At 48.5% G+C, this 115,343-nt stretch carries 97 protein-coding genes and 1 pseudogene (1 of these 98 running past the window's edge); 66 read left to right on the top strand and 32 right to left on the bottom strand.

The features are described 5' to 3' along the window. Positions 1-794, top strand: partial view of an AraC family transcriptional regulator gene (locus RB298_RS19695; RefSeq protein WP_486048153.1) — the 3' portion only. The gene continues 238 nt to the left of window position 1, outside the view; the window shows 794 of its 1,032 coding nt (coding positions 239-1,032); the start codon falls outside the window, past its left edge; the stop codon is at positions 792-794. A gap of 66 nt (positions 795-860) precedes the next feature. Continuing rightward, a complete protein-coding gene (locus RB298_RS19690; RefSeq protein WP_192571996.1) occupies positions 861-1,655 on the top strand; it encodes an SDR family NAD(P)-dependent oxidoreductase in 795 nt (264 codons plus the stop codon). Between the two features lie 97 nt (positions 1,656-1,752). On the opposite strand, the gene tatC is transcribed toward RB298_RS19690, so the two are convergent. Genes tatC through RB298_RS19675 form a run of 3 tightly spaced genes read right to left on the bottom strand, consistent with a single transcriptional unit; the run spans position 1,753 to position 3,370 of the window. Continuing rightward, positions 1,753-2,490: a twin-arginine translocase subunit TatC gene (gene tatC / locus RB298_RS19685; protein ID WP_096773619.1), complete on the bottom strand. Its 738-nt coding sequence runs from the start codon at positions 2,488-2,490 to the stop codon at positions 1,753-1,755. Beyond that, on the bottom strand, positions 2,487-2,672 hold the full coding sequence (tatA, locus tag RB298_RS19680; RefSeq protein WP_015735144.1) for a twin-arginine translocase TatA/TatE family subunit: 186 nt from the start codon (positions 2,670-2,672) through the stop codon (positions 2,487-2,489). The genes tatC and tatA overlap by 4 nt, the downstream gene beginning before the upstream one ends. A 17-nt stretch (positions 2,673-2,689) precedes the next feature. Further along, positions 2,690-3,370, bottom strand: a complete 681-nt coding sequence (locus RB298_RS19675) for a hypothetical protein (RefSeq protein WP_486048150.1) — start codon at positions 3,368-3,370, stop codon at positions 2,690-2,692. 123 nt (positions 3,371-3,493) lie between these two features. Between RB298_RS19675 and RB298_RS19670 the strand changes: the two genes are divergently transcribed. The 8 genes from RB298_RS19670 to RB298_RS19635 all read left to right on the top strand — a co-directional run bounded on the left by RB298_RS19670 (position 3,494) and on the right by RB298_RS19635 (position 14,606). Then, positions 3,494-4,255, top strand: coding sequence for a gluconate 2-dehydrogenase subunit 3 family protein (locus RB298_RS19670; protein WP_009590268.1), 762 nt, complete (start codon positions 3,494-3,496; stop codon positions 4,253-4,255). A 30-nt stretch (positions 4,256-4,285) separates the two neighbouring features. Continuing rightward, on the top strand, positions 4,286-5,998 hold the full coding sequence (locus RB298_RS19665) for a GMC family oxidoreductase (protein ID WP_486048148.1): 1,713 nt from the start codon (positions 4,286-4,288) through the stop codon (positions 5,996-5,998). A 32-nt stretch (positions 5,999-6,030) separates the two neighbouring features. Continuing rightward, on the top strand, positions 6,031-6,411 hold the full coding sequence (locus RB298_RS19660; RefSeq protein ID WP_015735147.1) for a c-type cytochrome: 381 nt from the start codon (positions 6,031-6,033) through the stop codon (positions 6,409-6,411). 125 nt (positions 6,412-6,536) lie between these two features. Next, positions 6,537-7,250 (top strand): lipase family protein, encoded by a 714-nt coding sequence (locus RB298_RS19655; protein ID WP_486048146.1) that lies wholly within the window; start codon positions 6,537-6,539, stop codon positions 7,248-7,250. Positions 7,251-7,357: 107 nt separating this feature from the next. Continuing rightward, the gene (locus RB298_RS19650) at positions 7,358-8,710 is read left to right on the top strand and encodes an amino acid permease (protein ID WP_213578524.1); all 1,353 of its coding nucleotides are present in this window, start codon (positions 7,358-7,360) and stop codon (positions 8,708-8,710) included. 302 nt (positions 8,711-9,012) lie between these two features. Then, positions 9,013-10,095, top strand: coding sequence for a peptidylprolyl isomerase (locus RB298_RS19645; RefSeq protein WP_486048168.1), 1,083 nt, complete (start codon positions 9,013-9,015; stop codon positions 10,093-10,095). A 161-nt stretch (positions 10,096-10,256) separates the two neighbouring features. After that, the gene (locus RB298_RS19640; RefSeq protein WP_486048144.1) at positions 10,257-13,358 is read left to right on the top strand and encodes an Ig-like domain-containing protein; all 3,102 of its coding nucleotides are present in this window, start codon (positions 10,257-10,259) and stop codon (positions 13,356-13,358) included. 252 nt (positions 13,359-13,610) lie between these two features. Then, positions 13,611-14,606, top strand: a complete 996-nt coding sequence (locus RB298_RS19635) for an alpha/beta hydrolase (RefSeq protein ID WP_486048142.1) — start codon at positions 13,611-13,613, stop codon at positions 14,604-14,606. Positions 14,607-14,689: 83 nt separating this feature from the next. On the opposite strand, the gene RB298_RS19630 is transcribed toward RB298_RS19635, so the two are convergent. Continuing rightward, positions 14,690-15,745, bottom strand: coding sequence for a hypothetical protein (locus tag RB298_RS19630; RefSeq protein ID WP_486048140.1), 1,056 nt, complete (start codon positions 15,743-15,745; stop codon positions 14,690-14,692). Next, positions 15,735-16,310 carry a sigma-70 family RNA polymerase sigma factor gene (locus RB298_RS19625; RefSeq protein ID WP_096773628.1) on the bottom strand — a complete coding sequence of 192 codons (576 nt, stop codon included), beginning with the start codon at positions 16,308-16,310 and terminating at the stop codon, positions 15,735-15,737. Before RB298_RS19625 ends, RB298_RS19630 begins: the two co-directional genes overlap by 11 nt. A 393-nt stretch (positions 16,311-16,703) precedes the next feature. Between RB298_RS19625 and RB298_RS19620 the strand changes: the two genes are divergently transcribed. The 4 genes from RB298_RS19620 to yedF all read left to right on the top strand — a co-directional run bounded on the left by RB298_RS19620 (position 16,704) and on the right by yedF (position 19,208). After that, on the top strand, positions 16,704-16,961 hold the full coding sequence (locus RB298_RS19620; protein WP_486048138.1) for a hypothetical protein: 258 nt from the start codon (positions 16,704-16,706) through the stop codon (positions 16,959-16,961). A gap of 146 nt (positions 16,962-17,107) precedes the next feature. Next, a complete protein-coding gene (locus RB298_RS19615) occupies positions 17,108-17,608 on the top strand; it encodes a DinB family protein (RefSeq protein ID WP_486048136.1) in 501 nt (166 codons plus the stop codon). Positions 17,609-17,836: 228 nt separating this feature from the next. Beyond that, a complete protein-coding gene (yedE, locus tag RB298_RS19610; protein ID WP_255250530.1) occupies positions 17,837-18,991 on the top strand; it encodes a selenium metabolism membrane protein YedE/FdhT in 1,155 nt (384 codons plus the stop codon). Next, positions 18,981-19,208: a sulfurtransferase-like selenium metabolism protein YedF gene (yedF, locus tag RB298_RS19605; RefSeq protein WP_192571981.1), complete on the top strand. Its 228-nt coding sequence runs from the start codon at positions 18,981-18,983 to the stop codon at positions 19,206-19,208. Before yedE ends, yedF begins: the two co-directional genes overlap by 11 nt. A gap of 175 nt (positions 19,209-19,383) precedes the next feature. Here yedF and RB298_RS19600 read toward each other — a convergent pair whose 3' ends face one another. Together RB298_RS19600 and RB298_RS19595 are read right to left on the bottom strand one after the other, a co-directional pair. Next, positions 19,384-20,319, bottom strand: coding sequence for a tyrosine-type recombinase/integrase (locus RB298_RS19600; protein WP_096773632.1), 936 nt, complete (start codon positions 20,317-20,319; stop codon positions 19,384-19,386). 245 nt (positions 20,320-20,564) lie between these two features. Then, complete coding sequence (locus tag RB298_RS19595; RefSeq protein WP_486048135.1) at positions 20,565-21,689, bottom strand: DUF4261 domain-containing protein; 1,125 nt, start codon at positions 21,687-21,689, stop codon at positions 20,565-20,567. Between the two features lie 215 nt (positions 21,690-21,904). Between RB298_RS19595 and RB298_RS19590 the strand changes: the two genes are divergently transcribed. The 14 genes from RB298_RS19590 (at position 21,905) to RB298_RS19525 (ending at position 31,924) form a co-directional block, all read left to right on the top strand. After that, positions 21,905-22,387, top strand: a complete 483-nt coding sequence (locus RB298_RS19590) for a GNAT family N-acetyltransferase (protein WP_096773633.1) — start codon at positions 21,905-21,907, stop codon at positions 22,385-22,387. Positions 22,388-22,467: 80 nt separating this feature from the next. Further along, positions 22,468-22,860, top strand: coding sequence for a VOC family protein (locus tag RB298_RS19585; RefSeq protein WP_145036252.1), 393 nt, complete (start codon positions 22,468-22,470; stop codon positions 22,858-22,860). 10 nt (positions 22,861-22,870) lie between these two features. Further along, positions 22,871-23,296 (top strand): GNAT family N-acetyltransferase, encoded by a 426-nt coding sequence (locus RB298_RS19580; RefSeq protein ID WP_192572649.1) that lies wholly within the window; start codon positions 22,871-22,873, stop codon positions 23,294-23,296. A 63-nt stretch (positions 23,297-23,359) separates the two neighbouring features. Further along, positions 23,360-23,956 carry an AAA family ATPase gene (locus tag RB298_RS19575; RefSeq protein WP_036663100.1) on the top strand — a complete coding sequence of 199 codons (597 nt, stop codon included), beginning with the start codon at positions 23,360-23,362 and terminating at the stop codon, positions 23,954-23,956. 380 nt (positions 23,957-24,336) lie between these two features. After that, a complete protein-coding gene (locus RB298_RS19570) occupies positions 24,337-25,308 on the top strand; it encodes a metal ABC transporter solute-binding protein, Zn/Mn family (RefSeq protein ID WP_096773635.1) in 972 nt (323 codons plus the stop codon). A 1-nt stretch (position 25,309) separates the two neighbouring features. Next, on the top strand, positions 25,310-26,038 hold the full coding sequence (locus RB298_RS19565; RefSeq protein WP_096773636.1) for a metal ABC transporter ATP-binding protein: 729 nt from the start codon (positions 25,310-25,312) through the stop codon (positions 26,036-26,038). A gap of 3 nt (positions 26,039-26,041) precedes the next feature. Next, positions 26,042-26,980 carry a metal ABC transporter permease gene (locus RB298_RS19560; RefSeq protein WP_096773637.1) on the top strand — a complete coding sequence of 313 codons (939 nt, stop codon included), beginning with the start codon at positions 26,042-26,044 and terminating at the stop codon, positions 26,978-26,980. Continuing rightward, entirely contained in the window at positions 26,977-27,879 is a 903-nt protein-coding gene (locus RB298_RS19555; protein WP_375119767.1) for a metal ABC transporter permease, read from the top strand. Before RB298_RS19560 ends, RB298_RS19555 begins: the two co-directional genes overlap by 4 nt. A 131-nt stretch (positions 27,880-28,010) precedes the next feature. Next, the gene (locus RB298_RS19550) at positions 28,011-28,544 is read left to right on the top strand and encodes a GNAT family N-acetyltransferase (RefSeq protein WP_036663096.1); all 534 of its coding nucleotides are present in this window, start codon (positions 28,011-28,013) and stop codon (positions 28,542-28,544) included. 31 nt (positions 28,545-28,575) lie between these two features. Beyond that, positions 28,576-29,085 carry an NUDIX hydrolase gene (locus tag RB298_RS19545; protein ID WP_096773639.1) on the top strand — a complete coding sequence of 170 codons (510 nt, stop codon included), beginning with the start codon at positions 28,576-28,578 and terminating at the stop codon, positions 29,083-29,085. A gap of 19 nt (positions 29,086-29,104) precedes the next feature. Then, positions 29,105-29,290: a hypothetical protein gene (locus tag RB298_RS19540; protein WP_096773640.1), complete on the top strand. Its 186-nt coding sequence runs from the start codon at positions 29,105-29,107 to the stop codon at positions 29,288-29,290. 175 nt (positions 29,291-29,465) lie between these two features. Further along, positions 29,466-30,410: a glycosyltransferase gene (locus RB298_RS19535; protein ID WP_096773641.1), complete on the top strand. Its 945-nt coding sequence runs from the start codon at positions 29,466-29,468 to the stop codon at positions 30,408-30,410. A 31-nt stretch (positions 30,411-30,441) separates the two neighbouring features. Beyond that, on the top strand, positions 30,442-31,125 hold the full coding sequence (locus RB298_RS19530; protein WP_375119768.1) for a galactosyltransferase-related protein: 684 nt from the start codon (positions 30,442-30,444) through the stop codon (positions 31,123-31,125). Between the two features lie 34 nt (positions 31,126-31,159). Beyond that, positions 31,160-31,924, top strand: a complete 765-nt coding sequence (locus RB298_RS19525) for a glycosyltransferase (RefSeq protein ID WP_096773643.1) — start codon at positions 31,160-31,162, stop codon at positions 31,922-31,924. A gap of 83 nt (positions 31,925-32,007) precedes the next feature. On the opposite strand, the gene RB298_RS19520 is transcribed toward RB298_RS19525, so the two are convergent. Beyond that, the gene (locus tag RB298_RS19520) at positions 32,008-34,608 is read right to left on the bottom strand and encodes a glycosyltransferase (protein ID WP_486048128.1); all 2,601 of its coding nucleotides are present in this window, start codon (positions 34,606-34,608) and stop codon (positions 32,008-32,010) included. Between the two features lie 676 nt (positions 34,609-35,284). Here RB298_RS19520 and RB298_RS19515 point away from each other — a divergent pair. Beyond that, positions 35,285-35,485 (top strand): hypothetical protein, encoded by a 201-nt coding sequence (locus RB298_RS19515; protein WP_096773646.1) that lies wholly within the window; start codon positions 35,285-35,287, stop codon positions 35,483-35,485. A gap of 31 nt (positions 35,486-35,516) precedes the next feature. Here RB298_RS19515 and RB298_RS19510 read toward each other — a convergent pair whose 3' ends face one another. After that, positions 35,517-36,833, bottom strand: a complete 1,317-nt coding sequence (locus RB298_RS19510) for a glycosyltransferase family 2 protein (RefSeq protein ID WP_486048126.1) — start codon at positions 36,831-36,833, stop codon at positions 35,517-35,519. A gap of 194 nt (positions 36,834-37,027) precedes the next feature. Between RB298_RS19510 and RB298_RS19505 the strand changes: the two genes are divergently transcribed. Beyond that, positions 37,028-38,839, top strand: a complete 1,812-nt coding sequence (locus RB298_RS19505; protein ID WP_486048124.1) for a DUF3658 domain-containing protein — start codon at positions 37,028-37,030, stop codon at positions 38,837-38,839. A gap of 64 nt (positions 38,840-38,903) precedes the next feature. Next, entirely contained in the window at positions 38,904-39,998 is a 1,095-nt protein-coding gene (locus tag RB298_RS19500; RefSeq protein ID WP_486048123.1) for an acyl-CoA dehydrogenase family protein, read from the top strand. A gap of 101 nt (positions 39,999-40,099) precedes the next feature. On the opposite strand, the gene ureC is transcribed toward RB298_RS19500, so the two are convergent. The 5 genes from ureC to RB298_RS19475 all read right to left on the bottom strand — a co-directional run bounded on the left by ureC (position 40,100) and on the right by RB298_RS19475 (position 46,386). Then, positions 40,100-41,812 (bottom strand): urease subunit alpha, encoded by a 1,713-nt coding sequence (gene ureC / locus RB298_RS19495; protein ID WP_486048121.1) that lies wholly within the window; start codon positions 41,810-41,812, stop codon positions 40,100-40,102. Beyond that, a complete protein-coding gene (gene ureA / locus RB298_RS19490; RefSeq protein WP_096773650.1) occupies positions 41,809-42,453 on the bottom strand; it encodes an urease subunit gamma in 645 nt (214 codons plus the stop codon). Before ureA ends, ureC begins: the two co-directional genes overlap by 4 nt. Before the next feature lie 235 nt (positions 42,454-42,688). Next, positions 42,689-43,798, bottom strand: coding sequence for a Ger(x)C family spore germination protein (locus RB298_RS19485; RefSeq protein ID WP_192571965.1), 1,110 nt, complete (start codon positions 43,796-43,798; stop codon positions 42,689-42,691). Then, entirely contained in the window at positions 43,792-44,880 is a 1,089-nt protein-coding gene (locus tag RB298_RS19480; protein WP_192571964.1) for a GerAB/ArcD/ProY family transporter, read from the bottom strand. Before RB298_RS19480 ends, RB298_RS19485 begins: the two co-directional genes overlap by 7 nt. 6 nt (positions 44,881-44,886) lie before the next feature. Next, complete coding sequence (locus RB298_RS19475; RefSeq protein ID WP_486048118.1) at positions 44,887-46,386, bottom strand: spore germination protein; 1,500 nt, start codon at positions 46,384-46,386, stop codon at positions 44,887-44,889. 157 nt (positions 46,387-46,543) lie between these two features. On the opposite strand from RB298_RS19475, the gene RB298_RS19470 reads away from it, so the two are divergent. The 4 genes from RB298_RS19470 to RB298_RS19455 all read left to right on the top strand — a co-directional run bounded on the left by RB298_RS19470 (position 46,544) and on the right by RB298_RS19455 (position 51,561). Then, positions 46,544-47,326 carry a YqzG/YhdC family protein gene (locus RB298_RS19470; RefSeq protein WP_486048116.1) on the top strand — a complete coding sequence of 261 codons (783 nt, stop codon included), beginning with the start codon at positions 46,544-46,546 and terminating at the stop codon, positions 47,324-47,326. 180 nt (positions 47,327-47,506) lie between these two features. Then, a complete protein-coding gene (locus RB298_RS19465) occupies positions 47,507-49,069 on the top strand; it encodes an ATP-binding protein (protein ID WP_486048114.1) in 1,563 nt (520 codons plus the stop codon). Between the two features lie 128 nt (positions 49,070-49,197). Continuing rightward, positions 49,198-50,448, top strand: a complete 1,251-nt coding sequence (locus tag RB298_RS19460) for a multidrug effflux MFS transporter (RefSeq protein WP_486048112.1) — start codon at positions 49,198-49,200, stop codon at positions 50,446-50,448. A gap of 189 nt (positions 50,449-50,637) precedes the next feature. Then, the gene (locus tag RB298_RS19455; RefSeq protein WP_255250531.1) at positions 50,638-51,561 is read left to right on the top strand and encodes a VanW family protein; all 924 of its coding nucleotides are present in this window, start codon (positions 50,638-50,640) and stop codon (positions 51,559-51,561) included. Here RB298_RS19455 and RB298_RS19450 read toward each other — a convergent pair. The 3 genes from RB298_RS19450 to RB298_RS19440 all read right to left on the bottom strand — a co-directional run bounded on the left by RB298_RS19450 (position 51,558) and on the right by RB298_RS19440 (position 54,362). Continuing rightward, a complete protein-coding gene (locus RB298_RS19450) occupies positions 51,558-52,379 on the bottom strand; it encodes a cytochrome c oxidase assembly protein (RefSeq protein ID WP_486048110.1) in 822 nt (273 codons plus the stop codon). The genes RB298_RS19455 and RB298_RS19450 overlap by 4 nt on opposite strands. Before the next feature lies 1 nt (position 52,380). Next, on the bottom strand, positions 52,381-52,875 hold the full coding sequence (locus RB298_RS19445) for a DUF2243 domain-containing protein (RefSeq protein WP_096773659.1): 495 nt from the start codon (positions 52,873-52,875) through the stop codon (positions 52,381-52,383). A 287-nt stretch (positions 52,876-53,162) separates the two neighbouring features. Next, entirely contained in the window at positions 53,163-54,362 is a 1,200-nt protein-coding gene (locus RB298_RS19440) for a cytochrome P450 family protein (RefSeq protein ID WP_096773660.1), read from the bottom strand. A 189-nt stretch (positions 54,363-54,551) separates the two neighbouring features. Here RB298_RS19440 and RB298_RS19435 point away from each other — a divergent pair, with 189 nt between their 5' ends. Beyond that, the gene (locus RB298_RS19435; RefSeq protein WP_228468928.1) at positions 54,552-54,977 is read left to right on the top strand and encodes a hypothetical protein; all 426 of its coding nucleotides are present in this window, start codon (positions 54,552-54,554) and stop codon (positions 54,975-54,977) included. 35 nt (positions 54,978-55,012) lie between these two features. On the opposite strand, the gene RB298_RS19430 is transcribed toward RB298_RS19435, so the two are convergent. Then, the gene (locus RB298_RS19430; RefSeq protein WP_096773662.1) at positions 55,013-56,113 is read right to left on the bottom strand and encodes a glycosyltransferase WbsX family protein; all 1,101 of its coding nucleotides are present in this window, start codon (positions 56,111-56,113) and stop codon (positions 55,013-55,015) included. 53 nt (positions 56,114-56,166) lie between these two features. Further along, positions 56,167-57,276, bottom strand: coding sequence for a glycosyltransferase family protein (locus RB298_RS19425; RefSeq protein ID WP_096773663.1), 1,110 nt, complete (start codon positions 57,274-57,276; stop codon positions 56,167-56,169). A 314-nt stretch (positions 57,277-57,590) separates the two neighbouring features. On the opposite strand from RB298_RS19425, the gene RB298_RS19420 reads away from it, so the two are divergent. The 14 genes from RB298_RS19420 (at position 57,591) to RB298_RS19355 (ending at position 73,784) form a co-directional block, all read left to right on the top strand. After that, positions 57,591-59,900, top strand: a complete 2,310-nt coding sequence (locus RB298_RS19420; RefSeq protein ID WP_486048106.1) for a helix-turn-helix domain-containing protein — start codon at positions 57,591-57,593, stop codon at positions 59,898-59,900. 197 nt (positions 59,901-60,097) lie between these two features. Continuing rightward, positions 60,098-60,970: an ABC transporter permease gene (locus tag RB298_RS19415; RefSeq protein WP_375119795.1), complete on the top strand. Its 873-nt coding sequence runs from the start codon at positions 60,098-60,100 to the stop codon at positions 60,968-60,970. Positions 60,971-60,986: 16 nt separating this feature from the next. Further along, positions 60,987-61,883, top strand: coding sequence for a carbohydrate ABC transporter permease (locus tag RB298_RS19410; protein ID WP_009590217.1), 897 nt, complete (start codon positions 60,987-60,989; stop codon positions 61,881-61,883). Between the two features lie 31 nt (positions 61,884-61,914). Next, positions 61,915-63,585 (top strand): ABC transporter substrate-binding protein, encoded by a 1,671-nt coding sequence (locus RB298_RS19405; protein WP_486048103.1) that lies wholly within the window; start codon positions 61,915-61,917, stop codon positions 63,583-63,585. Positions 63,586-63,600: 15 nt separating this feature from the next. Beyond that, positions 63,601-64,473, top strand: a complete 873-nt coding sequence (locus RB298_RS19400; protein WP_192571951.1) for a sugar phosphate isomerase/epimerase family protein — start codon at positions 63,601-63,603, stop codon at positions 64,471-64,473. Positions 64,474-64,742: 269 nt separating this feature from the next. Further along, positions 64,743-65,372, top strand: a complete 630-nt coding sequence (locus RB298_RS19395) for a hypothetical protein (protein ID WP_192571950.1) — start codon at positions 64,743-64,745, stop codon at positions 65,370-65,372. Between the two features lie 88 nt (positions 65,373-65,460). Further along, on the top strand, positions 65,461-68,514 hold the full coding sequence (locus RB298_RS19390) for an ATP-binding protein (protein ID WP_486048101.1): 3,054 nt from the start codon (positions 65,461-65,463) through the stop codon (positions 68,512-68,514). A gap of 6 nt (positions 68,515-68,520) precedes the next feature. Then, a complete protein-coding gene (locus RB298_RS19385; RefSeq protein WP_375119799.1) occupies positions 68,521-69,171 on the top strand; it encodes a response regulator transcription factor in 651 nt (216 codons plus the stop codon). A gap of 333 nt (positions 69,172-69,504) precedes the next feature. Then, a complete protein-coding gene (locus RB298_RS19380; RefSeq protein ID WP_486048098.1) occupies positions 69,505-69,987 on the top strand; it encodes an Rrf2 family transcriptional regulator in 483 nt (160 codons plus the stop codon). A gap of 26 nt (positions 69,988-70,013) precedes the next feature. Continuing rightward, entirely contained in the window at positions 70,014-71,006 is a 993-nt protein-coding gene (locus RB298_RS19375) for an MsnO8 family LLM class oxidoreductase (protein ID WP_096773672.1), read from the top strand. Positions 71,007-71,138: 132 nt separating this feature from the next. After that, complete coding sequence (locus RB298_RS19370; protein ID WP_486048096.1) at positions 71,139-71,876, top strand: DUF4184 family protein; 738 nt, start codon at positions 71,139-71,141, stop codon at positions 71,874-71,876. 48 nt (positions 71,877-71,924) lie between these two features. Next, positions 71,925-72,779: a protein phosphatase 2C domain-containing protein gene (locus tag RB298_RS19365; RefSeq protein WP_375119801.1), complete on the top strand. Its 855-nt coding sequence runs from the start codon at positions 71,925-71,927 to the stop codon at positions 72,777-72,779. Positions 72,780-73,078: 299 nt separating this feature from the next. Then, on the top strand, positions 73,079-73,534 hold the full coding sequence (locus tag RB298_RS19360; RefSeq protein ID WP_375119802.1) for a hypothetical protein: 456 nt from the start codon (positions 73,079-73,081) through the stop codon (positions 73,532-73,534). A gap of 79 nt (positions 73,535-73,613) precedes the next feature. Then, positions 73,614-73,784 (top strand): hypothetical protein, encoded by a 171-nt coding sequence (locus RB298_RS19355; RefSeq protein WP_176502398.1) that lies wholly within the window; start codon positions 73,614-73,616, stop codon positions 73,782-73,784. A 148-nt stretch (positions 73,785-73,932) separates the two neighbouring features. On the opposite strand, the gene RB298_RS19350 is transcribed toward RB298_RS19355, so the two are convergent. The 4 genes from RB298_RS19350 to RB298_RS19335 form a co-directional block, all read right to left on the bottom strand. Then, a complete protein-coding gene (locus tag RB298_RS19350) occupies positions 73,933-75,132 on the bottom strand; it encodes a Ger(x)C family spore germination protein (RefSeq protein ID WP_096773675.1) in 1,200 nt (399 codons plus the stop codon). A 1-nt stretch (position 75,133) separates the two neighbouring features. Then, the gene (locus RB298_RS19345; RefSeq protein ID WP_486048094.1) at positions 75,134-76,663 is read right to left on the bottom strand and encodes a spore germination protein; all 1,530 of its coding nucleotides are present in this window, start codon (positions 76,661-76,663) and stop codon (positions 75,134-75,136) included. Between the two features lie 3 nt (positions 76,664-76,666). Next, entirely contained in the window at positions 76,667-77,752 is a 1,086-nt protein-coding gene (locus RB298_RS19340) for a GerAB/ArcD/ProY family transporter (protein ID WP_486048092.1), read from the bottom strand. Positions 77,753-78,349: 597 nt separating this feature from the next. Beyond that, on the bottom strand, positions 78,350-80,407 hold the full coding sequence (locus RB298_RS19335; RefSeq protein ID WP_486048090.1) for a GxGYxYP domain-containing protein: 2,058 nt from the start codon (positions 80,405-80,407) through the stop codon (positions 78,350-78,352). A gap of 316 nt (positions 80,408-80,723) precedes the next feature. Here RB298_RS19335 and RB298_RS19330 point away from each other — a divergent pair, with 316 nt between their 5' ends. From RB298_RS19330 to RB298_RS19270, 13 genes are all read left to right on the top strand, one after another. Then, entirely contained in the window at positions 80,724-81,872 is a 1,149-nt protein-coding gene (locus RB298_RS19330; protein ID WP_486048088.1) for a GntR family transcriptional regulator, read from the top strand. Between the two features lie 162 nt (positions 81,873-82,034). Further along, positions 82,035-84,266 carry a hypothetical protein gene (locus RB298_RS19325; protein WP_486048087.1) on the top strand — a complete coding sequence of 744 codons (2,232 nt, stop codon included), beginning with the start codon at positions 82,035-82,037 and terminating at the stop codon, positions 84,264-84,266. Between the two features lie 24 nt (positions 84,267-84,290). Further along, positions 84,291-87,371 (top strand): alpha-mannosidase, encoded by a 3,081-nt coding sequence (locus RB298_RS19320; protein WP_486048085.1) that lies wholly within the window; start codon positions 84,291-84,293, stop codon positions 87,369-87,371. Positions 87,372-87,420: 49 nt separating this feature from the next. Next, a complete protein-coding gene (locus RB298_RS19315; protein ID WP_015735218.1) occupies positions 87,421-88,347 on the top strand; it encodes an ABC transporter permease in 927 nt (308 codons plus the stop codon). A 12-nt stretch (positions 88,348-88,359) separates the two neighbouring features. Next, on the top strand, positions 88,360-89,256 hold the full coding sequence (locus RB298_RS19310) for a carbohydrate ABC transporter permease (RefSeq protein ID WP_015735219.1): 897 nt from the start codon (positions 88,360-88,362) through the stop codon (positions 89,254-89,256). Positions 89,257-89,328: 72 nt separating this feature from the next. After that, positions 89,329-90,987 (top strand): extracellular solute-binding protein, encoded by a 1,659-nt coding sequence (locus RB298_RS19305; RefSeq protein WP_145036320.1) that lies wholly within the window; start codon positions 89,329-89,331, stop codon positions 90,985-90,987. Positions 90,988-91,148: 161 nt separating this feature from the next. Beyond that, on the top strand, positions 91,149-93,173 hold the full coding sequence (locus RB298_RS19300) for a glutaminase family protein (protein ID WP_486048082.1): 2,025 nt from the start codon (positions 91,149-91,151) through the stop codon (positions 93,171-93,173). Beyond that, positions 93,173-96,487 (top strand): glycosyl hydrolase, encoded by a 3,315-nt coding sequence (locus RB298_RS19295; protein ID WP_486048080.1) that lies wholly within the window; start codon positions 93,173-93,175, stop codon positions 96,485-96,487. The genes RB298_RS19300 and RB298_RS19295 overlap by 1 nt, the downstream gene beginning before the upstream one ends. A 270-nt stretch (positions 96,488-96,757) precedes the next feature. Further along, the gene (locus RB298_RS19290; RefSeq protein WP_486048079.1) at positions 96,758-98,359 is read left to right on the top strand and encodes a CehA/McbA family metallohydrolase domain-containing protein; all 1,602 of its coding nucleotides are present in this window, start codon (positions 96,758-96,760) and stop codon (positions 98,357-98,359) included. Between the two features lie 296 nt (positions 98,360-98,655). After that, complete coding sequence (locus tag RB298_RS19285; protein ID WP_096773686.1) at positions 98,656-100,329, top strand: ribonuclease J; 1,674 nt, start codon at positions 98,656-98,658, stop codon at positions 100,327-100,329. A 276-nt stretch (positions 100,330-100,605) separates the two neighbouring features. Then, on the top strand, positions 100,606-101,556 hold the full coding sequence (locus RB298_RS19280; protein WP_009592680.1) for a carbohydrate ABC transporter permease: 951 nt from the start codon (positions 100,606-100,608) through the stop codon (positions 101,554-101,556). 61 nt (positions 101,557-101,617) lie between these two features. Beyond that, entirely contained in the window at positions 101,618-102,487 is an 870-nt protein-coding gene (locus RB298_RS19275) for a carbohydrate ABC transporter permease (RefSeq protein ID WP_036663034.1), read from the top strand. 41 nt (positions 102,488-102,528) lie between these two features. After that, the gene (locus tag RB298_RS19270; RefSeq protein WP_192572647.1) at positions 102,529-103,908 is read left to right on the top strand and encodes an extracellular solute-binding protein; all 1,380 of its coding nucleotides are present in this window, start codon (positions 102,529-102,531) and stop codon (positions 103,906-103,908) included. A 901-nt stretch (positions 103,909-104,809) separates the two neighbouring features. On the opposite strand, the gene RB298_RS19265 is transcribed toward RB298_RS19270, so the two are convergent. From RB298_RS19265 to RB298_RS19245, 5 genes are all read right to left on the bottom strand, one after another. Beyond that, a complete protein-coding gene (locus RB298_RS19265) occupies positions 104,810-105,007 on the bottom strand; it encodes a DUF6366 family protein (protein ID WP_192571924.1) in 198 nt (65 codons plus the stop codon). Positions 105,008-105,171: 164 nt separating this feature from the next. Beyond that, the gene (locus RB298_RS19260; RefSeq protein WP_486048076.1) at positions 105,172-105,840 is read right to left on the bottom strand and encodes a cysteine hydrolase family protein; all 669 of its coding nucleotides are present in this window, start codon (positions 105,838-105,840) and stop codon (positions 105,172-105,174) included. A 187-nt stretch (positions 105,841-106,027) separates the two neighbouring features. Next, positions 106,028-106,390 (bottom strand): DUF402 domain-containing protein, encoded by a 363-nt coding sequence (locus RB298_RS19255; RefSeq protein WP_486048074.1) that lies wholly within the window; start codon positions 106,388-106,390, stop codon positions 106,028-106,030. A gap of 973 nt (positions 106,391-107,363) precedes the next feature. Beyond that, positions 107,364-108,194: an NmrA family NAD(P)-binding protein gene (locus RB298_RS19250; protein WP_277748961.1), complete on the bottom strand. Its 831-nt coding sequence runs from the start codon at positions 108,192-108,194 to the stop codon at positions 107,364-107,366. Beyond that, entirely contained in the window at positions 108,191-108,583 is a 393-nt protein-coding gene (locus tag RB298_RS19245; RefSeq protein WP_486048072.1) for a MerR family transcriptional regulator, read from the bottom strand. The genes RB298_RS19250 and RB298_RS19245 overlap by 4 nt, the downstream gene beginning before the upstream one ends. 428 nt (positions 108,584-109,011) lie before the next feature. On the opposite strand from RB298_RS19245, the gene RB298_RS19240 reads away from it, so the two are divergent. Together RB298_RS19240 and RB298_RS19235 are read left to right on the top strand one after the other, a co-directional pair. After that, positions 109,012-109,194: a hypothetical protein gene (locus RB298_RS19240; RefSeq protein WP_096773704.1), complete on the top strand. Its 183-nt coding sequence runs from the start codon at positions 109,012-109,014 to the stop codon at positions 109,192-109,194. Between the two features lie 434 nt (positions 109,195-109,628). After that, positions 109,629-110,507 (top strand): AraC family transcriptional regulator, encoded by an 879-nt coding sequence (locus RB298_RS19235; protein WP_486048070.1) that lies wholly within the window; start codon positions 109,629-109,631, stop codon positions 110,505-110,507. A gap of 97 nt (positions 110,508-110,604) precedes the next feature. Here the strand turns inward: RB298_RS19235 and RB298_RS19230 are convergent, their stop codons facing one another. Then, positions 110,605-111,576, bottom strand: a complete 972-nt coding sequence (locus RB298_RS19230; protein ID WP_096773706.1) for an alpha-L-fucosidase — start codon at positions 111,574-111,576, stop codon at positions 110,605-110,607. Positions 111,577-111,947: 371 nt separating this feature from the next. Further along, positions 111,948-112,835, bottom strand: coding sequence for a LysR family transcriptional regulator (locus RB298_RS19225; protein ID WP_486048068.1), 888 nt, complete (start codon positions 112,833-112,835; stop codon positions 111,948-111,950). A 115-nt stretch (positions 112,836-112,950) separates the two neighbouring features. Between RB298_RS19225 and RB298_RS19220 the strand changes: the two genes are divergently transcribed. Next, the gene (locus tag RB298_RS19220; RefSeq protein WP_096773708.1) at positions 112,951-114,348 is read left to right on the top strand and encodes an MFS transporter; all 1,398 of its coding nucleotides are present in this window, start codon (positions 112,951-112,953) and stop codon (positions 114,346-114,348) included. 277 nt (positions 114,349-114,625) lie between these two features. Here RB298_RS19220 and RB298_RS19215 read toward each other — a convergent pair. Beyond that, positions 114,626-114,834 (bottom strand): annotated as a pseudogene (locus tag RB298_RS19215) (DUF6366 family protein). Positions 114,835-114,875: 41 nt separating this feature from the next. Further along, on the bottom strand, positions 114,876-115,283 hold the full coding sequence (locus RB298_RS19210) for a MerR family transcriptional regulator (protein ID WP_486048066.1): 408 nt from the start codon (positions 115,281-115,283) through the stop codon (positions 114,876-114,878). Positions 115,284-115,343: the final 60 nt, after the last annotated feature.

Here is a 115,343-nt window from a genome sequence, read left to right as displayed (position 1 = left end):
ACCCGCCTACCGTCTTAGCGACTTACCACGCTCGTGACTATCGCGAGGCTTTATATCGAATGTCCCGGTACAAGCAGCTTTGCCCGCCTGAAGGTTTGCGTATCACCGAGGAGGGCGAGCTCTGCACGATTGATCTGGAGTGGGGGAACAGCCTGCAGACCGGTCCGCCGATGCTGGTCGGAATCACGCTGGCATATCTGCTTGAGCTCGGACGCCGGGGGACAGGTCAACCGTTGAGGGCAAGACTCGTGGAATTTTCCGAGCCTATGGGCGATGTAGAGACTCTTGAAGCTTATTTTGGCTGCCGAATCCGGTTTGGCGCAGCACGCAATCGGCTCTCGCTGCTTCGACAAGATCTGGACCGTCCCTTTATTTCTTACAATGAAGAGCTGCTGGAGATCCTGACTCCCGCCCTGGACCGATCGCTTGATGAACGGCGAAACAGCCGTTCCGTTTCCGATATGGTCAAATGGATCTTGAAACGCTGCCTCATGGGAGGGCGCCACGACATTCACGTTGTCGCGAAAGAAATGGGGATGAGCGACCGTACCCTGCAGCGCAAGCTGACAGATGAAAACACGAGCTACAAGCAGCTGTTGACACAAGCCAGACATGAGCAGGCGATCGAGTACTTGGCAGACCCTTCTATCGATATTAAAGAAGTGGCGTTTTTGATTGGTTATGCAGACCAGAACTCATTCTACCGCGCGTTCCGCATGTGGGAAGGCGATACCCCTTCGAATTGGCGCGCTGCAAATGGCGCGAGAAGCAAGAACTTTGGCGCCATAGGCTAGTTACCCGTCTATCCATTCAAGGTAATATAATCATGATCCAGATTGCAAAGGAGAAATGTTTATATTATGGATATGGAATTAAACAATAAAACAGCGTTGGTTACAGGCTCTACGAAAGGGATAGGCAAAGCGATTGCCATGGAACTTGCCAGAGAGGGAGCCCATGTTCTCATTAACGGACGAAATGATGAAGAGGTTGAACGAACCGTACAAGAAATAAAATCGAAATTTCCGAATACCTCTCCGCAAAAGGCAACCGCCGATTTGGTGGATATCGGTCAACGGGAGGCTCTATTCGAAAAATACCCTCATGTTGATATTCTGGTTAACAATATGGGGATATACGAAATCATGTCGTACGAGGACGTTGACGATGAAGTATGGGAGACGTACTTCCGTACCAACGTGCTTGCTGCAAACGGATTAACCAAATTTTATTTGCCTGGCATGCTGAAGAATGATTTTGGCCGCATTATCTTTATGGCGAGCGAAGAAGCCGTGATGCCTTCCGGACAAATGCCGCAGTATTGCATGACAAAATCCATGCTGTTATCCTTGGCCAAAAGCTTGTCCAAATTAACGAGAGGAACCGAAGTTACCATCAATACGATCATGCCGGGACCGACTCTCTCCGAGAACGTGCAGCATATTATCGAGGGTATATACGCGAATGAAGATATGACCTTTTCGGAAAAAGAGAAGGCATTCATGGCCGCAAACCTGCCACAATCTGAAATTCAACGATTCATTAGGCCTATTGAGATTGGCAGATTGGCAACATTTTTATGCAGTCCTTATGCTTCCGCGTTTAGAGGCTCTCCTATTCGTATGGATGGGGGAATGGTTCCGACCATTTTCTAACGTTCATGAAATAACAATGTTGGCTTCAAACGACAAAAGCTTGGGATCCCAATAGGAGATCTCCAAGCTTTTTTGTTGTTTTGCAATAACAAAGGTGTTACTCGCTTATGAGCTCCAGCTTGTTCAGCCTTTTGTGGTACACCATGCGAGACAGACCGATGCTGATCTCATATAAGAGGAACAGCGGCACGATGACGAGAATATCCGACACAAAATCCGGCGGCGTTATGGTGACGGCTGCAACCGTCAGCAGCAAATAGGCAATTTTCCGCATTTTCGATAAGCGCAGCGGATTCAGAATGCCGATCGACGTTAAGAACATGATGACAACCGGCATTTCGAACAGAACGCCGAACGGTACGGTCATATTGATCATGAAGCGGAAGTATTTTTCGGCGGTATAAGCCGTAATGAAATGATTCGAGAGCGAATCCAGGAAGGACAGGACCATAGGGTATACGATAAAGTAGCCAAAGGCCAGACCTGCGAGGAAGAGCCCCCCGATTGCGGGGATATACGCCAAAGAAGCCCGGCGTTCCACGGTGCTCAGACCGGGGACGACAAATCGCCATACTTGAAAGCCGGCTACCGGCATCGTCACCGCAAGGGCGATCACGCCGGCGATCATGAAGTATACCCATATCACATCCGTCGGTCCCAGCACTTGGAGCTGCCCTTCAACGTCGCGAGTCAGCATTTCATACAGCGGCTCTACATATAGAAAAGCGGCACAAAGGGCCACCAAGAAGGTGCCCAATGTGATGAGGATCCGCTTGCGGAGCTCCGTTAAGTGCTCTAATAGATGCAGCTCCTGCTCCTGTCCCTGCTCGGTCATTTCAATTTATCTCCGTCTTGGATATCTTCCGCTGAAACCAGTTCCCGCGTGGAGTTCTTGAATTCGCTGAGCGTTCGGCCGAAGGCCCGTCCTAGTTCAGGCAGCTTCGAAGGGCCGAAGATAATCAAGGCGATCAACAAGATGAGAATCAATCCTGTCACGCCGATGTTTCCTAGTGGCATATGCTCAACTCCTTTAGCTATTTTTTATCCGAAGCCATCCGAAGCAGCTCCGAAATATCCCTGGCTATCGACTCGTCGCGCGGCGAATCATGCAGCTTCGTGGCAATGCGGTCTATCAGCGCAGGGGCTTGCGGATTGGTCACCGTTAGAATTTGCACTTCTTCATTAAACATCTTCTTCACTTGCTCTTTGGCTTGCGACATATTATCGTTGTCCACGGCCTTGACTCCCATTACATCTTCGTTCGGCTCACCTTTGCCCGACATTCCTTCCGTCTGACTTAACACCTTCTTCTGCATGCTGTCATAGTGGTTGGAAGAAACCTTTGATTCTGCGCGTGCCAGGACAATCGTGTCATTCAGGACAAAAGCCTTCACTCCGTCAATGCCTTGACCTGCGAGTCTTGACTGTACGTGGGAAGAGACGCCGCCTTCATGCAGGCTGGATGAACCGATCATGCTGTAGACGGACATGCCCATACCGCTTGTGGTTTTGCCTTGGACGTTGGTTGTTTCGGTTTTCGGCCCATGATAGCTCGGAATCACATCGGCACTGTGCAGGTGAACGGTGTCGGCATTACCTGGCTGGGTGGACTGCGCGTTTTGTTGATTGTCTGTTTGATTCAAGCAGGCTGTTAATGAAAGAAGCAGTACGGATCCCAGGAGGGGACCTTTCCACCTGCTCCAAAATGGTCTCATGAGCATTCGCCTCCATATCGGTAGTAATTTTATCATGCCCGGATGGAGAATAATGTATGAATGAAATTTTGATGGGGACAATACCCATTATTCAAAATGATGAAGAGTAGGGGTGCTGAAAGTTTGAGCGAACAAGACCAACAACAAACCAAACCAGCGAAGCCTGACGGCTCGCAGACGATGTCACGGCGGAAGTTCCTAAGAAACTCCGGTTATGCCGTGGGAGGTGTCGTGCTGGGCGGTGTACTCGGATATCTTCTGCCAAAGCAGAAAACTCCGCCTGCAGCACCGGCGCCTGCCCAGAATGAAAACAACTACAACCAAGCGTTAATGTTCTTTAACCAGGAACAATACAGGATCACGGAGGCAGCCGTAGAGCGCATTTTTCCTGCGGATGACAATGGTCCTGGAGCCAAAGAGTTAGGCGCTGCATTTTTCATCGACCACCAGCTGGCCGGTGATTGGGGCTTCAATGCAAGAGATTATATGCAGCCCCCTTTCTATGTTGGAGAGAAAACGCAAGGCTATCAAGGCCGATTAAGACGGCGAGAGATATTCTATATCGGTCTCCGCGAGATTCAGAACTACAGTCAGAAAAAGTATCAAAAAGACTTCCCGAGCCTGGCGCCGGAGGAACAGGATGCCGTGTTAACTGCCTTTCAGAACGACGAGGTCAAATTGACAACGATCTCGGCCAGCGGGTTCTTCAACCTGCTTCGCAGCAGCACATTGGAAGGGGTTTACAGCGACCCCCTATACGGCGGCAATAAAAATATGCAAGGCTGGACGATGCGCCAATATCCGGGTAACCAAATGGCTTACACGAATATTATTGAGAAGAATTTCACCGTCATCCCGCCGAAGAGTTTAAAGGACCACCTATAACAGCTCATCCATAGCGAAAGGAGTACACAAATGGCCAAAAAATTACCGAAAACGGATGTTGTCATTATCGGCGTCGGCTGGGCTGGCGGGATTATCGCCTCGGAATTGACCAAGAAGGGTTTATCCGTCGTCGGTTTGGAAAGAGGTAAAGAAAGGGTAACGGAAGACTACTACATGGCTCACGATGAGCTCCGTTACGCGCTTCGGTACGATTTGATGCAGGACCTTTCCAAAGAAACGATTACCTTTCGCAGCACCGAAAAAATACGTGCACTTCCGATGAGGCAGTACGGATCGTTTCTGTTAGGGGAGGGACTGGGAGGAGCCGGCGTGCACTGGAACGGGCAAACGTTCCGCTTCCTGCCCTACGATTTTAAAATCCGGAGCATGACGGAAGAACGTTATGGGAAAGATAAAATACCGGCGGAAATGACGATCCAGGACTGGGGCATCACCTACGATCAGCTCGAGCCGTATTTTGATAAGTTCGAGAAGACGACCGGCATTTCCGGCGAGGAAAATCCCTTGGCGGGGAAACGTTCGAATCCGTACCCTACACCGCCCATGCTCCACACGCCATCCATGAAGATGTTTGCGGATGCTGCGAAAAACCTGAAACTCAATCCGTATACGGTTCCTTCTGCCAATCTGTCAGAAAGCTACACGAATCCGGATGGCATATCACGAGCCGCATGCCAGTATTGCGGATACTGCGAGCGGTTTGGCTGCGAATACGGAGCGAAAGCGGATCCTGTCGTTACCGTGATTCCTGTTGCGAAAAAAACCGGAAAGTTCGAAATCCGAACCCATTCTTATGTTCGAAGAATTCTGCATAAGGGCGGTAAGGCAACGGGCGTCATGTATACGGACCTCACGACCGGAGAGGAAATCGAACAACCGGCGGATATCGTAGTATCCACGGGATACGTATTTAACAATACCCGTTTGATGCTCCTCTCTAAAATCGGCAAACCATACGACTCGTCCAGCGGGTCGGGCGTGATTGGCAAAAACTATGCCTATCAGGTGATCAAGGGGAATGCCGCCGGATTTTTTGAGGATAAATTCAATTTGTTTGCCGGTGCGGGAAGCCTAGGTATGGGTCTGGACGATTTTAACGGCGACAATTTTGATCACTCGGACTTGAAGTTCATTCATGGGGGGAATATTGCCCACACCATAACCGGACAAAGACCCATTCAAAACAATCCGGTTCCTGAGGAATCACCGCGTTGGGGAAAAGAGTTCAAGGCGAATTCCTTGAAGTATGCAAACAGCGTGCTGTCCGTAGGCTCTCAGGGCTCATCAATGCCTTTCCGGCATCACTATCTGGATTTGGATCCAACCTATAAGGACGCATTCGGAGACCCGTTGATTCGAATCACGTTTGATTTCGAAGAGCAGGACCGCCAGTTGGCCAGGTATCTTTCCGATCGCTGCGCGGAGATCGTGCAGGAGATGGGAGGCCAGAACATTATGAAATTGAAAGAACTGGGACCTTACGAAATTACGACATACCAATCGACTCATAACACCGGCGGGGTGATTATGGGAGAGAACCCTGGCAATTCGGCCGTCAACAACTACATGCAAGTGTGGGATATGGAAAATTTGTTTGTGGTAGGCGCATCCGCGTTCCCGCATAATAGCGGCTATAATCCGACCGGGACGGTCGGGGCTCTTGCTTATCGCACAGCGGAGGGAATTCTGGAATACAGCAAAAAAGGCGGGCTGTTAGTATAGCTTGCATTATACAAAAGGAGGCAGTTTCAGAAATGTTCAAAAAAGGGTTACTGTTTGTACTGCTATTGACAACTTTTGCTTTTGCAGCGGTAGCATGCGGCGGCAATAATACATCCGAGCCTGCTCCGGCTCCTGCAGAAAACGGGGGACAAGCTCCGGAAGGAGCAACCGGCGGGAATGCAACCAACGATGAAGCCATGACGCTGTACAATGCCAACTGCATGGCTTGCCATGCTACCGACTTAGGCGGAGGCGGAAGCTTTCCCAGCCTGCAAAACGTAGGATCCAAATACGATGCCAGCCAAATTGCGGGCATAATCACGAATGGGCGCAATGGAATGCCGGCGTTCCAAGGCAAGCTGACGGAAGACGAAATTAATGTACTGTCCCAATGGTTGGCTGCCAAAAAATAAGACGAACCGATTGAAAGAAAGCAGGACCCTCATGATACAATGCAGATACGGATGCATGGTAATCATGAGGGTTTATTATATTGTACAAGGAATTTTGAAACGATCTAGGAGGGGCTTTTAGAAACATGACAGAAGCATTTGTATCCCCCCATAGTACCTGTTCCCTGGATTGCAGTACGGTCGTATGTTTTTTTGCCGGTGTTCTGACCTATCGGAATAACTTTGAAGACGCAGCCAGCGAGATAGCCCGAAGATACCCAAATGCCAAAATTGTGATGATCTTTCCTTACGGGATGGCCAACGGCAGGGAGGGGGCCGCTTTATTCCGTCTGTTGGCCCGGCAGCTTACTCAAGTCGGCTATGATCTGGCGCGTGAGCGCTCCCTTAGAGTAATCAACGCTGCGGAGATCCTCCGCGACCATGCCGCAGGCTCCGACCGCCTGATCCTGATCGGGCACAGTGCTGGAGGCGTAGTTGCCTACCGGACAGGATTATATATGAAAGAGAAGTTTGGATTGCAGAAAGTTCAGGTGTTTGCCGTGGGGTGTCCCAAATTCTATTTGAAGGACATCCCCTACAATAATCGGTTTACATATATCACGGGCCAGAATCCGGACAGGATCACCCAAATCGGCAGCTGGCGCAAACCCGGTTCGAGAGTGTACCGGGGAAGGCCGGGGCGTGAGATGCAATTGGATTTTAATCCGGATCATCAAGGATGGCGGTTTCATGCGTCCTATTTTCTGAAATCGGCCTGGACCGATTCGAACCAAACGTTCCGTACCAATTCGGAAGACCTAGTCTCCAAAATTCATGAATTGGATTCAGAGAATGAATAGTTGCCGTAATATATATTATGTAAACTAATAATTTCTTTTTGCTTCCTTTACCGAAAAGGTTATACTAATCATTGGGTTTATACGATCGTCATCAGGAGGATATGCATATGGCAATACAAGATGGAGATTCACTACAGAAGAAATTGAGGCCAAGGCATATCAGCTTTATGGCTATGGGCGGCGTCATCGGCACCGGCATATTTAAGGGAAGCGCCGAGACGATCGGTCTCGCCGGGCCTGGCGTGATTTTCTCTTATATCTTTGCGGGACTGCTGCTGTTGGTCGTCATGGGTGCCATGACGGAGATGGCTACGGTATATCCGGGGCGAAACATGAAGGACTTTGTTCGGCAAGCGTTCGGAGAGCGGGTATCCTTTGTCATGGGCTGGATGTATTGTTTTATGTGGCTGTCGGTTTGCGTGATCGAAGTGATTGCGGCAGGCAGCTTTCTGCAGTACTGGTTTCCCGACGTACCGCTGTGGATGCTGAGCCTGGCAAGCGCAGCGCTCATTATTCTCATCAATATGATGAGCGTGGGGAGCTTTGGCGAAGTGGAATTCTGGCTTGCGGGCATCAAAATCGCCATGATTATGATCTTTATCGTACTCGGGAGCTTACTGATGTTTGGAGTGATTCCGAGCTCCGATGCTCCGTTCCTTCACAATTTCACAGCGCACGGCGGGTTCCTGCCAAACGGATGGTTTGCCATCTTTTCCGCCTTGCTGGTCGTTACCTTTTCGTACGGCGGCTCCGAGCTGATCGGCCTCACATTGACAGAAACCGAGGATGCGGACAAAATCCTGCCGAAAGTCGTGCGCAATTTTATTTTACGGGTGATTTTGTTCTTCACGCTGCCGATTCTGATTATATGCGGATTGATTCCGTGGAACCAGCTCGGCGGAGAGGCGAGTCCTTTTGTTCAAGTGCTGTCGGCTACCGGGCTTCAGGGAACGGCCCACATCATGAATTTTATTCTCGTGACGGCCGTGCTGTCGGCAGCCAATTCCGGCATCTATGGCGCGACGCGCATGATTTATTCCATGGCAGCCGCCGGAGAGGCGCCAAAGAGCCTGGCCAAAACCACGAACAAAGGCATACCGCTTAATACGTTGAAACTCTGTGCAATCATACTATTAGCGGGTTCCTTGCTTGGACTGATCGCGCAGGACCAGCTGTTTCGGGTTTTGATGGCGGTCCCTGGCTTTGTCGTTGTGCTGGTATGGATCTGCATTTGTTTCTCGCAGCTGAAACTGCGCAAAGCTTATCCGAAGCAGCCCAGCTTTAAGGTATGGGGGTTCCCCTACATAACCGGGGTAACTGCCCTCTGCTTGTCAGTGATTGCGGTCCTGTTTCTTATTGACGGTCAGAACCGGGTCAGCATCAGCGTATGTCTGGCCGTTCTGCTGCTATTGGTTGTCTGGTCCATCATGAAATTCAAAAAAGAGAGCAGAGTCGGATAATTGAAGGATGACGGGCTCCAACTTCACGGCAATCGAACAAGCCGGACATGGTGTCATGATCCGGTTGCGAGCCGCATGGCTGCAAACAAGAAAACCTAAATTAGAAAGAGAAGGCGGCAGAGGAAAGAATCCTCTGCCGCTTTTTTATGCGTGGAACAAGTAAAGAAAGTGAAAGGAATGTAAAAAAGGAGAAATTGATAGCGCTTACTTATGGAAATTATAATGAATTATACATAATTTGGAGATGCCTTGATAGAATCGTCTTCATTAAAAATCTAATGACGAGGGTGCTGATGGGTTTGATGGTACATAAATTTTGCAGTCTGAAATGGCTGTCCATAGCCGGACTCTTCATCTTGATCGTGGTGACGATCCTTTTAATCGCAAAGCCTGCATTTACACAAACACATCATGAAGACGCTTATATCGCGACAGTTGACGGAGTAGAGATTCATGTAAGCGAATTTCAAAGAGCCATCGATGCCAATCGAGCAGGTATCATCAAGTATTTCCATGAAAAATATGATGCTGCACCGTCGGCCGCATTTTGGACTACGCCATACGGAGGTAACGAGATTCCGCTTGAGTTGATCAAAAAGAAGGCGCTCGAAGATAGCATCGATCAGAAAATTCGACAGATCCTTGCCAAAGAGCAGGGAGTGCTCCCCGATATCAGTTACGCCGGTTTTATGCAAAACTTCAATCTTGAAAACCAAAGAAGGCAACAAGCCATCAAGAATCATCAGGTAATTTTCGGTCCTGCTCAATATACGGAGGACGCCTATTATGAATACATGATGGCGAATACGGCCTTATCGGTCAAGAACCATCTGATGGAACATGACTGGAAGCCGAGTGAACAACAGCTGATCACGTTTTACGAGGCGAATAAGAGAAGGTTGTACCATGCACCCGCAACGGTGAAGGTACGCCAATTATCGTTATCTTTTCTGGATGCCAATCGGAATGTCGATACACTTCTCAAAACGCAGGTGAAACGGAAGATTGAGAAGGCCAGGGAGAAAATCTCATCCGGGATTTCTTTTGAGCAAGCCGTAAAGGGCATTAAACAAGATGACCGTGTTACGGAGGAGGTCTATAACTTGGATAGTTACAGGCACAATGTCAGAAGTCCGGTAGCGCAAGCTTCGGCTGACCTTCTTCCAGGGGAGGTAAGCGAAATTATTGAAGAGAACGGTCGCTTCTATCTCATGCAGTGCATGGAGAAAGATCAGTTAGGTTCCAAGTATCTGGCATTTGACGGTATAAGAGAACAAGTGTTAAAGGACTATATCGATACCCAATTTGAGGAGTACGTACGTGAACGGTTAACCGATGCGAAGGTTGTATTGAATGAGGAGTTGTACAGAAATTTCCTGATGTAATCGCCGATTTGGCATTACATATATAACAATGAAAGGAATGAAGAGGATTGAGCCAATCGTTTTTCAAAAAGCTTATCTGTATGGTTTCGATTTTTTCTTTCGTTTGCAATTGGGTTACCGTTTCACCGTCGACCGCTTTAGCTGCGGGAACCACATATTATGTGGACAGCACAGGGGGAGATGATGGGAATAACGGCACAAGTCAAGCCTCTGCATGGAGATCGTTGGATAAAGTGAACGCGACTACCTTTGCCCCAGGCGACAAAATCTTGTTCAAAGCCGGGGAGAGTTGGAACGGCAGACTGTGGCCTAAAGGTTCAGGTTCAAGCGGAAATCCGATCATTATCGATATGTACGGTTCCGGAAGCAAACCATTAATCGCAGGAATTACGTCCGAACTGGAAGCCGTATTTTTGAAAAACCAGGAGTACTGGGAAATCAACAACCTGGAGGTAACAAACAGCTCGCCGCTGCCTTTTGATCGAGATTGGGAGAATCCGCGGGGCCAAAGGCGCGGTGTTTATATCTTGAATGAGGAAGCTGGTTTATTGAATCACATCTATATCAAAAACATGAACATCCATGATGTCGATGGATCGTATACCACACGCTCCGGGGGGATTATTTTCGATTCGGTTGGGTCGATGACACCCAGCGCTTTTAACGATGTTCTCATTGACGGTAATATACTGACGGACGTGGATGCCTATGGTATATACATTGGCTCCAATTGTATCTTGCGCTACGGAATGGGCGATTTATGGCCTTGGGTGCCTAAACCATACGGGCCCTGGACGCCGTCTACCCAAGTGAAAATATCCAATAATACGGTCATCAGAGCAGCAACAGGCGGCATCGCGTGGAATGTCACCGATGGAGCGGTAGTCGAGCGCAACACCGTTCAACAAGCTACGTATTTGGCAACCAACGCTTCCATTTGGTGGGCGTATGCGGACAACAATCTCGTTCAATTCAACGAATCGTTTGCCAGCGTGAACGGCGCGGAAGACGGGCATGGCTTCGACGTGGATGCAGGAAACATCAATTCGTTGGTTCAGTACAATTACAGTCATGATAACGCTGGCGGCTTTATGCTGTTCGTAAACGACACGTACTACACAATCAATACCATCGTTAGATACAACATTAGCCAAAACGACAGAAAAAGCATATTCCGATACAGCGGTTCCATTGATAACGTCTATAACTACAATAATACGATATACGTAGGAAAATCATCCGGCAACCCGGTCATGAGCGATTACTTCACCAAGGCTTCGGGTGCTCCGCGCAACATTCATAACTATAATAATGTGTACTACAGCGTCGGCGATAAGGGATGGGATTTGACGGGACAGACGTTTGACTACAACGCATATTACGGAGGGAACACACTCGTACAGGCCGATGCCCATAAGATAACGGACGATCCGAGATTCGTTGATCCCGGTAGCGGCGGGAATGGCATGGATACAGTACATGGGTACCAATTGCAAGCGAATTCGCCACTCATTGGAGCAGGCATTCGTGTAAGCGATAACGGAGGGCGGGATTATTTCGGCAACCCGATATATAATGGCGCTCCCGATATCGGTGCCCACGAATACGAGGGCAGTGTGCCACCAGCCGGGAACATGCCTGATCCGATCGTCATCGTTCCGAAACGGCCAGCCAGCACACCTGTTGACAATCTGGCTACGCAGGCAGCTGCTAGTACGACATTTGAATCGTCCTCTTCAGGTCCGATCGAACATATCATCGATAATGAATACGACACGGCATGGGAAACCGGCATTACGCCTTCATTTCCGAACGATATCACGCTCGATTTCGGCGAGCAAACGCTGATCGCCAACCAATTGAAGTTAAATACTAGATACGGGCAAGAATGGGGAATCACGAACTTTGATCTTGAATACAGCAATGGTTCGGGATGGATACCCCTGCGCACAAATATTAATCTGACTTGGGATCTGAACACGGGGGCAAACGAGATCAAATCCGTGGAATTTCCACTTACTCGATTCTCTAAAATCAGATTGAAGGTCCATGACGGTGCTAACCAATCGGGGCGAATCGCACTGAACGAGCTTGAATTGTATAACAATCCCGAACTGTCCAAAGATATGGTCACCACAACCTTTGCTACGGGGGCAGGCACCATTACCAGCATCATCGACAACAATTTGAACTCTGCATGGGGAAGTACCGGTGATATTGCCTTCCCGGGTTATATTACCCTTGACTACGGCAATCATAGCGTACCGGTCAACAAGGTTACGTTAGTTACGTTTTTTGGAATCGGGCAAGGCATCACTAATTTTGACGTGGAGTATTTCGACGGTAGCCGCTGGGTAACGGCTTTATCTGACGCATCGATCGAATGGGAGTTTAATGACAGCACCAAAGAGCGCCAGGGCGTTTCTTTTCCAACGGTAAACGCCAATAAACTTCGATTAAAGGTGAATGACGGGAATCGGATATGGGGAAACATTGCATTAAATGAACTCATCGTTGAGCATACCTCTGATAACGTCCCCGTTACCGGAATTACGCTTGACAAACCGGAGCTCGTGTTTAATTCCTCTTCCGGCCGAAGCGTAGGGCTCCGAGCAACGGTTTTGCCTGATCATGCAACCAATAAGAATGTGACATGGAGCACGAATCAAGACCAGGTGGCAACGGTAGACGATCATGGCATCGTGACAGCAGAAGGTGAAGGAAGGGCTGTCATCACGGCTACGACGGACGACGGTGATTTTCAAGCCTCCAGCCATATTACGGTGGATTGGACAGCTCCGGAGATTATGATAAGCCAAGTCGCATCCTCCGAATTCAACACGGGTGTGTTTCAACCCGAATTTGAAATGGCAGATACGCTGTCTGGTGTCGACCAGGCAAAAACCGAAGTCATGTTGGATGGGAAGGTCATAACGGATCTAATGGGTATTCCTTTATACAAATTTGAGTTGGGTACACATACATTTACGATAAAGGCTGTGGACATAGCAGGGAATACATCTACACAATCCGTAGACTTTCAAGTGAAAACAAGTTATGCCTCTCTTGAGGAACTGGTTCAACGTTTTGCAGACGAGGGAACAATCAACAACAAAGGGTTTGCTAACAGTCTGCTGAAAAAATTGCAAAAACAAAACCTAAGCAGTTTCATTTCAGAAGTCCATGCACAAAAAGGGAAACATATCTCCACCGAGATTGCGGAATATTTAATACGTGATGCAGCAACGCTCCATAATCCATAGCAGATTATTTATTCGCCGTCATCCATGCCATTATATTGCTGGCGGACTCATTAGATTCATAGCCTAAAACTCCATTATTCTCATAGCTACGGCTCATGCGCAAACTTCCTTGCATGTGAGACCGTAGTTTTTTTTGCCAGTTCATACTCCGTTCATATTGTCGTTACGGGGAGTACATCTTCATTGGTTAAGATTTCATTAGCGGCACATGGAGGAAGCCTAACCAACCGATCAGGACAGGAGAAGATGAGCGTGACACAAACTGAGAAAGTGAATACGAGGAAGGGGAAGAAATCCGAGAAAGCACGAAGTATATTGCTAAAAATCATTGGAGCAATCGGTATTGCCATCTTTCTTTTTCTGGGCATTGTGTATATCAGCAATGTGATCAGCAGCCATTCCGAAGCGAAGCGAATCGAGCCCTATGGCCAACAGGTATCTGTCGATGGCAAAAACATGAATGTATATATTCAAGGAGAAGACGAAGAAACGATTGTACTCCTTCCAGGTGCCGGAACAGCAGCACCCGCTCTTGATTTTAAGCTGCTGATCGATGAATTATCTCCATTTTATAGAGTTGTTGCCGTTGAACCTTTTGGTTATGGCTTAAGTGATGGAACCGATAAAGAACGAACCACGGAGAACATCGTAAGTGAAGTCCATGAAGCTCTACAGCAGCTTAATATTAACCGTTATACACTCATGGGCCATTCCATTGCAGGCATTTACGGAATTGATTATGTGAGCAAATATCCAAACGAGGTAAACGCATTTGTCGGCATTGATAGCAGTGTTCCGACACAACCAGGCATGGACGTTAAATTCCCAATGAAAAAGTTCGCGTTTCTTAAAAAATCAGGTCTTATGCGATTGATGATGAAGCTCGGTCCCGATCCTTATGCTGCTCTAGCATTTGATGACCATACCAAAGAACAAATGAGATTGATTACGAATAAAAACGCGTTAACCGCCACGATTTTTAACGAGATGGAGCATATTCCTTCTAATTTTAAAGGGGCTCAGGATTTAACCTTCCCTAAAGATCTTCCGCTTCTTCTCTTTGTACAAGCGGATAATCCAGACTTTCCAACCTGGATTCCATTGCATGAAGAGCAGGTAAAGGATTCTGACTACGGAAAAGTAATACCCCTTGAAGGAGAGCATTATTTGCATCATACCGAGTACAAAGACATTGCAGAAACCTTTAGCGAATTTATCGAAGAAGTAAAGGAGGGGCAAGCCCTTTAACGAAAATGTGCATAGAATGGATTCAATGAAAAAGCCGGGCTTTCCTTCTATGAAGGAATCCGGCTTTTTGTTGGATCAATGAGTTATCTCTTTGAAGGCGTTACCGTTTTGTATTCGATAACTTGCAATACTTTCGGTTCAATAGCTTTTAACATTTGATCATTTGAAAGGTTGTTGGCAGGAAGTTCGCCATTCGCTTCACTTTGGATTTGCAAGTCAACCTGTGATTGTGCAATGACATCCACAACCTGCTGCTTCGAGACATTTTTGGATGCTGCAACCTCCACTACGGATTTACCTTTAGCTATTTCTTGCTTTAGTTCAATCGGGCCCATGTTGAGTAAGGAAAAAAGTTTGTCGTCATTCAAAAAGGCATCTGCAAAATAATCAGGCTTGCCATCCGTAGTGAAGAAACCTTCTACTTTATCGTCTGAGGACGACGTTTCACCTCCAATCAGCGAAAGACTGATGGAATGGTCCTGAACCAGTACCTGGTAGAAGGGGGCTGTTGATCCCTTTTGGGTGTAATTCAGCATCAACGTTTTCTGATCCGGGTTCTCCATTGGCTCCATAGCAAACTCATACGCTTCGATGCTGCCGTATAATGCATGGATCAGATGATCGGCCTTCGACTTGATTTCCTGTTCGGTTAAAGCCGTCAGCGGCTTCTCCTTAGGCTCCCAATTCTCTTGAATCACGTGTTCGATCTCACCCGTCACACTGTTGGTATGAAGGGCTATCTTTTTGCCGGTTCCTCCTTTTTCCTGAAGGATGATGCTGGTTTGGACACCTTGAACGGTGCTTGCATCGATGATCTCAAACTTTTTGGTTTCGGGAAATGCGCGGTACAACTTCTCAAGGGTAGCTTTGCCAATCTCATCCGTCTTGACTTGTTCAGCGGTCATCGGCGTTCTGGTCAGCATTTCAATCAGGGTAGGTGCAGCAAATGCTGCGGTTGGAATCAAAATCGCCGTTGCTACTATTCCAGCTATAAAACGTTTTTTCATGGTTTTTCCGCTCCTTTGTCTTTGCAAATATTGTGTATAGGATTGCTCGATTCGGTTGGTAATGGCTTGAGGGCAATCCAACGTTTCTGCTTCTTTGCGCAGATGCTCTCGGATTTTGCGTTCAATAGTCATTGATCTTTTCCATCCTTTCCGGGGGGAGATTCCATATGTTTTTTCGAAGTGCCTGGATGCCCGCATGACATCTGGACTTGACGGTACCCAGCGGAATATCGAGTAGGGTCGCAATCTCCTCCAGCGTATAGTCGTGAAAAAAGCGGAGGATAATGACCGTTCGCTGTTTATCCGTCAGTTTGTGGATGGCCTGCGATATCATTTGGTTCGTCCCGTCCATTAACACCGAAGGTTGATCCCAATGCGACTCTTCCCGGGCGAAGGCACGAATGCGCTCGAAAATTCGGAATCTCCGCCAGCGCTTGACTCGAAATCTTTGCACTTGACGGATGACGAGGCCATGCAGCCAGAAATGGAAAGGTCGGTTCGTATCGTAATTGGCCAGCGACGTCCACATTTGCATATAAATCTCATTCATGACATCTTCCCGGTCCTGCGGATGATCCACCAGAAAGGAAACGGTCCGGTAGACGTCCTGATAGGTGGCATCATACATCGCATGAAATGCCTGTTGATCACCGTCTTTCATTTGTTTGAGTAATTGGAACATATATTCACTTTGCATTCAGAGGGCCCTCCTGGGTAAGCAGCTTACACCCTATATTGTCTCTCTATCGAAAAAAGGTTCGGGTTTTTGATTATTTTTTCATAAACGATCGCTGCGTTACTTTAAGTTTCAAAGGCGATGTAAGCTGGAGGAATTAACATTGGTTGATAAAATGATGACTCGGCAGTCTCTATTATAGAAGCGCTGGATATGAATTTACTATGGAATACGTGGAAAAGTAGAAGATACTCTATCTGCTGGTCAACAAGGAATAACTTAAAAACCTCGTATCCTTCACGGATACGAGGTTTTTTTAATCATGGAGGGGGTTTGAAGATCCATGCCAAGCAAAATCAATGTGGGAAGGCGTTGAATACACGCTAAACATTGCGGAGCCTCTTGGGATCCAGGGTGATCAATCTGAAATACAACGGAGTAGACCTCCCGGACGAGAAGGAGCTGGATGTGGTCATGAACAGCTACCGGGCAAGCGGAGGTGGAGACTACTTCATGTTCCGGGGCAAGAAAGTGATTCGCGAGATTCTCATCGATACCGCAGAGTTAGTAGAGGAGTATATTTCAGGACGTGGGTTCATAACGGCTTCTTGCAATCGCAATTGGAAAGTGGTCGTCGAAGCCAATGTCTCGCTTCCAAAGATCGCGAAATAAATTCATCTATTGATGACAATACTTGTCACTATTAGCGATTATGATTGATCTGAGCACGTCATCCGATTTCCTCTCTCGGGGGGAAGGAACGTGTAACCGATTTTACCAAGCAGAGAACGAGTTTCTCAAGGAGGGATGGGGTTATCATGTATAGAACCGTTGCCGATTTCATCACGGAATGGAAGGACGAAGCCGCTCTAACGCAAAGGATTTTAAACAGTTTGACGGATGAATCCTTACAGCAGCAAGTATATCCTGAAGGGAGGACGCTCGGAAGGATTGCATGGCACTTCGTAACGAATATTCCTGAATATTTGTCTGAATTTGGCCTTGTCATCGAGCAGATACCAAATTCAGCAGAAGTACCCGCGGCGAAGGAAATCGCGGAGACGTTTAGGCTTCTAAGTTCCGACGCAGCAAAAGCAGTTGAAGAACAATGGACGGATGAGACGTTAACGCAGGTTCAGAATGCTTTCGGTCGTCAGGAATCCAATGCTACCATCTTCATGGGATTGATCAAGCATATTGTCCACCATCGGGGACAGGTTACCGTTCTGATGCGACAAGCGGGATTGAAGATCCCGGCGGTATATGGTCCTTCAAAGGAAGGGTGGATTCAAATGGGAGTGGAACACCCGCCGCTGTGAACCTGTACGAGCTTGTTAAACTCGCCATTTGCAAGCAAATGAAGCCGCGAATTTCGCGGCTTTTTTTGTTGAATCTTTCCCTCCCGCAGCGAGGATTTTATAGTAAAATGAAATTTGTGGGTTTTATGATCGATCAGGATCGTGAATTTTCTGGTAGAGGAGTTATTGAGCAAGGTGAAAAAATTATATTCAACATGGTTCGGGAACTACTGGAGCCCCTATCTGGTTATGGCTATGGCCGGTATTCTCAGCGCCGTCTATTTCGGTATCACCCATACGGTTTGGGCCGTAACCGGTGAGTTCACCCGTCTGGGCGGGCATCTTCTGGAATTCGTGGGGGTGGATGTTTCCGGCTGGGCGTACTTCGACCTTGTCCATATGAACGGCACGACCTGGACGCGGACCGACGGATGGATCGTCTGGGGCATGTTCATCGGAGCCCTGATTACGATTCTGCTAAGCGGCAATTTCAAGATCCGCATGCCGAGACAGAAGCGGCGGTATGTACAGGGGTTTGCCGGAGGCATCATCGCGGGTTTCGGAGCCCGACTGGCCCTGGGCTGCAACCTCGCTGCCTTTTTTACCGGTGTGCCTCAGTTCTCGCTTCATGCCTGGATCTTCATCGTGGCTACGGGGGCAGGCACTTTCCTGGGTGCCAAGCTGGTCAACACAAGGTGGTGGAAAGGCAAGCCCGTGCTGAAAAAAGGCGGCAGCCTGCCGAGCGTTAAACAGGGTAAAAACCGGCAACCGCTCTTTGGGGCGGTACTCGGTCTGACTTACCTCGCGCTGATTGTCTGCTTCTATGCAACGGGCCGCACCATGCTGGGGACCGCCGCCCTATTCGGCGCAGCGTTCGGCATCTTGATTGAACGAGGGCAGATCTGTTTCACTTCCGCTTTTCGTGATCTGTGGATCAGCGGCCGGGCCACGATGACCAAAGCGATCACTTTGGGCATGGCAGTCAGTTCCGTCGCCACGCTGGTCATTATTCTTGTGTACGGATTAGAGCCGATTACGAAAATTGCCGCTCCCAGCACCTTGATTGGCGGACTGCTGTTCGGTCTGGGCATCGTCATGGCCGGCGGCTGCGAAACCGGCATGATGTACCGTTTGATGGAAGGACAGGTTGTCTTCTTGCCTGTGTTTATCGGTAACATTGTAGGAGCTACCGCATTAGCATACGCTTGGGATCACATGGGGGTATACGATCTGCTTGTGAAGAGCGGCTCGCCTGTCAACCTGATCACCGCCATGGGTCCGGCGGCTGCTTTAACGGTTACGCTCATCGTACTCGGGGTCGGATTCGCTGTCGCCGCGTACTGGCAAAAAAACTACCGCTTCGGCGTAGGATTCAAGAAAGGGGATGCAACCCATGTCCGTTGATTTTACTCTGGATCTCCGGGGGGAATCTTGTCCTTACCCGGTCATCTATACACTCGAAACGCTGCGTGATATGAAAAAAGGACAAATGCTTCAGGTCATTTCAGACTGTCCGTCCGCGTTTCGGAACGTGCCGGAGGAAGTCGTCAAGCACGGCTACACCATGGCACAGGAACCGGTCAAAAATGGCCAGGAGTTCAGCCTGTTCATTCAGGCGTAACAGGATCATCATATTTGCAGGAAAGCCCCCTAGTGAATGGGGGCTTTTTCGCGTGCATACGGGACTTGGGAATCCGAACTTCCTTTGGCAGCATGGTTGCTGCCGTTTTCACTTGCAGAAGGAACATGAGCGGTGACTATGTTACAGGTTGAGTGCTTGCAAACCGTGTCCTTTGTCACGGCTTGGGTGTGAAGAGAAGGGGGATCGCCGGTCGGATTTTGTTCATGGCGCGCTCTTTAGTCTCATCCAGCACATGGGTATAAATCTGCGTGGTGGATATATCCTCGTGTCCGAGGAGCTCCTGCACAGCACGCAGATCAGCTCCGTTGCGCAGCAGCTCGGTGGCAAAGGAGTGTCTTAACTTATGAGCGGATAGAGATTGCCCGGATAACTGCGGAAACTGCTCGGTCATCGCCTCAAACGTCTTCTCGGCTATCGTCTGCACCATGCGTTTACTGATTCTGCGCCGAAACTGCGATACGAAGAAGGCGTTATCCTTTGAGCTTCTGGGTGCCATCCGTTCTTCCAGGTACATTTGCAGCAGCTTGTTCAATTCGGCGGGGAGGGGGATGTATCTCCATTTATTTCCTTTACCCAGCACTCCGATGCTGGAGTTCTCCAGATCAAAGTCCGATACATTCAGCTTCACGATCTCGCTAACCCGAAGACCCGCATAAGCCATAAGCGCAATGATGGTCACGTCTCGAATTTTATATCTTCCTTCAATCCCGCTCAGGCAAGCATCCAGAATCGGCTTTTGAAGATAGGTAGGCTGACGGTTTTTCTCCACCTTGGCTTTTTCGATATCCATGGCAGGATTGGTGCTCGCCAATTTGAAACGGATCATGACTTTATAGAAGAGACGGATGGCGGACTGGCAGCGATTTCGATATCGTGCGCCGGCACCGCTTTCCCGCACCTGCGTCAGATAATACATCACATCAATGTCTGTGATATCCGTAATGGGTTTCCCTTCAAGGCTGTTCAGAAAGTGCTTGATATCATGAAGATAGGCCTGTTGTGTATCCTTGGCGTATTCGCGATCCTTCATATAGGAGAGAAACAGCTTCATTTCCCGCTCATAGTGCTCAAAAACTTCGGTATAGTTCATCGCTTCACACCCGTCCAATCGTTTAGAACAGAAATTGCATTAAATATAGATTTAATGCAATTTTTATTATAGCAAAATCGAGCAATTTGGCAAAATGATAGCGGCCGTCCAGCGTATGCCAGTTGCAAATTCCGTCAATGGAGTGGAAGCCGTCAACAAAGTCGTAGTCGTGGGAAAATATAAAAAGCACGCCAAGTCCATATCGATGGCTAGGCGTGCTTTGTCGGAGAGTTGATTCGATAATCTCAGTACTCGATTTTAAGAGTGTCATCAGGAAGATACACGCCCTCGGAGCGGGTAATCGGAAGCTTCTGTTCCGCGGAGAAGCCGATGGTTTCCCCGTCCCTTAGCGTGACGTCCTGCTCCACGATGTATAAAGCAATGTCCACCAGGAATTCACGGAGCTCGGCAGGGGTCGCCTGGCTGTCCAGCACCTCGATCTCATCCTTGCCGAAGGCTCTGAGCCCATAGGTATATCCGTTGATTCCGGTTTCGGTGCCAACTAAACCAAAATATAAGAGATTTAACAGGGGAAACAGATCTTCGGTCTTCATCGTTTCGGCCATATCGATATAGAACTCAGGCTGAAATACGGTGCCGGACGAGTAGAGCCCGACGGCATTCGGCAGCTTCAGGCAGCTGGCCGCCAGTTTGGCGTACACTTTTCCGCTATCCAGCGGAGACGCGGAGCGCTTCAGCACGGCCAGAATAAGCTGGGCAACATGGGTTTGGGTGACCTCGGCGGCCTCGGGCCACAGGTAGTTCCCTTGAGCGTAATGCTCGGCCTCGCCATCCGGCACCGGGGCATTGATGAAGCTGACTGCAATCATGCAGCCCTCCGCCTCAAAGACCAGCATGCCTTCCTTCTCCTCTTCGGCGCTGCCGTCTTCCGGGGAGCAGGAGATGCTCCAATCGCGCAGAAGATTGGCTTGGATCTGCTCCAAATCGCATTCTGGCGAGTTCAACAGAACGAAGCCGTTGAATATGCCGGATGACGTTTGGTTGTCTGCCGCGTCATCCTCTGGATTCTCCGCCGATTCATACTGCGCCGCCTGTTGCATCCAATACTCCCGGATCATATTGACCATGGATATCGCTTCCTCCTCCGCGGTGGCAGGATGATAAGGCCGCATCTCACTGAATACATGACCGCAATGCTCGGTGTCCGAGGCATGTTCATAACCGCCGCACACGCCAACCAGCCATTTACCAAGCATGGATTTCTTATATTTAAATATGTAGTAATGCATGCCATGGAGATTGAATTCTCCGGCTAATTCGATTTTTCTGGGCTTATGTCCAAGCTCTCGTTCATTTGCCAGCCATTCGATCATGGCTCGCTTGGCCGCTTGCTGTTGGACTGTCGTCATGGGTTTCTCTCCTTAACTATGTGTGATATATTAACTGTTATATTTTACAAGCTATTGAATGGCTCAGCAATAGAGGGAAATTGCTAGTCTATGACCAGAAGATGGTATGACCATTGCCGTCTTCACATATAACTGGCAGGATGGTTACATAGAATGTGGAATAGGGTGTTTCGTTAAAATTATAAAAATGCTGAGATGGCATGAGAGGTGAGAATGTGAAACTTGCAAGGATTTCATATGAACAGAAGAGCGTATTGCGCAGCCTCATGGAGTTATATCAATACGATATGAGTCCGTATGAGGATGACAGCGATAATGACGTTAACGAGTACGGTCTTTACGATTATAAGTATGTAGACCATTACTGGACCGAAGAGGGACGCCACCCTTACTTTGTCAAAGTATCCGGGAAGCTTGCCGGATTTGTGTTGGTGAGGGAATTAGAAGCATCAGATCTTTCAGATCCCGGTTACTCCATGGCAGAATTTTTTATTCTTAAGAAATACCGCAAGCAGGGTATCGGCAAACAGGCGGCATTCCAAGTATTCGAATGGTTCAGGGGGAAGTGGAGCATCGCTTGGTTGGAAAAAAATCTGCCGGCGCAAAACTTCTGGACAACGATCATCTCGGAATATAAGGCGGGCGAATATTCGGAAACCACGTATGCAGGCAACCCTGCCATCGAATTTTATTCTTAGCATTCAGCACTTACGAAAAGTTCTTGTTAAGCGAGTCGGACGATTGTATTATGGAAGGAAAAGTAGCCGGAGATGATCTTATGAGCAGGATTCAATTCTCAGTTCAAGTTCGATTGGTATCCGATCTTTCCCGATCCAAGCAGTTTTATGAAGAGGTGCTCGGTTGTGAAGTGAACGATGTTTGGGCGGTCAGGGATGATTTTGCGCTAGGTTTCAAACTGATTCAGGCGGCAACGATGACGGACGTTAACCCGAATCCGCCAGGCCAGGATCAACAGACACCTTGGGATACATACGCCTATGTGGATACGCACCGCGAATTAGACGAGTTGTATGAAGAACTAACCTCTCGCGGGGCAGAAGTGGTACAAGAGCCTGTGCTCATGGAAGCAGACTGGGGCGTGTGGAAGGATTTTGCGATCAAGGATCCGGACAATTACGTGATTGCATTTGGCTCCGGTAAAAGGAACTGACGGTGTGATGATGGACATCGATCTGAAGCGGATTTTGATAAGCAGCGACCCTTCCCTCCTGGATATGGATGCCATTGTACATTTTTTGCGTCAAAGCTATTGGGCTAACAAACGCTCCGATGAAAAAATTAAGAAATCGCTAGAGGGCTCAACATGTTTTGGCGCCTATATCGACAACCGGCAGATCGGATTTGCCAGGGTCGTGACCGACGACGCAACCGTGTATTGGTTATGCGATGTGTTTGTGGATGAGTCTTATCGTGGGCATGGCATAGGAAAGAAATTAATCGAAACGATTACCACCAGCGATGACTACCGAAATTTATTCGGCATCTTGTCGACGCGGGATGCCCATGGTCTATACGAACAATATGGATTTGTCCGCGATCACGGAAAAACGTTGACTCGATTGCCGGACTTTCTGAGAAAAGCATAATTTTACATAAGAGACGACATGTGATACAAGCAAAACCCTGTTAAGGAAGGGGTACTTTCATCTATGATTATTTGGGTGAACGGTGCATTCGGCTCGGGCAAAACCCAGGCTGCGCATGAGCTGCAGCGAAGAATACCGAACTCGTGCGTGTACGATCCGGAGAATGCAGGTTATTTCATTCGCGATAATCTTCCGAAGGATGCCACACGCGATGATTTTCAGCATTATCCGATGTGGAGGGAGTTTAACTACTCCATGTTCAAGTATATGGACCAGGAATCCGATCAATTGATCATTGCTCCGATGACCATATCAAACGCGTCATATTTCGATGAAATCGTTGGGAACCTGAGACGGGATGGCGTTGTTGTCCGGCATTTCACCTTGTGTGCTTCCAAGGAAGTCCTGCTAAGACGATTGCGGAGCCGAGGGGAAGGTGCGAATTCGTGGGCAGCGCAGCAAATCGATCGGTGCATGAGCGGATTCTCGAATGAAGTGTTCCAGCGTCATATCGATACCGATCATCTGTCAATCGACGAGGTGGTAGAAACCATCGGTGCTTTGGCCGATGTGAAGCTATTGCCCGATAACCGCAGCAATAGCAGGAAGAAATTCGACCGTTTAAAAACCAAGTTTGCGCACATTCGGTTTTTTGGATAACCCAAGGGTTGTGATTGATCAAACCATATGAAAAAAAGACGATTTCTCTTGACGAGAAGTCGTCTTTTTTTGTGCATTGAACATGAATGAAATCCTGACCTATTAAAATATTTAAATACAGCTAAATATTTTGCCTATGCGAAAAATAGATCCTGATTGCTCGGATATTATGGATTAAATCAAGCTTTTGAAGAAATGAAATGAGATACCGCGTGTACGAATTTATAAAATAACATTGACAAAAACCTAAAGATGGATTATTTTTTGTACATAGGAATTAAAGTTGCATTAATGCAAAACAATTGTACGACGGCAGGACGAGGTTTTCATTTACATTAGAATGGTCGACTCATTATTTATTTGGAGTGGAGGAGAAGAAGATGAAGAACAAGAGGACTAGTAGAGGCAGGATATTTATGGGGGCAGCCATTCTGGGTTTGTTGCTGGTATTATCCGCATGCGCATCGGGAGAAGCGAAGCAGAGCGGAGCGGCAACCGAGCAGGCCGACAAGAAAATACGCGTGGTAACCACTATTGGACAGATTGCGGAACCCATCTCCGTCATCGGAGGAGATCGGGTGGAGGTGCTGAGCTTGATGGGACCTGGCGTCGATCCGCATTTATATAATGCCACACAAGGCGATATCAAGAAGTTGGATAGCGGGGATGTTATTTTCTATAGCGGACTTCATCTGGAAGGCAATATGACGGAAATCTTCGAACAGATCGGAAAAAACAAACCCGTGCTGGCGATAGCGGACGCCATCCCGAAGGATCGGTTGCTTCAGGATGACACGCAGGCGACCGATCCCCACGTATGGTTTGATATCGATCTATGGAAGACCTCCTTGGACTCTGCAGTGGAAGAGCTGAAGTCGCTGTCTCCCGCCGATGCCGACTATTTTGAAGAGAACAAGCAGAAGTATTTTGCGCAATTGGATGAGCTGAAAGCGGAGGCAAAAGATAAGCTGGGGCAAATACCGGAAGAGCAGCGGGTCATGGTTACCGCTCATGATGCCTTTGGGTATTTCGGCCGTATGCATGGTCTGGAAGTCGTCGGCCTTCAAGGCCTGAGCACTGAGGATGAAATCGGCCTCTCGGATATTAACGGCACGATCGACCTACTGCTGGAACACAAGGTGCCTGCCGTATTCGTCGAGTCCAGCGTCAACCCGGCATCGATCAATGCCGTCATTGAAGGAGCTGCCAAGAAAGGACTAAATATTAAGCTTGGAGGCGAGCTCTTCTCCGATGCCATGGGCGAGACGGGAACGACGGAAGGCACTTATATCGGAATGTACCGTCATAATGTCGAAACAATCTATCATGCGTTAACAGGAAGTGGTGAATAAGATGTCTGTACTTGAAGTTCAAGATCTCCATGCATCGTATCGAAAAAATAAAGTGCTTCACAACGTGTCCTTCAGCGTGGAGCAGGGCTCGCTAACCAGCATTGTCGGGCCGAACGGTGCCGGCAAATCCACCTTGCTGAAGGTCATGCTGGAGCTTCATCCGAAGCTGTCGGGGAATGTTTCCTTCTTCGGGTCCAGCTTAAGCCAAACGAAAACCCGCGTCGGCTATGTGCCGCAGCGGGGGTCCGTGGACTGGGATTTCCCGACCGATGCATTGGATGTCGTCATGATGGGTTTGTACGGACGGGTAGGGTGGCTGAAACGGCCAAACAAGAGCCATAAGGATAAGGCGATGGCATCGCTTGATCAGATGGGCATGGCAGACTTTGCCGACCGGCAGATCAGTCAGCTCTCCGGCGGACAGCAGCAGCGCGTATTTCTCGCAAGGGCGCTCGTTCAGGATGCCGATCTCTATTTCATGGATGAGCCGTTAGCTGGAGTCGATGCCGCAACCGAGCGGGCGATTATGACAACCCTGAAGGATCTGAAAAAGGCGGGCAAAACCGTGATGGTGGTCCATCATGATCTGCAGACGGTTGAAGATTATTTCGACCATGTGCTGCTGTTGAACCGTACGGTCATTGCGCACGGGAAGACGGAAGACGTCTTCACGAAGGATCAAGTTTACCGCGCATACGGCGGTTCGCTTCGCTGGATGAAGGAGGCGTAAAGCATGCTCAATTCATTATTGTCGCCGAACACACAGTGGGTACTGTTAAGCACGTTAATCCTGGGCATGGCAGCCGGCATGATCGGCTGTCTTGCCTATTGGAAGCGGCAAAGCCTGATGAGCGATGCATTGTCTCACGCGGCGCTGCCGGGTGTCGTGATCGCATTCGCTTTGACGGGAAGCAAGAACCTGCTGGTCATGATTCTCGGGGCAGCCGCCAGTGCTTTAATCGGGGCCTGGATGATCCAGTGGATTCGGACTTCCAGCCGCATTAAAGAGGATACGGCGATGGGCATGATACTATCCGTGTTTTTCGGTTTGGGCATTATGCTGCTGACGATCGTGAACCGTACGGGCGGCGGGAATCAAAGCGGACTGGATAACTTTATTTTCGGGCAGGCGGCATCCATGGTTCGCAAGGATGTGGTTACGATGCTAATCCTGGCTGTTCTGGTCATTCTCGTTGTCTCGATTGGTTTTAAAGAATGGAAGTTATTTCTGTTTGATCCCGATTTTGCCCGGGGGTTAGGGCTGAACGGCAGACTGATGAATACCCTCTATATGGGAGTGCTCGTTCTCGTCATCGTCATCGGCATTCAGGCCGTCGGCGTCATATTGATGGCGGCCATGCTGATCATTCCGTCCGTCAGTGCAAGATACTGGACACAATCCTTCAAAATGATGGTCATTCTGTCGGCTGTATTTGGAGGCGGCGCCGGGTTCGTCGGTACACTCGTGAGCACTCTGGGAAAAGGATGGCCTACAGGGCCCTTCATCGTTGTAGCTTCCTCCGTGTTGTTCACGATCTCTCTGGTCTTCGGCGCAGAGAAGGGTCTTCTGATTCAGGCTCTGCAGCTCCGCTCCCAGAAAAAAGAGCATAGGGACGCGGGCAGTCAAACCGTTCTTGGTCCCCGGATTTCCGAGAGGGGGAGCAATCAATGACTTATACCGCATGGATCTTACTCACAGCCTCGCTCGTCGGATTGTCCTGCGGCATCGTCGGCGTGTTCCTGATTCTGCGCCGAATGGCGATGATGGCCGATGCCATCAGCCACACCGTGCTGCTCGGCATCGTCACGGCGTTTATCGTCACCCGAGAACTCAGCGGTCCGCATATGCTGGTCGGTGCGATCATAGCCGGCCTGCTGACGGCGGTACTGGTTCAATGGTTTCATTCCCGGGGCGTACAGCAGGACGCATCCATCGGCGTTGTTTTCACAACCTTGTTTGCCATCGGCGTCATCCTGATTGCGACCCAGGTTGGCAACGCCCATCTGGATACAAAGCATGCGCTCATGGGCGAAATCACGTTTGTGCCATGGGATGTGATGCACGTTCCGCTTCTAGGCGAGGTACCGAAAGCGACCTTTATGCTGGCAGCCGTTCTCTTGGTCGTGCTTATCGTGATCCTGGCATTCTATAAAGAATGGAAGATCACCTCCTTTGATCCGGCACTTGCGGCCAGCATCGGCATTCCCGTCGTGCTTATGCATTATGTGTTCATGTCGCTCGTCTCCATCACAACGGTGGCCTCCTTTGATGCCGTGGGGGCGATCATGGTGGTGGCTATGTTAATAACGCCTGCCGCGGCTGCTTATCTATGGACCGATAAACTCTCCATCATGCTGGCGCTAAGCGGGGCCTTTGGCGTCATATCGGCATTTATGGGCTATTATATCGCGGTATGGCTGGACACCTCCATTTCGGGATCCATGGCATTCGCAACCGGAATCGTATTTATCATCAGCTTTCTGTCCTCTCCGCGACATGGCGTGCTTTCCCGTTATATTCATAAGTTCAAAACGCATGACAGGGAGAAGAAAGTGGAAGGAATTTCTTAATGTGAGATATTGAAAGAAGCTTGGGGGATAGGCTGCCCGGCTTCTTTTTTTATCTGCGACATACAGCGTGGTATAATTGGAAAAAATCACCTCCGCCTGTGCCGGAGGCTTCATGAAGGAGTGAGGTACCTATGCAGTTAGAGTCCCCTAGACTGACGATCCGCGATTTCCGGGATGAGGATTTTGCGAGTATTCATGCCTATGCTTCAGATCCAAGAGTGACCGAGTATACGATGTGGGGACCCAATACGGAAGAAGATACATGGAAGTATGTAGGGGAAATCCGCCGAATGATAGAGCAGAGCCCCCGTGACAGCTACGAGCTGGCGATCGTATTAAAGGATGGCGGCCAATTGATCGGAGGCGTGGGGCTTCATCGATCCGATACGAATGCAGAGCTTGGATACTGTCTGAATCCCGCTTATTGGCGGCAGGGTTATGCTACCGAGGCCGCTAGGGTCATGTGCCGCTTCGGCTTCGAGGAACTGGGAGTCAACCGGATCTATGCCACCTGTCGGCCGGGAAACGTCGGGTCTGCTAGCGTCATGCGTCACATCGGGATGAAGCAGGAGGGGCATCTACGGCAGCACTTATGGTTTAAGGGCCGTTATCATGATTCCTATTTATTCTCCATCCTGAAAGAAGAATTCGACGGGAGGAAATGACCAACCGTCTTGAAAAGGAGCACCTGCCCGTATGGTAAATAGCGAGTTATTGATCCGCCATAACGGAATATCGATTTACGAGGAAACGTCAGGCAAAGTGTATTATACCAAGGAAAATTATGTGTCCGTTGTTGTTCTGGCAAAGGATGGCGATCAGCTGCTGCTGATCCGTCAATACCGAGCGGCCGTGGATGATTACGTTATTCAGCTGCCTGGCGGCGGCGTAGGCGAGGAAGAGGACCTGGAATCGGCGGCTCGACGTGAAATGCTGGAGGAAACAGGCTTCATCTGCGGTGAGCTTCACTACCTAGGCAAGCTGTACCCGGCGTCCTGGAGGTGCAACGAGATCGCTCATGTCTATTATACCGATGAGGTAATAAGCCAATCCGGCCAGCAGCTCGAGGGATACGAGCGCATTGACGTGGTACGTATGAGCGTCACGGACTGCTGGCACGGGATAAAGGAGAATAAGCTGCAGGATTCCGAACTGATTTTTGCCATGATGCAGGGCTTGCTTAAGGAATTCATTCAGCCATCATAATACGGAGTTTCTTGATTAAATGGATTTTGTAGAGATTTTCATGATTGTGATAAGTATCGTAGTTTCCATCATTGTTATTCGTTACGCCATCAATTCATCCAAAATCATCATTAGAATGGATGCCATGCTTCAAGAGATGAGAGCATTGAGAAAAGAAATTCAAGAGATCCGTGCCAATGAACATATTATCGATAAAAAAGTTTAGTTATCAGTCAAATTCATTGGAATTATACGGCTGCCTTTAGTGTAGGTTTCATTCTACGCCATGGGCAGCTTTTTATTGTTAATGATGGACGTATTCATCATTTTGCATGGTCCTGCAAACTTGTCGAGGAGGAGTCGAATATACTCTATTACGAGCGGATAAGGAGGTCGACATTATGGGAAGGCACTTGCTGATCTATGACGTGCCCTGGTGGATCCTGGGTAAGAATGCCAAGGTTATTCAGCAATATCATCCATCGTTGGACCTCATGTCTATGAGCGAATTGGATCTCTATCTTGAACACAAAAGCAGTGGAGAGTTGAATCACCAATATGATCACATATCCGCCATGTGTCTTGGCATTGCGGCTTATTGCGTTTTCAAGAATATCCGCATCGATTCAGCGGCAGCCGTCTCCTATTATTACTTCAGTAAACACTACGAAACCTATAGGGAATGGAAGGATGAACTCGTTCCCGATCCTGACTTTCTCAGGCTGGTCCTTCCTAGAATCGGAAAGCTGGGCGCTATAAATCGGAGACTGGCCTCCATCTTGCAGGCTGTAGCGCCGAACACATCTGTGGAGTATATCGGTCATTTCGTGGATGACAAATTGTTTCAGCCATTGCCTATGGCTCGAATAGACAATGCTCCATTCGTGATCGGATGGGCCGGAGATCCCTCGAAAACCTCTAAAAACTACAATACTTTGTATATGCGGATTAAAGAGCATTTCAAGAGTGACGAAGGAATCGCTTTTATCGAAACTTCCGGTGCTCACACTTACGAAAGCATGCCGGGTTTTTATCATAAGTTGAACTTGTTGTTGAACACGGGAGCCAATGAAGGAAGCGGGGCTACTGTGCTGGAAGCGTATGCTTGCGGGGTTCCCGTTCTTTCCACGAATGTCGGTAATGCAAAAGATGCAGCTCACCCGGCTGCCCATGGACTGATATTGGATAGTGACTCTCCCGAAGATTTTATACACAAGATTAACCATTGGAGAAGTCGGACGGATGAACTTCGAGAAATCGGGTTAAGGTGCAGGAGTCATATAGAGTCAGGTTGGAGGATCGACCATGCGATGAGCCGATGGCTCCGCGTTTTGTTTCAAATTTAGTCAAGCTCTGCAGGTGAGGAGGAAGAAAAAGATGTTTGACCAAGTTTCCGTTCTGATTCCCTACCAGTCGGATCAAGGCGGGCCGAGGGATGCTGCGCTCAGGTGGGCGCTGGATTTCTACTCACGGACGATGCCGGGCATAGAAGTATGCATCGGTGAGGTCTCCGGTAATCCATTCAGCAGGTCGAAAGCCATTAACCGCGCAGCCCGCCAAGCCACCAGAGATGTATTCATGATTGCCGACTGTGATATCGTATATGATCCCAACCTCGTGCTGGAAACGATATCTTACGTGAATGATCGTCAATGGGTTATCCCGTTCAGTCGTATATTACGGCTGCCGGAGGACATCTCGCAAATGATCCTGTCTCAAACAGCGGATTGGCCGATCCCAACGATACTGGGAAATAGAGATGAGAACAGCGCTTATTACCTGGGAGGGTTGAATGCATTAAAACGAAATGCGTTTGATGCGGTGGGGGGATATGATGAACGGTTTATCGGCTGGGGCGGGGAGGATGAGGCCTTCGCATACGCAATGGACACCCTTATCGGTACCCACGTTCGATTGGAAGGTGAAATGGTGCACTTTTGGCACCCGTTTGTTGGACCAGAAGGCAATCCCCATTATGAAACCAACTATGCCTTGTACAAACAATACAAGGAGGCAAGGGGGGATGTTCAGTCTATGCGCAAACTGATCGGCAGAGGTTAAGCGTAGGGCCAGAACAGGAAGGAGAGGATTTTCCATGAAGCTGTCGGTCATTGTACCGGTTTTGAATGAAGAAACGTTCGTCCCTTTATATATCGAAAGCGTGAGCCGTTTTGCTCATGAAATCATTATGGTCGATGGAGGAAGCACGGATGGCACTTTGAAGCATATTGAGCGCCTGCAGGATCGTTATCCAATCCGGTTGTTTCGTTTGCAGCAGAATGGAATGCCTTACACCGATGATTGGAATGAATCCCAAGTACGTAATTTCCTGATCGATCAAGCTCAGGGAGACTGGATTATGAATCTGGATATCGATGAATTGATGGATGATCGTTTTCAAGAAGCGCTGCCGGAGCTTATGGCCAACGCTGACGTGGATATATACCAGTTCCCGTTCGTCAACTTTTGGGGAGATCCGTGGACCATTCGAGTGAATAGCCCAGGGGATGAGCGATGGTCCAATGATATAACGAGAATGTGGAGGGCGAATAAAGGGATTCGTTATCGTGATGAGAAGCATCATTGCACGCTTGAGGCGGCAGAAGGGCAGAGCATATGGAGTATTCCAAGAGGGCGAAGCGATGTGAATATATACCATTATCATTATGCTTTGGGACGTAAGATCAAATTTAATGACAACCGGAGAAAAGACGTTAATTTACTTGAAAACGAAGGCGTGCCAGATTGGAGTTTTAAGCATTCGGAATACGAGATAACCACAACTCCCTTTCAAGGTCGTCATCCAGAAGTCATTCGGCGTTACTTAAAGAAAATGGCAAAAGAGCCTCATTCAAATTAAACGCCATGACCATGCTTCTGAACGAACTTCAGAAGCATGGATGGGTTTTTATTCTCCAGTTATTTAGGGAGTTCCGTTTTATACTATACGGTCGATATATCCCTTGTAAGAGACATGACATTACGTACGGTATGAGTCACAAGAGCATCCCCAAACACCTTGATATCGGGCAAGTTGGATTGAAGAGCTTTGAGCCGATGATCATGATAACAAAGCGAATCCGCTACAAAATGGTCGGAACGCAGGTAGGGGTAAACATCGGTTGAACCGCAGTATATTACATGATCAAATGTGACTTGAGAGAATAAATCGATCCGGTTAGTGAAATACAGTCTTGGACCCACCTTGCGAGTTCCGATTATCGGTTTGCCGTGGTATTCATGCGCATATACGATGACATACAAGTCCTCATCCTCCGTCAATCCCATGACGATTTTCTGCCAGCGTTTGGAGTGGGCATCCCATACTTTATCACCCAGAACCAAAGCGAACTTCTTCCCTGTCACATGAATCCGATTGGCGATTTCCTGCGGATGATCCGCCAAATGAAACAGGCTGTGAGGACCTTTCGGCAATCTCCAGGTTTTGTTCCATTTCTGCTCGTAGTATGCCTTGTTCTTTTCCCACAACGAATCGTATGCTTGGGGCCTCAGCTCTTTAATGGTGGCACTGCCGTAATGATATACAAAAGCATCTTCGACGATAGCCAGACGGTAACCTGCATTGCGCACCCGTTCACAGTAATCATCATCCTCGAACATGCCAATTCCATAGGCCGGATCAAGGGAACCAACCTTATCCCATACACTACGCTTCATGGCAACACAGAAGAATCCAAGCAAATCGGTATATCTGATTTTCTCATGGTACAGCTCATAGAAATCATGCAACCAACGAACATCGGCACCGTATACCGCGTCGCCGATGAAATGATCCAACGCTTGATCATTACCCACATAATTGGACATCGGGCCCGTCATTCCGATTTGCGGGTCTTCGTGAAATGGCCGGAGCAATCGGGTAATCCAGCTGCCATCAGGTACTAGCGTATCGTTGTTAAGCAAAATCATATACTCACCTGTTGATTCCAGGCATCCGAGTGTGTTCCCTGCGGAAAAACCAAGATTTTCCGGAGACGAAATAACTTTAACCAGCGGGTTGTTAAGAGCTTTAAGGTGAAAAGAAGTTTGATCCGTCGAGGCATTATCGACGACAACAACTTCCAGGTTTGGATAATGTCCCTTTTGCAGCAAACTGCGGAGACATTGCTCGGTGTAAGACCATTTATTGTGAACGACAATAATGACGCTAACCTTAGGAAACAGATGTTGTGTAATGTAGTCGTTTAGAACCTGGTATCTTTGAACCCAGTTATTATGACGGGCGAATTCTTGCCTTCGTTTGATCTGCTCGGTACCGGATTCCTGAAGTGCTTCATGAATTGCCCGTTCGAATTTATCCGGCGTATCTGCAATGGAGACCATATCGGAAGCAACGGCTTCAACCTCTGGCAGGTCGGTAGATACGACTGGTTTTCCAGCCGCAAGATATTCGTACAGTTTGACAGGATTTGTAGCCTTGGTGAGCATATTCTTCATGAAAGGAATTAATGCAACTTGGAATCGATGTAAATAGATTGGCAGCTCATGATAGGGCTTCTCGCCCAAAAGTACGACGTTGTCCAGCTTCTCGACGTCAGTGGTATCACAACCAAAGGTGTGTCCAATCAGAACGAATGTCCATTCGGGTCTGTTTCTGGCCACTGTTTCGATCAGGCGTATATCGAACCAGTCGGATATCGCCCCGTAATAACCGATAATCGGCTGCTTTAAGGACTTCAGCTCCGTCAACGATTGTTCAGGCGGTTTTAAAAAATGAGAGATATCAGCGGCATTGCGGATAAGGACCGTGGATGGATTATGTTCAATAGCCCAATCGTACAAATGCTGTGAGGACGTTACGACAAGCCCGGCCACCCGAAGCAGGCGTTCCTCCTGATGGAGCATGGCAGGATCATTGGTCGAGAAACCCGCATGATGATCCATGCAATCATACACGATATGATGTTGCTCCATGGCCGTGACAAGAGGAGTCCAGAACGGTAAATCGACAATCGATACCACTTGGGATATCCCGAATTTGTCTCGTACATGCTCTATAGACCATTTTAGGTACTGGATATCCCAGCTGCTCATCTCATCTTTATATAGATTTAGAGGTTTATGCGCGCACAAAGTAACGAGCCATACGTTTCGATCGATGTTCTTAATCGAGACAAAACGTCCTACCTCTTCTTTGGAAGCCTCTTCCTTGCGCAAACCGATGATCTCCGTGGTTACATAGAAAACACGATGTCCCTGTTGAGCGAACTGTTCGGATAATTGCTGCGGCCGCTGCCATCTGAATTGCCAATCAATGACGGGAAAACGAATAATGTCGTATAACGGCGCTATCCCGGGTGCAAAAATCTCCGTTACCCGGGGCCCAGCAGGGACAGGGGCAGCCTCGTATTCAAAAGGGGTGACGGATTGTTGATGAGTTGTATGTGATAGGAAAATCGGAGGTACCGGCTGAACTGACCGTTTCTTTTTGTACAATTTATAGTTTGATTTACGAAGCTTAATCTGACGGGGACTCGTGCGATTCGTGGAAGATCTGCGCCGGTTGTTTGTGATTTTATTCAAGAGTAGCCTCCTCTCTCGTGTGTGATTGTCTCTTTAACAAAGTATGTATCACCCCATGTATCTGTATGGGTAGAACACCATCCGGCATTGGTTTTATCAAAATGGGTATGTGTGATTCCCGCATTGAAATATCTTGCAACAATTTATACGGATCTATAGTTGTAGGCCCTTTTCTTATCTTTGGCTATTCAGGTTTCCATTGGATGGATTTATACATATTGTACCAGTGACTATATGGAGGGAGGCAGCTAGTGTGAGGAGATATTGGAACCGAAGCCATCAAAAAGATTGCAAATTCATTGTTGGCAAGAGAAAACATAAGCGTGCTAAAAAGCCGATAACGGTTCTGAGCAAGCTAAACCGGTTGCGTCGAAGATTGATTCATAGCATATCTCAAATCAAATTACAGCTCAGACGACTTACCATACGGGTAAACGCTCTTCAGAAACAAGTGGAGGATTATGGGTATGCGGATTGGAATAATGTCATTGCTTATTTAAGATCGCGTCTGAATACTCGAATAACCATCGAAACTCCGGCTGGTTCGATTTTCGGTTCATTGGTGTCTATTGGAGACAATTATATTCAAATCTCGGAGCCTAACGGAAGTATTGCCATAATACCGTTGAGCAGTGTTTTATCTATTGAATAATGATGGACAGGGAGGGAAGAGTGGATGGATTTTTCGGAAATACTGGCAACTTTCCTTGGCAGGACAGTGGAGGTTATCCAGGCCAATCAGTTCCTTCAAGGACAGTTATTATCGGCAGCAGGCGGGTTGATCACAGTTCAGGTTGTAAGCTCAAACTATTTGCCAGCATCAAGGCAGGTCACCATCATCAATGATAATATTTCATTAGTTCGCATACTTCCTTAGTTTTTATTTGAGATTGGGAACTTTGCAATAACTATTTCAAAACATCGCTCATCGAGTTCTTCCATTTCTCATAGTGATTAAGATGCCGATGCGTCATGCTTGAGCTCCTAATTCTTCTATGATACAGCGGTTGAGGAATGTAAACCGGATGGAAGCTTGAAACCTTGGATAACATCTCGATATCTTCGTATAGACGCCCTTCGAACGGGACTGAGGTGTTCCATCCTCCTAGCTGCTTGATTACAGAGATATTGAACATTCTTGGGGCTACTGCCATAGCTTCTACGAGGAGTCGCTCCGCGGACAAACGGGAAGGTCCAGTTCGGACCCCCTGGTAAATGAGCTGTTTATTCAAACGCTCGACCCATTCAAAATGATTCGCATACAATACACCAACATTCGGTTCCCTGTTTGCTTCATGTAGAAGAACTTCCAGAATATCTGGCGACAGCCAATCATCGGCATCCAGCTCAAGAAACCAGGCCCCCCTTGCCAATTGAAGCGCTAAGTTCAGGGCATGAGCCTTACCCAGATTTTGATGTAGTCTCACTTTATTTATACGCTTATCTATCGGTAATCCCGCCAGGATGCTTGGAGTATCATCACTTGAATGATCATCAACTATGATCAGCTCCCAATCTGTGATCGTCTGTGACAATACGGAGCGAATAGCCCACGGCAAGTATTCACCATCGTTAAATGTGCACAGCGCAATGGTAACTATAGGAGGGATTTGTTTTTCATTGATAGCCTGAACGCGGGATGGAGCATGAAGAAGCGGAGAGATTGCGTTCCATTCCTCTGCTTCCTTCATCCAGGGAGGGGCAGCGCGATGATAGTATAAGATCCCGTCCGAATCTACTTCCTTCCATTCATGGTGGCTGGTTAGCTGGATCTGCTTATCGATCAACACGTATTTCTGGAACGGCAGCTGATCATTGCTCGAAAAACCCGGTGTCTGTCCATTCATCACGATGCTCGTACGCCATAACAGGGGGCCGCGGGGAGTATGGAAGTTTGGATCAGGTCTTTTGTGTAATGCTATTGGCTGGTCTGTTTTGGTTGCGGAAGTCAGTATAAAGCCAGCGGAGCCGTCAGCGCAAGTTTGCAGCCATCGTTCGATTTCGTTCTTCGCCATAGGCTGTACAGTATCTCCGGCACAGAGCGTCATGAACCATGGCGTATTCAGGTTATCGGACAGCGATTCGTTCATTATTGCTGCGGACTCCCGTTCGTTTTGAATCACGATAGGACGGGCATTTGAAAAAACACGCAAAACCGAGGATACGGTGTTCTCGCTTAAATGAGGATATAATCCAGGTAGAATAAACACCAGCATGGCTATCATGTTCCTTTCTGTATCCTAACCGAAGGTGACTCTATACGGTTGTAATGGGTCATCAACACAGTTCTGTTTATCATATGCCCCCATTGGCATGGGGGATACAAATGCCGATAACTTACTCCATGTTGCGGCGTTTAGTTAAATCGGGAATAATAGAGCTTATAGACCGGAACCCGGGATAGGAGAGATAGAATCAAATGAAATCGACTCAGAGTCATATCATTCGGCAAGCCCAAGACTTTGCTCGCGCCGTACACGAAGGGGATGCAAGCGGCCACGACTGGTGGCACGTTCAGCGTGTCACCCGCATCGCCCGGATACTGGCTCATCTTGAAGGCGCCAACGTATACATATGTGAGTTATCGGCAGTCCTCCACGACGTAGCCGACGAGAAATTGAACGAATCAAAAGAAGCAGGATACGAGCGGGTTCGCCATTGGTTGGAGCAAGCCGGCGTAGAAGCATCTGATCAGGAGCGTGTGCTGGGGATCATCGGTACGATGTCATTCTCAGGCGGAACAGGGAGTGCTATGCAAACGTTGGAAGGCCAAATTGTCCAAGATGCGGATCGGCTTGATGCGATGGGGGTTATCGGAATCGCTCGTACTTTCGCATATTCCGGATGGAAAGGACAGAGTATGTACGATCCGTCTGTTCCACTCCGCGAGCATATGACCCTGAAGGAATATCGAAAGGGAAAGAGCACGGCCATTAACCATTTCTCTGAAAAGCTCTTGAAGCTGAAGGACCGGATGAATACCGAATCGGCCAAGCTGCTTGCAGATGGTAAGCATCAAAGTCTGGAGCTCTTCCTTGAGGCGTTCGATAAAGAATGGGCGATGGGGAATGAAGCCTACCTGCGGGAATCACCGATTCATCGAGGGAACGTATCGCGAATCCATATTGCCTTTGATGAGTCGACGGCCGGATCGCTCAGGATCATGCTGCTGTCGAAACCCGGTGAAATCGTAGTGACATTAGGCGATAATCTCATGGCCGGACCGCTTCCGAACGATCATGCTTTCGCCCGTTCGTTCTCCGCCCGAAAGCAGTGGTTTGAGGAACGTTATAGCACCGCGCATGCGGAAGACAGGAAATTAACGATGCTGCAGGCAGCGTTCGCGTGGCTGACTTGGCCTCAGCAGATGAAAGAAATGCCATGCCTGATCTGGGCCGGCGATTCCGCGGCGGAACAGCTGGGCCTGCGAAGATTATTGACCTTAATGCCGGATCATTCTGAGGTAAGATTGGTGAATGCGACAAGCGTGCTTCATCAGCAAAATCCAAATCAATGGTTCAAAGGAACATTTGAAATGAACGCGAATCAGCTTCAGCATGTTCTGGACGCAGCCGAGCCGGCCCCATTGTCGCTGCAAGAGCAGGCTGACTATCGAGCAGACTGGGAGCGCCTTTTGAGCGAAGGCGGGTTCCTTCGGGTGCTTCAAGGTGATATGCTGTGCACCGTTCCAGAGTCTTACTACGATGAAGAAATTCTGAAAACCGTATACCGCCTTGAAGCCAGGCATGGATTCTTCAAGAAATCCGCTCGGGTCATTGGCGAGGTCATCGGACAGGGGGAATTAACCGTTTCCGACTTTTTCATCGAGTACCGCATACGTCATCTGATTCAGACAGGTGCTTTAGCTTACTCCGGCGAGCTGGATGCCATGCGGCACTACAGCGTCTCGCTTGTGGATGCATCGAGTCCAAAGGAGCAGTGGAGTCATGAACAACGCCTGGCTAAGGCTGCGAAGCTGAAGTCGCTGTTAAGTGAGATGATGGAAATGAATCTTACGGAGACAGGCTTCATGGAGGAATTGCGGCAGTTAGATGCAGAAAGCCTAGGATTATCTGAATTGTCCGGCTCGGATGCCGTAAAGGGCAGCATGCAAACTGAAATCGATCAACTGTTGAGCACTTATGAGGATCATAGGATACAACGAGTGTCTTTGATGCGCTCCCTTGAAAAGGCGTTAATCCAGATCGAGGAAACGGCTCCTAAAGAATAGATTAATAAATTCATAGATTATGATTTCATAAAGAGCAGACGATCATTCTGAAAGAGAAATGATCATGGAAAGCGGTGGAGACATGGTATTTACGCAGCAAGAGATTCAAACCATAAGAGAACAAGCGCTTGGGATGGACAAGCATAGACAAGTAACTCCCGACGTGCTGAAAACCATATATGATCATCGTTTGTTTCACCTGTTTGTTCCCGACGAGCTGGAAGGAAGGATGACCCCTCTGCCGGATGCAACGCGCATCTTCCAAGAAAGTGCCCGCATCGACGGCAACCTGGGATGGCTGGTTACGATAGGAGCAGGCGGAGGATTCTTTGCCGCGCTGATGAGCTCGGATATCAGCCGCCGGGTGTTTGCGCGCCGTGAAGCGGTGATTGCGGGCAGCGGCATGCCGACAGGTACCGCCAGACAGGTGGACGGCGGTTATATCGTGACTGGCAGCTGGAAGTATTGCAGCGGGTCTACTTATGCCACGACCTTTACGGCCAACGCAGTTGTTGAAAAGGATTCCACGCTACAAGATGCCCCTGGCGAGCCGACTGAAGATCAGGGCGAACCCGAGATCCGGTCCTTTATCATGAATCCTGACCAGATCGAAATCCAGCAGGATTGGAATGCCTTTGGCCTTCGCGCAACAGGGAGCCACACCATATCCGCTGTAGAGGCATTCGTTCCGGATGAGATGACATTCTCGCTTACGGAAACGAAAGGGTATGGGGACGAGCCGATATATCGCTATCCATTCCTTCCGTTTGCTCAAGTATCCTTTGCCGGTGTTGCAGTCGGGATCGCGGAGCATTTCCTTGAAACGGCGGAATCGCTTGCGGTCAAGCGGGGGAGTTCCTCCCATGTGATCGGCAAGCTGAATGAGAATAAAGCGGCACTGCATCTATCGATCGCTGATTTTTATAAGTGGGTAGAAGCGTCATGGGCAGAGTTGATGGCTAACGGTGCCTTATCGGATGCCACGGAGGCACATGTAACGGCCCAAAGCATCGAAACAGCCCAAGCAGCGTTATTCTTCGGCCAACAGCTGTTTCCGCTGTTCGGTTTATCTGCTGCCATGGAAGATTCCGAAATCAATCGCTGCTGGAGGGATCTTCAGACGGCATGCTCGCATGCGCTGCTGAGAAGCTATGAATAAAACGAACAACCATGAGCGGCAAGCCGAGCTGCTCATGGTTGTTCGTTTATATGTGGATTATCGCAGGTATACTTAATTACGCTTGCATGGATCTTTGGCCATTATACAAGGAAATAGCGTTGGGATAACGGCAGCTGAGACGATGGGGCGCTTGTCAGCTTCTCGCCGTTAACGGTTACGGCGTAGTTCGCCGGATCGACCATGATTTCCGGCGTCTCCCCATTGTGGACAAGATCCGCCTTTCTCACGGTTCGGCAGTTCCTTACAGGCAGGAGCTGCTTACGCAATCCTAATGGATTCAGCGTCCCTAATTGCAGGGAGGCTTGGGAAACGAAGGTGGCGCTTAGCGCTGCCTGAGCGCCGCCATAGCTGCCGAACATCGGCCGATACATATACGGCTGCGGTGTAGCGATGGAAGCGTTGGGATCTCCCATGACGGCATGGACAATCATGCCGCTCTTCAGCACGATCTCCGGTTTAGCTCCGAAGAAGGCGGGTTTCCAAAGTACGAGATCGGCCATTTTTCCTACCTCGACGGAACCGACATAATCGGATATCCCATGCGTCATGGCCGGGTTAATGGTATATTTGGCGATATATCGCTTGATGCGGAAATTGTCCGATTTGGAATCCGGCCCGAGCGGACCGCGCTGCTGTTTCATTTTGTCGGCCGTTTGCCATGTACGGATAGCGACCTCACCAACCCGTCCCATTGCCTGCGAATCGGAACTGGTCATGCTGATCGCCCCGATGTCATGCAAAATATCTTCAGCCCCGATCGTTTCCGCACGAATCCGTGACGCGGCGAAGGCAACATCCTCGGGAATACGCGGATCCAGATGATGGCAGATCATCAGCATATCCAGATGCTCGTCAACCGTATTCACTGTATATGGCATGGTCGGACTGGTCGAGGAGGGGAGGACATTCGGCATGGAGGCAACCCGCAGCAGATCCGGTGCATGACCGCCTCCCGCACCTTCGGTATGGTAGGTATGAATCGCCCGGTCGTTAAAGGAGCGCAGGCTGTCTTCAACATAACCGGCTTCGTTCAACGTGTCGGTATGGATGTTGACCTGCACATCCAGTTCTTCGGCAACGCTCAGGCACTTGTCGATGACGTAGGGCGTGCTGCCCCAGTCTTCGTGGATTTTGAGTCCAGCCGCCCCGGCATGGACTTGTTCGGCCAGCGCTTCCGGACGACTGCTGTTTCCTCGTCCCAGAAAAACCATATTGATCGGCAGTGCATCGGTCGCTTGCAGCATTCGCTGCAAGTTCCATACCCCCGACGTACAATTGGTTGCCAATGTGCCCGTTGCGGGACCGGTGCCTCCGCCAACGAATGTAGTGATTCCGCTCTGGAGCGCGATTTCGACTTGCTGCGGACTGATGAAATGCACATGCGAATCCACGCCGCCGGCCGTTACGATCAAGTTCTCTCCGGAGATGACTTCCGTGCCGACGCCGATGATCATGCCGTCGGTGACACCATCCATCATAAGCGGATTACCTGCTTTTCCGATGCCGCTGATGTACCCGTCCTTAATCCCGATGTCCGCTTTCACGATTCCCCAGGTATCCACAATGATGGCATTCGTAATGACCAGATCCAGTGCCCCTTCCGCGCGGGTCGCGAGCGGATGCTGTCCCATGCCGTCACGTATCACTTTACCGCCGCCGAAGACGCATTCATCCCCATAAACGGTATAATCCTTCTCTATCTCAAGCCAGAGGGAGGTGTCGGCAAGCCTTACCCGATCCCCTGTCGTAGGTCCATACATGCTGGCATAGGTCGCGCGGTCGATTGTTGTCATAAGCTCACCATCCCATTGGTTTTTCCGTTCGTCAGACCTGCAAAACCATGAATTTCCTGGCTCCCGCCAATTTGAACAAGCGTCACCTTCGTGATTTCCCCGGGCTCGAATCTTGTCGACAAACCGGAGGCGATATCGAGCCTGTATCCTTGCGTTCCGTTCCGGTCGAATAACAAGGCGGGATTGCATTCGTAAAAATGGAAGTGCGATCCTACTTGAATCGGACGGTCGCCGCTATTTGTAACCTCACGCGTAATGCGGGGCCGGTCCGGCACCAGCTGAATCGGCTCGTCTCGCAGGTCGTATTCACCTGCAACAATGCCTGAAGGGGCCGGAGCGCCTTGAATCGGGTCATGAACGCTGACCAGCTTGGTGCCATCCACGAAGGTAGCTTCGACTTGAACTTCCCTGAGGAGATGGGCGACGCCGTCCATCACTTGATCCGCTGACAGCACATGGCGGGCTTCCTCCATTAATTCGGCTACGGACTTACCATCACGAGCACCTTCGACAACAAAACCTGAAATGAGTGCGGCCGCCTCCGGGTAGTTTAATTTCAACCCGCGGGCTAGTCGTTTTTGCGCTAATTCCATTGCCAGAAAAAGCATTAATTTGTCTCTCTCCTGGTAAGTTAAATGCATCTTAGCCACTCCTTTTGCATTCAGATGTGTTAATATTCATAACATAAATAAGGTTTGACATCGATTGACTTGCTGCGCAAAGGTGTTTATTTTGGATAAATGTAGCATTAGAAAAAGAAATAGTCAATATTAATGTTATAATACATAACATATAGATCACGAGTTTTAACGAAACCTCATAAGGAATCGATTACTTTAGGCAACAAAAAGACCCCGATTGGGGTCTTTCCAAGTTTTATCTAAATTTCCCGTAATCTTTGATATGAACGTCAATCACGCATTCGACCTGCAGCTTTTGCAATTCTTGCCGCCAGTCCATCTTTTTCCATTGCTCATAGCCAATCCGGTTACGGACGTACCTGCCGATTCCGAGGCTGTCTATCTGATGCTGTTTCATGATCGAGATCATGGCATTTCCTTTTTTCGTGATATATTGGCTGATTCGCTGCTCCAGCTCATGCCGTTCGCGGTCATTGCTTAACCTGGCATCGCCGATGTATTCCAGTACGGACCCGGAAACCTTGACGTAAAACATCACTTTGTCAATGCCCTGGTCTCCGTGCACGACCTTGACTTTTCGTGAGCTGATCAATGAACTGAACATGACGACTTCTTTCTTGTCTTTAGGATCCTCCGATAGATCAATGTTAAGTTGACCTTCTCTGAACTTACCCTTCAGAAAGGAGAAAATCAATGCATCCTGCGGCTCGATCTTAGCAACATAGCGATCATCTTTAAATAAAGCAATTCCGTTCGTCGTAATGTAGTTCTTGTCATGCTTCTTAATTATTGGAGCAACCGGATCTACGCCCTGATCGAAATAATCCCTGGCAAAGTTGAACAGCGTTACCTTGGGAATGGTCTGACCGAGCGCCTCCTTTTCAAGCAGCATGTCGATATACCGCCCTGTTCGCGGATGCTGCTTGTAATCGTCTATTAACAGTTCGCCGGCATTTCCTTCAACCACGCTTATTTTTACTTGAGATGATATGGAAGGATCCCTGTACAAGGTATCCAGATGTCCGTGCAGCCCCTGTTCCGCCATCGAAAGCCCGAACAGGACGTTCCGCAATTGCCCGCTTACCAGCAACATGCCGGTTTGTCTGGACATAATCATCTTCGCTTCTTTGCTGCTCTTGGCCGTTGCCGTCAGCACTTCCCGCTTAGAGGTTGTTTCCGGGTCCGCTTGCGGAATGGAGACCGATATCGATAAATTGCCATCCGGCAGCAAGTCATAACTGGTCGTCTGGATGAACCCCAGATCTTCCAGGATGCGTTGATCGCCGCAGCCTGCTAGAGGAAGGATGCATAAGAGTAGGAACAAGCATGCATATTTTTTTAACATTGCGCATCACGCTGCCTTTTTCTGCGCTGCCACAGCAGCAGCATAATTAGTATCAACGGCATGATGTAAGCAAACCCGATTTGGATGTAACCCAGAATCAGAAGCCACTCCCGGATTCGGTTCAATACGGAGGGTATGTAGGATATCAGCAGTGCTGCAAGAATGATAAAGAAATACTGCACATTCATCTTGATTTTTGGAAAGACACGTTGGGTGCTTTCGCCCGCTGCCCAGAAATAAAGCACTAGCGTAATGAGGGTCGTGAACAGGAAGAAGCCGTAAAAAAGATTCTCGATTCGCTCGATAAACGGAAGTTTGATATACGCCAGCAAATCCAGTAACGGGAACAGCATGACCTTCAGCATATCGCTGCCAACGACGCCAAACGAAACAAAGCCGAGGAGGGTATAGGATACCGAACGTATCAAATTTCCGTAGATGACGGCCCTGAACAATTTGGTTTTCTTATCGGTATAGGGAAACAACAGTAAGCATAACTCATAACCCAAGTATGCCAAATAGATTTGAAACATTCCTTCCAACATGTTGGAACTGTCTTTAAATATATAGGGGGTTAATCTTTCAATACGAAATTCCCCTGCATAATACAGCAGCAGCAAACTCATCCAAATGGTACACCAAAAAAAGACCGTGGAAGCTTTGGAGATATTGTACAATCCCTTGGTCAGCAGCATGAAAGCGAGGACATCGATTGCTATCTTGAATACCATCGGGTTGGTTGTCGGGAACGCAAACATCTGAAAGATCAGCACGTACTGCTTGGCGACGAGGCAGCCGATCAAAGCCCATACCGTACTGATCGCCAGATAGAAGGGGGCCAGTATGAACTTGGGAATGCTTTTCTCCAGAATGACGAAAATCGACTGTCCTTCGCCCAGTCGATACACCCAGTACATCTGATAAATGTTCAGACAGACCAGGATGGATGCCGGGATCGTAATGAGCCATCCGTTTGTGCCAAAATATTGGGCCTCTACCTGCGTAATGCTGAATACGTAGACCCCCGTTTGAATCATGTAGATGAGGATCGCAGTGTGAAATTGGGATAGTTTTTCCTTCAAGTTGCCTCACCTTTTCATTTTTAATTTGACCTTGTTTTTGGCTTTGACTTGGGTAGGCCGCTTGGCCAATGTGGAAAAGGGAAGTCTTAGAAATACGTCTTTCCAGTCATACGGCTCGAATGGTGCGATGGGTGTTAGATAGGAGGAGCCGACACTCGTCAAGCCGCTTAAGTGAATGACCATATAGGCCAAGCCAAGCGCTAGTCCCATATTCCCCCACAAACCGGCCATTACGATAAGCCCGAAACGGAACAAGCGAAAAGATGCGCTCATAACATAGTTCGGGATGACAAAGGAAGCGATGGCCGAAGAGGCGACGGAGATGATCAGAATATTACTGGTTAATCCGGCTTGCACTGCCGCCTGGCCGATGACGATACCGCCTACGATACCGATAGTCTGTCCAATCTTGGTAGGCAGCCTGGCCCCGGCCTCCCGCAGCAGCTCGATCGTCGTCTCCATGAGCAGCGCTTCGAAAATGGGAGGAAACGGCACTTTGCTTCTGGACTCCGTCAGCGTAAGGATCAGATTCTCGGGAATCATTTCATAGTGAAACGAGGTAACCGAGACATATAGGGCCGTCAACGTCACCGTTATCAAAAGGGCTGCAAACCTTAGGAACAAGGTCGCCGTACCAATGCTCCACCTCTGGTAATAATCGTCGGAAGACGAGAAAAATTCAAAAAAGTTGGCGGGCGCGGTAAAAGCAGTGGGACTTCCGTCCATAATTCCAACGACTCGTCCCGAAACCAGCTTGGAGGCAATGGTATCCGGCCGCTCTGAGGTCAAAAATTGCGCAAAAATCGAGTACGGATCATCGTCAATGCACTGGATCAGCATGTTTGTATCGTGAATGGCATCAATCTCTATAGCTTCGACCCGCTTTATTACTTCTTTGACGTATTTCTCATTCGCGATGTCCTGGATATACAGAACATAGATATCCGATTTCGTAACTTCGCCGACGGAAAGTTTGATGACCTTGAGATGAGAACTTTGCACTCTCTTGCGGATCAAAGACAGATTCGTATAGGCTTGTTCGGTAAACGCTTCATGCGGTCCGATAATGATGGATTCCGTTTCGGATTCAGCCACCGTCCGGGATGTCGGGAAAATAACATCGATCATGAAAGCTTGATCTTCATAATAAAACGCGGCCATACCGCTTAGAATACCTTCCACATAGGTTTTCGAATCCGTTACATGCTCATATTGTGATTGCTCCGTCAACAAATCGAGCGGGTTTTCGGAATTCAAAATGGGAGGAAGCAGATCCCGCTCCAGCCGATCCTCATTGACCAAATGGCTGAAATACATAACATGAAGGCGCCCGTGAAGATAGATCTTATGGACAAAGTCCGCCGAATCGTCAAACTGATCCGCGACATGCTTCAGCGTCAGCGAAACCTCTTCTTGGGGGTTGGGATCCTGTTGATTATATAGAGATGTGCCGGATTCAGAATGCTCATGAGTGACCAAAAAAATAGATTTTAATCTCTGTTTCATCCCCACGCGTACTCACCTCGGATTCAAACATAGTCCGTCACAGTGTGTGTATTTTTCAAAAGAATTATCCAACGAATCCCAAGTCAGGAATAAGAAGAGCGTCCGCGGGAATCTTAGGATCAGGTAAAGTCTGCCAATCTCTAGGAGGAGGAATAACATGCTGGGGACCCTATTATTCGCTAGCATTTTGTCGCTCGGGGTCACACCCGTTAATGATCAGGCGACTATGGAATCTTCGGAGTTTTCGTTTCAGCAGGCTATTTTTGAAAGCGGTGCTGGGCTGGCAGAGGAGGCGATAAGGGCTTGCGAGAAGCGTTTCGGCAGAGAAATCCAGCTCCCGCCGCAAGTGCCTGCCGTAGCTTTTACGCATCAATATGGTCGTTGTTATGGCACGCATGCCGGACTTGACGAGCATTTGGAGATCCATTATGGAAACGAATTTAAACCCGAGAACGACTACAGGATCGAGTTATATCCCGTTGAGAATAGACAGCAGCTGGAACACCTATCGTTTCAAGCATTAGAATTGACGGAGCAGACAACCGCTAAATTCTACAAGGGTCCGCTCAATACGCTGCAGCTGTTGGTATTTGAAAAGGCGGATTGGCAATATCTCATAACTACAGCAAATCGAGCTTCCACTGAGATCGGACAGCGTGAACTGACCGAAATTGCGCAGTCTTTGATTCATGCCGTGAACAGAAGAGAGCCTGCTTATGCCAAGTGGGGAACCTTAGCCGTCACCGAAACCAAGCGGAAATATAATATGGACGTCGTGGATTATTTGTATATGGGCAGAACCAAGATATCCAGTGTTTTGGCGGAGGAGAAGTTCAAACTGTGGCTTAAGAAAGGGAACGTTGAATTCGGCGTGTATGTCACGGTTTCGTATCATCCGGTAACCGATCAGATTCTATCGATACGTTATGAGGAAATTTAGCTGAAAATAGCAATTGACGGCAGGAATAACGCCATTTTCAGGAAAATAAAGGGCGGCTTTGTTGAAAGTGGTGTTTTCCTGCTGTTCAGACGCATGTATATGGTGTACCATATTTGGTGGAACTTGCCTCGTTGATTTCTACAATATGCGCGAGTAATAGCGATTTAGGAGTGATTCGCTTTGTCGTTTTTAGTCCTTAAGCTCCTATTTGTTCCCTTGATATCGATTTTTATCATGGTATCGTCGGTCTATCTCGGTTATCACACGTCCATTCCTTTGATGCTGCTCACGGCAACTTTGTTGTACGTATCCGTTGTTTTTGATCGAAAGTACGAATGGCTTCGTTATGTTCATTTTCTGTTTCTTGGGGCGTTTCACTATGTAAGTCAATTAAACTGGTGTATCCTCCTGTATTACATACTGATCATTAATACCATTCATAACAAAGAACGATTTAAGGAAACGATGCCGCTGTGCTTCCTGATCATTCTTCAGTATTCCTTAATCCGTCTGACTTACGTGCCGTTAACGAAATACAATGTTCTGGTCTCCGTGTTTGATTGTTTGGCTTCCTTTGTGATTGTGATTTCATTTCATTTTGTTAACTTTCTGGAATCGGAGAAAAAGAAATTATATAAGCAGAACGATTACTTAACGTACCATGATGCATTAACCGGTCTTCTGAATTATGACGGGTATTTGCATAAAGTCCAGCAGCTCATTGAGGTGAACAAGCCGTTTCAGCTGGTGCTGCTCGATATCAACAATTTTAAATCGTTAAATGCAAAGGACATTTCCACCGCAAATGAGATACTGATCAGGTTCTCGCGTGCTCTGCGGAGATTGTTCCTGAACGACATGCTGGCCGCCTCGCGCTATGCGGGAGACCGCTTTGCCGTACTGCTACCGGAGCATGTCAACATCGACAGCACCATGTTCAATTTTGAGCATATCGGCGTACAGGTGACGTATAGCATTACTTGCTACCCGCACGAAGCATTAACGTATCAGGAGATCACCAGCACGGCGGAGGACCGGATTTTTCAAATGCGCCGCAATTCCTGGATGAGAAGCCAGGAGGAGATGATCCGTACGGAAAAAATGAAGATGGTGGGGGAGCTCGCTGCCGGAATGGCCCACGAGATACGCAATCCGCTGACTTCGATTAAAGGCTTTATACAGCTTTCCAAAAATCAAAGTTATAATATACAGCCCTGGTATGAGGTTATCATGGGGGAAATCACGCGGGTAGGGGAGCTGACGGCTGAATTTTTACATTTTTCAAAGCCGCATGCCAGCAATATGAGGGTTGAGTCCCTATCGGATTGCATGACGCGCGTTTACTCCTTATGTGAATCCGAAGCGGCCTCGCACGGACATGTGTTTCTGCTCGACTTAAGCGATGAGCCGATCCAAATCGTGATGGACCGGGACAAGATCATCCAGGTACTGATCAATCTGATTCGTAATTCCTTCCAGGCGATGGAAAATACCGGTTCCGTTCGAATCTCGCTTAAAGCAGAAGAGGGGATGGCCGTTGTTCAGATCGAGGATACCGGCAAAGGGATCGCCGATGAAAATCTTGCCAAAATTTTCGATCCGTTCTATACGACCAAGGAAGAAGGGACGGGGCTCGGGTTGTCCCTTTGTCAGAAAATTGTAGAAGATCATGGCGGGAGAATTACGGTACATAGCGAACTGGGCATTGGCACAACGTTTACTTTGCGCATGCCCCTGTCCTAGTAAAAATGGTTGGTCATATCCAAAAAAATAACCTATGATAGAATAGTTGCTTAGCAATCAAGATGGTTTGCCAGCAGCATATCACCCATGCATCAATGTGTTGCAAGAGAAAGGAAGTATCTGTCAGTATGTCGATTTCCACCAAAGAAACCGGTTCAGCCATGGTCCTGACTCGCGGAAGGAGGCTGCAGTTTGCCTTGATTCTCGGATCCCTATCGGCATTTGGACCGCTCTCCGTTGACATGTATTTGCCTGCACTGCCTAAACTTTCGGAAAGTTTAGGGTCACCGGCATCGTTAGCCCAATTAAGCTTGACGGCATTTTTGCTCGGCCTGGCGCTTGGACAGCTCGTAGCCGGGCCGCTCAGCGATATACGGGGGAGAAAAGCACCGCTGATCATATCCCTGATTATTTATTCGGTCACCTCCTTACTGTGCGCATTTGCACCGACGATTTGGGTTCTGGTTGCGCTCCGCTTCGTGCAGGGAGCCAGCGGAGCAGCCGGCATCGTCATATCCAGGGCGGTCGTGCGGGATTTATACACCGGCTCGGAGCTGACCAAATTTTTCACTTTACTGATGCTGATCAACGGATTGGCTCCAATTATCGCTCCTGTATTCGGTGCCTTTATTCTGAATTTTGTATCTTGGCGCGGCGTATTCGTCGTCCTGTTTTTGATTGGATTGCTGATGCTGCTTGCCGTATGGTTTGGTCTTCCGGAAACGTTGAACAAGGAGAATAGAGCCAGCGGCGGGATCAGGCAAACCTTTCAAACCTTCGGTACGCTGGTTCGGGATCGCGTGTTTATCGGATATGCGCTCTCTCAAGCGTTCGTATCGGCCGCGATGTTCGCGTATATCTCGGGATCGCCCTTCGTGCTGCAGGATATCTTCGGGGTGTCTCCTCAAACGTACAGCCTATTCTTTGCCGTTAACGGGGTTGGTATCGTCCTATTCTCCCAAATTACCGGGAGGTTGGCTTCCCGCACAGGAGAAACCAAACTTCTGACGACGGGACTTGTTATTGCAGCCTTTGGCGGCACATCGCTGCTTGCCATTACATGGCTTGGCGGCGGACTATTTCTCATTGCGCCGATGCTGTTCCTGATCGTCTCTGCCGTAGGGATGGTTAGCGCAACGACAACATCCCTGGCGATGCAGAAGCAGGAAGCCCATACTTCAGGCAGTGCATCTGCATTACTAGGCTTGTTGCCTTTGCTCTTAGGCGCCGCCGCAAGCCCTCTTGTCGGGCTTGGAGACGGAACGACGGCAGCTCCTATGGGCACCGTCATCGGGATCGCTGAATTACTGGCCGTCAGTTCGTTTCTGTTTCTCGTCATGCCTATTAGCCGCAGGAAAGAGACAAAAGTCTCTTTATAAAATCGTCTTTTGCAAAGAAGCCCGCACGATGAATGTGCGGGTTTCTTTTTGTGGTTAAGGAAACAATTCTGAATGAATTACCTAGAATGCAATCATAATACCAAAGAGATGTGTAAACGGGCATAGCAGGAAAAACGCACGAAGACGAGGAAAACACAAAGATAAAGCAGGTGAACCCACTTGAAATGGATGTCGGTCATTAGCCTACTGTTCATACTCCTGCAAGGGACTGAACCGGAGAACGACAATTTAACGATTACCCAGGAAGGCAAAGTCATGGAAAGCGTGAATCGAAGCGAACATGCGCTTGATGTGTTCCCGCTGCTGGATATGGACAAATACGATCAATGGGTGGATAAACTTGATCGCAAGACGTATATGGAAGCCCGAAATGCCAAGATTGGCAGCAGCGGTCAGATCGTTCCGGGTCAGAACGGCCATCGTCTGGACCGACGCAAGCTATTGGAACAATACTATTCGTATTGGTACGGCACCGGGGCCTCTTCCATCGAAGCGCCGAGGTATCCGATATATCCGAAAGTGGACACCGAGCTTCTGGCTTCCATTCGCGTCAAGCCGATCGGCTACTATGTAACCTATTTTAATTCCAATAACAAAAATCGTTCCCATAACATCGCGTTGGCTGCTCAAGCGATTGACAGCGCAGTCGTATTCCCCGGGGAAACGTTCTCGTTCAATGAGGTCGTCGGCATGAGAACGGTGGACAGGGGGTATAAACGTGCCGGCGTGATCGTAAGAGGCGAATTGTCCGAAGGAGTGGGGGGCGGAATCTGTCAGGTTTCTTCGACGCTGTATAATGCGATTGACCGTGCAGGTTTGCAGATTGTGAAGCGCTACTCCCACAGCCGGAACGTCCCTTACGTGCTGCCTGGTCGAGACGCTACGGTTAGCTGGGGAGGCCCGGATTTTGTCTTTGAGAACGCCTATAATCAACCCATCCTCATTCGGGCATTCGGGAACGGGGGAAGAATGACCGTAGCCATATACTCTTCGGAACTCATTGAATATAAGCCGCGCAATGTACCGAGCATATCCAACAGCCTGCCGGAGGAGACCAGCGACACCAAGCATAATCCGGTAAGCGGCGATTAATCCGGGATTGGATGAAACGATGCCGGTCGCGGACGGGACGACCTATACCATTGCATGCACATCCACAACACGAGAACGAGATCCACGGCATCGCCGCCGTAATACATCAGCATTCCACCAAGCTTTGCCTGCTCGAAAGGAACGCCGTCGGGCGGATGGGCATATAAGTATTTGGAGAGTATCCCGTGTCCCGCCATGGCAATGATCAGGATGAACGCACGAAGCCGAAAGCTTCGGCGGTAGGGAACCACATCCACGTAGATCAAAGAAACCGTAAATAGATATCCGGCTGCAAACACATGAAAATGAACGGCTATATGAAGAATTAGGCTAGAATGCATGGCCGTGAACAACCCGGTGGTGTATAGGATCCATAAGCCGCCGATATTCAACAAAGCGGCCACCAATGGATGTGAGATACAGTGGACGAGCTTGCTCTTAAGCAATCGGCTTATCTTTCTAGCGAACAGCACGTTGATTGACCGAAGCAGAAGCGTCATTGGAGCTGAAAACGCAATCAGCAGCGGCCCGAGCATGCCGAGCAGCAGATGCCCAAGCATATGCACCGGGAAATTCGCAGGGGCAAGCTGGGCCAACGGGCCAGCCAGCGACAAACCTATGCAGGTCAATCCCGCAATCCAGCAAACATAGCGATGGGCAGGCCATATGCGGTGGCGTCGGTTGGAAACCGCAGCAGCTGTCCAATAGAGCAGAATTAGGCCAGCGAGGAAGAAACCCAAAATCCATTCCCAAGGGTGCCATACAGCAGCGCCTTCGAACATTCCGGCACCATGATGATGAAACGAATGGCTAATCATCTTAGGATGCGGCCTTCCGGGAAGGGACGCGGTTTCGAGTTCGTGCAATGAGTATGATGCCAGCGATGATCATGCCGGCAGCAATCAGATTCCAGACCCAGTCGTAGGGTCTTATATCGACGAAATAACGAATCTGATGCAGTCGCATCCACTTGTGCTGGATGATGCCGTCGTACAGCTGGAAAGCGCCACCGCCTAACAGAATGCCTCCAATCCATCGTTTAGCCCAAAACGCGTTCCTTCGGTGCAGATCGGCAATCAGAAACGAGGAGCCGATGGTAGCAAACCAGCTGAAAGCATGAAACAGACCATCAGAGACAAGGCCGATATCGCTTGTAGACTTATCGTAGAAATGATGCCAATGCAGCAATTGGTGAAATACCACCTCATCGATAAATCCGACCAGCCCTAACCCGAACAAGATGCCGGCCCATAGGTTGCGTTCGGCGTAGTTTGAGCGCTGTGTTTGATTTTCATGGGTTTTAGAAGACTTCATTCGTCTCATCCTCTTTCTGTTATAAAATTCTGAATGCCATCGTTTTACAAAGTGATACTTACTAACTTTACCCATTATTACCATATCCATAACTTAAACACCGGGTGGATAAAACGAGTGATATATATTATTCGCTTCGGTAAAGGACTAAAGCTCGTTGTTCATCAGTTAATTAGTTTACATATTGTTATATATGTTAACTGAATTGAACATATCCAAAAACAAAAGGCGAACCACTTTTAGGGTTCGCCTTTTTACTAGGTGTAAATATATTATTCTGCTGGATATTAAGAACGAAGTGAAATGGGGATCTCCTTCACGCCGCGCACGATCATACCCGGCCTCCATTCCAGCTCGTCGATATTGCCCTGAAGCTCGAAATCGGGAAAGCGGCGAAGGAGTGTGTTAATCGCGATTTCACCTTCCAGCCTGGCGAGCGGTGCTCCGAGGCAGAGGTGTATTCCCTTGCCGAAGGCTAAGTGGTGGCTCTTCTCACGGGTGATATCGAACAGATCGGGATCCTCGAATTGTGTGGAATCGCGATTAGCGGAATTTAGGGCGATGACAACCAAGTCGCCTTTTTTCATATGGACACCGTGAAATTCCAAGTCCTCCGCGGCCCATCGTGAAGTGCTGAATTCAACGGGACCGTTGTAGCGAAGCATTTCCTCAATGGCGCCATGAATCCGTTCCGGCTGTTCCTGCAGAAGCTTCCGCTGCTCCGGATGCTCGAATAATGCAAGCACGCCATTGCCGATCAGGTTCACCGTCGTTTCATGACCGGCTATGATCATCAGGGTAACGACGCCGTATAACTCCTGTTCGGATAAGCGGTCACCTTGGTTCTCGGCAATGACCAGCTGACTGATCATATCGTCGCCGGGCTGTTCGCGAACCTTGGCGAACCAGTCCCTCAAATAAGCGATGAATTCGTTCATATGCTGGACGACCTGCTCGTTCATTTCCTGATTGGAAGCGCCGATGATGGAATTGGACCATACCCGGAACTTGTCCTGATCCTCGGCGGGTACGCCGAGAATCTCGCTGATTACTATAATGGGAAGCTTAAAGGCATATTCGTCAATAAGATTCATGGTGTCTTGGGAGGAGACGGCATCCAACAGGTTATCCGCGATCTCTTGAATATGGCTGCGCATATCCGCGATTCTCTGCGGCGTGAAACCCTTCTGGACCAATCCGCGAAGCCGTTTGTGATCCGGCGGATCGGAGAACAGCATATTCGTGCTGAACACGCTGGTCTGTTCCGCGCCCATTGCCTTCGCGACGTCCTTGCTGAACCGGCCATCCTTGAGCGCTTCGACGGCTTCAGCATAACTGCTGATCAGCCACCCATGACGACCATCCGGAAATTGCAGCTTCATAATGGGATCGCTTTGCCTCAATTTCTCGTACACAGGATAAGGATTTTGCGTGAAATCATCTGTAAATAGAGTTGTTTTCGGAGATTCGTTCGCATTGACTTTCATAAGCAATAGTCTCCTCTCGATACATAGATTCTTATCCATTATATGATATGGAGACGAGGATAACCAAATTCACATGGTCTTGAGACCGACTTCGACAATATTTATCTATATTAATATATAAGAATACAGCTTTTAACTATGACCGATTTCATCATTCAACATAAGATATAGGATCTAGAATGTAAAGGAGTGATAGATTTGCCTACATTTGATAACGTATTGGTTACCGGAAACCAAACCATTCAACAAGATCTGCAGGTCAATGGCAATCAAACCATAGGTCAGAGTTTGCAAGTCAACCAGAATCAAACAATTGCAGGAAGTTTACAAGTAAATTCAAGTGAAACCATCCTGAATCATTTAGCTGTTGGCGGCAGTGCAAGCGTTGGACAAAATGCTAATGTTACAGGTGTAGTAACGGCAGGGCAAAGGTTGGTAGCCAGTAATATGCCTTCCGTACCGGCCGGAGGATCAGTTGCTCAGCAGGTTAGGTTCTATGCTACCAGTATTTTAGGTCAGCCGGGTCTCGTGTTAAAAGGGACCGATGGGTTTGATTATGTTATATTCATAGACAATTCGGGAGGAAGTGTGAATATCGGCATTCAGAGATTATAAGACATTTATTGAAACGTGATATTGAGCGGGAGACTTCATCTCCCGTTTTTTTGTATATCCGTCATTATATTCGGCTCTGTATAGAAGCCTGTAGTCTTCAATGCAGTTCGAACAGCTTCAAGATATTGATATTGATAATGCTTATCCGGTTCCAGGTACGTTCCTTCAGCCCATTCGTTCCATGCGTTTACGAATAAAAACTCGCTATTATACAAAGAAACGGCACGTTCGATTTGCCTTGTCAAATACCAACCGAATTTTTGGGGATTGGCTCCTAAGCAGCTTAATCCTCTTAATCCTAAACGAGGTGTATTGTCCCAATTCACATAAGCGCCCGGAAAGATTTTGCTCCGATCCCTGTGATGCGATCGATTTAATACATACTGCCATACAAAATCATAATCGAACACATAATGCTTCTCGTTGCCTATGTTCATATATGACCACAAACGATTTAATCCGCTATGCGCAAAGGTATAGTGCGGTTCAAATTCTAAATTAGCATCAAAGTAATCTTGTTTGGCCAAGGGGAATCCACCTAACGTCCGCACGAAATAGATGCCTTCGAGGCCATTTTTAACAGCTAGAATATTCCAATGTTTCATCATATCTTCACAGCATGATATTTTATCGGGACGGTATATGATGAAGATCGGCTTATTCTCTATCCGTATATATCGCTCATCACGGAAGGCATCTAATAGTGCGTAGAAGTGTAGTTCCCAATCGTCTTGTTCACCATATTCTTGCGGCATGAGAACATCATGCTCTCCGCCGTCCCATTTTCGTGTCCAAGGTTCATTCGCCCACGACAAACAAAACGGAATTCGAGGTTCCCCGCTGCTCAACACCTGTTTGAAAGGCGTTTCCAGTAGTTGTTTCCCCTTGAACCAATAATGATAATAGCAAAAACCGTATATGCCATAATATTGCGCTAGTTCCGCTTGCCATCTTCGGGTAGCAGGATCCGTTAAATCATAATAGTAATCTTCATATGGCTCTCTAGGCTGTAGGTGTCCCGGATAAATCGAATTGGCTTTTCTCGTGTTCGTCCATTCCGTAAATCCTTCTCCCCACCATTGGTCGTTCTCCGGAATCTGATGAAATTGCGGCAACAAGAAAGCAATGAGTTTCAACCGATCATACCTCCTAAAACAAGCTTATCATGTCAAGTTGTGCGAATTCATTGTTAATTGTGCATTACGACATGAAGAAGTTTTGACACGAGTTGAAGACAGGAATACTCGTATTTGCTTCCCCATAGAGAATTGGTGGCTACTTGTCTTTTTTGATCTACATGAACCATGTAATGGTTGAGTTTTTCTTGAAGTTCGTCGGGTGTATGGAAGGCAATTAGATTCTCGCCGGGACGCATAAATCCATATATATGCGGATGATCCTTTATTAATTGAAAAGCGCCGCAGGCAGAAGCATCGAACGCAGGGCGGCTCGAAGAACTCCAATTGATGATGATATCAGCACCATTATAAAAATATGATAATTCTGCATCTGGAGGAATGGGGGTAACCATGTCTTCATTTTCCCATCCTTTTCCTGAAATACGAACCTTCTTATTATTCAGCAAGAGCTGTATCCCTTGAAAATACTCTTGGTCGGCCGCGCCTGCATCGCCAATAATAAGGACGTCCGATTGATATTCGTCTGGGACAGACTTAGGAAAATAAATGGTTGGGTCTGCTGCAAAGGGCAGATGAACGACCTGCTTACACCCTGAGCCATACCAGTAGAAAGGGATATGGGACGTATTTTGGGTAAAGACATAATCGAATGCGCTAACGACTGGTTTGAGCGAATCGGAAGCTCCCGGTTCATCCGATAACCAGATTGCCGTTTTTAAGGGAATTGTATTAATTATGTTTAAATCTTCAGGCGGTACATCATGACCAATAAACAACAATAAATCAGGGTTATATTGAGACAGGAGGTTAGTAAAGCCTGGATAAGCTTTGATTGAAACAACCTCTTTGACCAAGCGATGGAATTGATCCGATATGAATTGTTCCGTTCGCCAAAACGACTCTCCTTGCAATGAAGACACAATTAAAACGCTAATTTTTTTTGTTTCAACAACAGAATGATTCGATTTCTGATTAACGACAATCGGATCAGCCGATTTCCGACCGATCTGGGCTTTGGGATTCAATGAATGTTGTATATTTGGGGGCATCATTTGGATGATGGCTTTACGAATATATCGTTGAGTTTTTCGATGAAGCCGCAATCTACGAGATGGAATACGCTTCAGTTTTCTCCGGTAATTGTTAAATCCTTTCCGCATTCTTTTCCTCCTGTGCCATACATGATCTGGTTATTTTATGTCTGTGCATGACGTTTGCTATAGTGCAGATGTACTGCACATGACGTAAAAAGGCGGTTATCCATATAAATCCCAGCGTTCGGATATAGGATATGACGAAGCTAGGAAATACGGGGTAAAACCGAATGGTCGAAATCTGATCTGCACAGGCGGGTCTTTTTGCGTTTACGGACGCTTACTAGGGGGAAAATCAGTGCCTTTTGGTCTACTGACTACGCGCATCAATCTTTGATATATTGGATCATATCTGAAGGGAAGAAAGGGGGAAATTGCCGGTGAAATCCGTTTCGGGAGAGAAGGCAGGGCTGTTGTTTCGATTTTTTATACCGTATGCCGTCATTCTGGTAGGCTCCCTATTGGTTGGATGGTTTGCTTATGGGAAAACCTCGGAGCTGATTGAAAACGAGACGGTAAAGAGCACCTCAGCGGCACTGCAGCAAATTCAGGAAGCGCTGGATCAGCGATTTGCCGAAATCGAGAACATCGCACGGCAGATGTCGAGCGAATCCAAGATCCAATCTTTTCAATTCGAGAAAGAACCATTTGCCGGCACAGGCCCATACCGTTTGTGGGATTTGGAAAAGAGCTTGTTTAACTACAAACTGTTTAATCATTTCATCGTGGATTATTACATCGCGTACAAGAACAGCAGCATGGTCATCTCTCCCCGCAAGGTGTATACGTCAGACCAGTATTATCGTTTGCTGCTGCGTTATGAAGGCCAATCGTTAAGCGAATGGAGGCAAGCATTGTTCGGGCAGTATCATTATAAAACGTATACGCCGGGACATTCGGTTGTTTATGAAGGCAAACCATACTCCGTCGTGAGTTATATGCAATCCTTCGGGAACAAAAGCAGCAGCGGGGTCGTTACGGTCCTGATTAACAATAGGCAGATCCAGGACATGCTCCGCAAAGTCGATCCGGAACAAGAGGGCTTTGCGTATATAGCGGATGCTAACGGAAACTTGATCAGCTCCATCGGATTGAAAGAACAGGATTTTATGAAAGCGCTTCCCATAAAAAGTGGCGATACCCATATCCGATGGGAAGAACAGGAGATGCTTGTGACTCAATCCACATCCGAATACAACGGCTGGAGCTATGTATCCGCCCAGCCCAAATCCGTGGTGCTCCAAAAGGTATATTATATCAAACAGTTGACGTTAACCATCTTCATTACAGCTCTGCTGCTGGGGTTAGGCGTAGCCGGTTATTTGGCATATCGAAGCAGCAGGCCGCTCCTCAAAATCCTTCAGCTGCTTCCTTCAACCCGATCGGAAGCAGCTCATACTGCTTCGCGTAACGCCGTTGATTATATCGGCCATTCCGTTTCCGAGCTGGTTGAAAGCCATGATACGCTGAAGGAGCGGTTGGAAGAGCAGATTCCGATGCTGCGAAACGTTCTGGTTGACCGTCTTCTGAAAGGGAGCTTCACGTCGATGCAGGAGCTGGAGGCTGCCATGGAACACGCGCAGGTCCAGCTCCGGGGATCTCACCATGCGGTGGCGCTTCTTCATATTCGAGGATACCATGAGCCATTCATGGAAGAAATGCTGATGGAGCTCGATATTGTCAAAATCAACATCCGCGACCGGATTCAATCATTATGCGGAGAAGGGGCGCTGCTGCATGACTTTGGAGAAAATCAATTGGTTCTGGTCTTGTCGGGAACGTCAGCGGACAAAGAGGATTTCACGATGCATATGCGAGCACATCTACAGTCGATCCATGAGCATTTGATTGGAATTTCCGGCACGGGCCTGTACATGGCCGTAGGCGAGTTCCGGTCCAATATTGCCGAGCTGTATCGTTCCTACGGGGAGGCCAAGTTTGTCCTGCATCATGCGGGATGGAGCGAGAAGTCTCCTATCTTCTATCATGCCGAGATGGTAATGCCGGCCTTTTCCTACTATTACCCGGCAGACGAAGAGATGCGGTTAATCCAGCTTGTGAAAGCCGGCAATCTGGATGAGACAAAGCAGCTTTTTCGGCAAATCAAAGAGAAGAACAGGTCGGATCGGCAAATGCCGATGGCCGTCGAGAAGCTACTTGTCCAGGAGCTTAGCGGTACCCTGATGAAGTGCAGCGAACAGACAGGGAATGATGGAAGCCACAGAACGGAGGAAACGGATGCCGTCATCCGAGCGTTAAATCCCGAGTTATCCCCTGCTGAAGGCATGAATATTCTCTACGCCGCTTTCGTTCGCCTCTGTCAGAAGAACGAGGAGAGGAAGAAGAGCCATAATGCTCATTTAACGAACCGGCTGCTGAGCTATATCGAGAAGCACTATGGGGAGAGCGATCTGAGTTTATCCGCGCTCGCCCGGGAAACCCACACTTCCGAAGCATATGTATCGTACTTCTTCAAGGAGCAGACGGGCTTGAATTTCTCGGAGTATCTTGAGAAGCTCCGCATGGATGAGGCAAAGCGGGAGTTGGCGACGAGCGACAAGCCGGTCAGCGACATCGCAGCAGCTTGCGGCTATTTGTCACTCAACACCTTCAGCCGGGCGTTTAAACGCGTAAACGGGATAAGCGCCACCGAGTACAGACGCCTTCACCGGGCCGGAGATTATGCTTAATCTAAAGAGATGCGTACTGCCGGATTGATGAATAACAGCCCATTCTAAAATTCTGAATAGTCGACCGGAACATGAAGATTTACGCGGAACAAGCCGGCTGTATATACTCCAATCACGGACCGGATCGGGACGAATCCCATTGAAGATTGGAGTGGTAACTGCTGAGTGGCTGGAAGAGTATCATCCGCAGCTGGCAATTGTACGCGCTTTTTTTGCTCCCGTTATTGTACATCATCATATTCAAGTATGTGCCGATGTACGGCGCGCAGATTGCGTTTAAAGAGTTCAACGTCACAAAAGGAATCAGTGGCAGTCCATGGGTCGGATTTGCCCAGTTCGAACGTTTCTTCCAATCGCATGAATTTTGGCGTTTGCTTAAGAATACGTTCTCGATCAGCTTGTACACGCTGATAGCCAGTTTTCCGTTTCCCATTATGCTAGCGCTCGGTTTGAATTATGTAAGAAACCGGCGTTTCAAGAACACCGTCCAGATGGTTACATACGCGCCTTATTTCATCTCACTGGTCGTATTGGTGGGCTTGATGCTGCAGTTTATGGACCCGAGAACGGGGCTCATCAATACGATGCTCGGCTGGTTCGGCGCAGGGCCCTATCATTTCATGGCCGAGGCCTCCTGGTTTCAGTCGATCTACGTGTGGTCCCATATTTGGCAGAACGTCGGGTTTTCCTGCATCATCTTTTTGGCAACGCTTTCAGGCATTGATCCGGCACTCCATGAAGCAGCCGTCATCGACGGCGCTTCGAAGATGCAGCGGATGCGCCATATTGACTTGCCGGGCATTATGCCCATCGCCATCATTCTGCTCATTCTGAATACGGGGCAAATGCTGGAGACCGGCTTCGAGAAAATCCTGTTAATGCAGAATGCGCTGAATTTGCGATCTTCCGAGGTCATCGACACGTATGTGTACAAGGTAGGACTGGTATCCCAAGCGATGAATTTCTCTTATGCCACGGCGATTGGCTTGTTTAAAGCGATCATCGGCTTCGTGTTGCTGCTGATCGTGAATCAGACGGCCAAAAAGCTGAAGCAGGAAAGTCTTTGGTAAGGAAAGGAGGACATGTATGCAATCACCTGCCATGAAGGAATCCGGCTCGGATCGCGTTTTTACGGTGGTGAACTACGTCATTTTATCCGTTTTCTTAATCGTTGTGTTATATCCGTTGATTTATGTAGTCAGTGCTTCGTTCAGTTCCAGCAGCGCGGTTTTATCGGGAAAGGTATGGCTGTGGCCCGTCGAACCGACGCTCGAGGGGTACCGTGCGGTGTTCAAAAACACGATGGTTGCCAAAGGCTTCATGAACACGCTGTTCTATACGCTGGCAGGCACCTCGATTAATCTCATTCTGTCCGTTATGGCGGCTTACCCGCTATCACGCAAAGATTTTCGGGGGCGCGGCCTGTTCATGCTGCTGTTTGTGTTCACGATGCTGTTTAATGGGGGACTGATACCGACCTATCTGCTGGTGAAGGATCTCGGCATGATTGACACGGTATGGTCGATGCTCATTCCCGGCGCGCTGTCGGTGTGGAACGTCATCATCATGCGGACCTACTTCCAGACGACAATCCCTACAGAATTGCTGGAGGCATCACAGCTGGACGGATGTACGGATTTCCGGTTCCTATGGCGCATCGTGCTGCCGCTTTCGGGTCCCATCCTGGCCGTCATCGCTTTATTCTATGCCGTCGGCCACTGGAACCAATATTTCAACGCCATGATCTATTTAAAAAGCGCGGATTTGTACCCGCTGCAGCTGGTGCTCCGCGATATTCTGGTGCAGAACGAGGTCAATATCGAAATGCTCGGAGACGCCAAAACCGCGGCGGCCCGGCAAGGGCTGCGGGAGCTGCTGAAATATTCGCTGATCGTGGTGACATCGGTTCCACTGCTGATCGTTTATCCGTTCCTGCAGAAGTTTTTTGTTAAAGGGGTCATGATCGGTTCGTTAAAAGGATAATACATCCATTATTTCAGGAGGGCGGGACGTTATGAGAAAAAGAACGCGGGTTATCATGGGTGCTATCACCGCATTCAGTATCCTTCTTGCAGGCTGTACCGGGTCACAGGGCCCGAAAGGCGCGGATGAAGCACAAAATACGGGTACCGAGGCAATCGCATTATCCGAACCGGGAACCTATCCGCTGGTTCAAGAGAAAACCACTTTGAAGGTGATGGTGCGGGGAAATCCGCTGGTCGAGAATTTCGAAACGAACGATTTCACCAAATGGTACGAAGAGAAAACGAATGTGCACATCGAGTGGGAGGTCGTTCCGGAGCAGAGCATGCAGGAGAAGCTGAATCTCGTTCTTGCCAGCGAGGACTATCCCGATGTCATCCTGGGATTGAACATATCGCCGGCGCAGCAGATGATTTACGGCTCGCAGGGCGCCTTTCTCCCGTTGAATGATTTGATCGAGAAGCAGGGGCCGAACACCAAGAAATTGTTCCAGGATAATCCGGAAATCCAATCCACGATTACCGCGCTGGACGGCAATATCTATGCGCTTCCGGAAGTGAATGAATGCTATCACTGCTCCATGAGCCAGAAAATGTGGATTTATAAGCCTTGGCTGAAGAAACTCAATCTGAAGATGCCGGAAACCACCGATGAGCTGTACGAGGTGCTGAAGGCCTTCAAAGAACAGGACCCGAACGGAAACGGAATCCAGGATGAGATTCCGCTGTCGATCTCACCAAAATCCTGGAGCTCCTCCATCGATGCGTTCCTGTTGAATTCTTTCATTTATAATCCGGTTTACGGCTCAATTTACAAGCATATATTCATAAAAGACGACAAGCTCGACGTCGCCTTCAACAAACCGGAGTGGAGGGAAGGGTTGCGGTATATGAACAAGCTGTATGCCGAGGGACTGCTCGCTCCGGAGTCATTCACGCAGGATGACAATCAGCTGATCCAGATCGGGGAGAATCCCGATACGGTCATTCTGGGTGCTTCAACCGGCGGCCACCAGGGTATATTTACCCAACTCCTCGGCGAAAGCGGCAGATGGTTGGAATATAAGACGGTGCCGCCGCTCAAAGGACCGAACGGCGTTCGCTATGCGGCTCTCGATTCCACCGGATTGAACCCGGGTGCATTCGTCATCACGAAAAAGGCCAAGCATCCTGAGCTTGCCCTGCGCTGGGCAGATGGCCTGTACGAACGGGAGCATACGCTGCGCAGCGTCTATGGCCGTCCGGACCAGGAATGGAGGGAAGCGAAGGACGGAGAGGTCGGCATCAACGGGGAGCCTGCGGTCTGGTCTGAGCTAAAATCATACGGTACGGTGCAAAATATTGCCTGGATACAAACCGGCCCGAGTTTGCGGACAAATGATTTCCGCCTGAGCGCCGTTGCCAAAGGAGAAGACGATCTGGAAGTCGTATTGTACAACGAGACGAAAAATAAATACGAACCTTACAAACCAACCGATGTCAGCACCGTTCCGCCGCTGTTTTTGACAAACGAGCAGGCGTCCGAGGTAGCGGATCTGTCCAAAACGATCAACGATTACGTGGATGAAATGATGGCACGCTTCGTGATTGGCGATGCCGATCTGGATAAAGACTGGGACGGCTACGTGAAGCAGCTGGAGGCCATGAATGTAGCCCGCTACCTGGAAATCTATCAGGAAGCTTACGATGGAAGAAGCAAATAAAGGAGGAATCATGCAATGAGGGTTGGTGTGAGCACCTACAGCTTGCTGCCGGCTATCCGTGCAGGCGAGATGACGGTGCTGGATGTGGTGGATTGGATCGCGGAGAACGGCGGACAGCACATGGAGATCGTGCCCTATGGATTTACGCTGGAGGACAATCCCGGACTTGCCGACGCGGTGCGTGAGCGGGCGGCCGAAGCCGGCATCGCATTATCCAATTATTCCATGCCCGCTAATTTCGTCCAGGAGAGCAGGGACGACTTCGATGCGGAGGTCGAACGGATCAAGCGCCACGTGGATACGGTCAACCGGCTGGGAATGAAGCATATGCGGCATGACGTAACGGCGTTCACGCTGCCGCCGGAGAAGATGGGCATCGATTACGTGGAAACCCATTTGGACATGATCGTGGAAGGCTGCCGTCAAATCGCGGATTACGCAGCCCGCTACGGCATCACGACCACAATCGAGAACCATGGCGTGAGCGTGCAGGCAAGCGACCGGGTACAGCGCGTGCTGCAGGCAGTCGACCGTCCGAACTTCAAGACGACCTTGGATATCGGCAACTTTCTATGCGTTGACGAGCAGCCGCTGGTCGGCGTGAAACGCAATTTGCCGCTGGCCTCGCTCGTCCACGTGAAAGACTTCTATTATCGTCCGTTTGATCAGGATCCGGGCGGGGGGAAGTGGTTCAGAACCTCCCATGGCAATTACCTACGAGGTTCCATCTTCGGGCAGGGGGATCTGGATGTGCGGCGAATCCTTCGACTCATTAAAGAATCCGGTTATGACGGGGATATTACGCTGGAATTCGAGGGCATGGAGGAGTGCAGGGAAGGAACCCGATTGGGTTTAGACAATTTGAAGCGGTTATGGGAGGAAGCGTGACAGGAGAAGCGCCAGAATATGTAAACGAAAACCATTAAAATACACAGGCCTGCCTTGGAGCAAATCCGGGCAGGCCTGTTTGCGCAAATCGATAACCGAAAGCAGCTCTGTACGAACCGATAATCACCTATATCTACTAAAAATGGATTCGGGAAGGGACAAAGACGATGCCAAAGCCCAATTTCAGTGATTGACAATTTATGGGTTGCGTTTAGTATTAAACTGAAGGACAAAATTCATGGTGAATTTCACCAGCCAAGGGGGATAATATGAACCAAACCACCGTTCCTTATAACGAGATTGAACCTAAGCTGCAGACCGGAGATCTTCTGCTCGCTCATGGTGTAGCCAAGGGAAGTCTTCGAATTGAAGCGCTGGAACATTGTCCGTGGTCACATGTTGCGATGGTCGTACGCGCTCCGAACGATGAAGTGCTGTTATGGGAATCCACGTCGCTCGATAATCTGGAGGATACGTGGTTACATATCAAGAAATCAGGTCCTCAGCTCGTGAAGTTACGCGATCGATTGTCAACCGATGTCAGCAACCATTACGATACGATGTTTGCGATTCGTCATTTGCATGCCGATCGAACACCCGAAATGTACGAGCTGCTGGATCATTTTATCGAGCAGGTGCATGATGCCGTGTTTCCGGATAAAAAACAGATGTATTGGGAGATCATCGAGGGCAAATTCGGCATCACTACTTCGTTCCGCGACTTCTTCTGCAGCAAACTTGTAGCGGAAACCTATATCCAACTAAAGCTGTTGTCCCCCGCTAAAGCACCCAACAGTTACGAACCCAAAGATTTTACATCCAAGCGACATCTTCGCCTGCTGGGGAATGCCCGGTTAGGCGATGAAATTTATATCGATGTTGCGTCCATTCTCGCATGAGATGGCGTAAACACGCGGCTGCCCTGTTTTTTTTTACCTGATCTTATCTTTAGCCGGCCTTTCGGATATTGCAACTGCGAAGTCGTCCGTGAGCGTGCAGAACGGTGAGCTTCAGCTGGAAGAATGGGATTTCGGCACAGACGGGTCCATTGCGTTGAACGGAAAGTGGGCATTTTATTGGAACCAACTGCTGGATCCGGACGATCTGAAACAAGGGAGCTTTCCTGCCGTAAGTGCATACGTCGATATGCCCGAGTATTGGACGAATTATTCGTTGAACGGCAGGAAGCTTCCAGCCGACGGATATGCAACGTATCGTTTGACGATTAGCGGGCTTGATTCTGAAGAGCCGATTGCACTCAAGCTGCGTAACATCTATTCGTCATACGCCCTATGGGTCAACGATACCCTGGCGGCATCGGCCGGTAAACCAGAATCTACGCACGAGGCATCCATTCCGAAGTACGGTCCGTCTGTAGTCGTACCCGTTAAGCCGGACTCGGACGGACGATTGACGCTTCTGGTTCAGGTCGCCAATTTTACGTATCCCAAGGGCGGGATTAATAACGCCTTTGAGCTTGGAGACGCCAAGCAGCTGCAGCAGGAGAAGTCGGTAGAGCTTGTAAGAGACAGTCTCGTCATCGGTTCATTGCTGGTGATCGCTGTGTATCATGTCATCTTGTACGTGCTCAGGCGCAACGACGTTACTCCGCTGTATTTCGGATTATTCTGTATGTGCATGGCAGTTCGAACGATGCTGGTGGGTTCGAGATTTATACTGGAAATATTCCCAGCGTTCTCATGGGTTTGGTTTGCAAAAGTATCGTATTTAACGATTTACGTCGGCGAATTATTTTTGATCTCATATATATATCACTTGTTTCCTCAATTTCTATCCCGCAAGGTATGGCGTTTGACGCAGTTTTTCACGATATCTTTGACCTTACTGGTGCTTATAACAGATATCCGGGTGTACGATTACTCACTGATCCCATTTCAGATCTATTCCATCGGGCTTGTTCTCTATGCCGTTTATGCATCCATTCGGGTAGCAAGGCAACGACAAGAAGGGGCTGTCCTCCTCATACTCGGATTTACCCTGATTTTCCTGACGGCGGTCAATGATACCTTAAACCGTAATGGAGTTTTTACAACGCCAGCGTTGCTGCAGTACGGTGTGCTGGGGTTTGTATTTTTGCAGGCATTATTGCTGTCCATGAAATTCTCACGGGCATTTTCCCAAGTGGAGCGTTTGTCGGAGCGTTTGTTGACATTAGATAAACTGAAGGATGAATTTTTGGCGAAAACTTCGCATGAGCTGCGTACTCCGCTCCATGGCATTATCGGTCTGGCCGATGCATTGATTGACGGAAGCTCCGGCAAACTGCCATCGCCTGTCATCGATCTTTTGCGGCTCATGAAGGTCAGCGGCCAGCGGCTTGCCCATTTGGTCAACGATATATTGGATTTCTCAAAGCTCAAGCACCAGGAAATCGGTTTGGTCCTCGTGACGGTTAACTTGCGTCTGGCCGTCGAGCTGACCCTTCAAGTGCTCAACCCATTAGCCGAGAAGAAAGGGCTTCGACTATCCCATCAATTGCCGGACGATATGTACGTGATGGCCGACGAGAATCGGTTGCAGCAAATATTGCATAATTTAATTGGAAATGCGATTGCTTACACGGAAACCGGGACGGTTACCGTCACGGCAAAGAGGCTGCAAGGACAAGTTTCGGTTCAGATAACCGATAGCGGAATCGGCATCGCAGAAGCTGATCTGGACCGTATTTTTGAATCATTCGAGCAGATTAATCCTCTGGATCGATCTCAACAAGGCGGTACGGGGATCGGGCTCTCGATTACTAAGAAGCTGGTCGAACTGCATGGCGGAAGGATTGGAGTAACCTCCGGTGTTGGAGAAGGCTCAACGTTCAGCTTTACGCTCCCCATGGCTGGCGAAGGAAAGCCGAAGAGCCCTCCTCTGCCCGTCGCAGATTACATTCCGACAGAGTCATTCCCGCATTGGGAGATCGTTGAGACTGAGCGGGAGGCAGCCTACTCCAATAAACAATTGCCTTCGGTGCTCATCGTGGATGACGATCCGATTAACGTCCAGGTACTCTTGCAGTTCCTGGCGGGAAAATATTCACTCAGGTCGACATGCAGCGGACAAGAGGCCCTGGAATGGATCCAGAATGGATACAAACCGGACATTGCGCTTCTCGATGTCATGATGCCGTACGTATCCGGACTCCAATTAGGTGAAGAAATACGCAGGCATTACAATTCTGGCGAATTGCCTGTCATCTTCCTAAGCGCAAAAAGTCAAATGACGGATTTGGTTGCCGGTTTTGAACACGGCGGTAATGATTATCTTGCGAAACCCGTCGACAAGCAGGAGCTGTTGGCACGCCTTGAACTGCATCTCCAACTGGCACGCTGGAATGCAACGCTGGAACGCGAAGTGGAGGCGAGGACCATTGAGCTTGAGCATTCTTTGGAAGAACGGGCCAGAGCATTGTCGGAGATATCCGTGCTCGCCGAGCGGAACCGAATTGCCGGCGATATTCACGATCACGTAGGGCATATTCTAACAGCCAGCGTCGTTCAGTTAGAGCTCGGTCTGAAAATGTCTTCGCAGAACGCACCGGAATCGACGGAGAAATTGAAGCATGCGTCCGACCTGCTCCGCAAAGGGCTTCATGAAATGCGGAAATCCGTGCATATGCTTGCCGAGGAAGCGACTGCTTCAGCAACGTTCCGGGACTCCTTGCTGCAAATCATTAACGACTCCCAGCAATATGCGGAAGTCAACGTGGAGCATAAGATTGAAGTCTCCGACGGAAGTCTTGAGCCGGAGGCCGAGAAGTTGATCCGCCATGCCTTGCAGGAGGGGATCACGAACGGTATTCGTCACGGCCATTGCACGTTCTTCCGGTTTGAGTTGATCGAGATAGAAGACGCTATCCAGTTTACGCTCGAAAATAACGGGCTGCCCTTTACGTCCAAACGGCTTGGATTCGGATTGACCATGATGCGCCAAACGACCCGGCGAAGGGGCGGCACCTTCCAGGTCAGCACGAAGGATGGAGCAGGCTGTGTGTTATTACTCACCATGCCTCGTTCCGCGCTTAAGGAGTGATCAGAAATGTCAAGCATAAGCATACTCATTGCAGAGGATCAAACCATTGTCCGTGAAGGCCTAGAGGCCATTATCAATATGGAGCCCGAAATGGAGGTCGTTGCTACGACGGACAATGGGCAGACCGCTTGCGAGCTGGTGGAGCAGCTGCGTCCTCAGCTTGTGTTAATGGACATCGAAATGCCGGTTATGAACGGAATAGCGGCAACGCACCAGATTAAGCAGTCTAATCCGGATACGATCGTGCTGATCCTCACGACGTTCACCGAAGAGGATTTCATTATAGAGGCACTGGCCAAAGGAGCATCCGGATATTTGCTTAAAGACTTTACGTCCCATAAAATCATCGCCTCGATCCGCGAGGCGATTCGTGGCGAGCTGATGCTCCCTTCGAAGGTGGCGGCAAAGTTGGCGGCCCGGTTAAGAACGACCGGAGTTCCACAGTTTCCGGTGCAGAACTATAATCTGACCCCCAGGGAATTGCAGATTGCAAAGCTGATGACGGAATATAAGAACAACCGCGAGATCGCCGATATGTTATATATCACGGAAGGTACGGTTCGCAACTACATCAGCGTCATCTATGAGAAAATCGGCATGAATGACCGGACCAAGGCTATTCCGCTGCTCAAGCAGGTACTGAGGGATCCGGATTGACTAAGCAAGAACACCGCTTTCAATGAGAGCGGTGTTTTTTGTCATGTGTTTCCATGAGTATAGGGTTTGGCAGTCTATCGAAACAGTTACTTCTGTCATATAAAAGCCATACACCTGTCATGCATTAGTCATGATTCGGTCATATCCAAACGTTGCTGAACTGGGGCATGCCATCAATACGATCCCGTTCAGCATGTTATATGAGATGAACGCAAACATTAGGTTGTACATTTCAACCCGGCTGATATATGATATAACGTGGATATTCATTATCCGCTTTAAATATGAATAGCATTTTAAACCAAATCCATACCGTAAAACGAGGTGCTGTTTATGCATATGAAAACCGGCGTGGAACAGTCCGTATATGCCCTGGTTCTGCTCAACATGCTGCCGGACAGGGCGGTGCTGCCTGGGGAAGCGATTAGCCAGCAGCTGGGAACTTCCGTGACCTATTTTCAGAAATTGTTGAGAAAGCTGGTAACCGCTAATCTGATCACGTCCGTCCCCGGCATCAAGGGCGGATTCAGATTAAGGAAGAAACCTGAGGATATTCGTATATACGACGTTTACCTCGCGGTGGAAGGACAGCAGTCCCTATACTCGTCCCATGGAATTCTCGTAGACATGCTCGACCTGCAAAATGAAGAGAGCTGCTGCCTGCTATCCGATTTGATGGAAGAAGCCGAATCTTCCTGGAAAGCTGTATTAAAGCGAGAGACCATCGCTTCGTTGTCGGAGGAAATGCGCGGAGAACGCTTTAAGGACAAGGTTAGCGCCTTGGAGGAATGGATCAGCAGCAAAATGGTCATCTAATCGAATCGAAGAAGGGAAGATATCATATGAGATTAAGCGTACTGGATCAAGCTCCCGTCACCAGCGGCAACACGGCGGAAAGCGCATTGATGAAAGCCGAAGAACTGGCTGTTCTGGCCGATGGATTGGGATACAGCAGAATGTGGATGGCCGAGCATCATGGAGGACATACGTTTGCCAGCTCCGCCCCTGAAGTGACGGCCGCCCGGCTTGCGGCAAAAACCGATCGGATACGCATCGGCACCGGCGGCGTCATGATGATGCATTATTCTCCACTGAAGCTCGCGGAAGTATTTAAGACGTTAAGCGCATTTACGCCCGGAAGGATTGATTTCGGCGTAGGGCGCGCGCCCGGCGGCGATACGAGTGCCATGTACGCTCTGTCCGAAGGGCGGCAGCTGATGCTTCATAACATGTATGACAAGCTCTCCGTCACCATGCAGCTTCTTCGCGACCAGGTGCCGGAAGATGAACTGTATGCCACGAATGCCGCTGCGCCTACGGGAGTCGCCCTGCCTGAAGTGTGGCTGCTCGGCTCCAGCGGCAACAGTGCGCTGCAAGCGGCAAAGATGGGGGTCGGTTACTCCTTCGCACAGTTCTTTAACGGAGCGATGAGCATAGACATATTGGACCATTACCGTGATAACTTCCAACCATCCCCGTTCATGGAGAAGCCTGAAATTAACGTATCCTATATGGTAACGACAGCGGAAACAATGGAAGAAGCGGAGTATGAAGCGCTGCCGCAGGATATTTTCCGGCTGATGATGAGCAAGGGCCGAATTACGCAGGTGATGACACCCGAAGAGGCTCAGAATGTATCTTTAACGGAAATTGACCGGATGGCTATCCAGGAAGGGCGCAAAATTCATCTGGTGGGAGCGGTAAAAGACATCGCGGCCCGCTTACAGGAAGAGCAAGCGCACTACGGATTCCAGGAAGCGATGATATGCAGCATTCCGCATTCGCAGGAAAAGCGGCTGGAGGTATATCGCCTTCTCGCACGTGAACTGCTGTAAATCATGGTTTTGAGAGGACAGGCGGAAGCCTGTCCTTTTTCGATTGATGAAAATATCGTATCCCTTAGAAGCGTGTTGATGCTAGAATAGTAAAAAATCGTTTATACATAAAATCAGCAGTTAGGAGAGATTATGCCTTTTACATTCGCGCATCCCGTCATCACGATGCCGTGGTGGAAGAAGAAGTCGTTACCGGTGTCCGCGCTCATTATCGGGTGCCTGGCGCCGGATTTTGAATATTTCATCCGTTTTCGGGCGGCTGGCGTATGGGGGCATGAGGGTCCGGGTATTCTCTTATTCAATCTCCCGATGATATTGCTGCTGTACGTTGTGTTTGAGAAGGTCATACGCCCGGTTCTGCACGTCTATTTACCTTCATGGTTCCCGTACCGCTGGCAGCGGGATGGCAAAACTCCAGTCTCTCCCATAGGGTGGCTGGCCGTAATCCTCTTAGGACTGGCAGGCGTTGGCACGCATCTGCTCTGGGATCAGTTCACGCACAAGGGAGCATGGATCGTCAATCAGATTCCGCTCCTTACGGAAAAGGTGCATATCGGTGCCTTACAAATTCCGGTGTACAAACTAGGCCAACACGGCAGCACCCTATTTGGCTTGGTCCTGACCGCATGGTGGATTCACCGTTATTTGTACGTATCGCCCACGAAAAGAGCGCATGCGCATCCGGTTATAACCTTTTGGTGCGTATTCGTTACGGTCTATATCCTTGCAATGTTCGCGGCCATGATGACGGTTGTAGAAGGGCGGGGACTGTCCTATGTATTGCAGCTTGTCGTCCCGGCCATTAGCAGCTTTCTGCTCGCACTGCTTGTAACTTGTCTCCTATTTTGGAATACGGCCAGGCGAAAATAACGAATCCAGCAAATAAACCAGAATTCATTGTGTAGGAGGGGCCAATTTATGGTAACCATTAAGCAGTACACCCTGAAGGGGATCCATTTCTTAAATGAAGATGCACTTATGATTCATGAGCAGGCCGGGTTGTACGGCGTGTTAGACGGGGTATCCTCCGTGGTTCCCTACCTCAGCGACAAGAAGGAAACGGGAGGGTACCTTGCCGCTCAAGCGGTGAAGAACTTTTTTGAATCACTGGATCAAGTGGGGCAGATTGCGGAGCATGCTGCGGCAGCAAACGATAAGTTAAGAGAGCTTATGCAGCAAGCCCATGTCGATATGGAGAAAAAAGACGGGCTCTGGGGAACGGCTCTTGCTCTCGTACGAATTCAGGAGGAACGGGTGGAATTCCTGCAGACCGGTGACTGCATGATCCTTGCCGTGTACCAGGACGGGGAGGTTCGACCGTTAACCTGGAGACAAGTCGCTCATTTGGAAACTCCAGCCATCGCGAAATGGGAGGAAGGCGTGAATCAGGGACTGACCCGTCAAGAAGAACTCCTCGGCACGGTAATAGATATCATTAGGGAGAACCGCTTTAAGAGCAACGTGAATGGAGGATACGGCGTCTTGAACGGGGATCCCCGTGCCGTTGATTTTCTCGAATACGGAAAAATCAATAGATCCCGATTAGCCCACCTGATTCTAATAACGGATGGTTTATTCTGGCCTGTGAACGACGTGCCGAGTGATCGATCCTATTGGGACTACATCGCGCAGCGTATACTGTTAAAAGGCCTTGAGCAGTATACGCATGAATTACAGGATATCGAAGAGGCTGACCCGGAATGTTTAACCCATGCAAGATTCAAGAAATCCGATGACAAGACGGGCATGGTGATTCATTTTAACGACCTATAGTTGCTCTATGACCACGCTCCTGCATTATGATAAAAGATTCCTCCGAAACACTGACATTAAGCTGGGTCAAGTTGATGCACAGACTCGGGTATGATGTTTACGGTGCGCATGGTAACGATGCCGGTGCCTTAGTCACACCGGAGCTGTGGCTATCCTGGATGCTAAACACATGATCAGTGTACATCTTACAGGAGGACTGGGCATCACCATGGGAGATCCGAGCGAACTGGAAGGAGCTAGTGACGAAGAGCTGGCTGAAATGACTCGTTTGGCTGAGCTGTTTGCAGGAGGCAGTGGTTATGCCCCTTATCTATCCAACCGTCAGTTACGGACTGCACGATTCGCCGGTCGCCGCGCTTGCTTACCTTATCGAGCGCTATAAGGAATTTGACGGATGGCCCAAAAATGACATCCCTCGGGAACCTATCCATAAAGATTTGCTCTTTACTAACGCTACCCTATATTGGTTGACGAGACTGCAGCCTCCTCGTCGGACGTATTATGATGGAGCAGCCGGGATGCCAACAGATCAAACGAAGGTACCGACAGGGGTTTCCCTCGGAGGATGCTCGATCTTCCGGCGAATGGCCGAAGCCAATAACCATATCGTGCATTGGTCGAATCTTGAAAGCGGCAGCCATATGGTTGCCATGTCCGATCCGGATTCACTCGTCAAGGATATAAGGGAGTTTTTAGCAAGCTTCGCGGCCAATCATAACGGTATACAAGCATCCTCTATCAACCATCCGATATAATAAGCGTGCTTTGCCTAACAACATTTTCATGTCCGAATCATATTTTATTGTAACGGCATGAAAGCGGGAGGTATGCAGTTTGGGCCGAGGAGTGCAACGTAAACGAAGACAGCAAGGGAAATCAAACAAAGCTACGGTTAAACAATTGGCGTTTATCGCAGCCATTTTGGTATTAATCGCCTCAGCCATAGGCCTCTACGTTGCTTATGATGACTTGTTTGAGGATGAAGATGTGGAAATTATCGTGTAGCCAAGTGCGTACGATCAACTTTACAAACAACGTTTATTTCATCTTTATCATATATGACATAGGAAGAAACATGGTTCAAAGCATAGGTAGCCGTTATTGATTCCAAGAACAGGCTGCCTTAATCATGGGTTCATTTAACGGCAGATCGTCAGGATCCTGCCTCTTTTTTGGTCGTAGGCGCAGCAGGTCCATTTTGATGAGGGAGCAGCTTCATGCCGGCATGATTCAGATGGACTTCGACATGAACCTTTTCCAAAGAACCTGCATCCATCGGTTGGGCAGACGACTGATTGATTTTTTTCCAAAGCCGGGTGTCTTTCTTAAACAAAACGTGCTCCAAGCTGTACAGATCTGTCTTTGAGGCAATTCCATTTTTATACGTAGATATAATCTCCTCCCGTACTTCCGCGGCCGCCTGGTTTTCCATTTCGGTTTTGTTCATGTCGTCGAGCGCTTCTACCACGTTACCTCCTAACTTCACGTTGATGCGGAATCGGGGCATTCCGTTGACAATGCTCAATTCCTTGCGAACTTTAGGATCCGACAATACGACGATCCCCGCGTATTCGCCGCTCTTATTCGTAATCATGACGGGAGAGCGTTTCGTATCGGTTTCCATCCAGCGCAGACCGGTGAGCTTGTCATTGGTGAAAAAGCCTTTCGATACTTCTTCGGATATAGCGTATACTCCGTTAATCACCAGCTTCGGATTTTCTTTTTGATTTAGACTCCAGGTTCCTTTATTGATCGATAGATTAGGAAGCAGCACCGTGCTTGCCGGTTCAGTGATCAGCGCCATGAAATCAAAATATCGAATCGGTACGATATAGGATCTCTGTTTATACTCTTCGGAAGGATCATGGGCTAACGTATTTAACGGGGATAGATTGAAGAAAGCTGGAACATTAAACAATTGTTCGATGGAGTCTTTTGTTCCAAATACCCAGGGCGTCATACGGATTTCTTGATATCGGCCGATCGTATCCAGTTTGGTTAGGACATTCGATTGTAAGACGGTATCACTGATGAGAATACAAGAGATATGGCTCCAGCTTGTCCGTAACTGCGCTGAATCATAGATGGCATTGACCGCCATGTCAAAGGTTTTGCCCCTGGTTTTGGAAGTCCATACTTGAGGGGGGGTATCCGTTTTTCCCGATTCGTTTTTGGCCACGGACGTAAAATCCATCATCTGGGTGTAAACAACAAAATCACCGTCCTCTTGGTCGATGCCGATGGCGGTGATGTAATTCATGTCTTGTATCTCCTTGATGTCCCAGCAGCCCGTTAACATATTGAGCATAACCGTTAACCATATTAATTTTAGGATATTGGTACAGTTTCTCATCTCACGTAGGTTCCCTTTCTTCAGATGTGTTATCTATATTCTGCAGCATTTCCGGTCGGTTTTTGTTGAAAGCCCACGGTTTTTTCAAGAGGGCATTCATCAAATCCTTGAAGGTCAGCGGCGATAGAGGAGCAAGGTACGAAAGTCCGAAGGATTCCAGTACGGAGAGGTATGCAACAAGACTGAATATTCCAATAAAGAATCCGAGCATGCCGAGCAAGGAAGACCATATCAGCACATAAAGACGAATAATGCTGACCGTCCCGCTTAGGGTCTGATTGACCAAGGTAAACGTTGCGACTGCAGTCGTCGCGGATACTACCAGCATGGTTGGCGACGTCAGGCCCGCACGGATGGCGGCATCACCGATAATGAGACCTCCTAATACTGCTATGGTTTGACCAACGGCTTTAGGCAGTCTGACCCCGGCTTCCCTGAACAGTTCGAACATGCCCAGCATCAATAAAATTTCCATTGGCGCCGACAGCGGTAGCCCGAATCGGGAGACCGTGACGGTCGCAAGAAGCAGAAAAGGAAGCTGATCCATGTTGTAGCATGTCAAGGCAACCCAAAATCCCGGGAGCATAATGGCAAGAAAGAGACCAAGCAGCCTTAGAAGCCGTTCAAATACAACAAAGTGGTAAGGAAAATAGGAGTCTTCCGGCGATTTTAACAACTCCAGCAAGTTGCAAGGCGCAATCAATGCCATCGGCGACCCATCCACAAGGATGACAAAGCGTCCTCTTAGCAAGCATTCCACGACAAAATCCGGCCTTCCAATGTAGTCCATGAGCGGAAACAGGGAGAGGGTCGAATCGGAAAGTGCCTCCTCCAGCTGACCGCTGGTTACTAGGGCATCGACATGGATGCTTTTTAAGCGCACCTTTGCCTCGTTGATAACTTCCGGGCGTATGATATCGGAAATATACAGAAGGGCTACTCTGGTCTGGCTGCGATCGCCAATCATCATTTGCTCATTGTGAAGCGTGGCCGTACGCAATCTTTTTCGAACGAGTGCCACGTTCATGTTAAGATCTTCCGTAAAAGAGTCGCGCGCCCCTTTGATGGCCACCTCTGTATTGGACTCATCAGGTTGTCTATTGGGAAGCGAGGCAATATCAATGGAATAAAAGCACTTCTCTTTTGAAAAAAATAGGATCATTCGTCCGGCAAACAGAAGTTTAACGACATCGGCAGGCTGCTTGATTTTGCTCCATTCCATCGATTTATCCAGTTCTCTGGCTAAAGGTTCCCAATCCTTGAAGTGTTCCAGTTTTTCTTCCAGATCCGGCAGCACATATTGTGTCATCAGCATGGTATCAACCATCCCTTCGCTATACAGCAGCAATACGGGGATAGCATCTTCATGATTTCCTGGGAAAGATTTGATGATGACATCCGCGGAGTTGGCAAACATGGATCGCAGGGCTTCCTCATCCAATGCGTCGGATGCAGGTTGCCTGTCCACTGCGACCGAGGATGGTTTCTTTTTTCGGCGGAACATACTATTTCGATTTCTGTAGTTTGACATCATCTACCCTCCTTTGGTATTAGCTCGAAATGTGACAGCAATGGCAATCAACAACGTCAGCGAAGAAAGGAAGACAAGGTAGGACGGCGAATATTTGCCCAGCACGAATAACTCGATTTGCCGATCGATGACCGGGATCAACGAGATGATGGATGTGGTAATACCCATCCCTAACAGGTACCACAAGCGCCGTTTGGTTTTTTTAAAGGAAATGCCGTCCGCAATAATAAACAGGAACAGGGATATACGAATTAACGTCCCCGATATCCATTGGTACAATGCCAGAAAATCGACATGGGTGATATATTTCGTTATGGTGACCAGCATCCACTGCTCGTACGCAGGATAGCGGGATTCCATGGCGGGAACAGGACCGAATGTAGCTATAGCTCCCATCAACGGTCCCAGCGTGAGCCCTCCCAGCAAAATAGACAATATGACGATCGAGAGGTATTTCATCCTTCGTTTCATGTGATGCTGAAGATAGATCAGCACAATCATTTCCATGAATCCACCGCCGGCCACGAGCATGCTCTTGAGCATGGGCGTATAACCTTCCAAGAAGAGCGGCGTCAACAAGGTATAGTCTTTATATTCCAAATTAGAAACGGCAACAAAATGGCCCAACACCCATACAATGGGAAGCAAGATTCCCGATATGATGGCTATCGAGCGAATGCCGTTATTCGCCACATACACGCATAGGACGATAATGGTGAGCGAGACGACTGTTTTGGGTGTTTGCGGCAGGTAGGTGACCTGAATCCACGTCACCGTTTCTCGCAAAATCACCATGGACATCCAGAAAAAATAGAGCGTTGTTAAGCTAACGAAGATCCAGCCTATCACGGGTCCGAAGCTGTCTTTGAACCATGCGAAGATGGATTGTTGACCGGTGCGCTTCATAATGAAAAACAAGATATACACCCAGCCAATATGCAGGATCATGGTTAGCAGCGTGCCCATCCACGCGTCCCGGCCTGCTTTCTGCAGAAGAAGCGGGATCAGGACAACGTGATTGGTGATGCCCAAGGACAGCAGCATGATGAAGTAAACGTCGATTAGGGATATCTTTTTGTTTGCGGCCATAATACTAATCTCCATATGAGGGAATACATGCTAATTCGATACAGTGAGTATTCACCATTTGCCGTTTTTTATGTATGGAGCGATGAAGCACGGCCGTAATATGGCTGCGAATCGTATGGGGAAAGGATCTTATCGCCATGTGATCGTGGACTGCAATAGAGTAGGGAAGAGAGCCGGTCCTCAGATCGGCTGTCGAAACGATGTGGTTTTTGCGATTACCCAAGAAATAATTCAGCCTCTTCTCCAGGCTCCGAGCAGGCAAGGAATTGTATTTCCTTTTTAAGAGGTGAAGAGATGAGAGGTGCGAGGAGAGACGAAGTAAAGGCAAATTCAGTACGATTTTATTGGAGGCACAGCTCAGATTGCAGGATGATGAAGGATAGTAGAGATTATTATTTAATGGTATTAATCAAATAATTCACGGCATTAACTAAATATATTTAATGATATTAATTACATATAGTTAATGCCGTGAAGTATAATGAAAGACCCGGCCATTAAGACGGGGAAATACAATAATAAAACAGGCAGCGCAGACCCGATTGGATTGGGCCTGCCGCTGCCTTAAGAAATATGCAGTCGCTTAATAAGACATCATCATTTCTTGCTTGCCGGCAAGCCGTAGCTTTCACGGATCAAGGAGAAATAGTGATCGGCGCGTACAACTTTGAAGTCTGCTCCTAGCTGCTCGGTTAGAGCAAGCGCATCCGACGGAGTCATGCTCCAGGCAAGCATGCCGAGGGAAACGAAGAGCGGTGACTTGCCGTCCCAATTCGCCTTGGCCTCATTCAGGACCCGCAATCCGTCCTGCACGGTGCTGATCCCGCGGATCGTTGACACGGGCAGGCTGTCGCCTACGATTTCAACCCCGTATCTGTCTTCATAGCTAATAAATAAACCGGGTACGTTATATTCCTCCTCATATGCTTTTGCTTTAAACGGTGATAACGGCACATTTTGACTATCGACTCGATTCAGAACATAAGGGATCGTCATTCCCGTCTTTTTCAGGTATTTCTCGGTAGACCGCAAAAACTGCTGAAAGCTTGCATCCGGCCATGGGCTTGGGTAAAAATATCCGGCACCGGACGGCCCGGCAATCAGCAAATCGTTCTCTGTAGCCGAATTGAGATAATAATTCAATATCGCTGGAGCACCTTCATAAAGCAGAGGACTGGAGGTCCAGTTGATCGGGACTTTGCCGCGAGCCGGGTCATCCCACATGACGCGCATGCGATGCTGGTTGTATTGGAAGTTGTCGCCTTCCGTAAAAGTATACGTTACATAAATCTTGTTCTCCAGAGCTGGCTGCGGAGGTGTTTTCGCCAGCTTGAAGTTTGGCTTGGTTCCCGAGAAGACGGTCAGATTGCTGAACCAGTCGGCCGCCAGCACATAAACGCCATATCGGGAAGCGATCTCGACCGAGCTGAACTCGCCTTCCACATCGTTGCTGAACCAGCCGAGGTACGGGGTACCCGGCTTCACACCGGACAGGATTTTTTCGAACAGCGCTTTTTGCTCAGGGACATTGGAATCCAGCCAGAATACCATCGCTTTGTTGGCTACGGCGTAATCTCTTAAATAACCATAGGGTTCCTGCTGCTCAGCTGATAGCGGACGGATATTTCCCGCGGAAACCTTATACTGGTTCCACATATCCACTTCGGCGATCAGGTTCTTGGTTCCGGCAGGAGGGGTGAATTCGTACACAAAATAACTGCCGTTATCGGCGAAGCGGTGACCGCCTTGTCCTTCACCGAACTTGGAATTTTGCCGATCATATAGATAGGCCTCTTCTTCCGGTGTACCTGCGATGAAACTCGCGATCACGTTGCCGTCAGCCTTGACCGTTACTTCGTGTACGGCAGGGCCCCAACCGTCCTGGGTGAAAGCATCGTCAAACCGAAGATATACCTCTGATTTTCCCAAGAGAGAGGATAAATCAAGCTGGTAAGTATCACGATTGCTTGCATCGCGAATCTGCTCCTTCTCCTCTGCAATCGTTACAAACGATTCCGGGAGGCCGGAAGGGATTCGGATCGCCGTATCCGGATCCAGTCCGACTAACATCTGATGATTCGTCTGCTTCCACAGATTCTCGTACTGCCAGGTGTAAGCTTCGAGCCGGTTATCGAATTTGCCGCGCAAATCATCCAGCGTCTTCAAGTTATAAGGAGCTTTGGACAATTGGGCGGCCAGCTCCGGACTGGCAACGACAGCCTTCTTCAGTCCTGCGAGGGTGGTGGCGACATTAATCGTGTCGGGAACTTCCGGATCATATACAATCATGCCTTTAGCTTCGCCACGATAAGCAGCGAATACGTCCCAATAGTCTTCATGAAGCGTATAAGGCACGTTTATATCTTCAAGCCAGGTCATTTTCCCTTCTTCCTGGGACTCAATCAAATAGATTCGGGGCTGTTCCCGGTTAACGATCCCTTGCAAGGTTCCTAACAGCAATTTAATGTCACCTGGCGCATCATAAATATCTGCGACATCCAAATGTTTCGGCTTCTTGAAACTTGGCAGTTCGCGGTTATTGGAACCGTCAGGTTTGGCTGATCGTGCATCCGTATCCGAAGCATAAGCTGCGCCGCCGCTTAATGAAAAAGCACAAAGGATGGCTAAACAGAGAATCGTGAATCTACGAGCCATGGCGAATTCACTCCTTGTTATGGTCTGTTGTCAATTGGAAGCGCGTGCTCATCCGTTAACATTCACCCCTCCTTTTTGGCACCATCATCGTGCAGCACTTCGCTTACCAACACATATTTAATATATTCAAATATAACTTTACAAGAGGTTCGACAAAACTTCCTATGATTCTTGCAAATCAGGCATTTTAAACGCTATCCTATCAAGGTATTGTCGTAATTGGCCGTTGTTAGCTCATGCTTGTTTATTGCGCTTGTATGTGTAAGGATATATTATATATTTCAAATATCATGAATGAATTGGTGATGTGATTAGAATGAGTACAAATGATCGAATTCCGTTGTATCAGCAAATCCAGGACTATATCCGACACGTCATAGCATCAGAAAATATGAAGCCCGGTGATCGCATACCGACAGAGAAGGAGCTGATGGACCAGTTTCATGTCAGCAAGATAACGGTTGCCAATGCGCTGACCGGATTAGCGAACGAGAAATTGATTGCCCGCGTGCCGGGCAAAGGAAGCTTTGTTGCAGAAGAAACGGACTTCTTACCCGGAGCGCAGCCGTCGGCTTCGTCGCACAGGGGAAGAGAAAGGACGCTGGCAACGGGCATGATTGGCGTGATTATGCCCACCATTCATGATTACTTTGCCATGAGACTCATTGAGGGGATCGAGCAGGCTCTTAGTGACGAAGGTTACCGCAGCATGATCATGCTGACGGACGGCAAACTCGACAAGGAAAAAGACGCCATCAAGGATCTGAAGGCTCTCGGAGCCGAAGGCCTGCTTATTTTCCCGATCGACGAGGAGAACTACAACGAGGAGATACTGGGCATGAAGCTGTCCGGTTTTCCTTTTGTGTTGATCGACCGGTATTTGCCTGGCGTCGAGACGCATTATATTGCGGCCGATGGAAGGCGGGGCACCAGGCTCGCCGTTGAGCATCTATGGGAGCTTGGGCATCGTGATATCGCCATCTGCTCGGATTCTCCCCTTCAGACCGTGACGGTTCAGGAGCGGATCGAAGGGTACATCGATGCATTGAAGGACAAAGGCGCGCTCATCAATCCGGCGCATATGATTACGGATTTCAAACCGCTGAACGTGCTCAAGGATGCGGAAGCCCACCCATTGTACCGATACATCCGAAATCGCATGGTAACCGCCTATATTTCGCTTAACGGGAGACTGGGCGTGCAAATCTATCAGATGGCAAAGCAAGCGGGGCTTAGGGTGCCGGAGGACGTATCGATCGTCAGCTTCGACGATCCGACTTCCATCGTGGAGGAATTCAGCATTTTCACCCATGTCAAGCAGTTTGAGCGGGATATGGGATATCAAGCCGCCGGCAAACTTCTGGAAGTGCTGCGCGGCACAGGAGAAGCCAAGAGTTACAGCAAAATACTGATTGAGCCCGAGCTTGTGGTTCGCCAAACATCAGGCCAGGTTCCACGACCTTAATATTCACGCCAAGAATAAGCCTTTTCCGTCATCCAACGGAGAAGGCTTTTTTAATTCGAATAAAAAACATATTGAATATATTAATATTATATATTATATTCTAGAAAATGATGGAGGTTATGAAGCGACAGTACATTTAACCTGAGCAGGGAGGTATAAAACGTGCCGAGAGATCGCAGGGAAGAACGAACCGGGTTTCAAGAGTCTGCACCGTATCACCCCGACTATGATCTTCAGACAGACTTCGTGATGGTTTATGGGATTGACGAAACCATGCCCGAGCGGATTCGGAAATGGAAAGAGAAAGGATACGTCGTCCATCTGATGACCGGAGTCGCTTGGGGGCAATACAACAGCTACCTGGACGGGGAGATAGACGGCGTACCCCATTGGGATGAAGCCCAGAAGGATCGCCATGGGGAGATGATCCTGCATGGCAAACAACCGGTCATTCCTTACATGGTGCCTACGATTTCCTTTGGCCGCTTCATCGCGGACCGAATACGCATCGCGGTGGATGCGGGCGTGGAAGCCATTCATCTGGAAGAGCCTGAATTTTGGGTGAACGGAGGTTATTCGGAAGCGTTCAAACGGGAATGGCTGCTGTATTACAAGGAGCCATGGATTCCGCCGCATGCTTCGCCAGACGCACAGTACCGGGCTTCCAAATTGAAAGCGTATTTATATACCCGCGTGCTCGACCGGTTATGCGCAGAGATGAAGGATTACGCGTTAAAGCGTTATGATCGAATCCTTCGCTTTTACGTTCCGACTCATAGTTTGATCAACTACACCCAATGGCGAATCGTAAGTCCGCAATCGGCGCTCGTGGAGCTCCCGTCCATAGACGGGTACATTGCACAGATCTGGACGGGGACCTCCCGGACGCCGAATGTATATGAAGGGCTGCGGAAGGAGCGGACATTTGAAACCGCTTACCTCGAATACGGCGTGATGCAGGAGCTGGTTCGGGGAACGGACAGACGCATGTGGTTCCTGCATGACCCGATCGAAGATAATCCGAACCACACATGGGCGGATTACAAGCAGAACTATCTAAAAACCGTGGTCGCATCACTGCTGCATCCCGGGGTCTCCCATTATGAAGTATCGCCATGGCCGCGGCGAATCTTTAAAGGGACTTATCCTTCCGAAGACCGTTCAGGCAAAGAGTCCATCCCGTCCGACTATGCAACGACGCTGCTCCAAGTCATGCATACGCTGGGCAACATGGACCAGAAAGTGATCGAATCGGCGGAAGACGACTTGCAAGTCGGCGTTCTAATTGCAGACTCCGCGATGTTTCAGCGAATGAAGCCTGAGCCTGGAGCGCCCGATGCCGGGAAATATGACGGTACGGATCCCGAAGGTTTTCAGGAGGCGGGCGACACGGAGCTTCTCGATTTCTCTCCGTTTTACGGTCTGACGCTGCCGCTGCTGAAGCATGGCATCCCGGTTCGCACGCTTCAGCTTGATAATGTCAGGCGTTATCCGGGTTATTTGGCTCCATATCGCGTCCTTGTGCTGAGCTATGAATTCATCAAGCCGGAGTCTCCTGACATTCATAATGCCCTCGCGCAGTGGGTGCGGGATGGCGGCGCACTGATCTATGTCGGCGATGACAGCGATCCGTACCACGGCATACGCGCCTGGTGGAACGCGGAGCTCGAGAGCGGAGCGTTCGGCTCGAAGTACAACTCCCCGCGGGAGCATTTGTTTGAGCAGCTTGGCCTGAAGGGGAAAGCGGAAGGAATCCATCAGGCAGGAAAAGGCATTGTATGCTGGCTGGATCAGCATCCGGCCGACCTGACCTTGTCGAAGGAAGGGGCTGACCGGCTGCGCCGCTCCGTCCAGGCTGCGATAGAAGCGCTTCTCGGCACGGTACCGCCCTGGCATGCCAAGCATTATTTCAAGCTGCAGCGCGGTCCTTATATCATTGCTTCGGTTCTGGAGGAGTCCGTCACCGATAAAGACTTGACGATCTCGGGTCCTGTCGTGGACTTGTTCGATTCGAAACTCTCCGTTCATGATCAAATTACGTTAAGCCCGGGGAAACAGGCGCTTCTCTATGATGTTGAAGCCGGTCGTCCTTCCGGAGGCAAAGTGTCCATCATCGCAGCTTCCTCCAGAATCGAGGAGCTCGACCAATCGGACGCCGGGTTCCGATTCACAGCCAAGGGACCGGCCAATATGCAGGCCAGCGCAAGGCTGTATTGTCCGACCGAGCCGGCGTCCGTCCAGTACGTCATCGGAAATCAAGCGATGCCTGCCGACTGGGTATGGGATCGGGAGTCGTTAACCGTCCTGCTGCAGTACGAACACGGTGCGGCGAACCAGGCCGTGATTCAAGTGGATTGGATACCCCAATCCGTGACGGAACCTGCAGCCGACTGATGCAATAGAGAGGAGCAGATCATCATGCCATACGAACCGATAAGGCTTGAACCGTTGAAACAAATGTTAAACAAACTCCGGGAAGCCATCTATGAGCCGGTTGCCGAGTTGGAAGTGACGGCATGGGTTACGCCTGAACCCGTATCGTACTCGGATCGAAAGACGGGAACGAAAATGACGCTTGTCCATGGACAGCGATGGGGGGACCTGTGGGACTGCGCCTGGTTCCGTTTTGCCGGGAGCGTTCCGGAGCATAGCCGGAAGGAGGACCTCGTCCTCCTGCTGGACATTAACGGCGAGTTGTGTTTGGCGGATCCGAACGGATCGCCAGTACAGGGATTGACCACCGTGAATTCGGAATTCGATTTTTCCTTAGGGCTTCCCGGCAAGCGTGTCGTCCGGCTTCATGACATGTTCCTGACCGGATCGGATATTGAAGTTTGGGCCGATGCGGGCAATAACGATCTCTTTGGCAAATACCGGGGAGGAACTTTGAAAGAAGCCGTCATCGCCAGCTGCCGGGAAGATATCCGGAGCCTATATTACGATGTCGAGGTACTCATGGAAGCCGCCGAGCAGCTCCCGGCGGGAACCGCCCGCAAAGAGAGAATCTATCAGGCGCTGTATGACGTTTCGTTACGGCTCACGGATTTCTCGCCGGAGCGCGTCGCGGAGGCGAAGAAGAAGTTGGCTGAACCATTGAGCTTGAAAGGCGGCGATCCGGTCTTAACGATCAGCGCCGTGGGTCACGCGCATATCGATTTGGCCTGGCTGTGGCCGATCCGCGAAACGATCCGGAAAGGCGCCAGAACGTTCTCGACCGTCCTTCGCATGATGGAACGCTACCCGGACTACGTGTTCGGGGCAAGCCAGCCCCAGCTATATGACTGGATGAAGCAGCATTATCCGGCACTGTATGAACAGATCAAGGAACGGGTGCGCGAAGGAAGATGGGAACCGCAGGGAGCCATGTGGGTAGAATCGGATACCAATGTGCCGGGCGGGGAATCACTGGTTCGTCAGATCCTGTACGGGAAGCGATATTTTCAACAGGAATTCGGGTTGGAGATGAAATCGCTCTGGATGCCGGACGTGTTCGGTTACTCCGCCAGCCTGCCGCAGCTGCTCAAGAAGTCCGGCGTGGATTATATGATGACCCAGAAGCTCTCATGGAGCGAGTACAACCGGCACCCTCACCATTCCTTCCTCTGGGAAGGCATCGACGGCTCCGCTGTACTGACCCATATGCCTCCTGAAGATACGTACAACAGTCCGGCAGCCCCTCGTTCCATCGCCAAAGCGGAGCGGGAGTATTTAGATAAGAACGTATCCGGCCATGCTTTGATGCTCTTCGGCATTGGAGACGGCGGCGGCGGTCCGGGCGAAGAGCATTTGGAACGGCTGGCTCGCGAGAAAAACCTGCTCGGTTTGTCTCCCGTTCGGCAAGAGCCTTCGTGGAAGTTCTTCGAACGGTTGAATGAAGAGCGCGAGTCGTTCCAGACGTGGCGCGGGGAGCTCTACCTGGAGAAGCATCAAGGAACCTTGACCAGTCAAGCCCGGAGCAAGCGTTACAACCGGAAGATGGAGAAAGCGCTGCGCGAGCTGGAGTTTGCTTCCGTGCTGGCAGCCCGACTAGGGCGGGATTATCCAGCTGAGACGCTGGAGACGATCTGGAAGGAAGTCCTGCTGTATCAGTTCCACGATATTCTTCCGGGATCTTCGATCAAGCGGGTGTACGATGAGTCGCTGGCGCGGTATGAAGAGCTGCTTGGGCAGACGGAAACCATGATTGCCGACACCTACAGCTATTTAGCTGACCATATAGCACGCAGTGACACGGCTTCCGCGCAAACCGTCATCTTCAATTCGCTGCCTTGGGAGCGGCGAGAGTGGCTGCGCATGAACGGACGCTGGCATCGCGTGCAGGTTCCATCGATGGGATATGCGGTTTTATCGAATGACGCCGTCCAGGAAGCGGATGGAGAAGCCGCATCCTCCTCTGAAATCTTGACTAAAACGCCAGGGGCGGGCGCAGACGCTGCAGCTGCAGCTGAAGGACGAAGCCTGGAGAACGACAAGGTCATCGTGTCGTTCGATCAAAACGGGGCTATCCTGTCGGTTCTGGATAAAGCGGAAAACCGCGAAGTCATCCAGCAGGGACGATTAGGCAACGATCTTCGTGTGTATCATGACGGCGGGGACGCATGGGATTTCCGCCATGACTATGCGGCGAATCCGGGTACACGGTTACACCTACTGAGCATGCGGGAGCTTCGGGAGGGGCCGAGGATCGGGCTTGTCTTCGAGTACGGTTACGGGGAGTCCTCGCTGACCCAGACCGTCGTGCTGACGGCGGGCAGCCGGCGCATCGATTTCGAGACGGACGTCGATTGGAGGGAGAATGGCAAGATGTTAAGAACGTCGTTCCCCGTTAATATTCGCACGGATCAGGTCCACTGCGAAATCCAGTTCGGCAGCCTGAGCAGACCGACTCACCGCAATACGCTGTGGGATTTTGCGAAGGATGAGATCTGCGCACATCAATGGGTGGACTTATCGGAGCCGGATTATGGCGTCGCGCTGCTCAATGATTGCAAGTATGGCCATCGCGCCATCGATAACGTGCTGGATCTCCATCTGCTCCGCAGCAGCTCCTATCCCGATCCGGAGGCGGACCGCGCGGAACATCGATTCACATATTCGTTATATCCGCACCAAGGGAATCATGTGCAAGCCGAAATCTACCGAAGAGGCCATGAACTAAACGTCCCGCTTCGCACGGTGTCCTTGCCTGACGTATCGGATCAGGAGACAAAAAAGCTGCCTTTATCCCAAGCGTTTCTAAGGCCCGATCATCCGCACATCATGGTGGAGTCCGTCAAAAAAGCCGAGGACGGGGACGATATCATCGTTCGTCTGTATGAAACTTCAGGAACGCATGTGGGCACGTCGCTTCGGCTTGGATTTCAAGCCGCCGATGCCTGGATTGCCGATCTGATGGAGAACCGCCTTACGCAGCTGAAGCTGAACGAGCCGTCTGAAATCGCGCTATCCTTCACGCCGTTTGAAATCATCACGCTGCGGTTGAATGTACCAGAACTATAGAGGAACGGGGCGGCATCGCCGCCCCATGTGAGAAAGGAGAGGTGGGAATGTGAACAAGTCACGATGGACAAGCAACCGAGTATTCAAGCGAATTTGGCAGCACAAGCTCTTTTACTTGTTCATGCTGCCCGGCATCGTCTGGTTTTTTCTGTTTTCCTATGTGCCCTTGTACGGAATTCAAGTTGCCTTCAGGGACTACACCTTCATAGGCGGATTTACAGGCAGCCCCTGGGCCGGATTCAAGTACTTCGAACAATTCTTCAATTATTATCAGTCCGGGGACATCATCCGCAACACGGTCATCATCAGCCTCATGAAGCTGCTGATCGGATTTCCGATGCCGATCATTCTTGCGCTCCTGCTGAATGAAGTCCGGAAGATGAAATTCAAGAAGACGATTCAGACCCTGTCTTACTTGCCTTATTTCGTATCCTGGATCGTGGTCGTCACCTTGATGCAGCGGCTGCTGACCCCATACGGCGGTCCGGTCAATGACCTCTTGGGCTCGTTCGGGGCCGAGTCGATCCAGTTTCTGAACAATCCAACCTGGTTCTATCAGATGATTGTAGGTTCCGATATCTGGAAGAACATCGGTTGGAATTCCATTATCTTTATGGCCGCCATTGCGGGCATCGACCAGCAGCTTTACGAAGCTGCCAAAATGGATGGCGCGGGGCGCTTCAAGCAGATGTGGCACGTGACGCTTCCAGGTATCCGCAATGTGGCCATCATATTGTTTATTCTCGCGGTGGGCAATTTGATGAGCGCGGGGTATGAACAGCTCCTGCTCCTGAACGGACCGGCGACTGCCAGCATGGGCAGCGTTCTGGACGTGCACGCCATCAACTCCGGTATCCGGGAAGGACGACTCAGCTACGCCGCGGCCGTCGGGCTATTCCAAAGCATCATCGGGCTCATCCTGGTTCTGACGGTCAATCGGATCGCCCGCAAAGTCAGCGATGTATCCCTGTTCTAAGGAGGTGACGTAATGAAACGCAAATGGTCTTTCTTCTCGGTGTTTAACTACACGTTTCTCGCATTGATCGGCTTCTCCATGATCTACCCGTTCATATACATTTTGGCGTATTCCTTGAATGACGGCAAAGATTCGATGATGGGGGCCATCTATTTCCTTCCCCGTAAATTCACGCTGGAGAACTATGCCCAGGTGTTCGATAACGCCCGTATATGGAAGGCATACCAAATTACGCTCATGCGCACCGTGCTCGGAACATTCCTGCATGTGGTGCTGTGTACGCTCATGGCCTATGCGCTTTCCAAGAAGACGCTGCCCGGCCGTTCCTTTTTTACCTTCTACATCTTTCTGCCGACGATTTTCAGCGCCGGGTTCATCCCGTTCTTCATTACGCTGCAGAAGCTGCATCTGATCAATACCTTTTGGGTGTACGTGCTGCCGATGCTGTTCAATTTCATGCACATCGTCATCATCCGCACCTTCCTGCAAGGCATACCGGAGGAGCTGGAGGAATCCGCCCGCATTGACGGTTACGGCGATTTTCAAATCTTCGTTCGGATCATACTGCCGCTCTCGGGACCGGTGCTGGCAACCATCTCCCTCTTCATCGGGGTGGCCCATTGGAATGATTGGTTCTCGGGCGCATACTACGTATCCAATAAAGATTTGATCCCAGTGCAGACCTTATTGCAAGAAATGCTGACCGAAGCAGAAGCATTATCCAATTCGATGCAGCGCGCGGCGCAGCAGGGTGGTCAGACGGTGGGCGGAACCAGCGGGGCAGGCGCGACGCCCGAATCGCTTCGCATGGCCTTGCTTGTCATCACGGTCTTCCCGATTCTGTGCATTTATCCGTTCCTGCAGCGATATTTCGTAAAGGGGGTTATGATCGGTTCGGTTAAAGGTTAGGTCATCCTGACCCGGAATTTGTCCAAAGCTTTACCAAGATCATTGATATCCATATTCCAGGAGGCGATTGGTTTGAAGAGGATTTGGTCGAAAGGCGTATCCGCATTGCTCGTGTCCATCATGGTTGGAGGTTTGCTGATCAGCTGCACGAATTCATCAGGGAACGGAGATAACGGAGAAGGCGCAGAAGGAGAGAATTCATACAAACTCAAAATATTACACAATTGGAATGGCTCAAACGGTTCCGATGCGATGACGCCGGTCGAAGAAGTCATCAAGGAGAAGACGGGCGTTACCCTGGAGTGGGAATATACCAAGGGCAGCGAGACGGAAAAGGTCAATCAGATCTTCGCGACCCAGGATCTGCCCGATATCTATACCGGACCTGCCTGGGGCGGGGAACTGGACGGAATCATCAAGGCGGCCAAAGAAGGACAATTGGTCGATATCTCCGAGAAATTGAAGGATTATCCGAACTTGTCCAAATCCATCGCGGAAGAAAATGTCCCGCCGGCATTGTATGAAAAAGCGATTAACGCATACGACGGCAAAAAGTATCTGCTGCTGCAAAATCAGCCGGCGACCAACGAAGATGGGATGGACTGGCTCTACGGCTTCTATGTGCGCAAAGACATCGCCGAGAAGGTTGGCGTTGATCCGCAATCCGTCGTGACGAAGGACGATTTCTATAACTTCCTCAAAAAAATCAAGGATGCCAACTTGCAGGAGAACGGCCAGCCGGTCTTTCCGCTGGGCGGTTTCAGCAACGGCTGGGCCGTCGGCATCGGCAACACCATGTTTTATTCCGGGGCGAGTTACGTAGACAAAGGCGACGGCACGCTCGAGCATAACTTCTTCACCAAGGGCTACGAAGAATACACGCTGTTCTATCGAAAGCTGGTTGAAGAAGGGCTGATGGATCCTGAAGCCTTCACCCAGACGGACCCGATCGCCAAGGAAAAAATCAATCAAGGCCGCATCGCCATCCTGGCCGCGCACTACCCGGCTATCCTGGATGCTTCCAAGGAATATGTCTCATCGCATCCGGGCAGCGACTACATTCCGCTCGGCCCACTGGAGCGCGCTGACGTCGAACCGGACAGGCCTGTCGATCTCGGAATTCAAGGCAACAATGTGACGGCGATCACCAAGAACTGTAAAGGCGCTTGCGTGGATGCCGCGCTCAAGTTCCTCGACTTTATGGCTTCCGATGAAGGCTTTATGCTGGCTAGGTACGGGGTGCAGGGCGTTCACTGGGACATGAAGGACGGCAAGCCTGTCGCGAATCAGGAATGGTTTGACAAATTCAGCACGGACACCAACATGAAGCTGCGCAAGAACGAAGGCATCAGCATCGGCCTGGAATCGTTGACAGGGCTTGATCGCATCAATTCCGCTGCGGGAGGAGACATCTGGGCGGAACAAGAAAGGCTGGACGCGATGGAGAACGCTCGCAAAATCCTCCGTCCGAACGGCATTCAGGTCATTACGGCGTACAACCCCGGCGATGTCATCACCAAAGCGCCGGAATGGGAAATGCTGAAGCCTTCGATGGATCGGATGGGCGATGCGTGGAAGGAAGCGGTTTTTGCCAAGTCGGATGAAGCCGCCATGAGCATTATCAACGAACTGCGGGATCAGCTCCGAAAGACCGGATACGATAAGGCGATGCAGTTTACGAACGAAAATCTGAAGGGGAAAGACGTTGTGACCGTTCAAATGCCGAACTAATCATATCCATGATCAGGGGAGCCCGTTAATTAGGAAGGCTTCGCATGACCTTGTCATCCAAGGGGGCGAAGCCTTTGCTGTTTATTGAATCAATATTTCCAAATCGCAAGGAGATCCAGGCAGCTTGAAGAATAAAGAAGACATGAAGGAGTTGACGTTAGATGACAACGAATTTCAGACCCCCATCCGTGCCGCTGGTAACCGTAGATCCTTATTTCAGCGTATGGTCCGCAGCGGACCGTCTGTATGACGACCATACCCGGCATTGGACGAACAAGATTCAGGGCATGACGGGGGTAGCCATCATTGATGGCGTACCGCGACGATTCATGGGAAAAGTTATCACGCAGGAGCCGTCAGAACAACTTGAGCCTGAAGCCCTTGAGCAAACCGATCTGACGGTTGAGCCCGTAACGACCCGTTATACGTTTCAAGGGGAAGGCATTGAACTTCAAGTTCAGTTTACCACCCCGCTTTTGCTGGACGATCTCGATCTGTTATCCCGGCCCGTCACCTATCTGACCTTTCACGTGCGTTCATTGGATGGGCAAGCGCATGACGTTAAGATTTACATCGATGTAACGGGCGAATGGTGCGTCCATACGCCGGATCAGCAGGTGACCTGGGAGCACCGCGTGATCGACGGACGATTGAATGCGATGTCGATGGGGACTGTCGAACAGCCGATCCTGCAGCTTGCCGGTGATGACACCCGAATCGATTGGGGGTATATGGTCCTGGCGGTGCCGCGTTCATCGCGGATACAGACGGTGATTCATTCGGTAACGACCCGGGAGCAGTATGTTAGGACAGGTCAATTACCTGCCCAAGATGATGTGCAGAAGCCGCGCCCCGTCTTCGATCACGTTCCCGTCATGGCAGCCGAAATCGAATGCGGGACCGTCGGGGATGAGTGGGTATCCGAATATCTGATGTTTGCATATGACGATATCCATGCGATCGAATATTTCCGCAAGCCGCTGGATGCTTATTGGAAGCGGAACGGATGGACCTTCCATGACATGCTGTTAGCGGCAGCCGATCAGTATGAAACGATCATGCGGCGATGCGAAGGATTTAACCGCGAGCTCATGACCGAAAGCCAAGCCGCAGGCGGCAATCGGTACCGGGATATTTTGGCGCTGACCTATCGGCAGGCGATTGCCGCGCATAAACTGGTTGCTGACGAAGCGGGCCGCGTGTTGTTTTTCTCCAAGGAGAATTTCAGCAACGGGTGCATTGCCACGGTCGATGTCAGTTACCCGTCGATTCCATTGTTCCTGAGATATAACCCTGAACTGATCAAGGGCATGATGCGTCCGATTTTTAAGTTTGCGATGAGCGATGAATGGACGTTCGATTTTGCGCCCCATGACGTGGGCACGTACCCGAAAGCCAACGGTCAAGTGTATGGCGAGAACAAGCTGGAATACCAGATGCCGATTGAGGAATGCGGTAATATGCTCCTGATGGCGGCTGCGGTATGCAAGTATGAAGGAAATGTGGAGTTTGCCAGGGAGCACTGGGAGCCCCTTACCGCTTGGGCTGGGTATTTGCTGAAGAATGGACTCGATCCGGACAATCAGCTGTGCACGGATGACTTCGCCGGACATTTGGCGCATAATGCTAATCTGTCCATCAAGGCGATCTTGGGCATTGCCGCATACTCCTACATGTGCGATCGGCTCGGCCTCCCGGAAGGCGGAGCTTATCACGAAGCTGCACGGAACATGGCGAATGAATGGATGTCCATGGCCGATGCCGGCGACCATTACAAGCTTACGTTCGACAGCGCCGGCGATTCCTGGAGCATGAAATACAATTTGGTGTGGGATCGGCTGCTGGAGTTCAACCTGTTTCCAACAGAAGTGTCTGCACGGGAGCTGGAATATTACCAGCATCTACAGAACCGTTACGGCCTTCCCCTGGACAGCCGCGATACGTATACGAAATCCGATTGGCTGGTATGGTGTGCAGCCATGAGTACCACGCAGGCCGGGTTTGAGTCCATGATCGCGCCCCTATGGGATTTCATGAATGAAACCTCCGCTCGAGTTCCGGTGACCGATTGGTATGACACCATCAGCGGCAAGCAAATGAACTTCCAGAATCGCTCCGTCGTCGGGGGATTCTTCATTCGATTACTCATGTCAGGATCCAGTTCAAATTCGAACAAAGACAGGTGATGTGTGTGAACAGCCTTCATGTTAAGGAAGAAATCGAAATGGATCTCATGCGGTTGAAGCTGCAATTCCAGAATCCGGACGCAACCTACCGCCCGCAGCCATTCTGGTTTCTGAATCACGAGCTCAAGGAAGTGGAGCTGGAAAGCCAGATTCAATCGATGTTTGAAGCGGGCGTCGGAGGCGTTGTTCTGCATGCGCGTCATGGAATGCAAGCCTCATACCTCTCGCAGGCTTTTATGGAAGCTTTGGAATTCTGCACCGTGGAATGCCAAAAACGCAACATGGTCGTCTGGCTGTACGATGAGGATAATTGGCCAAGCGGGACGGTGGGCGGCAAGCTGACGCGACAGCATCCGGAATATCGCATGCGTTACTTAAGAGTGGAGGAAAGGCGTTGTTACGGCGGTTCCGGGCAAGAAAGCTTGAAGCTGGATTTTGCACGCTATGAGAATAATGAGCTGATTGCCATTCTGGCCTATCGTGCCGTCGAGTCTGACGGGGAATGGCTGCTCCATGAAGAATCCGAGGACCTCACGCATGAATGGGGACGGGATTGGACGCCTCCGAATGCGGAAGACTCTTATGTCGTGCTGGCCTGCTGGTCCTGCGAAATTGCGGAAGGCATCACGTTTGCCAATGGGTACTACTTGGATACGTTGAATCCGGAGGCGGTCCAGGCGTTCATCCGGATGTCCTATGAACCGTTTCTGTCTTTGCAGAAATATTTCGGAACGACGATACAAGGCGTCTTTACCGACGAGCCGGGGCTCATGATCCACGACGGTTTCTTCGGGGTGGAGGCGATCCGGACGGCTGTTCACGATGTAGGCGCTACCCTGCCTGGCATGGTCTTTGCTTGGTCTGAAGGAATGGGTGAGCGGTACCGGCAAGAGAACGGGTATGATCTCATCCCGCGATTAGGAGCTTTGCTATATAACATGGCAGACGGCAGCCGGACAACGAAACAGCAATATTATGATACGATTACGCGCTGGTATGTGGAGGGGTATCATCAAGCGATTTCTTCATGGTGCGAAGGGCATGGACTGCTGTACATCGGTCATACGCTGGAGGAGCCGGTCTGGGGGCAAGCCAGGTCGCAAGGCAATCAGACGCGCGTCCTGCAGCAGTTCCACTATGCAGGCGTGGATTATTTGACGCCCGGCATCGGCACAAAGGAGAATCCGCACCGGATCGTGTCCGTGAAGACGGCGGCTTCCGTAGCCGGGCTGGATAATAAAGAACGCGTGATCTGCGAGGCCTTTGGTGCCAGCGGTCACGGCTATTCCATGCGTCAAAGGCGGCTCGATGCCAATTTCATGGCTTTCCTGGGCGTTAATCTGTTTATCCCGCATGCGTTCTATTATTCGTTTGCAGGGTATCGGAAAACCGATTTTCCTCCCACGGAATTCAAACATGCGCCGCATTGGCCGCATTATCGTGCTTTTGCCGACTATCTCGGTCGATTGAGTCTGCTCGGCGCAAGCGGAAAACGAACCCCGGAGGTTCTTCTATTATCGCCTATTCAGTCGGTGTACGAAAATATGTTCGCATCGGGACGATCTAACCGGTTTCCTTCATCCGATACCTTGTTCTCGCTTTTGTCGGATCGCATGCTGCGCCATTCCATTGATTATGACTATGTTGATGAATGTCAGCTTCGTAATGCTGCCCTTGTTGATGGAGAAGGGGTACGATTCAGTGGTGACGGGAACGTATATTCGGTTTTGGTTATGCCCGAGGTGGAGGTCATGTCAAGGGACATTGCCGTTCTCCTGGTTGCCTATGTAAAGCAAGGCGGAACGCTGGTTGCCGTAGGGGCAATTCCGCGGCATAGCGAGTCCGTGCGCCAGGACCCGGAGCTGGCAAAGCAAATGCATGAGCTTTTTAGCCCGAATCCTCAGCATGGGGCTTTACGCCCCGTTGGCAAAGGGCAAGCTTTATTTTATTCGTTGGAGGACAAGGACCACGAAGACACATTGATCGAGGATCATCTCGATTCCGGAGAAAAGCGGATACTTGCCGATCCAGAGATGTCCGGAGGCCGTATTAAGGAGCAGGCACCAGATCTGCTCGAGCCCTTATGTGAAACGGTAAGCGGGTTATTAAAGAAAACTGCTGCCTTACGATGGAAGCTGATTGAAGGACAATATGAGGATTTGATCCATGTAGAACGTGTGTTCGGTGACCGTGTATTTGTATGGTTTATGAACTGGGCGGAGCATGATGTTTCCATGAAGCTTGATGCAGGAGAAACCGGGAACCTTATGGAAGAGTGGGACTTGGAAAGCGGGAGCATTCGCCGGTTAGTAGGCGATTCCATTCTTACCTATGCACCTGGAGAACTACGAGTTCTATCGGTTGGACCTGAGGAGTGCTCAATTAACGAAATAGAACAAACGTTCGGCAAGGTGCAAAAAACCGAGGATATTATCGTTCTCGAAGATAAGTGGCGTTTTCAGTCTCTTGAACCCAACGTTTTATTACTGGACCAGTGGCAGGTCACGCTGAATGACCGAAACTCCAGGATGAACGCTACGATGCCTGGGCAAGTGAACACGTACCGTACAACGTTTACCGTGACGCAGGCATTGATCGAACAATTGCATTCTCCGAATGGCGGAGATCATTCGCATCCACCAGATGTCCATCCATTAGCGAGGCTTGAGTTGATTCTGGACGATGTGGAGCAGAAAATACCGGCCCATATCGGCTTCCTGCAGCGCAGGCGCAATGTTGAAATCTTCGTGAATGGCGTCAGGCAGAATGCGCTGAAGACATCCGATTGGCAGGATTCAAACTATGCTACCCTAGATATTACGGCTCATTTGGTGGCAGGCGAGAACGAGCTCGAGATATTGACGGTTTCCTTACTGGAGCCGATGCCTGCGATTTCATTCCCAGCCTATTTGATTGGGCCGTTTGAAATAGAAGATGGGGTGAGGTTAAATGCGTGTTCGGAACATATGTTTGGTTCTTGGGCTTCTGCCGGCTATCCTTATTATGCGGGAGCGGGTGATTACTTCCAGGAGGTAGACCTGACTGAGGTCAACTTAGCGCCGGACGAGGAGTTATGGCTGGAAGCCGAAGATATTAGGGAGACTGCTTGCCTATATGTGAATGAAACAATCGCTGGCATCCGGCTGTGGCCGCCGTATCATTGGAATATAACGCCGTATGTGGAACAGGGGATCCATCAACTTGCCATCCGTGCAGCCAATACGCTGGAGAACTTGTATGGTAAGAATGCTTTACCTTCGGGGGTGAATGGACAGGTAAAGTTGGTACGTCGAACTATATCCAAAGAAATGTAATCTTAGAAGAAGCTCATCGAAATGACTACAACGAATGCAGGTTGTAGTCATTCTGTTTTTAAAGGTTTACATAATATAATATATGTAACCCAATGGATAAAGACCTTGCGTATTTCGAGTTACAAAGACGTTGGCTTATTTCTTCAATTGGACATAAGATAACGATGACTATTCTTACAAATGTATCGATTTGTCATAACATTCTCTTAATCAAGAAGGCTTACACTTAAGTAGTTTTTACGATTGATATCAACTCGGAGGTGCCATGAAATGCAGCTAAAGAAGAAAACCATCATGGTTTTGGCGCTCAGCTTGTCCATCCTTTCGCAAGGCATGGTTGTTCATGCGAAGGCGGATGGGGCTAAGTTTAAGCCGGAAAACAACGGCAAATGGATGACTGGGGAGTATCACGCGCATACGTATCAGTCCGATGATGCCAGTCAATCCTTGCAGGAATTGCTGGACAACGGGTTCGAAAAGTACGGTTTGGATTGGATTGCCGTTTCGGACCATCTTAGAGTTTCTAAACGGGATGATGAGGGAACTCCTCTTGCCGGCGGACCTGTTCCGTTCTCCCAAGGAATGGCGCTGTATCAGATCCCTAAGATCCAGCAGCTCCAGGCAGCAGGGAAATACAAGAATAACATTATCTATTCGGGTTTTGAATGGGACATGCCTACATACGAACATGTGGGAGTCGGCATTATAGCAGGCTCGTTCGGTTCAGAGGCGAGCCTTAGGGCAGCCCGTCAGTTCGAGTATCTATTTACGGATCGAGATGAAGCGATGTTTGATCCCAAAGAAGTCGCCGATTGGAAAAAAACAGACAGCCGGGCCTACACGACGTCCGAAGATGCCCGAACGGCACTGGCCTGGCTCCAAAAAAACTACGCCAACAGCAGTTATGCATTGCTCAATCATCCTTCCAGAAAAACCGTATATACGATCGCTGACATACGGGATTTCAACAACATCGCGCCGAATGTCGTATTCGGGATGGAGGGAATGCCCGGGAATCAGATGGAACCGGATCGTGGCGGACTTAATTTAACTACGCCGGAAAACAGAACCTACGGCGGCGCTGATTACATGATTGCCAAAGTTGGCGGCGTATGGGATGCGCTGCTCGGCGAAGGACGCGAATTCTGGAACTTTGCGAACTCGGATTCTCATTTTGAGATTAGTGACAACCGTTTATACTCCAGCGGTTATTGGCCGGGACAATACGCCAAAAATTACACATGGGTGAACGGAAAGGATATGCAAAGCGTGCTGAACGGCATGCGTTCAGGCCAATCGTTCTCCGTGCACGGCGATTTAATCAACGCCTTGGATTTCCGCGTTCGCCACGGGAACAAGCAGGCCGAGATGGGGAGTAAACTTCAAGTGAAACAAGGGAATCCTATCGAAATTACGATCCGATTCAAAAGTCCGAAACAAAATAACAACGGCGACTCCGTAGCCGTGGATCATGTCGATTTGATCTCGGGTGATGTCACCGGTAAAGCACAACCAGGTACGGCGGCATACAGCAAGAGCACCAACGATTCGACCAAAGTGGTGAAACGGTTTACGAGCAAGGATTGGACAACCGATCGGGATGGATACAACGTGATCACTTATCGGACGAAAGCAACGAAGGACCAATATTTCCGGTTAAGAGGGACGAACCTTGGCGAGAATGTTGACGGAGAAACCCGCCATGGCGATCCGCTCATAGATCCGAAAACGGACATCGAAGACAACGAGCAGCGCTTTGCGGAAATTAATAAACGGAATTACAGCGACCTGTGGTTTTATTCTAATCCGATCTTTGTCAGCGTTAACGATAAGCCGGTTAAAGCTCCTAAACAACAGGGGAAGCATTCGTAAGACGCGACTTGCGCTATATTCAGAAGACTGCCGATTATCCGGCAGTCTTTTTCATTTTTCAACTTTTAAAGAAGTCTGAGGTCTGAATTCCTATCTGGCTGCAACTGAAATCGCTAAAGACAAATGGCATACCGTTTGAGATTGGCGGGTTTTCTGTCGTTACCCTGCATCACGACTGGCGAAACCTTTGTTACCCGCGGTGCATAAGTTTTGCGAGAACTTCAATAATATAGAAGGAACATCATGCCTTGAAAGATATGGATCTAGGCGAGTAGAGACAAGGAGGCAACCTAGCCATGAATATAGCTGAACAAAAATTGCTGGTCGCCGCGCTTGGCGGTGTGAATGAAATTGGCAAAAACATGTACTTCATACAGTACGATCAAGATATTGTGGTGATTGATTGCGGCTCGAAATTCCCTGACGAAAACCTGCCCGGCATCGACTTGATTGTTCCCGACTTCACCTATTTGCTGGACAACGCGGATAAGGTCAGAGCCCTTGTCGTCACTCATGGACATGAAGACCATATTGGTGGAATTCCCTATTTACTGAAGCAGCTGCCGATCCCTGTGTATGGGACGAAGCTTACGATTGAGCTGATTAAAATCAAGCTGAAAGAGCATCGTATTCTGCGTAATTCCGAGCTTCACACGATCGACGCGAATTCCACTATTCAAGCGGGTGCCATCCATGCCTCTTTTTTTTCGACCAGTCACAGCATCCCGGATTGCGTGGGCATCGTTTTTCAAACTCCGGAAGGCAATGTCGTCCACACGGGAGATTTTAAATTCGACATGTCTCCCGTGAAGGGACCTTATCCCGATCTGCACCGTATGGCAGAAATCGGCAAGCAGGGCGTGAAGGTGCTGCTATCGGAAAGCACAAACGCCGAAAGACCCGGGTTTACCCCTTCGGAACGCCTGGTTGGCGGTCATATCCTGGAGGCTTTCGCCCAGGCCAAACAGCAGGTATTCATCTCCACATTCGCTTCGAACGTCAACCGTGTCCAGCAGATCATCGATGCCGCGGTAGAGACGGAACGGAAATTGATTCTGCTCGGCCGGAGCATGGTTAATGTCGTTGCGGTGGCCAAGGAGCACGGGTATCTCAACATGCCCGATGATTTGCTGATCGATGCTGGAGACAGCGAGCGTTATCCGCCGGACCAAATCGCCGTGTTATGCACGGGAAGCCAAGGAGAGCCTATGGCAGCCTTATCACGGCTAGCCAACTCCAAGCATCCCCATATCGAGATTCTGCCGGGAGATACCGTCATTATTGCTGCAGGGGCGATACCGGGTAATGAGCGGAATCTGGCTCATGTCATCGATAATTTATATGTGCTGGGAGCCCAGGTCATCTATGGATCGGGTGCGACTTCAGGGATGCATGTATCCGGACATGGCAGCCAAGAAGAATTGAAATTGATGCTCACTTTGATGAAACCGGACTATTTGATCCCCGTTCACGGTGAATTCCGAATGCTCTATCAGCATCGTCAGCTGGCCGAGTCCGTGGGAATCCCGAATGAGAACGTGTTTATCGTTCAGAATGGCGACACGATACAAATCCAGCAGGGCATGGCATCGTTAGGTCCCAAAATCCCTTCAGGCAACAGCCTGGTGGACGGATTGATGATCGGCAACGTAGGCAATATCGTCTTGCGGGACCGGAGGCAGCTGTCCTCCGACGGGATGCTCATTATCGTCACCACGCTCAGCAAAACGGAAAAGCAGATGGTGGCCAAGCCCGAGCTTATATCCAGGGGATTTATCTTCGTAAAAGATTCGGAGGAATTCATGGGTCAGATCCACGATATCGTCTCGTCTTCAATGAAGGATTTGACTGAAACCGGATCCACCCAATGGAATCTGATCAAGCAAACCTTGAAGGATCATGTCGGCAAATTCATATACAGTGAGACCAAGAGGAGGCCGATGATTCTGCCCATCATTATCGAAGTTTAAGCCCTTTGAATATAAAAAGCACAGCCTCCAATAGGCTGTGCTTTTTTTTATGCGTATCGATATGGGGTTCAACCTAGGCATACACCCGGAAGCCGGCAGCTGCATACACTGCCGATAAAGAAATCGCTTTAAGGTGTTGATCTTTCATTCACGTCTGTGAAAAAAAGAATAACACATAATCCGGATTCATCCACATAACCATGTACAGAATGGACATGAACGTCTTGTCCGATTGCCGGAATGGATCCGGTTACTAACGAAAGGAGGAGGATCGGTTTGTCATCCACCCCAGAAGGGAAATGGACTGCGGAACATGGAAAATGGGCAAAACGAAAGTTCAGATTTACGCGCAATGACTGGATGGGCTATCTATTCAGCGCCCCTCTGATTATCGGCGTCATCGTATTTGCCATTTATCCCATGTTTGCCGCACTGTTTATGAGTTTTCATCAGACATCCGGGCTCAATTTATCCGGAAACTGGGTGGGCCTGAGCAACTATCGTTACGCGTTAGAGGATTCCTTATTTTGGCAAGCGCTTACAAATACGTTCGTCATGGGGATATGGTCCGTATTGCTAGGGATCGCGCTTTCGTTTGTTCTGGCGAGCCTGATTAATAATCTGAAATGGCATCTGGGACGCAATTTTTTCAAAGCGGTCTATTTTCTGCCCAACGTCGTGTCCGGCGTAGCTACAAGCTTGTTGTTCTCCTTCTTGTTTTTCCCGTCCAAGGAAGGCCTGATCAACTTCGTGATTGGTTTGTTCGGCATCGATCCGGTCGGCTGGTTCACGAACCCGGAAGTCGCGCGTTACAGTATCGTGCTGATGAGCTTGTGGGGTGCACTAGGATATAACACCATTATTTTTCTGGCCGGTTTGCAAAGCGTCCCGCGGGATCTCTATGAGGCTGCCGAGGTCGACGGTGCAGGCACGTACCGGAAATGGTGGTATATAACGATTCCCTACTTGCGTCCGATCTTTGTGTTCATGCTCATCATGGGAACCATCGGCGGAATGAAGCGGTTTACGGATGTATGGTTAATCGGCGGAACCGCAGGTAATCCTGGGGGAAGCTTGATGACCGTGGTGCTGTATATTTACCGAAATGCATTCCTCTCTTCGCAGATGGGGCTGGCTACGGCCGTATCCTATCTGTTATTCGTCATCATACTCATCTTAACCGTGTTCCTCATGCTGCTCAACCGACGTAAAGACAGCTTGGATTAATCCCACTATCCATTTTCGGATCCGTAGGGGGAACCTTATTCCAGAAGACAGGAGGGTAACTATGAGCAGTTCAGCCTTGCCCAAGGAGCCGGTGCGCCGTAAACGAATCACGCTTCCACAGCTGATGCTAACGCTGGTCCTATTGGTAGGTTCATTCATTATGATTGTGCCATTCTTATGGATGCTGGTAACGAGCTTCGATTGGGCCGCACGGTTAAATATTTCATTCCCGCCGAAAATATGGCCGGAGGAGCCTTCAATCCGAACCTATGAAGCCGCTTTCACGAACATCAATATGTTCCGATATATCGGCAATTCCACGCTTGTCAGCGCAGGGGTCATTATCATCAGCTCGTTGTCCGCATTATTATCCGGTTATGCCTTATCCAAGCTTCGCTTCAAAGGAGCTAATTTCGTACTGCTGCTGGCGCTAAGCACGATGATGATTCCGTTCGAAATGACCATGATTCCGCAGTATCTTTTGTTCAGTAAACTCGGGTTGGTCGACAATTATCTGGCATTTTATTTGCCGGCCATGAACTATGCGTTCGGTACTTTTTTAGCCAAAGCGTTCTTTGATCAATTGCCCAGCAGTTTAAGGGAAGCGGCCGTACTGGATGGAGCCAAGGAAATTACGGTATTCAGCCGGGTTTATCTGCCGCTGTGTACGCCGATTATCGCCACCATGGTCATTCTGCTGTTCTTGGGCGTATGGAACGATATGCTGTGGCCGCTGCTGATCTTGAAATCGGCTGCCAAGTACACGATCCAGATCGGTTTAGCCATGTTTACGTACAACAACGGTATTAACCAACAGCCATCCATTATTATGGCGGCCACAACCACGAGCCTCATTCCGGTTATCGTCGTCTATATGTTCCTGCAGCGCTATATTATCGAAAGCATTGCGCTGTCCGGTATCAAGCAGTAATTCAGAAAGTAAAGCTAAAATTATGCGGGGGTGTTGACGTGATGAAAAAAGCTGTGCTGCTGATCCTGTCATTCGTGCTGGTGTTTACATTGGCCGCTTGTTCAGGCAGTTCAGGTAAAGATGTGACAGGCGGCGTTACAATTGAAAAAGTATCGGATATGGAAGGAACGGTTCGCGTTGCGCTGGCAGGCTGGCAGCTGGATAACGGGATCGATGCGCTGACAGGCAATCCGACGATCGGGCTCAACGAATATTTGGATAAAACGTTCAAAAAAATGTATCCGAACATCAAGCTGGAGGTTTATCAAATCCCTTGGGAGAACGTAAAAGCCAAACAAACGGCCATGCTGCTCTCCGGCGATGCGGATGTCTTGTATACCGGGGGAGCCTTTGCATCGCAATGGTACCAGGAAGGGCTGCTGCGTGACCTGGACGATTTGATTGCAAAAGATACTTCGTTTGACCCGAGCATCTATCTGGAAGGCATTATGAATAATTCCTACAGCACCAAGTCGCCGGACGGAAGCAAACAATTTGGGATACCTGCCGTGCTTGGCCGCCGGATGACGATTTATGATAAGAAGCTGTTTGAAGACTGGGGCGTTGAAACACTCTCGGCACAGCCGGGACCGGACGAAATTCTGGAGAAAGCCAAGCAGATGACCGGCAAAAACCCGAAAACCGGTGAAGACAATTTCGGTTTGTATTGGAGCGGCAACTCATTAAACGGATCCACCTTTGTTGCATTAACCCTTGCATATGGCGCCAAAGGAGCGGAAGGATCGCTGAAGGACATCAAGAACATCAAGTGGCACCTGAATACGCCGGAAATGGTCAAAGTGATGGAATGGCTGAAGGAAGCCGCACAGCTGCCACCGGCCGGGTTCGTGAATGCCCAGGGTGCCGAGAACTTCGGACTCGAGAAAAACAATATCGCCATCGCGCTGGATTCCACCGGCGGCTCCACGATGAGTGAATACCGGTCGAAGCAGAACAAGGAGCTGCTGGACCGTTTTGAACCTGTGCTGAACATGGGTCCTAAAGGTGAAGGCTGGGTGGCGGTTGACCCGTTCATCATGGCGAAGAATGCCAAAGATGTGGATGCATCATGGGAAGTGTTAAAGTTCTTGACCAGTTACATGACGCAAAAATACATGTATGAAAACTTCTCCAGTACCCCAACGCTCAAAAATGCCGATTTTGTAACACCGGAAGACAAATTCGTCAAAAAGGCACTTGAGATCGCGGAAGTCGGCCACTCCGAGCTCATGGATGAAGCCAATCCGTTCTATATGAGCGACATCGCTCCAGCCATAAACGGATTTATCAGCCAGGCAGCGTCCGGTAATGCTCCGGATATTCAGAAGTTTCTGGATGATCTGCAGGCTCGTGCCGAGAAGTGGTCTGCGAATCTGAAGTAAAAACAGGAGGGGACTGCACAGGTGCATGGGTTTGATAAGCGTGGTTGACTTACACGTTGTCCCTGACTTTGACGAGACGGGCTAATCATGATGAGTATATGAGCCGAACAGCACAATATATTCCAATATTATGTGAATCGTGCATTGTCCCGATCATGCGGGAGAAAAACCGACCGAATATGGCCGGTTTTTTTATATTCCAATGCGGATAAAATAACATATAATGGTAAATCATTAAGATGTAGAGAGGGGAGGGTTCATAAAAAAAATTAGGATGATGGATGATAACAAGCAAGCACTAAATAGTTCATAAGATGAGCATTTAATAAAAATCAAATCGATTAAGAACCAACGAAACATTAAAAATGTCTTCAGTAGCGAAATTCCGCTAAAATGTGAAGCGAAATCGTAATAATAATGAAACAACCAAAATTCGATGATTATGATGATTTATAATGGCACATGAACAAACTTGAACAAAATGATCGATTAAGGACGATATTAGACTGAATTAATCGAGAGTTTGATTAAAGCCTTTAGATTAGATGAATTGTAATTCAGACGATTGAATCTAAATGAAGAAAGAATCCAATTGGAAAGTTAAAGTTGTTCGATAAAATAGAAGATGCGCAAAGTAAAAAGGATTATAACGGCTTAACAAAATAGAAAGCAAAAACTAAGCAGATTCATACGAATCTAAATGAAAATCAGCTGTGGCGATTCTTTTCTCAACATCTGTTTCACAAAACTCGTATTTTGTACATATGTCAATCTTTGTGGTGGCCAACGCAATGTCCCTCGACAATTGTTGATAAAATAAAAAAGCCGCTCAAATAGCGACTTTCAATGGGACCATGTTCTTGTATCTCGACAATTTTGGTTTTCTCAAATATTAAAACCATTAATAAAAATATTGAACAACTATAAGACCGACAATAATAACAATAGTTAATACTAAAGTGCCTTTCCAACCTAAATCGACTATACTATACCGAGCCCTACTATTTCCTTGATTCATATGACCAAATGGATTATTTTCCAATTCTTCTTGTCTTAGTCTTTCTCTTGTTCTTTCAGGAGTTTCATAATCTTTGCTCATTGTTTACGTACCCCCTAGGTTAATAATTTTAATTAGATATCCAATACCAATTTATTGATGCAGTAGTATAATAATAACATTTTTATGTTATTTAATGGGATTTAATTGAACATTGAATAGATCTTAAACTATCCTGCCTCCTGTTGCGATGCGTGAATATGTTGTTATTTGCTGTTGGAGGCTTCTTCGGATCTGCTTGCAAATTCTCTTATGAGTTCCTCTGTACTAGTTACTTTAACACCTATATTTCTCATTTCATGAATTCCCTTATCATAAACGCCTGATATTGCATCCTCGATCATAACCACCTTAAAGTCTCTTTCACTTGCTTGATATATACTTGTTCTTGGACAGTTCGGAAAATTGCACCCAATAAAAATCAGTGTATCTATATTCTTCACTCTCAAAAATGCTTCTAAGTTCGTTTGATAAAATGCGCCCCATCTTGGTTTATACATTACCCATTCATTATCTGCGATCAATTGTATTGTTCCTTGAAGGAGCTCCTTGTCGTCTAACTGAACTGAATTCTTCGGGCTAATCATTTCAACTAAGTCTGCTCCCGTTGATCCTGGTGTTACAATTCGAACGCCTGTTTCAATTAATTCTCTGCGGCAGATATCAACATTCGTTCCATCTTCCTTATATAATCGAATCACGTGGAATATCGGAATGTCTCTACTTCTGCATGCATCTAATATTAACTTCATGTGAGGCAGTACATTAACAGTACCTGCAATTTCTGCTACAGCCCCTGGCAAACTAAAATCATTCTGTGTATCAATTGTAACAACCGCACAATTGTTATAATCAGGGTATGTATATTTACTCATCATTGACCATCCTTCTAAAATCGTATTTGCCCCAATTGCATATAACGTTCTCAGTATTCACGACGCTCGACGAAGTCGAGTGTGTCCGGCTGCATCAACTTCCATGCCAATTGCATCTGTCCGGACCAAGGGGCCGTAAGGCCCGAAGCGTGAATATAATGTTATCGGATGTTAATGCCTTCCTTTGTTAATGCCTTCCTTGTGATGCCTCCAATATAAATTTAAAATGTTCTAAACCATTCTTAATAATTTTGTTTTCCATAGATTCTATTTCTTTAATTAAGTCTTTCATATTACTCTTTGCCAGGTTATAGTCCTCTAATTCAATGTCATTACTATTTAAAACCTCTTCAAGTTCATCTTCATCCTTAATATATAAATTACCATTAGGAAAAACAATCACATCTAAATAAAGATCATCCCAAAAAGGCACTCCTTGATCACTAATCCCAATATTCTTAGATATATCGAAATACCATTGAATTATTTCTTTTTTCTCATTAAGCATCGTTGTAACACAGTAATTTGATTCCGAGGGGAAGTGCTGCATCCAATAATAACCATTATCGGCTATACAGAAAAGATGTTTTGGAAGTTATGTCGGGGGTGTGAAATGAAAAGAAAACATGCAGACCGATTAGACTGGCATCGAATATTAAATAAAGATTTTGTATGTAGGTTTTTCGATGAAGTCGAATTTAAAGGACATATTACCTTAATTACTATTCATCAAGTCAAAGAACCATTAAAAACAAGTATTGAAGATAAAGAAATAGCATTAATTTCCGATAACGTCTTATCTACGAACTTCGTAAATTATTCCAAATGTAGAGTATTCGTGAATTTATTAAACTATCCTGCCCGTTAGCTTAATGAAATTGCATGGAAACATAGTTAGATACTTATCTAATCGGTAATCGGCTCATGTTCCTTTACGGCAATCGGTACAAGTTCTTGTTCTCGACTCGGGACATGAACTTGCACCGATGAAACAAAAAAGCCGCTATAATAGCGACTATCAATGGGACCATGTTCTTGTCCCCAGACAATTTGGTGGCGTCGTCATGATCCGCAAATAATTCTTTTGCGGTTGCAAACAAAAAGATCTCTAATGTTAAACATCTCAATACTCTTTCCGGTACCCAAATACCTTGGCATAGGTCCAGTTAATCAGCAAGATCTAGTATACGACCGCGTACATCCTTCTTCCGGAATCTTTGCCGTCATTACGTAAAGCTGAGCAATGGACTTTTCATTCACCGGAGCACCTCCAACCTGAAGAAGCATTTGATCCAGCTTCGCAAACTGGATCTCTTATACCAAACCATTTCGCATATTAATTATACAGCAATTGGAAGTATCCTGCCCTTTAGCACAACGCGGCTGCCGATCATACGGCAGCTTCTCCCTGGTCGTTTATTCAACTATCGTTTCCCGTTAGCTTAACCATTCAGAACGAATCGTTGAACATATCGCTACCAGCGATGTGTGATCTGACACGTCTGTCTAATAAAATAATAGATTCAAGCGTTATCCGAATTGATAAAAAAACCTGCATTCTCCTTAACCCACTCTGCGAACGTATACGGTTTGTGTCCTGTTACTTCCTCCACTGTCGACAAAACGGTATAAGCAGATTTAGGCGGATTAAGGTGCCAACTAATCACGTAATCTATTGCATCCTCCTGAACACCCATTTTCCTCATCTGTTCACGTTCTTCTTCTTCAGAGCTTTCGATAAATTGAATTTCACGTCCAATAACCTCACTGATTATCCGAACTTTATCTTGAACCGACAAACTCTCAGGCCCTGTTAATGTATATATTTGACTTGCATGACCTTCCCCAGTTAGTGCAACCGCTGCGACTCTTCCAATATCGGCTTCATGAACAGGAGCAATCAGTGATCCTCCGAACAGGTCTCGAACAACCCCCTCGGAGCGTATAGAGTTCGCCCATTTCCGTGCGTTTGACATAAATTCAAAAGCTTGAAGCTGAGTCCACTCCAGACTGCTTGACTCAACCGCCTTCTCAAAAGGGCCCTTCTCTCCGTTCCACAAAACTGTAACCCTTCGCACCCCGGCCTTCTCAGCAAGCTCAACGATTTCTGGTCCTGTTTGTAACGGGGCATATTCGGCACCTGTTGTAATTAAATGCATGCCGCTGATGCCAACCAACGCAGAAACTAGCGTACTTGGATCACTTAAATCTCCCGCGACAACCTCTACACCATGAGGAAGATTGGCTTGCTGCGGATTACGTGTCAATGCACGTACCTTTTGCCCCCTTTGAAGAAGTTGGTCCACGACATGCCGTCCTACGGTTCCCGTTGCCCCAGCAACTAATATAGTCATTTATTATCCTCCTCCCGTTTTTGTACCATCCGATTGATTTTTTCAGCCAAATTTAACTTCGCTTTGGTTAAAGCAGCTAATTGTTGGTTAATCTCGTGCATTTTCGACTGATACATAAGCAGCAATTCCTCACAATAGACGTCTTTATCTTTGTGCTCCTGTTGCTCAGGAAATCTACAGAAGAGAATGTCCCGAATTTGGTCAGTTGTCAGCCCTAAATCTAAATAAAGTTGAATTGCGTTAATGGATTCGATCGCCTTTTCGTCATATTCTCTATAATTATTTTCTTGACGAGATGTTTTGATCAATCCTTTCTCCTCATAATAACGAATCGAACGGGCACTAACGCCAGTTATTTTTCTTACCTTTCCGATCTTCAAAACGATCACCTCATCGATTAGGAACGTTAGCTTTATTATAAAGCTTCACATTAATGTAAAGGTCAAGAAAAAAGATTAAATAAAAAAGACCCCCTTAGGGGATGGCAATTAGTCTAGTCATAACTCGCAGGATGTTATTCGGTTTCGTAATATTTGCTGTGTTAAACTGCCCGTTAGCTTAATGAATAGCTTTAAAATTCAGTTAGATATTTATCTAATCGGTAATCGGAACATGTTCTTGTCCATTACGGCAAAAGGTACAAGTTCTTGTCCTCGACTGGGGACAAGAACTTGTACCGATAAAACAAAAAAGCCGCTATTCGTTTTAGATTGTAGGGCTCCTATCGCGTTCTAAAATATTAAACATTCATTTGTCTATCGCATTACCGATCTTGCATGCATAAGCTAATATTATTAATAGAGGAGGTGAAGACGCTATGTCTAAGTTTCTTAGCTATCTCAGCGGAGTCATTGGTGGTTTCGGCCTAATTTACGTCCCAGTATCGGAATTACTGCCAAGCCTGGAACCTGTACTTGACACAGTAGGCATCATATCTGTGATTGTGTTCTCCATCGCCTTAATCGTCAATGGTGTGCGTTCCTTGATAAGCAAAGCGTAACGGATTAGCTCGCTACTAAGATAGAGATATATTGACATTTGGGAATAGGGTGCCCAGAGAATTTATGAAAACAGGGAGCAGCCTGCCGCGCGGCGTTCTGCTCCCTAGTTATTGCACTTTCGTTTCCCGATAGCTTATATATCGTGCATCACACTTATGTCCATTACAGCAACATGACAAAATATTGTAAGTTCCACATAATTGGTAAATTATACTTATTGGGAGGGCTATTAGATGTACCAATTGTTCATATCAATCAATCGGTTAAGATTCATAATCATAGTCTCCTTTATACAATAATTAGGCTTCAAAATGCCTCATTAAAATCTTTAATTGGTGCAATGACTGACTTTTGTATGGATGACCTTGATGATGCTGACAATGCGCCTTTATTATAGTACAATCTCTACATCCAATTTTGTAGGTGATTGATAATGCTAGTGCTTGAGCTGAAAGTTCCCCCATTCCCCCTGCTAGCCACGGTCGGCCATACCTTATGGCCGCCGGGAATTGTCCATGCAAGGCGTCAATTTGATGTTTTTGACATTATTATTTGCGTCAGTGGCACACTCTATATGGAGGAAAACGGGATTCAATATGAAATCAAAAAAGGCATGGTATTGGTGCTTGAGCCTGGAAAAATGCATCGCGGCTATCGCCCAACTGATACAAATACGGAGGTGTATTGGATTCATTTTGAATATCCGCTATTGTCGAAGCCTATGCTAGTCGATAAAAACAATTGGCAGCAGCCTCTGCTGAACAGGACGGACCAGGATACCGAGGCTCTTCTAGGCATGGTGGACATCCCCAAATTTACCGGGATAGATTTGCGTACGGTCGTCCCCCTTCTGAAGGAAATGATAAAAGTACACAGCATCCTTTCAGCATACCGCTCCTACGAGCTGCAAATTTTATTTGGCAGATTCCTCATTGAAATTCAAAGCAGCATGAAAAAAAGCAGCCCACAGGCCCGATCCCTTTTTCTTGGGGAGAAAGTTGCCTCCTATTTGGCGGATTGCTTAGAAGATCCTTTTGATTCCGTACAGATGGAGAACGACCTGCATTACCACTTCGATTATTTGGCGCGCTGTCTGAAACAGTATTCGGGAATGAGTCCTCTGCAATACAGGCATCGTCTCCAGATCGAACGCGCTAAACAGCTCCTAGCGAATTCAGAACTACCTTTAATCCAAGTCGGTGAACAATGCGGATTCCGTGACAACAATTATTTTACGCGCCTATTCAAACGCCAAACCTCGTTTACACCTGGAGAGTACCGGAAGCGGTATCAGGTATTTCGAGTGGATTAACACAAGAATAAACGTCCTCCCAATTGAAAAAAGCGCTGTTACCATTCAATGGTCAAGCGCTTTATTTAAGCTGTGTGCTTCGTTAATAATGATCAAGTTATTTTCTAATCAGCCAGTTTGCTGGAATAGTTTGGAGTTCCACCGGATGACGATATCGTTTTCCGATTTCTTTAAAACGTTCTAACACATTCGCATCCAACAAGCCGCGCTGATCTGGAGCTCCATTTAATAAAAATGACACGTTATGGTTGTTCGCATCCTGTACTTTATCCAATACCCAATCAGTGGTTTTGAGTTCCATTTTCGTATCCGAAGCTCTCCAAAACCACGTTTCAGTTAAGATATTGCAGCTCGCACCAGGACCTGCAAAGGATTCTTCAATTTCTTGCCCAGCAGCATTTTCATAAAAAACGATATCTGTATGATCCAAAGTCGATTCACAGCTAATATTCATCAATAAGCACTGAGGCTGCAAACTTTTCACGAGTTCATTAATTTCTTCAAACGGAAGGTCCTCATAATTAGGGCCTCCCCAATGGGCGTTCCATCCGTCAATGATCAAAAACGGAAGTTCGCCATAGTTTGTCAGCAATTCTTCGATTTGATTTTTAATGAACCGCTTATCTTCCGCTGTGCATTTTTTTCGACCGATTTGATGATGCAAGTCTAGCATAGAGAAATAAAGACCCGCATTAATACCTTCCTCCCTAAATGCATCAAGATATTCTTTGACGACATCCCTTTTGTCGGTTGCATTACGGATGCAATGCTCCGTATATCGGGTAGGCCACAAGCTGAATCCTTCATGATGCTTTGCTGTCAGTGCAGCGAATTTCATCCCCGCGGATCTAGCCGCTTTCGCCCATTGCGCACAGTCCAACTGCTCAGGATTCCAGAGTTTTGGATCAAATGGGAATCTGCGAGGTTCATCATGATTCTCATGCCCGTATTCCCAATCCTTAATTTCCGTTTCAGCAAACTGAAATGTAGCACTATTAAAGTGAATAAACATCCCGAGTCTCTGATTCACAAACCATAGTTGTCGTTGTACCAAATCATGATTATCCAAATGATAACCTCCTCTATTTCCGGTGAATACTCACCATCATATGATATCTACCACTTTAATGGATTATCATCCTTGATACATCTATCAAAAACGACATTTCACCATACAATTTCTACTTTTCTTTAGGATTTTAACGATTTATTTATTCTCGCGGCGAGGTAACGAACCCACTGAAACACAGCAGTAATTAGATGCTTATCTAATCGAAAATCGGCCTATTATTTTGTCCTTTAAGGCAATCGGTACAAGTTCTTATCCTTGGTACTGGACAAGAACTTGTACCGATACAACAAAAAAAGCCGCTAAAATAGCGACTTTCAATGGGACTATGTTTTTGTCGCCCAACATTCTCTGGGTTTTATGAAGGATAATTAATTTGTCTGTTTGGATATCGTCCCGAAATATTCCACAACTACCTCACGGAATTCGAGAGCAGCCCGCGAAATGTACCGACTCCTGTGCCATAACAAAGCGATCTCCCGTACCAATTCATGATTCTCTACTTTGAGATATTTGATATGTTCCCCAGAATGCCTTGCCGTACTTGGTATAAAGCCTATGCCAATTCCCGCTTCTACTAGAGAACTTAGCCTTGCAGGTTCGTCACCCTCATACACATATGTAGGTACAAATCCAACCGATTTGCATATAGAATCCACCAGATCACGAGTACCGTAGCCTCTTTTTACACCAACAAAACATTCATCCCTTAGATCAGTCAAAGATATGCTGTTTCGGTTAGCAAGCCTATGCCCTGTGGGAACAGCTACAAGAATCGGGTCGATGAACATGATTTGACATTCAATGTCTTCCCCTTTTATAGGAGGCGAGGACAAGCAAAAATCAACCTCTCCTCTATGAAGAAGCGTAACCATTTCCTGCGTGGTGAGCATTTGCACATGAAATTGGATATCGGGACGCTTGTTCCGAAACTCTCGAAGGATCTGAGGCAATGTGCTTGCGGTGGTCACCGCCAATTCGAGTGTGCCATGTTCTTGGCTGGACACATCGCTAATCTCCTGCTTCCCCTGTTCCAATTCAAACAACGCCCTTTCAGCACGGCGATAGAATCTGCTTCCAAACTCATTCAATCGCAGTTTCCTTCCTATTCGATCGAATAACGGGACCCCCAAATCCTCCTCCAAGCGCCCAATCGTTTTGCTTAGTGATGACTGAGTGACATGCAGACTTCTTGCTGCTTCAGTCATATGTTCCAAACGAGCTACCTCGAGAAAATATCTCAGTTGAAGTAGTTCCACTTTACACCCTCCTCTCATTCCCTTGAGTCAATGAAATCATAACATAAAATGCATTGGAATAAATAAATGATTTCAAGTACGATGATGACACTAATATACAGAGTGGGGGATTGAAATGAGTATTCGCAGTAGGTGGTTGATGATCTCCGTTGGACTAGGGATTCTATTGAACCCATTAAATTCTTCAATGATTTCAGTTGCTATTCCAAGGCTACAAAATGTGTTCCAACTCGACTTTACAGTGGTATCCTGGATCATTTTTTCTTTCTACATTGCGAGTGCTATCGCTCAACCTATCATGGGAAAAGCCAGCGATTTATTCGGTAGGAGGAGGATATTTCTTAGCGGGCTTGTTGTATCCTTCATTGCATCATTATTAGCTCCACTATCCCCAAACTTTGGTTGGCTCATCGTGTTCCGCATTGTGCAATCCATCGGAACAAGCATGATGGTTGCGGTTGGAATGGCCATTGTGCGAATTCATATTACGGAGAAACAAGCAACTGCACTGTCAGTCTTGTCCATATTCCTATCCGGAGCGGCAGCGGTTGGCCCCTTCATTGGCGGGGTCATCATTCACTGGTGGAGCTGGCCTGCTATTTTTTTGGTTAATATTCCGTTCGTGGTGACAAGCTTTCTATTAGCTTGGAGGCATATTCCTAAGGATGATCCGTCTACGACATCCGTTGCTCGCAACATGTCCTTTCGCAAATGGTCAGATTTGATTGATGCGCCAGGAGTTCTGCTATTCACCGTGGGTCTGGTTGCTCTGCTCGTTGGATTATTGTCCGCAAAATCATCTGGTCAAATTTCATTTAGTAACGTTATTGTCGGGCTGATTGGCTTCGTTGGACTGGGAGCTTTCGCGCGACATGAGTTAAAAGCGAAGGCACCCTTTATTCCTTTACGCACATTCGCTAAATATCCTGCAATGACTTGGGTCAATGTCGAATTCATGGTCGTTAACTTGCTTTTTTACTCTCTCTTTTTCGGGCTTCCGTCCTACTTGCAAATCGTACGTCATGTCAGCGAGTTCCATACCGGGATGCTCATGCTAAGCTTAGGCTTGTGCTCGCTCGTTGCTTCTCCAATGGCAGGACGATGGATCGATAAATCAGGACCCGGGCCAGCATTGCTTATGTCCGGAATGCTGATGACATTTGGGTCCGTATGGATCGTGATCATGACACTGGATCAGACTTCACCGGTTATCAGTGTGTGTCTGGCTTTAGCTGCATTCGGTATTAGCAACGGGTTAAACAGTGTCGCTATGCAAGCGGCCTTATTTAAAAGTTCACCAAAAGAAATTATAGGTGTAGCATCTGGAATATTTAATACCTCAAGATACCTGGGAACCATTCTCTCTTCATTACTCATTAGCAGCGTAATGGGAGATAACTTCAGCTTCGAGGGATTTCGAGTACTTGGGATTATCCTCACGTTAATTGCATTGTCCTTGTTATTCGTAAATTGGCGTCACAAGGAGTCCGAGCAGCAGTTGCATGAGTCCTAGTTATCTGACAGATGTAGCTTACCCTTTGTTACCTCAACAGAAAGCTGTAGCTGATCGTGAGAATCGGCTAAGCAGAATACTAATTAGATATATACCTAATCATAAATGAGAACATGTTCTTGTCCATTTCGGCAATCGGTACAAGTTCTTGTCCTTGGCTCGGGACAAGAACTTGTACCGTTAAAACAAAAAAGCCGCTATTATAGCGACTTTCTATGGGATCATGTTCTTGTCCCCCGACATTAAAATATAAAACCAGTGATAAAAATTCTTTTACTTAAAAATATTGGGCAACTATAAGACCAACAATAATAACAATAATTAACACTAAAGTGCCTTTCCAACCTAAACTGCTTACTAAATCGACTAGACTACCAGATTGAGCCCTATTAATCCGTCATTCATATGTCCCAATGGATTATTTTTCAATTCCTCATGTCTTAGTCTTTCTCTTGTTCTTTCAGGAGTTTCATAATCATTATTCATTCTTTACCCACAAAATAATAAATTTTAATTAGATGAACTGGTCATCGAGCTGACTCCAAACGTGCTTCCTCTCGTCTGGTGTCATCTTCCCAAGAACGGTAGTAATCAATTTTATCCCGCAGAATATCCAAAGTTTGATGAATCGTTTGAACCTGCTGGATTAATTTCCGCTCATGCTCTTCTAGAAGTTTTCTGCGTTGGGGAATGCCATCATTCCCCAATCGCATCATATCAGCGAACTGCTGCATAAGTGCGATCGGCATTCCTGTAGTCTTAAGCTTTGCGAGTAATACGATCCACTCAAAATCATGTTCCCGATATACCCGATGACCATTTTGGGCACGAGGTATAGGGTCCATCAGACCGATCCTTTCGTAATAACGAAGGGTGTGTACGCTTAACCCCGTCAACTCAGCTGCCTGCTGAATGGTCAGCTCTTTACCGATCATAACGAGTCCGCTCCTTTTAACATCCGTTTATAAGCTGTGAGCTCCGATACACTCCGGGTG

The organism is Priestia sp. BR_2, from assembly GCF_041954005.1.
Lineage (GTDB): Bacteria > Bacillota > Bacilli > Paenibacillales > Paenibacillaceae > Paenibacillus_AQ > Paenibacillus_AQ lautus_A.
This window is presented reverse-complemented; position numbering and strand designations above follow the sequence as displayed.

Coding starts and splice junctions, on each gene's coding strand:
- RB298_RS19655 (WP_486048146.1), top strand. CDS start 6,537: ATGACAGAAGCATTTGTATCCCCCCATAGTACCTGTTCCCTGGATTGC.
- RB298_RS19535 (WP_096773641.1), top strand. CDS start 29,466: ATGGGAAGGCACTTGCTGATCTATGACGTGCCCTGGTGGATCCTGGGT.
- RB298_RS19540 (WP_096773640.1), top strand. CDS start 29,105: ATGGATTTTGTAGAGATTTTCATGATTGTGATAAGTATCGTAGTTTCC.
- RB298_RS19330 (WP_486048088.1), top strand. CDS start 80,724: ATGAGTACAAATGATCGAATTCCGTTGTATCAGCAAATCCAGGACTAT.
- RB298_RS19615 (WP_486048136.1), top strand. CDS start 17,108: ATGTATAGAACCGTTGCCGATTTCATCACGGAATGGAAGGACGAAGCC.
- RB298_RS19565 (WP_096773636.1), top strand. CDS start 25,310: ATGTCTGTACTTGAAGTTCAAGATCTCCATGCATCGTATCGAAAAAAT.
- RB298_RS19425 (WP_096773663.1), bottom strand. CDS start 57,276: ATGCGGAAAGGATTTAACAATTACCGGAGAAAACTGAAGCGTATTCCA.
- RB298_RS19320 (WP_486048085.1), top strand. CDS start 84,291: ATGCCATACGAACCGATAAGGCTTGAACCGTTGAAACAAATGTTAAAC.
- RB298_RS19310 (WP_015735219.1), top strand. CDS start 88,360: ATGAAACGCAAATGGTCTTTCTTCTCGGTGTTTAACTACACGTTTCTC.
- RB298_RS19585 (WP_145036252.1), top strand. CDS start 22,468: ATGAGCAGGATTCAATTCTCAGTTCAAGTTCGATTGGTATCCGATCTT.
- RB298_RS19660 (WP_015735147.1), top strand. CDS start 6,031: ATGTTCAAAAAAGGGTTACTGTTTGTACTGCTATTGACAACTTTTGCT.
- RB298_RS19220 (WP_096773708.1), top strand. CDS start 112,951: ATGAGTATTCGCAGTAGGTGGTTGATGATCTCCGTTGGACTAGGGATT.
- RB298_RS19380 (WP_486048098.1), top strand. CDS start 69,505: ATGCATATGAAAACCGGCGTGGAACAGTCCGTATATGCCCTGGTTCTG.
- RB298_RS19350 (WP_096773675.1), bottom strand. CDS start 75,132: ATGAGAAACTGTACCAATATCCTAAAATTAATATGGTTAACGGTTATG.
- RB298_RS19550 (WP_036663096.1), top strand. CDS start 28,011: ATGCAGTTAGAGTCCCCTAGACTGACGATCCGCGATTTCCGGGATGAG.
- RB298_RS19300 (WP_486048082.1), top strand. CDS start 91,149: ATGACAACGAATTTCAGACCCCCATCCGTGCCGCTGGTAACCGTAGAT.
- RB298_RS19445 (WP_096773659.1), bottom strand. CDS start 52,875: ATGAAGTCTTCTAAAACCCATGAAAATCAAACACAGCGCTCAAACTAC.
- RB298_RS19630 (WP_486048140.1), bottom strand. CDS start 15,745: ATGACTATTGAACGCAAAATCCGAGAGCATCTGCGCAAAGAAGCAGAA.
- RB298_RS19345 (WP_486048094.1), bottom strand. CDS start 76,663: ATGTCAAACTACAGAAATCGAAATAGTATGTTCCGCCGAAAAAAGAAA.
- RB298_RS19510 (WP_486048126.1), bottom strand. CDS start 36,833: ATGATAGCCATGCTGGTGTTTATTCTACCTGGATTATATCCTCATTTA.
- RB298_RS19530 (WP_375119768.1), top strand. CDS start 30,442: ATGTTTGACCAAGTTTCCGTTCTGATTCCCTACCAGTCGGATCAAGGC.
- ureC (WP_486048121.1), bottom strand. CDS start 41,812: ATGACAACAATCGACCGCGCGACCTATGCCAGCATGTATGGACCTACG.
- RB298_RS19475 (WP_486048118.1), bottom strand. CDS start 46,386: ATGAAACAGAGATTAAAATCTATTTTTTTGGTCACTCATGAGCATTCT.
- RB298_RS19335 (WP_486048090.1), bottom strand. CDS start 80,407: ATGGCTCGTAGATTCACGATTCTCTGTTTAGCCATCCTTTGTGCTTTT.
- RB298_RS19560 (WP_096773637.1), top strand. CDS start 26,042: ATGCTCAATTCATTATTGTCGCCGAACACACAGTGGGTACTGTTAAGC.
- RB298_RS19665 (WP_486048148.1), top strand. CDS start 4,286: ATGGCCAAAAAATTACCGAAAACGGATGTTGTCATTATCGGCGTCGGC.
- RB298_RS19240 (WP_096773704.1), top strand. CDS start 109,012: ATGTCTAAGTTTCTTAGCTATCTCAGCGGAGTCATTGGTGGTTTCGGC.
- RB298_RS19645 (WP_486048168.1), top strand. CDS start 9,013: ATGGTACATAAATTTTGCAGTCTGAAATGGCTGTCCATAGCCGGACTC.
- RB298_RS19485 (WP_192571965.1), bottom strand. CDS start 43,798: ATGTTAAAAAAATATGCATGCTTGTTCCTACTCTTATGCATCCTTCCT.
- tatA (WP_015735144.1), bottom strand. CDS start 2,672: ATGCCACTAGGAAACATCGGCGTGACAGGATTGATTCTCATCTTGTTG.
- RB298_RS19365 (WP_375119801.1), top strand. CDS start 71,925: ATGGTAACCATTAAGCAGTACACCCTGAAGGGGATCCATTTCTTAAAT.
- RB298_RS19450 (WP_486048110.1), bottom strand. CDS start 52,379: ATGATTAGCCATTCGTTTCATCATCATGGTGCCGGAATGTTCGAAGGC.
- RB298_RS19235 (WP_486048070.1), top strand. CDS start 109,629: ATGCTAGTGCTTGAGCTGAAAGTTCCCCCATTCCCCCTGCTAGCCACG.
- yedF (WP_192571981.1), top strand. CDS start 18,981: ATGTCCGTTGATTTTACTCTGGATCTCCGGGGGGAATCTTGTCCTTAC.
- RB298_RS19515 (WP_096773646.1), top strand. CDS start 35,285: ATGGATTTTTCGGAAATACTGGCAACTTTCCTTGGCAGGACAGTGGAG.
- RB298_RS19440 (WP_096773660.1), bottom strand. CDS start 54,362: ATGAAAGTCAATGCGAACGAATCTCCGAAAACAACTCTATTTACAGAT.
- RB298_RS19525 (WP_096773643.1), top strand. CDS start 31,160: ATGAAGCTGTCGGTCATTGTACCGGTTTTGAATGAAGAAACGTTCGTC.
- RB298_RS19470 (WP_486048116.1), top strand. CDS start 46,544: ATGCTGGGGACCCTATTATTCGCTAGCATTTTGTCGCTCGGGGTCACA.
- RB298_RS19460 (WP_486048112.1), top strand. CDS start 49,198: ATGTCGATTTCCACCAAAGAAACCGGTTCAGCCATGGTCCTGACTCGC.
- RB298_RS19295 (WP_486048080.1), top strand. CDS start 93,173: ATGTGTGTGAACAGCCTTCATGTTAAGGAAGAAATCGAAATGGATCTC.
- RB298_RS19395 (WP_192571950.1), top strand. CDS start 64,743: ATGAACCAAACCACCGTTCCTTATAACGAGATTGAACCTAAGCTGCAG.
- RB298_RS19375 (WP_096773672.1), top strand. CDS start 70,014: ATGAGATTAAGCGTACTGGATCAAGCTCCCGTCACCAGCGGCAACACG.
- RB298_RS19400 (WP_192571951.1), top strand. CDS start 63,601: ATGAGGGTTGGTGTGAGCACCTACAGCTTGCTGCCGGCTATCCGTGCA.
- RB298_RS19210 (WP_486048066.1), bottom strand. CDS start 115,283: ATGATCGGTAAAGAGCTGACCATTCAGCAGGCAGCTGAGTTGACGGGG.
- RB298_RS19580 (WP_192572649.1), top strand. CDS start 22,871: ATGGACATCGATCTGAAGCGGATTTTGATAAGCAGCGACCCTTCCCTC.
- RB298_RS19360 (WP_375119802.1), top strand. CDS start 73,079: ATGCCCCTTATCTATCCAACCGTCAGTTACGGACTGCACGATTCGCCG.
- RB298_RS19455 (WP_255250531.1), top strand. CDS start 50,638: ATGTCGGTCATTAGCCTACTGTTCATACTCCTGCAAGGGACTGAACCG.
- RB298_RS19270 (WP_192572647.1), top strand. CDS start 102,529: ATGAAAAAAGCTGTGCTGCTGATCCTGTCATTCGTGCTGGTGTTTACA.
- RB298_RS19275 (WP_036663034.1), top strand. CDS start 101,618: ATGAGCAGTTCAGCCTTGCCCAAGGAGCCGGTGCGCCGTAAACGAATC.
- RB298_RS19370 (WP_486048096.1), top strand. CDS start 71,139: ATGCCTTTTACATTCGCGCATCCCGTCATCACGATGCCGTGGTGGAAG.
- RB298_RS19260 (WP_486048076.1), bottom strand. CDS start 105,840: ATGAGTAAATATACATACCCTGATTATAACAATTGTGCGGTTGTTACA.
- RB298_RS19340 (WP_486048092.1), bottom strand. CDS start 77,752: ATGGCCGCAAACAAAAAGATATCCCTAATCGACGTTTACTTCATCATG.
- RB298_RS19255 (WP_486048074.1), bottom strand. CDS start 106,390: ATGCAGCACTTCCCCTCGGAATCAAATTACTGTGTTACAACGATGCTT.
- yedE (WP_255250530.1), top strand. CDS start 17,837: ATGGCTATGGCCGGTATTCTCAGCGCCGTCTATTTCGGTATCACCCAT.
- RB298_RS19290 (WP_486048079.1), top strand. CDS start 96,758: ATGCAGCTAAAGAAGAAAACCATCATGGTTTTGGCGCTCAGCTTGTCC.
- RB298_RS19575 (WP_036663100.1), top strand. CDS start 23,360: ATGATTATTTGGGTGAACGGTGCATTCGGCTCGGGCAAAACCCAGGCT.
- RB298_RS19600 (WP_096773632.1), bottom strand. CDS start 20,319: ATGAACTATACCGAAGTTTTTGAGCACTATGAGCGGGAAATGAAGCTG.
- RB298_RS19545 (WP_096773639.1), top strand. CDS start 28,576: ATGGTAAATAGCGAGTTATTGATCCGCCATAACGGAATATCGATTTAC.
- tatC (WP_096773619.1), bottom strand. CDS start 2,490: ATGACCGAGCAGGGACAGGAGCAGGAGCTGCATCTATTAGAGCACTTA.
- RB298_RS19250 (WP_277748961.1), bottom strand. CDS start 108,194: ATGACTATATTAGTTGCTGGGGCAACGGGAACCGTAGGACGGCATGTC.
- RB298_RS19500 (WP_486048123.1), top strand. CDS start 38,904: ATGGAAAGCGGTGGAGACATGGTATTTACGCAGCAAGAGATTCAAACC.
- ureA (WP_096773650.1), bottom strand. CDS start 42,453: ATGCATTTAACTTACCAGGAGAGAGACAAATTAATGCTTTTTCTGGCA.
- RB298_RS19410 (WP_009590217.1), top strand. CDS start 60,987: ATGCAATCACCTGCCATGAAGGAATCCGGCTCGGATCGCGTTTTTACG.
- RB298_RS19690 (WP_192571996.1), top strand. CDS start 861: ATGGATATGGAATTAAACAATAAAACAGCGTTGGTTACAGGCTCTACG.
- RB298_RS19505 (WP_486048124.1), top strand. CDS start 37,028: ATGAAATCGACTCAGAGTCATATCATTCGGCAAGCCCAAGACTTTGCT.
- RB298_RS19285 (WP_096773686.1), top strand. CDS start 98,656: ATGAATATAGCTGAACAAAAATTGCTGGTCGCCGCGCTTGGCGGTGTG.
- RB298_RS19625 (WP_096773628.1), bottom strand. CDS start 16,310: ATGCAAAGTGAATATATGTTCCAATTACTCAAACAAATGAAAGACGGT.
- RB298_RS19555 (WP_375119767.1), top strand. CDS start 26,977: ATGACTTATACCGCATGGATCTTACTCACAGCCTCGCTCGTCGGATTG.
- RB298_RS19385 (WP_375119799.1), top strand. CDS start 68,521: ATGTCAAGCATAAGCATACTCATTGCAGAGGATCAAACCATTGTCCGT.
- RB298_RS19265 (WP_192571924.1), bottom strand. CDS start 105,007: ATGAGCAAAGATTATGAAACTCCTGAAAGAACAAGAGAAAGACTAAGA.
- RB298_RS19595 (WP_486048135.1), bottom strand. CDS start 21,689: ATGACGACAGTCCAACAGCAAGCGGCCAAGCGAGCCATGATCGAATGG.
- RB298_RS19650 (WP_213578524.1), top strand. CDS start 7,358: ATGGCAATACAAGATGGAGATTCACTACAGAAGAAATTGAGGCCAAGG.
- RB298_RS19405 (WP_486048103.1), top strand. CDS start 61,915: ATGAGAAAAAGAACGCGGGTTATCATGGGTGCTATCACCGCATTCAGT.
- RB298_RS19675 (WP_486048150.1), bottom strand. CDS start 3,370: ATGAGACCATTTTGGAGCAGGTGGAAAGGTCCCCTCCTGGGATCCGTA.
- RB298_RS19570 (WP_096773635.1), top strand. CDS start 24,337: ATGAAGAACAAGAGGACTAGTAGAGGCAGGATATTTATGGGGGCAGCC.